Annotated in this window: 108 protein-coding genes and 1 pseudogene (1 of these 109 only partly in view); 36 read left to right on the forward strand and 73 right to left on the reverse strand. The window is 36.4% G+C overall.

The window, feature by feature from the left end:
• From G9C87_RS06435 to G9C87_RS06460, 6 genes are all read right to left on the reverse strand, one after another.
• Positions 1–2,466: the 5' end (the start) of a hypothetical protein gene (locus tag G9C87_RS06435; RefSeq protein ID WP_172279295.1), read on the reverse strand. It extends 4,416 nt beyond the left edge of the window; only the first 2,466 of its 6,882 coding nucleotides appear in the window; the start codon lies at positions 2,464–2,466; its stop codon lies off the left edge, out of view.
• Positions 2,467–2,685: 219 nt separating this feature from the next.
• Positions 2,686–3,294 carry a hypothetical protein gene (locus G9C87_RS06440; RefSeq protein ID WP_172279297.1) on the reverse strand — a complete coding sequence of 203 codons (609 nt, stop codon included), beginning with the start codon at positions 3,292–3,294 and terminating at the stop codon, positions 2,686–2,688.
• 1 nt (position 3,295) lies between these two features.
• Positions 3,296–6,148 carry a hypothetical protein gene (locus G9C87_RS06445; RefSeq protein WP_172279299.1) on the reverse strand — a complete coding sequence of 951 codons (2,853 nt, stop codon included), beginning with the start codon at positions 6,146–6,148 and terminating at the stop codon, positions 3,296–3,298.
• Positions 6,148–8,322 carry a hypothetical protein gene (locus tag G9C87_RS06450; RefSeq protein WP_172279301.1) on the reverse strand — a complete coding sequence of 725 codons (2,175 nt, stop codon included), beginning with the start codon at positions 8,320–8,322 and terminating at the stop codon, positions 6,148–6,150. Before G9C87_RS06450 ends, G9C87_RS06445 begins: the two co-directional genes overlap by 1 nt.
• 317 nt (positions 8,323–8,639) lie before the next feature.
• Positions 8,640–9,146 (reverse strand): M15 family metallopeptidase, encoded by a 507-nt coding sequence (locus tag G9C87_RS06455; RefSeq protein WP_172279303.1) that lies wholly within the window; start codon positions 9,144–9,146, stop codon positions 8,640–8,642.
• A 299-nt stretch (positions 9,147–9,445) separates the two neighbouring features.
• Positions 9,446–10,840 (reverse strand): hypothetical protein, encoded by a 1,395-nt coding sequence (locus tag G9C87_RS06460; RefSeq protein ID WP_172279305.1) that lies wholly within the window; start codon positions 10,838–10,840, stop codon positions 9,446–9,448.
• A gap of 513 nt (positions 10,841–11,353) precedes the next feature.
• On the opposite strand from G9C87_RS06460, the gene G9C87_RS06465 reads away from it, so the two are divergent.
• From G9C87_RS06465 to G9C87_RS06485, 5 genes are all read left to right on the forward strand, one after another.
• Positions 11,354–12,358, forward strand: a complete 1,005-nt coding sequence (locus G9C87_RS06465) for an EamA family transporter (protein WP_172279307.1) — start codon at positions 11,354–11,356, stop codon at positions 12,356–12,358.
• A 23-nt stretch (positions 12,359–12,381) separates the two neighbouring features.
• On the forward strand, positions 12,382–13,410 hold the full coding sequence (locus G9C87_RS06470; RefSeq protein WP_172279309.1) for a methionine ABC transporter ATP-binding protein: 1,029 nt from the start codon (positions 12,382–12,384) through the stop codon (positions 13,408–13,410).
• Entirely contained in the window at positions 13,403–14,059 is a 657-nt protein-coding gene (gene metI, locus G9C87_RS06475; protein ID WP_172279311.1) for a methionine ABC transporter permease MetI, read from the forward strand. Before G9C87_RS06470 ends, metI begins: the two co-directional genes overlap by 8 nt.
• Before the next feature lie 217 nt (positions 14,060–14,276).
• A complete protein-coding gene (gene metQ, locus G9C87_RS06480; RefSeq protein ID WP_172279313.1) occupies positions 14,277–15,086 on the forward strand; it encodes a methionine ABC transporter substrate-binding lipoprotein MetQ in 810 nt (269 codons plus the stop codon).
• Positions 15,087–15,369: 283 nt separating this feature from the next.
• Positions 15,370–17,631 (forward strand): glycoside hydrolase family 3 C-terminal domain-containing protein, encoded by a 2,262-nt coding sequence (locus G9C87_RS06485; protein WP_172279315.1) that lies wholly within the window; start codon positions 15,370–15,372, stop codon positions 17,629–17,631.
• Between the two features lie 190 nt (positions 17,632–17,821).
• On the opposite strand, the gene G9C87_RS06490 is transcribed toward G9C87_RS06485, so the two are convergent.
• From G9C87_RS06490 to G9C87_RS06505, 4 genes are all read right to left on the reverse strand, one after another.
• A complete protein-coding gene (locus tag G9C87_RS06490; protein WP_172279317.1) occupies positions 17,822–18,376 on the reverse strand; it encodes a hypothetical protein in 555 nt (184 codons plus the stop codon).
• A gap of 103 nt (positions 18,377–18,479) precedes the next feature.
• Positions 18,480–19,034 (reverse strand): hypothetical protein, encoded by a 555-nt coding sequence (locus G9C87_RS06495; protein ID WP_172279319.1) that lies wholly within the window; start codon positions 19,032–19,034, stop codon positions 18,480–18,482.
• Between the two features lies 1 nt (position 19,035).
• Positions 19,036–19,455 (reverse strand): JAB-like toxin 1 domain-containing protein, encoded by a 420-nt coding sequence (locus G9C87_RS06500; protein WP_317168536.1) that lies wholly within the window; start codon positions 19,453–19,455, stop codon positions 19,036–19,038.
• Between the two features lie 241 nt (positions 19,456–19,696).
• Positions 19,697–20,269, reverse strand: coding sequence for a hypothetical protein (locus tag G9C87_RS06505; RefSeq protein ID WP_172279323.1), 573 nt, complete (start codon positions 20,267–20,269; stop codon positions 19,697–19,699).
• Between the two features lie 83 nt (positions 20,270–20,352).
• Here G9C87_RS06505 and G9C87_RS06510 point away from each other — a divergent pair, with 83 nt between their 5' ends.
• Positions 20,353–20,526, forward strand: a complete 174-nt coding sequence (locus G9C87_RS06510; RefSeq protein WP_228456969.1) for a hypothetical protein — start codon at positions 20,353–20,355, stop codon at positions 20,524–20,526.
• A 138-nt stretch (positions 20,527–20,664) separates the two neighbouring features.
• On the opposite strand, the gene G9C87_RS06515 is transcribed toward G9C87_RS06510, so the two are convergent.
• From G9C87_RS06515 to G9C87_RS06535, 5 genes are all read right to left on the reverse strand, one after another.
• Positions 20,665–21,117 (reverse strand): hypothetical protein, encoded by a 453-nt coding sequence (locus tag G9C87_RS06515; RefSeq protein ID WP_172279325.1) that lies wholly within the window; start codon positions 21,115–21,117, stop codon positions 20,665–20,667.
• A gap of 2 nt (positions 21,118–21,119) precedes the next feature.
• Positions 21,120–24,527: a DUF6443 domain-containing protein gene (locus G9C87_RS06520; RefSeq protein WP_172279327.1), complete on the reverse strand. Its 3,408-nt coding sequence runs from the start codon at positions 24,525–24,527 to the stop codon at positions 21,120–21,122.
• Positions 24,528–24,532: 5 nt separating this feature from the next.
• Positions 24,533–27,970, reverse strand: coding sequence for a hypothetical protein (locus G9C87_RS06525; RefSeq protein ID WP_172279329.1), 3,438 nt, complete (start codon positions 27,968–27,970; stop codon positions 24,533–24,535).
• 11 nt (positions 27,971–27,981) lie between these two features.
• Positions 27,982–29,607 carry a T9SS type A sorting domain-containing protein gene (locus tag G9C87_RS06530; RefSeq protein WP_172279331.1) on the reverse strand — a complete coding sequence of 542 codons (1,626 nt, stop codon included), beginning with the start codon at positions 29,605–29,607 and terminating at the stop codon, positions 27,982–27,984.
• Positions 29,608–29,844: 237 nt separating this feature from the next.
• Positions 29,845–30,405: a DUF2652 domain-containing protein gene (locus G9C87_RS06535; RefSeq protein WP_172279333.1), complete on the reverse strand. Its 561-nt coding sequence runs from the start codon at positions 30,403–30,405 to the stop codon at positions 29,845–29,847.
• Between the two features lie 216 nt (positions 30,406–30,621).
• On the opposite strand from G9C87_RS06535, the gene G9C87_RS06540 reads away from it, so the two are divergent.
• Positions 30,622–31,257: an alpha/beta hydrolase gene (locus tag G9C87_RS06540; protein WP_172279335.1), complete on the forward strand. Its 636-nt coding sequence runs from the start codon at positions 30,622–30,624 to the stop codon at positions 31,255–31,257.
• Between the two features lie 65 nt (positions 31,258–31,322).
• On the opposite strand, the gene G9C87_RS06545 is transcribed toward G9C87_RS06540, so the two are convergent.
• Positions 31,323–32,525, reverse strand: a complete 1,203-nt coding sequence (locus G9C87_RS06545) for a CynX/NimT family MFS transporter (protein ID WP_172279337.1) — start codon at positions 32,523–32,525, stop codon at positions 31,323–31,325.
• A 78-nt stretch (positions 32,526–32,603) separates the two neighbouring features.
• Between G9C87_RS06545 and G9C87_RS06550 the strand changes: the two genes are divergently transcribed.
• On the forward strand, positions 32,604–33,389 hold the full coding sequence (locus G9C87_RS06550) for a helix-turn-helix domain-containing protein (RefSeq protein ID WP_172279339.1): 786 nt from the start codon (positions 32,604–32,606) through the stop codon (positions 33,387–33,389).
• Here the strand turns inward: G9C87_RS06550 and G9C87_RS06555 are convergent, their stop codons facing one another.
• Both G9C87_RS06555 and G9C87_RS06560 read right to left on the reverse strand, forming a co-directional pair.
• A complete protein-coding gene (locus G9C87_RS06555; protein WP_194304232.1) occupies positions 33,390–33,974 on the reverse strand; it encodes a TIGR00730 family Rossman fold protein in 585 nt (194 codons plus the stop codon).
• A gap of 41 nt (positions 33,975–34,015) precedes the next feature.
• Positions 34,016–35,404 (reverse strand): MFS transporter, encoded by a 1,389-nt coding sequence (locus tag G9C87_RS06560; RefSeq protein ID WP_172279341.1) that lies wholly within the window; start codon positions 35,402–35,404, stop codon positions 34,016–34,018.
• Positions 35,405–35,546: 142 nt separating this feature from the next.
• Here G9C87_RS06560 and G9C87_RS06565 point away from each other — a divergent pair, with 142 nt between their 5' ends.
• The 5 genes from G9C87_RS06565 to G9C87_RS06585 all read left to right on the forward strand — a co-directional run bounded on the left by G9C87_RS06565 (position 35,547) and on the right by G9C87_RS06585 (position 39,564).
• Positions 35,547–36,017 carry an Lrp/AsnC family transcriptional regulator gene (locus G9C87_RS06565; protein ID WP_172279344.1) on the forward strand — a complete coding sequence of 157 codons (471 nt, stop codon included), beginning with the start codon at positions 35,547–35,549 and terminating at the stop codon, positions 36,015–36,017.
• Between the two features lie 278 nt (positions 36,018–36,295).
• Positions 36,296–37,063: a methyltransferase domain-containing protein gene (locus G9C87_RS06570; RefSeq protein ID WP_172279346.1), complete on the forward strand. Its 768-nt coding sequence runs from the start codon at positions 36,296–36,298 to the stop codon at positions 37,061–37,063.
• Positions 37,047–37,520, forward strand: a complete 474-nt coding sequence (locus G9C87_RS06575; RefSeq protein ID WP_172279348.1) for a GNAT family N-acetyltransferase — start codon at positions 37,047–37,049, stop codon at positions 37,518–37,520. Before G9C87_RS06570 ends, G9C87_RS06575 begins: the two co-directional genes overlap by 17 nt.
• Before the next feature lie 238 nt (positions 37,521–37,758).
• The gene (locus G9C87_RS06580; protein WP_172279350.1) at positions 37,759–38,100 is read left to right on the forward strand and encodes a hypothetical protein; all 342 of its coding nucleotides are present in this window, start codon (positions 37,759–37,761) and stop codon (positions 38,098–38,100) included.
• 291 nt (positions 38,101–38,391) lie between these two features.
• A complete protein-coding gene (locus tag G9C87_RS06585) occupies positions 38,392–39,564 on the forward strand; it encodes a T9SS type A sorting domain-containing protein (RefSeq protein WP_172279352.1) in 1,173 nt (390 codons plus the stop codon).
• Positions 39,565–39,626: 62 nt separating this feature from the next.
• Here the strand turns inward: G9C87_RS06585 and G9C87_RS06590 are convergent, their stop codons facing one another.
• The 7 genes from G9C87_RS06590 to G9C87_RS06620 form a co-directional block, all read right to left on the reverse strand.
• Positions 39,627–41,840, reverse strand: coding sequence for a S9 family peptidase (locus G9C87_RS06590; protein WP_172279354.1), 2,214 nt, complete (start codon positions 41,838–41,840; stop codon positions 39,627–39,629).
• 44 nt (positions 41,841–41,884) lie between these two features.
• Positions 41,885–42,316 (reverse strand): MarR family winged helix-turn-helix transcriptional regulator, encoded by a 432-nt coding sequence (locus G9C87_RS06595; protein ID WP_172279356.1) that lies wholly within the window; start codon positions 42,314–42,316, stop codon positions 41,885–41,887.
• A 140-nt stretch (positions 42,317–42,456) separates the two neighbouring features.
• Complete coding sequence (locus G9C87_RS06600; RefSeq protein WP_172279358.1) at positions 42,457–43,671, reverse strand: FAD-dependent oxidoreductase; 1,215 nt, start codon at positions 43,669–43,671, stop codon at positions 42,457–42,459.
• A 67-nt stretch (positions 43,672–43,738) separates the two neighbouring features.
• The gene (locus G9C87_RS06605) at positions 43,739–44,593 is read right to left on the reverse strand and encodes a helix-turn-helix domain-containing protein (protein WP_172279360.1); all 855 of its coding nucleotides are present in this window, start codon (positions 44,591–44,593) and stop codon (positions 43,739–43,741) included.
• A 177-nt stretch (positions 44,594–44,770) separates the two neighbouring features.
• Complete coding sequence (locus G9C87_RS06610; protein WP_172279362.1) at positions 44,771–45,937, reverse strand: NUMOD4 domain-containing protein; 1,167 nt, start codon at positions 45,935–45,937, stop codon at positions 44,771–44,773.
• A gap of 84 nt (positions 45,938–46,021) precedes the next feature.
• Positions 46,022–46,342: a hypothetical protein gene (locus G9C87_RS06615; RefSeq protein WP_172278350.1), complete on the reverse strand. Its 321-nt coding sequence runs from the start codon at positions 46,340–46,342 to the stop codon at positions 46,022–46,024.
• Between the two features lie 96 nt (positions 46,343–46,438).
• Positions 46,439–46,810: a helix-turn-helix domain-containing protein gene (locus G9C87_RS06620; protein WP_172279364.1), complete on the reverse strand. Its 372-nt coding sequence runs from the start codon at positions 46,808–46,810 to the stop codon at positions 46,439–46,441.
• A gap of 174 nt (positions 46,811–46,984) precedes the next feature.
• Here G9C87_RS06620 and G9C87_RS06625 point away from each other — a divergent pair.
• Positions 46,985–47,349: pseudogene (locus G9C87_RS06625) on the forward strand (XRE family transcriptional regulator).
• A gap of 50 nt (positions 47,350–47,399) precedes the next feature.
• On the opposite strand, the gene G9C87_RS06630 reads toward G9C87_RS06625, so the two are convergent.
• From G9C87_RS06630 to G9C87_RS06640, 3 genes are read right to left on the reverse strand one after another with little or no spacing between them, the layout of a single operon-like run.
• Positions 47,400–48,692 carry a restriction endonuclease subunit S gene (locus tag G9C87_RS06630; protein WP_172279366.1) on the reverse strand — a complete coding sequence of 431 codons (1,293 nt, stop codon included), beginning with the start codon at positions 48,690–48,692 and terminating at the stop codon, positions 47,400–47,402.
• Complete coding sequence (locus G9C87_RS06635) at positions 48,685–50,280, reverse strand: class I SAM-dependent DNA methyltransferase (RefSeq protein WP_172279368.1); 1,596 nt, start codon at positions 50,278–50,280, stop codon at positions 48,685–48,687. The genes G9C87_RS06630 and G9C87_RS06635 overlap by 8 nt, the downstream gene beginning before the upstream one ends.
• 2 nt (positions 50,281–50,282) lie before the next feature.
• Entirely contained in the window at positions 50,283–53,354 is a 3,072-nt protein-coding gene (locus tag G9C87_RS06640) for a type I restriction endonuclease subunit R (protein ID WP_172279370.1), read from the reverse strand.
• A gap of 559 nt (positions 53,355–53,913) precedes the next feature.
• Between G9C87_RS06640 and G9C87_RS06645 the strand changes: the two genes are divergently transcribed.
• The 4 genes from G9C87_RS06645 (at position 53,914) to G9C87_RS06660 (ending at position 56,909) form a co-directional block, all read left to right on the forward strand.
• Positions 53,914–54,618, forward strand: coding sequence for a hypothetical protein (locus G9C87_RS06645; protein WP_172279372.1), 705 nt, complete (start codon positions 53,914–53,916; stop codon positions 54,616–54,618).
• Positions 54,605–55,249: a hypothetical protein gene (locus G9C87_RS06650; RefSeq protein ID WP_172279374.1), complete on the forward strand. Its 645-nt coding sequence runs from the start codon at positions 54,605–54,607 to the stop codon at positions 55,247–55,249. Before G9C87_RS06645 ends, G9C87_RS06650 begins: the two co-directional genes overlap by 14 nt.
• Positions 55,219–55,968 carry a sensor histidine kinase gene (locus G9C87_RS06655; RefSeq protein WP_172279376.1) on the forward strand — a complete coding sequence of 250 codons (750 nt, stop codon included), beginning with the start codon at positions 55,219–55,221 and terminating at the stop codon, positions 55,966–55,968. The genes G9C87_RS06650 and G9C87_RS06655 overlap by 31 nt, the downstream gene beginning before the upstream one ends.
• Positions 55,969–56,228: 260 nt before the next feature.
• Complete coding sequence (locus G9C87_RS06660; RefSeq protein WP_172279378.1) at positions 56,229–56,909, forward strand: response regulator transcription factor; 681 nt, start codon at positions 56,229–56,231, stop codon at positions 56,907–56,909.
• Between the two features lie 185 nt (positions 56,910–57,094).
• Here G9C87_RS06660 and G9C87_RS06665 read toward each other — a convergent pair whose 3' ends face one another.
• The 12 genes from G9C87_RS06665 to G9C87_RS06720 form a co-directional block, all read right to left on the reverse strand.
• On the reverse strand, positions 57,095–57,781 hold the full coding sequence (locus tag G9C87_RS06665; protein WP_172279380.1) for a hypothetical protein: 687 nt from the start codon (positions 57,779–57,781) through the stop codon (positions 57,095–57,097).
• 104 nt (positions 57,782–57,885) lie between these two features.
• Positions 57,886–58,152 (reverse strand): RebB family R body protein, encoded by a 267-nt coding sequence (locus G9C87_RS06670; protein WP_034684388.1) that lies wholly within the window; start codon positions 58,150–58,152, stop codon positions 57,886–57,888.
• 84 nt (positions 58,153–58,236) lie between these two features.
• Complete coding sequence (locus tag G9C87_RS06675; protein ID WP_089027138.1) at positions 58,237–58,506, reverse strand: RebB family R body protein; 270 nt, start codon at positions 58,504–58,506, stop codon at positions 58,237–58,239.
• 62 nt (positions 58,507–58,568) lie between these two features.
• A complete protein-coding gene (locus tag G9C87_RS06680; RefSeq protein WP_172279382.1) occupies positions 58,569–58,838 on the reverse strand; it encodes a RebB family R body protein in 270 nt (89 codons plus the stop codon).
• 86 nt (positions 58,839–58,924) lie between these two features.
• Complete coding sequence (locus G9C87_RS06685) at positions 58,925–59,191, reverse strand: RebB family R body protein (RefSeq protein ID WP_172279385.1); 267 nt, start codon at positions 59,189–59,191, stop codon at positions 58,925–58,927.
• Between the two features lie 83 nt (positions 59,192–59,274).
• Positions 59,275–59,544, reverse strand: coding sequence for a RebB family R body protein (locus G9C87_RS06690; RefSeq protein ID WP_034684380.1), 270 nt, complete (start codon positions 59,542–59,544; stop codon positions 59,275–59,277).
• A 615-nt stretch (positions 59,545–60,159) separates the two neighbouring features.
• A complete protein-coding gene (locus tag G9C87_RS06695; RefSeq protein WP_172279387.1) occupies positions 60,160–60,402 on the reverse strand; it encodes a RebB family R body protein in 243 nt (80 codons plus the stop codon).
• Positions 60,403–60,426: 24 nt separating this feature from the next.
• Positions 60,427–60,858, reverse strand: coding sequence for a hypothetical protein (locus G9C87_RS06700; protein ID WP_172279389.1), 432 nt, complete (start codon positions 60,856–60,858; stop codon positions 60,427–60,429).
• Positions 60,859–60,912: 54 nt separating this feature from the next.
• The gene (locus tag G9C87_RS06705) at positions 60,913–61,722 is read right to left on the reverse strand and encodes a hypothetical protein (RefSeq protein ID WP_172279391.1); all 810 of its coding nucleotides are present in this window, start codon (positions 61,720–61,722) and stop codon (positions 60,913–60,915) included.
• Positions 61,706–61,909, reverse strand: coding sequence for a hypothetical protein (locus G9C87_RS06710; protein WP_172279393.1), 204 nt, complete (start codon positions 61,907–61,909; stop codon positions 61,706–61,708). The genes G9C87_RS06705 and G9C87_RS06710 overlap by 17 nt, the downstream gene beginning before the upstream one ends.
• Positions 61,910–61,950: 41 nt before the next feature.
• Positions 61,951–62,475 (reverse strand): hypothetical protein, encoded by a 525-nt coding sequence (locus G9C87_RS06715; protein WP_172279395.1) that lies wholly within the window; start codon positions 62,473–62,475, stop codon positions 61,951–61,953.
• A gap of 17 nt (positions 62,476–62,492) precedes the next feature.
• On the reverse strand, positions 62,493–62,708 hold the full coding sequence (locus tag G9C87_RS06720; protein ID WP_034684366.1) for a RebB family R body protein: 216 nt from the start codon (positions 62,706–62,708) through the stop codon (positions 62,493–62,495).
• 550 nt (positions 62,709–63,258) lie between these two features.
• Here G9C87_RS06720 and G9C87_RS06725 point away from each other — a divergent pair.
• From G9C87_RS06725 to G9C87_RS06755, 7 genes are all read left to right on the forward strand, one after another.
• The gene (locus G9C87_RS06725; protein ID WP_228456970.1) at positions 63,259–64,563 is read left to right on the forward strand and encodes a spondin domain-containing protein; all 1,305 of its coding nucleotides are present in this window, start codon (positions 63,259–63,261) and stop codon (positions 64,561–64,563) included.
• A gap of 84 nt (positions 64,564–64,647) precedes the next feature.
• Positions 64,648–65,334 carry a peroxiredoxin-like family protein gene (locus G9C87_RS06730; protein WP_317168537.1) on the forward strand — a complete coding sequence of 229 codons (687 nt, stop codon included), beginning with the start codon at positions 64,648–64,650 and terminating at the stop codon, positions 65,332–65,334.
• A 2-nt stretch (positions 65,335–65,336) separates the two neighbouring features.
• A complete protein-coding gene (locus G9C87_RS06735; RefSeq protein ID WP_172279399.1) occupies positions 65,337–65,798 on the forward strand; it encodes a thioredoxin family protein in 462 nt (153 codons plus the stop codon).
• A gap of 63 nt (positions 65,799–65,861) precedes the next feature.
• Positions 65,862–66,701, forward strand: a complete 840-nt coding sequence (locus G9C87_RS06740; RefSeq protein WP_172279401.1) for an AraC family transcriptional regulator — start codon at positions 65,862–65,864, stop codon at positions 66,699–66,701.
• 382 nt (positions 66,702–67,083) lie between these two features.
• On the forward strand, positions 67,084–67,482 hold the full coding sequence (locus tag G9C87_RS06745) for a hypothetical protein (protein WP_172279403.1): 399 nt from the start codon (positions 67,084–67,086) through the stop codon (positions 67,480–67,482).
• A gap of 326 nt (positions 67,483–67,808) precedes the next feature.
• Positions 67,809–68,447, forward strand: coding sequence for a hypothetical protein (locus tag G9C87_RS06750; RefSeq protein WP_172279405.1), 639 nt, complete (start codon positions 67,809–67,811; stop codon positions 68,445–68,447).
• On the forward strand, positions 68,444–68,677 hold the full coding sequence (locus G9C87_RS06755; RefSeq protein ID WP_172279407.1) for a hypothetical protein: 234 nt from the start codon (positions 68,444–68,446) through the stop codon (positions 68,675–68,677). The genes G9C87_RS06750 and G9C87_RS06755 overlap by 4 nt, the downstream gene beginning before the upstream one ends.
• A gap of 206 nt (positions 68,678–68,883) precedes the next feature.
• Here G9C87_RS06755 and G9C87_RS20855 read toward each other — a convergent pair whose 3' ends face one another.
• The gene (locus G9C87_RS20855) at positions 68,884–69,006 is read right to left on the reverse strand and encodes a hypothetical protein (protein WP_262888813.1); all 123 of its coding nucleotides are present in this window, start codon (positions 69,004–69,006) and stop codon (positions 68,884–68,886) included.
• Positions 69,007–69,164: 158 nt separating this feature from the next.
• Between G9C87_RS20855 and G9C87_RS06760 the strand changes: the two genes are divergently transcribed.
• Together G9C87_RS06760 and G9C87_RS06765 are read left to right on the forward strand one after the other, a co-directional pair.
• Positions 69,165–70,442 carry a hypothetical protein gene (locus tag G9C87_RS06760; RefSeq protein ID WP_172279409.1) on the forward strand — a complete coding sequence of 426 codons (1,278 nt, stop codon included), beginning with the start codon at positions 69,165–69,167 and terminating at the stop codon, positions 70,440–70,442.
• Between the two features lie 100 nt (positions 70,443–70,542).
• Positions 70,543–71,565, forward strand: coding sequence for a hypothetical protein (locus G9C87_RS06765; RefSeq protein WP_172279411.1), 1,023 nt, complete (start codon positions 70,543–70,545; stop codon positions 71,563–71,565).
• Between the two features lie 79 nt (positions 71,566–71,644).
• Here G9C87_RS06765 and G9C87_RS06770 read toward each other — a convergent pair whose 3' ends face one another.
• From G9C87_RS06770 to G9C87_RS06810, 9 genes are all read right to left on the reverse strand, one after another.
• A complete protein-coding gene (locus tag G9C87_RS06770; protein ID WP_172279413.1) occupies positions 71,645–72,547 on the reverse strand; it encodes a CPBP family intramembrane glutamic endopeptidase in 903 nt (300 codons plus the stop codon).
• Between the two features lie 186 nt (positions 72,548–72,733).
• Complete coding sequence (glsA, locus tag G9C87_RS06775; RefSeq protein WP_172279415.1) at positions 72,734–73,747, reverse strand: glutaminase A; 1,014 nt, start codon at positions 73,745–73,747, stop codon at positions 72,734–72,736.
• 13 nt (positions 73,748–73,760) lie between these two features.
• A complete protein-coding gene (locus tag G9C87_RS06780) occupies positions 73,761–74,306 on the reverse strand; it encodes a hypothetical protein (RefSeq protein ID WP_172279417.1) in 546 nt (181 codons plus the stop codon).
• A gap of 249 nt (positions 74,307–74,555) precedes the next feature.
• Positions 74,556–77,351 (reverse strand): hypothetical protein, encoded by a 2,796-nt coding sequence (locus G9C87_RS06785; RefSeq protein WP_172279419.1) that lies wholly within the window; start codon positions 77,349–77,351, stop codon positions 74,556–74,558.
• A gap of 2 nt (positions 77,352–77,353) precedes the next feature.
• The gene (locus G9C87_RS06790) at positions 77,354–78,382 is read right to left on the reverse strand and encodes a hypothetical protein (RefSeq protein WP_172279421.1); all 1,029 of its coding nucleotides are present in this window, start codon (positions 78,380–78,382) and stop codon (positions 77,354–77,356) included.
• On the reverse strand, positions 78,372–79,178 hold the full coding sequence (locus tag G9C87_RS06795) for a molecular chaperone (RefSeq protein WP_172279423.1): 807 nt from the start codon (positions 79,176–79,178) through the stop codon (positions 78,372–78,374). The genes G9C87_RS06790 and G9C87_RS06795 overlap by 11 nt, the downstream gene beginning before the upstream one ends.
• Positions 79,179–79,255: 77 nt before the next feature.
• Positions 79,256–79,780 carry a hypothetical protein gene (locus G9C87_RS06800; RefSeq protein ID WP_172279425.1) on the reverse strand — a complete coding sequence of 175 codons (525 nt, stop codon included), beginning with the start codon at positions 79,778–79,780 and terminating at the stop codon, positions 79,256–79,258.
• A 307-nt stretch (positions 79,781–80,087) separates the two neighbouring features.
• Positions 80,088–80,507, reverse strand: a complete 420-nt coding sequence (locus tag G9C87_RS06805; RefSeq protein ID WP_172279427.1) for a hypothetical protein — start codon at positions 80,505–80,507, stop codon at positions 80,088–80,090.
• Between the two features lie 79 nt (positions 80,508–80,586).
• On the reverse strand, positions 80,587–81,417 hold the full coding sequence (locus G9C87_RS06810) for a helix-turn-helix domain-containing protein (RefSeq protein WP_172279429.1): 831 nt from the start codon (positions 81,415–81,417) through the stop codon (positions 80,587–80,589).
• 418 nt (positions 81,418–81,835) lie between these two features.
• Between G9C87_RS06810 and G9C87_RS06815 the strand changes: the two genes are divergently transcribed.
• Both G9C87_RS06815 and G9C87_RS06820 read left to right on the forward strand, forming a co-directional pair.
• Positions 81,836–82,978, forward strand: coding sequence for a vWA domain-containing protein (locus G9C87_RS06815; protein ID WP_172279431.1), 1,143 nt, complete (start codon positions 81,836–81,838; stop codon positions 82,976–82,978).
• 96 nt (positions 82,979–83,074) lie between these two features.
• Positions 83,075–84,529, forward strand: a complete 1,455-nt coding sequence (locus G9C87_RS06820) for a sigma 54-interacting transcriptional regulator (protein ID WP_172279433.1) — start codon at positions 83,075–83,077, stop codon at positions 84,527–84,529.
• Between the two features lie 71 nt (positions 84,530–84,600).
• Here G9C87_RS06820 and G9C87_RS06825 read toward each other — a convergent pair whose 3' ends face one another.
• The 4 genes from G9C87_RS06825 to G9C87_RS06840 all read right to left on the reverse strand — a co-directional run bounded on the left by G9C87_RS06825 (position 84,601) and on the right by G9C87_RS06840 (position 89,408).
• Positions 84,601–84,945: a nuclear transport factor 2 family protein gene (locus G9C87_RS06825; protein ID WP_228456971.1), complete on the reverse strand. Its 345-nt coding sequence runs from the start codon at positions 84,943–84,945 to the stop codon at positions 84,601–84,603.
• A gap of 246 nt (positions 84,946–85,191) precedes the next feature.
• On the reverse strand, positions 85,192–88,065 hold the full coding sequence (locus G9C87_RS06830; RefSeq protein WP_172279438.1) for a glycosyl hydrolase: 2,874 nt from the start codon (positions 88,063–88,065) through the stop codon (positions 85,192–85,194).
• 227 nt (positions 88,066–88,292) lie between these two features.
• Positions 88,293–88,547, reverse strand: coding sequence for a hypothetical protein (locus tag G9C87_RS06835; protein WP_172279440.1), 255 nt, complete (start codon positions 88,545–88,547; stop codon positions 88,293–88,295).
• 243 nt (positions 88,548–88,790) lie between these two features.
• Complete coding sequence (locus G9C87_RS06840) at positions 88,791–89,408, reverse strand: tyrosine-protein phosphatase (RefSeq protein ID WP_172279442.1); 618 nt, start codon at positions 89,406–89,408, stop codon at positions 88,791–88,793.
• A gap of 294 nt (positions 89,409–89,702) precedes the next feature.
• On the opposite strand from G9C87_RS06840, the gene G9C87_RS06845 reads away from it, so the two are divergent.
• From G9C87_RS06845 to G9C87_RS06865, 5 genes are all read left to right on the forward strand, one after another.
• Positions 89,703–90,119, forward strand: coding sequence for an acyl-CoA thioesterase (locus G9C87_RS06845; protein WP_172279444.1), 417 nt, complete (start codon positions 89,703–89,705; stop codon positions 90,117–90,119).
• A 148-nt stretch (positions 90,120–90,267) separates the two neighbouring features.
• The gene (locus G9C87_RS06850) at positions 90,268–90,966 is read left to right on the forward strand and encodes a DUF1826 domain-containing protein (RefSeq protein WP_172279446.1); all 699 of its coding nucleotides are present in this window, start codon (positions 90,268–90,270) and stop codon (positions 90,964–90,966) included.
• Positions 90,967–91,097: 131 nt separating this feature from the next.
• Entirely contained in the window at positions 91,098–91,565 is a 468-nt protein-coding gene (locus G9C87_RS06855; RefSeq protein ID WP_172279448.1) for a cupin domain-containing protein, read from the forward strand.
• 547 nt (positions 91,566–92,112) lie between these two features.
• Positions 92,113–92,589: a nuclear transport factor 2 family protein gene (locus G9C87_RS06860; RefSeq protein WP_172279450.1), complete on the forward strand. Its 477-nt coding sequence runs from the start codon at positions 92,113–92,115 to the stop codon at positions 92,587–92,589.
• Between the two features lie 10 nt (positions 92,590–92,599).
• Positions 92,600–93,820, forward strand: a complete 1,221-nt coding sequence (locus tag G9C87_RS06865; RefSeq protein WP_172279452.1) for an epoxide hydrolase family protein — start codon at positions 92,600–92,602, stop codon at positions 93,818–93,820.
• An 88-nt stretch (positions 93,821–93,908) separates the two neighbouring features.
• Here the strand turns inward: G9C87_RS06865 and G9C87_RS06870 are convergent, their stop codons facing one another.
• Positions 93,909–95,024: an FAD-dependent monooxygenase gene (locus tag G9C87_RS06870; RefSeq protein WP_172279454.1), complete on the reverse strand. Its 1,116-nt coding sequence runs from the start codon at positions 95,022–95,024 to the stop codon at positions 93,909–93,911.
• Between the two features lie 101 nt (positions 95,025–95,125).
• On the opposite strand from G9C87_RS06870, the gene G9C87_RS06875 reads away from it, so the two are divergent.
• Positions 95,126–96,079, forward strand: a complete 954-nt coding sequence (locus tag G9C87_RS06875) for an AraC family transcriptional regulator (protein WP_172279456.1) — start codon at positions 95,126–95,128, stop codon at positions 96,077–96,079.
• A 40-nt stretch (positions 96,080–96,119) separates the two neighbouring features.
• Here the strand turns inward: G9C87_RS06875 and G9C87_RS06880 are convergent, their stop codons facing one another.
• The 17 genes from G9C87_RS06880 to G9C87_RS06960 all read right to left on the reverse strand — a co-directional run bounded on the left by G9C87_RS06880 (position 96,120) and on the right by G9C87_RS06960 (position 112,912).
• On the reverse strand, positions 96,120–96,551 hold the full coding sequence (locus G9C87_RS06880) for a hypothetical protein (protein ID WP_172279458.1): 432 nt from the start codon (positions 96,549–96,551) through the stop codon (positions 96,120–96,122).
• A 53-nt stretch (positions 96,552–96,604) separates the two neighbouring features.
• A complete protein-coding gene (locus tag G9C87_RS06885) occupies positions 96,605–97,021 on the reverse strand; it encodes a hypothetical protein (protein WP_194304233.1) in 417 nt (138 codons plus the stop codon).
• A gap of 3 nt (positions 97,022–97,024) precedes the next feature.
• Positions 97,025–97,381: an SMI1/KNR4 family protein gene (locus G9C87_RS06890; RefSeq protein WP_317168543.1), complete on the reverse strand. Its 357-nt coding sequence runs from the start codon at positions 97,379–97,381 to the stop codon at positions 97,025–97,027.
• 97 nt (positions 97,382–97,478) lie between these two features.
• On the reverse strand, positions 97,479–97,877 hold the full coding sequence (locus tag G9C87_RS06895; RefSeq protein ID WP_172279462.1) for a transposase: 399 nt from the start codon (positions 97,875–97,877) through the stop codon (positions 97,479–97,481).
• 281 nt (positions 97,878–98,158) lie between these two features.
• Positions 98,159–99,100, reverse strand: coding sequence for a DNA/RNA non-specific endonuclease (locus tag G9C87_RS06900; protein ID WP_172279464.1), 942 nt, complete (start codon positions 99,098–99,100; stop codon positions 98,159–98,161).
• Positions 99,084–100,115 (reverse strand): trypsin-like peptidase domain-containing protein, encoded by a 1,032-nt coding sequence (locus G9C87_RS06905; RefSeq protein ID WP_172279466.1) that lies wholly within the window; start codon positions 100,113–100,115, stop codon positions 99,084–99,086. Before G9C87_RS06905 ends, G9C87_RS06900 begins: the two co-directional genes overlap by 17 nt.
• Positions 100,116–101,255, reverse strand: a complete 1,140-nt coding sequence (locus G9C87_RS06910) for a hypothetical protein (protein WP_172279469.1) — start codon at positions 101,253–101,255, stop codon at positions 100,116–100,118.
• A gap of 2 nt (positions 101,256–101,257) precedes the next feature.
• Positions 101,258–103,789, reverse strand: a complete 2,532-nt coding sequence (locus G9C87_RS20940; RefSeq protein WP_172279471.1) for an effector-associated domain EAD1-containing protein — start codon at positions 103,787–103,789, stop codon at positions 101,258–101,260.
• Positions 103,786–104,622, reverse strand: a complete 837-nt coding sequence (locus G9C87_RS06920; RefSeq protein ID WP_172279473.1) for a hypothetical protein — start codon at positions 104,620–104,622, stop codon at positions 103,786–103,788. Before G9C87_RS06920 ends, G9C87_RS20940 begins: the two co-directional genes overlap by 4 nt.
• Complete coding sequence (locus G9C87_RS06925) at positions 104,623–105,585, reverse strand: TRAFAC clade GTPase domain-containing protein (RefSeq protein ID WP_172279475.1); 963 nt, start codon at positions 105,583–105,585, stop codon at positions 104,623–104,625.
• A gap of 1 nt (position 105,586) precedes the next feature.
• Complete coding sequence (locus G9C87_RS06930; RefSeq protein ID WP_172279477.1) at positions 105,587–106,825, reverse strand: GTPase-associated system all-helical protein GASH; 1,239 nt, start codon at positions 106,823–106,825, stop codon at positions 105,587–105,589.
• Positions 106,826–107,541: 716 nt separating this feature from the next.
• Positions 107,542–107,901 carry a helix-turn-helix domain-containing protein gene (locus G9C87_RS06935; protein ID WP_172279480.1) on the reverse strand — a complete coding sequence of 120 codons (360 nt, stop codon included), beginning with the start codon at positions 107,899–107,901 and terminating at the stop codon, positions 107,542–107,544.
• A gap of 247 nt (positions 107,902–108,148) precedes the next feature.
• Positions 108,149–109,534, reverse strand: a complete 1,386-nt coding sequence (mnmE, locus tag G9C87_RS06940) for a tRNA uridine-5-carboxymethylaminomethyl(34) synthesis GTPase MnmE (protein ID WP_172279482.1) — start codon at positions 109,532–109,534, stop codon at positions 108,149–108,151.
• 100 nt (positions 109,535–109,634) lie between these two features.
• A complete protein-coding gene (locus G9C87_RS06945; protein WP_172279484.1) occupies positions 109,635–110,561 on the reverse strand; it encodes a DUF4421 family protein in 927 nt (308 codons plus the stop codon).
• A gap of 133 nt (positions 110,562–110,694) precedes the next feature.
• Positions 110,695–111,273, reverse strand: a complete 579-nt coding sequence (locus G9C87_RS06950) for an NAD(P)H-dependent oxidoreductase (RefSeq protein WP_172279486.1) — start codon at positions 111,271–111,273, stop codon at positions 110,695–110,697.
• Positions 111,270–112,289 carry a saccharopine dehydrogenase gene (locus G9C87_RS06955; RefSeq protein WP_172279488.1) on the reverse strand — a complete coding sequence of 340 codons (1,020 nt, stop codon included), beginning with the start codon at positions 112,287–112,289 and terminating at the stop codon, positions 111,270–111,272. The genes G9C87_RS06950 and G9C87_RS06955 overlap by 4 nt, the downstream gene beginning before the upstream one ends.
• A gap of 56 nt (positions 112,290–112,345) precedes the next feature.
• Entirely contained in the window at positions 112,346–112,912 is a 567-nt protein-coding gene (locus G9C87_RS06960; RefSeq protein ID WP_172279490.1) for a Crp/Fnr family transcriptional regulator, read from the reverse strand.
• A gap of 426 nt (positions 112,913–113,338) precedes the next feature.
• Here G9C87_RS06960 and G9C87_RS06965 point away from each other — a divergent pair, with 426 nt between their 5' ends.
• Entirely contained in the window at positions 113,339–113,515 is a 177-nt protein-coding gene (locus G9C87_RS06965) for a hypothetical protein (protein ID WP_172279492.1), read from the forward strand.
• A gap of 38 nt (positions 113,516–113,553) precedes the next feature.
• On the opposite strand, the gene G9C87_RS06970 is transcribed toward G9C87_RS06965, so the two are convergent.
• On the reverse strand, positions 113,554–115,323 hold the full coding sequence (locus G9C87_RS06970; RefSeq protein ID WP_172279494.1) for an aminopeptidase P family protein: 1,770 nt from the start codon (positions 115,321–115,323) through the stop codon (positions 113,554–113,556).
• Between the last annotated feature and the right edge of the window lie 20 nt (positions 115,324–115,343).

The raw sequence follows: 115,343 nt of genomic DNA on the forward strand, positions 1-115,343 counted from the left end.
TACATATCGGTATCCGATGAGTCCACGGAATCCGAAAATACCAAATGAACCTAATGGGATCACGAACGGCAGTTCAACACTTGCATCTACCAGGAATCCCGGATATTTAGGATCAAAAGCCATTTCTGCAGAACCGGAAATATTCATTTTCGGTAACTGAAGAGAAACTTTTCCTCTGTATTCTGTGGATTTTCCCGGCTCCGGAATGGTAAGAGCCCCTTTGATAATGGCTACGGCGGCACTTGCACTTGCTGTTCCCGGAATTACCAGGTCTACTTCTAAGGTTGAAATATGGAAGTAATCATCTTTAGTTCCACCGAACTCATCGTTATCAGCAGTATAATAGTATTTTACCCCATTACCTCTTACATCAAGACCTAGTGGATTGATATTGATCCCACCATCAAATCCGATATAATTATAGGTCCGCATATTCCCTTTATACATTCGCTGTATGGTTCCCATATGGATGGCTGTAACCGCCATACGGACCGGACCTAAATTCAGGTGAAGATTGGTTGGAATGATAGAACTTCCGCCTGCAATTTCAAATTTACCGTTAGCATAATAACGGATAGCCGGCAGATCAATTCCTTCTTTTCCTAACAATCTTTCTCCAAATGAATCTTCAGGGAAGGTGATCTTAGTATCCGCTTCTACATAGAAGTTATCATTTTTCTTCCCGATTTCTATTCTTTGCAAATAAAAGGTAAGGATGTTAAAAAGATTCATTTTCAGACCAAAAGGCAGAATGGCAGCAGAAAGTTTGAAATTTTCTTTACTTTCCCATTCTCCTACAACGTCAATGACCATATCCAGGCCGTTATAATCTTTGAATTTTTTGATTTTCAGTCCGGCATGTAATGAGGAATGCACTACCTGTCCCTGGTGGAAATCAATATCAAATTTGCTGAATCCTAATTCCCATGATTTCTCGGTATCTTTCCCAAGATTAAACCATAGGGTACGGTTAGCATCATCAAGACTATCCACAGACAGACTTGCCAGAAACTTATAATAGTCCTCTTCTTTCTGGAATTCCCTGTAATCTCCTGCAACGGTTCTTAATCCCATTGGATAAACGAACTTAAGTTCAGAAGGGGATGCCAAACCGTTCATGAAAGTCATCAGTTCATCCATGCTATGAATATCTGTTTCATTAGAACTGCTCATGGATTTCACTTTCAGATTATTATAATCCAGCGTAAAAAACTTGCTGAAATAATCAACGACTTTTGTTTCTGTTCCTACTGTTTTTACGGCGTAAGTAGGTCTAATGGCAATATTTCCCGAGAGTCCTCCGGTTCCGATCAGCATATGATTGGCTGAAATACCTATGGTTTGTTGGGTATTTCCTTCAGGATTTTTCTTTTTAAACCATTTTTTAGGAAGGAAAATTTCGGTGTATTCCATGTAGACTCCCATAAATTCCTTAGGTCTTCCGTCTGCGTCGGCTTCAGCAATATTTTCCGTTTTGCTCAGGTCTATTTTCAGATTGTGAATATCGATGATAAAACCTGTGTTTCCAATCTGAGCAGGATTACTCATATTCAGGACCAGATCCATATTGTATCCGAAACCTTTTTCAGTATCCGCATAGAATAAAGCTTCCCCAAAGCTGAGGGTTACTTTTTTAGTTTCATCTTCAATGACCTCTAAGGGAGCAGTAGGGTGTTTTAATGGGTTTACCGGTTTTAAAATACTTCTCGGAAACTCAATCGCTGCCGACAACATTAAGGTTGCCTTAAATTTCGGAATGGCTACCTCTTTGATGAACTCATCAATATCCTGCGGCATTAATGCTTTGAAGAAAGTTTTGACCTTTTCTGCGGTATCCTGAATATCGTTTGAAAGTAAATACGTTGCAAAAGCAACAAGGGATGCGTATTTTTGATTTGAGTTCTGGTAGATATCTTCTACAATTTTTGTTATTGTAGTTGCTTCGTTTACTACCAGTCCTAAATTATGTTTAGCATTAATATCAGTCGCAAACTGCATCAGAGGTGTGGTATTCTGATTAGCTGGAGTGACAAATGTATTCACAAAGTGTGCAATGGCCTGTTCTTCCGTTACGTTGAGCACTCTCAGTGCCACCTCGAAGATCTGCTGAGGCTCAAAGGAAAAATTTCCTAAACTGAAATAGCGCAAATACGCCAGGATCTTCCATTGGTATTCAACGGTAATGGGAAATGCGGAGATAGCGGAGTCATCTGTTCCGTTCAGAACCAATGAAATCCCCGTTCCCGGAATTTCAATATCGATTCTCTTGGAAACGACAGATAAGCTGTAAAAAGCCGAATCTCCTTTCGGTCCTTTACTATACTGTAAATCTTTATAATAGATTTTATCGAGGAGGTTCGTAATCCCCGGTTTTAAGAATCCCAGAAGGTCCGGGATGTCGTCTTTTGTAACCACAGAGGATAACCTCGGGTAATACCTGTGTGTTACCGGTGTTTGATTTGACATAAAAATAATTTGTGTTTGGGTGAGTGGAAGGCTTTCATTTTAAGCAAACAAAAGCCTCATTAAGTAGGGTTTACTTAATTTTAACGGGGTGTTTGAAATTTTCTGACAGGTTAACGGACTGTCAACTTAAGACCTTTATGCAGTTATTACTTTCTCTAAATAAAAAATAATACAATAAACTTCAATAAAATATATTTTATAAATTCAATTAAAACACACTTACGGAAGTATATTAGCATTTATATAATATAAATTATTTGATAAAAATCCAGGGAAAAAGAATTCGATTTCTTCAAATGTAATTGAATAATCATTTTCAGCCACAAAAGGAGGATCAATTCCTCTCATAGATAATAACTGTCCATTTTGATTGTATGCAAACTCATAATTTTCTTTGGAAGTTTGTCCATAATAGTATTTTTTAGTATCATAATATACAATTCCATTTATGGTTTCTTCCTCTTTCTCATAAATTAAAAGATCTTGTTGATTGAATAATACAATCTCTTGAAAATTATCATATATTCCTGTTGAAGAAAAAAATCTTCTAAGTTCCTTTCTGTAAATTCCAATATTTTCAACCTTTCTTATTTCAAACCCCTCAGATAAATTCAAATAATTATTTAAAATTTTTGAAATAGCTTGTTGTTCTGTATCTGTATTTTCTAAATAATAAATAACTTTTACTAATATATTATTTTTATATTCTTCTTTACGTTTAACTATTCCGTTCTCTTCAAAAACTTTATGGTAGTTATCAATGTAATTAGCTTGTTTGAAAGTAATTAATTTTTCAAATTCATTTTCGAACTTTATATTTATTGCCATCTTAAAATAATTTTATTTTTATACTCGGTATTGGTTCATTTTCACCCTTTATTTTTAACGAAATATCAGAAGGTGTTGCTCCAAAATAATTTTCAATAAATCCGCTACCGTCTTCTTTTAAAGACCTTAAATCTACAACTTTTCCGTCATAAACAGCCGTTACATACTCTTTAAGTATTTGTGGTTTAACAGCATACCGTTCTAACATTCTTTTAATTTTTTTCCTTGCTTTCGCACCAGCCATTAAGCCTTCTTCAATATATTTATTATATCTGTTTTCCAAATCCTTAAGAAATTCTCTCTCCTCATCTTTATTTTCCAGAAATATCCACCAATCTGTATCCTGTACATCTGGAGAAAAACTTGTTTGTGATGTAATTCCTGAGCCACCATATTTAATATTATTATTAGGAAAATTAAACATACTTATAAATGGTTTTATTTTATTTTCTAAATAATTTCCAAAACTTTCCTTGTTAATAAATGGATATGGATACCCTCTACGTTTAACTTCTATAAGATTATCAATTCTTTGTTTAAGCTCATTAACTGTGGCTATATAAATAGGATCTCTTTTTCTACAGGCTTGATGAACTATACCTGCTATATCGGTAGAGGACAAACCTTTATTTGATGCAACAGTAAATAATTCAAGCATTTGATTATCGGAATAATATTTCTCAAAATTTTTCGGATCAGCTTCTATCTTTGCTTGAAGAATAGTTCTTGCTTTTTCATTATATTCATTAAAAAACTGGCTATCATTTATTCCTGCTAATTCTTCAATTTTTTGTTTAGGTGTTTCACCATTAATTGGAATTGTAAAGTCTGAAGGCCAACCGTCATTTAATGCCTGTTCCACAATAAGCTTAGCAGTTTTTCTTATTTTTGCAATTACAATAGGGTCTTCTACAATTGATGCTAATTCTAAAAATGTAAGAATAGTTTTAATTTTTTTACAGAATTCATTACTATCAGAGCATACAAAGTTTAGTAAAAATTTAATTATATCAGCCCCTAGTTGTACTGTTTCAATAATCAATAATATTTGCCCTAATCGTGAGAGATATCTCAAATGTCTAAGTTTAGCAAGGGCTCCAATACCAGTAGCTATTGTTACAATATCTACAAAATATCCTATTTTAGTAAAGAGATCCTGATCATCTCCATAATCATCAACATATTTCAAAAAGAATAATGGAACAGTACCGTTAAATTCACCATCTTTATAAGGTAATTGAATTGCTGTATCTGATTCAGATGGATAATGTACTAAAGTGACAGGTTGATAAAAATGATTAGAAATTGATGAGGCTTCTAAATGATAGTTATTATCTCTAATAAAATAAATACCATGTCCCCAAGGATCAAATGCAAACGTAAAATCATCATTATAGATTCCATATTTTTTTTCAGAAATGTAATTAATAATAACACTATGTTTATAAGTTTTATCATAAACATAAGTACTATTGTCAATTAAACTAAAATCAGGTTGTCCATTAACAAGATTTTTATACGGATTATATTTACTTTCAGTCCATAAACTCAAAATTGCATTTACAAATCTGGTTTTATTATCTTTTGAAAAAGATTTATCTCCAAAAACTTCAACTACTTTTAGAATATCTGGATAATTATCTATCTTTTTATAGAGCAAGCTATAGATGGTTTCGTAATATGGTGGTAGTTGACTTCCTGTTTCTGTTCTTTCTTTATCATCTATTAGCCACCCTAGAAAATCATTAACTTCATTCTGATTACTAATATCAATTGTATTAATCAGTTTTAACACTTGCTCTTCATCAGAATCAAGCAAATTTTTCTGTTTAGCATATTTTTTAATTAAAAACTTACGTGTAGACAATGGTAAAATCTTAAGGGCATCACCTGAAAGTAACTGTGAAATTAAAAGCAATTTTTCATTTTCACTCTTATTTTGTAAATCATAACGTATCCTATCAATTTCTTCAGAAAATGCAACTAATGATCTATAATATGTACTATATTCTTCAATTTTAGGATCTACAATATCAAAGAAAGGGGTAACATCCTGATAATAACACCAACTTTTTTTTATTTGGGCTAATGCCTTTATTAGTTCTGTCACATTGGGATTGGTTTCAGTTATTGTTCCATTACCCAATTGATCAACGTATAAATTATTTGTTATTAAAGGAAATGTATCTAAAGTAATCCAATAGATTTTAAAACAAATCAAAGTCATAACTTTATCAAATTTCTCTTTTGAAGATTCTAATAAGTTCCAATGTTGTTGAGGAGTTCCAAAATTTTTAAAGTAGAACTTTCCTGTTGGAGATGAGGATAAATCAGTGGTAGTAATAACTGTCTTAGAAATTAATCCATCTTGAGCCGTTTGTGGGAAATCAGGATTTCCATTTTGTGCATATCTTTTTATTTTACCACTCCCATCTTTCTGTACATTAAACTTCAATTCCATTTCTTCATAATAAAAATTATGCTTAGAAAAATCAACTGCTTTAATTGATACTATTTCACCTTCAGCGGCTTCATATTGACTAAATTTACTAGTAGATAAATATCCTTCTTTTAAAAGAGTTTCTGCTGTATATACATTACTTGAAGGATTATTTATATAATATAAATATTTAAAAAATAACTCTTCTTTATAATAGCCATTCATTAATGGATTCATTATTGTTAATCCATTAAAATTTATCGGCCTTATATAATATTCGATATCGAAATATTTATATTTTTCTCCCCCATATTTAAATCCATCTACTAGTCCGAATATATTAATTTTCGGTTGTTCTGAAAATGCAGTTGTATATATAGGCATTCCATCATTTAATATTATTATATCACTCATTATTTCGCTTTATTAACATTAATTATATAAGAACTAGAATTTACTTGTGGGAGCCATTTAGAGTAACTATTGGAAGCATATACCATATTGTCAATTGTACTTATATAAATTTTCAATACAGGAAATACTACTATGAGATACCCATTTTGATCTTCACCCAGTACTCCTAAAGAATATTTTCTATATCTGATATTTTCAGTAGAACTATAGTAGCTATCGTCTCTTAATTCATTTTTAAAGAAAAACTTAGGGTTGTTTAATTGTTTTTGATTGATTATCGATATAAGTGCATTATTCTCTTCATTAGTAATTCCGAGTAACTTCTTACTTGATAATTTATTTTCTTGTGTATGTATTGAAAGTCCTGTAATTGTTTCCCCCCCAACACTTGTAAATATCTCAGTTTTTAAATAGTATGGTTTTTCCGGACCATAAAAATTATTCCTTTTATCACTATAGGAAACTGTTCCACTGTTAGAATTATCTAAATAAGCACTTCTACTTTCATAAAAGCCTGTTGTATTCTGTCGGATATTATTCAACAACGTCTCATAAGTAACCCTTTTCAAACTTTCCGTATCATTCTTCATGATCAGATCTTCCACTTTTTTGGTAGTTACCGTTGCAATATCTTTTCCTCCTGATTTATTTTCAAAATCAATCAATAGTAAATTCTGATCAATTACATAAACAAGCTCATTTCCTCCTTTAGACTGAATTTTCGGAGTCACATTAATTAATCCGAAGATGTCATCAATGTCTTTCAGATCATACGTTGTGCTTACGACAGGATCACCTGGATTGGCACCAGGAGTTTCAGAAGTAATTTTCACCGTTTTCCCTTCATAAATCAACTGTATAAATGAAGCAACCGTTTTATTAGCATTTGTTCTGCTTAAACTAAAAATAATAGGCTTTGTGAAGTTGGTATCAATTCCATCACCTGCTTCCTGAAGTAAGTTTTTACCTCTGATGAAGTAATCTTCATTAGCAGTATCAGCATGCAAAACCCCTTGTTTCACGTACATAGCTGCAGCATCATTATTATCAGTGGTCGGCTGGATCACCAGCGATGGATACCCATTGAATTCTCTTACTGGCCAACCTTCTTCAAATTGCCCTGTGGACATATTGTTAACGGTAGTTCCAATTCTAATGTTATTAGTGCTTCCTTCCAGATTTTGATTTCCATAAAAATTATAGGACCTCTGCCTGCTTCCCTGGATATACAAATAAGTTGTTTCAGCAGTTTTAAAACCTGAAATCTGACTGGCAATTTCTTCTACCGTTTGCAGAACAGAATTGTCACTCATATGAATCTTCCCTTTCCCCTGTGTATGTAAGCCATAAAAGGCTGCAATATCAAGGAACTGGGTGGCTGTTTCTCTAATCAGTTTCTTTTTAAAAGCTGTATTACCTATCGCTTGGTCTAAAACATGGTCTGCACTACGGGCAAAAGCCAGGTTCAACTGAAATGGATTCGGGTCATTGGCTACTGTATAGTCTCCTTCGTTCAATACAATATCAATACCCACGCTTCCCGAAACATTTCCAAGATGAGTTCCTCTTGGAATCATTGGCAATTCAAAAGCTTTTTTAGGTTCCGTTTCAGTGGTGGTTGTTCCAGTAGTTTGAACTTTAGAAATCTTAAGGAAATAATCATCTATAAGATCCGTTTCTAATTGGGAATTCCCTACCGGAAACCCGATATGCTGAGCGGTAAACGGTGGTACACTAATTCCCAGCATATTATAAAGACCTGTAAATTCTTTTTTGATAACGTCTACAAAGCCTGTTGGTGTTCCTGATGTGATCAAATCACCTTGAAAGAAATCTGATCTGTTTAGACCTCTGTATACAATATATTTGATCGCTAATCCTTTAATCGGCTGACTAAAAGGCTTCAGGATCGCATTTACTTTAGTGGCATCTGTACCACAAGGTTGTAAAAATACCTGTCCCTGGCAAATAGTAAATATTTTGCCGGTAAAGCTTACTTTAGAGGTGGTCCTGAATACAGTCCCATTGGCTCCAAATTTTCCGGACATTTCCTGATTGAGAACCGCACTTTTCTCTGCAAAGAAAAAAGATTCCGGTAACAGGTCCGGCCTTACGTTAAGCCCTTTGCTGTCGGGAGCTGTTGATAAACTTCCCGATGGAATAGTTTGTGGCATTTTTGTAATTTTTGGTGTTAGATAAAAGACAAGACGGTGATAATAGTAACTGTAATAAAATCTGGATGCTGAATGATGAAGGTTAATAGCCCGAAAGAATAGCAAGCCTTGTAATTATGAAAGAACATTTTCTTACAATCGTATTATTTTCTCTTCCTGTATTCCGGGAGCTTCAATAGCTTTTTTATTCAAACTTTCAGATTTTAACGTCTTTTCAATAAGGATAGGTTTGTTTTTTCCGGTAAAAGACATGCCTCTTCCTGTACAATCATTTAGATGATTGCATTATTGATTTTCACTTTGAAATAATTCCGGAATTATTTGGTGAAAACTACATATCCGTCTTTATCTTTTGGTAAATTTTGTAAGTTTCTCCAAGTGGCGTTGATCTTACGCGCTCCTTTCCAGATAGATCTGCGTTCAAAGTGTGATAGGTCTTTAAAGGTTTTCCAGTTTCCGCCCCAGTTCCAGCCGTGTTTGGCAAAGATCTTTACACATTCGTACCAGTCGGCTACGCCATCATTATCCCAGTCTTTCGCAGTGTCCCAGCTTGCTACTTTTCCGTCGATAATCAGGCAGATATCTACCGCTAATCCGTAATTGTGAATACTCTGTCCGGCTTTGGCATTGGTGACTTTTTTTCCGGCTTTTGTTCTCCCCTGCGCATATAATGCATCTTGTTCTTTGAAGGTCCTAAGCCCTTGGGTAATTCTTACTTTTGCTCTCCCGGTAAGGGCTTCATCACATTCTTTTACGATTTGTGTGACTTCTTCCCTTACCAATGGATGGAGCTTTTTTATTTTATTCTGACTTGGTGTGTCCATGGTTGATTTTAATATTTTGTGATTGAGTGTTTAATTGTAGGACAAAGCTATTGGTATATAACGCCAAAACCCGACGTGTTATATTAATTATGAAAAAAAGGTAAAAGATTTTTGAAATTCATATGGGTAATCTTTCTCTTCATAATTATAGCTTGCTCTCTTATTCTGAAACAAAAGTAAATGTCCAAAACGTCAAAACTTGACGTTTTAATTTCTTTTTTAAATAATTTAATCCCTATAAAATAAATCCGGCAATAGCTTACGCTATTGCCGGATTTACCCTGATAGATTTCTATCAATTACTTTTTACATTTACTGTAATCAGAAATAATTTGAATCAGATTTTCCTGGTTTTTAAGATTCAGACTTTCTTTTCTCAGCTGATCAGAAAGGCTTTTACAATCTTTAAGATAATCAGCCAGCTTTTCTGAAAGTTTATCGTTTGATCTGTTATCAAGCATCTGCCCTTTAGGCTGAAGGTCTGTTTTGACAACATATTTCTGTAATTCCACAGGATCCTGAAGCAGCATAATCTTATTTTCTTTAGCAATAAGTCTGTAGAAATAAGAATTATTACCGTGCATGCTTCCATAGTTCTGCAATTTTTTCATGAACTCTCCTTTTACATCCAATCCATAGTAACAGTCTTCACTTCCATTGAGAGAAACACAGAAATGAACACCGGAATCTGCATCATAGATTTTGGTTGCCATACTGTTCATTCTCGGCAATTGTTTTTTAAGGATAACACGCTGCCCAAAGAAGTCCGCGCCTCCTTCAGGAAGTTTCCGGCCGGTTCTTTCTGTATCCAGCATTTCAAACCAGATGGTTATCATTCCTTCTGTTTTCTTTCCTGATTTTTCAACCAGATATCCCGGTACATCATATAAATTAATACTACGGTTGATAGCATCATTTACTTTTGCCTGCTGTAATTCCTGGTTCTTATAATATGCCTGATGCTCCAGGGTATATCCCTGAATAAAAAGATTAGCGACCAGTTCATTCACAAAAGCATAATCAGATTGAGCATAAGGCCTGGTTGCTGTAAAGGTAAATTCATTATGATCAAAAGTCTTTACACCATAAGTTTTAATACCCTGTGTCTGAAACATAGATGCCACTTTGATCCCATCAAGGTCACTTACCTCAAGACATGGTCCACTGTTGTTGAAACCGGTACAATTAAAGCTTCTGACATACCCAATTATTTTTGCAGGATGATTTCCGTTATTGATAAGAATCTCTCCATTAGAACCCATTCTTGGATTATAAAGACTGCGAATATTGTCTAGCTGGCTTTTTTTTGCATTATTTTCAGCTATACTATTGGTTTTAGCCTTAAGATATTTATCTGCCAGATTTTCTCTGGGCGTGTCAAAAAATTTCTCTATTTCAGGTTTATTAAAGCCATTTTCATTGAAAAGATTGTACTTTACAGCTAACTGATAGGCAACAATTCTATCCGGTTTAAACGATGTAATCAATACTTCATAAGGTATCTGGGTAGTTTTTCCATCTGTGGAATTCATATCTAAATAATAAAGAAACTCATCTTTAGCGAGTGCAACTCCTTTTAAATCTGTATCAAAGACTTTTTCATTATTGAGACTATAAAATTCAAAGTGGTCCCTGTAAGGAGATTTCAGAAATCCAACTTCTTTTTCATTAAACAGTAGTTTATCTTTCTTCAACTGAATCTTTTGTGAAAAAATAAAACAGGGAAATAACAGAATAAAACATAAAAATGTTTTCATAAGATATGGGTATTAATTTTGTTTAAACAGCGTAAAGTACAATTTTTTCATCAATACTGCAATTGAACCAATCCGTCAAGAGATTATCGATAAAACAAGATGATAATCATCATAAAAACCATTTACAACAAACAATAAAACACTATAAATCAATAAGATAAAATTAGCATAAAATTATTTTTCACAAAAAGTCTACTTTTTTAGTAGACTTTTAAAAATTTATGTTCTATATTTGCAAACGTATTCAGGAAATAAAAAAAATGAAACCGGAATTTAAACATACCTATTCGCTAAATAAACAAGCCATCACTTCTGTGATGATGCAGTGCAGTATGCCTATGTTCCGACATTGCCGTGGTTGACCTTACTTTTATTATGACATATTTTATAAGGCCTTACCACATTGTAAGGCCTTTTTTATTTACATGAACAACATTAAAAAAACATACAATGAGTACAACTAGCTCTAAAAATAATTGGTTGATCCCAATAGCATTTACCAATATTTATGTAATCTGGGGGATTACATTTTTGGCTATTTCTTTCGGATTACAGGGGTTTCCTCCTTTTATCCTTTCAGGTTTCAGATTTTTGGTTGCCGGAATACTTATGCTGGGCTATTTGTCGGCCAAAGGAGAAAAAGCCAATTCTTTGGGTAATTGGAAAAAAAACGGCATTACCGGAATTCTCATCCTTACCGGTGGAACAGGGCTTGTGGCCTGGGGCGAACAATATGTGACGGCTTCTGAAGCAGCTATCACGATAGCAACGGGACCGTTTTGGTTTATTGCTATTGATAAAAAGAACTGGAAATATTATTTCTCAGATAAGTTTATACCTATTGGACTTATTATAGGCTTCATCGGATTGATTTTATTTTTAAAAGGAAGCGTTAGCGCTAATGTTCACCATGCTGCCGTCAGTGATTCTGTCCGGGTTACGGCATTTGTTGTACTTGCATTAAGTTCGGTTGCATGGGTTCTAGGATCGTTATATTCAAAAAAGAATCCTGCCAGTCAGTCTACTTTTATGAATATTGCCCAGCAGCTTATTATCGCAGGAGTAGCTTCCTTTGTTATTGCATTTTTCAGAAATGAATGGAATAATTTTTCCTTAACAACAATTCCGTTATCGGCTTGGTTGGGAGTTTTATTTCTGATTTTCTTCGGATCAATCATCGCTTATCTTTCGTATATCTGGTTATTATCCGTAAAACCTGCGGCTCTGGTAAGTACGCATACGTATATTAACCCAATTGTAACGGTATTGGCCGGATGGATTATCGCTAATCAGACCATCAATGGAAACCAGCTGTTTGGACTGACCATTATATTAGCCGGCGTCCTGCTTACCAATATCACCAAGTATTTCAAGCTTTCAAAACGATCAAAAGTAAAGATCAGAAGGGCATTACGGTTTACAAAAAGGAACAACAGGCCGTATCAGCCCATATAAAATTTCAACGTAATTAAACTATAATGATAGAGATCAAGAACATTTCAAAAACCTTTCACAAGAAGAAACAGGCCTTTAAGGCACTGGATGATGTCAGTCTCAGTATTGAGCAGGGGGACATTGTCGGAATCATCGGATTTTCAGGAGCCGGAAAAAGTACATTAATACGAACTGTTAATCTGTTGGAAAGGCCCGACCAGGGACAGATTATTATCAATGGAAAAGATTTCGTTCAGCTAAAATCTAAAGAACTGGCTAAAGAGCGGAAAAAAATAGGAATGATATTCCAGCACTTCAATCTGCTTTCTTCAAGGACTGTTTTTGAAAATGTAGCACTACCACTGGAACTGGATCATGTGAACCGGTCAGAAATTCAAAATAAAGTCAACGAACTTTTGAAAATTGTAGGGCTTGAAGAAAAAGCCAATGAATATCCTAAAAGCCTTTCCGGAGGACAAAAACAAAGAGTAGCCATTGCGAGGGCATTAGCTAATGATCCGTACCTTCTGCTTTGTGATGAGGCAACAAGTGCATTAGATCCCGCTACAACCCAGTCGATCTTACAATTATTACGCGATATCAATCAACGATTAGGAATTACTATTTTATTGATCACTCACGAAATGGATGTAATCAAGTCGATTTGTAACCACGTCGCTGTTATTGATAAAGGAAAACTCCTTACCAAAGGAACCCTGCAGGAAATTATTTCGGATAAAGAACATCCGGTTATTAAACAATTTATAAACCCAGGCATCATGACTATACCTCAGGAGCTTAACAAAAAGCTGCAAAAAGAGCCAAAAGACGGTCTGTTTCCGCTTGTGGAAATAGAGCTTAATGAACATATTACAGTAGAAAAACTACTTTCAAAGATCTATGACGAATATAAAATTCCTTATAAGCTGCTAAAGGCTGATGTAGAATATTTGGGAGATTCCAATTTTGGGAAGCTTCTTCTGCAGCTTCAGGGAGAATCCGAAGAAAATCAAAAGGCGATCTATTATTTTAATCAAAATAAAATTCAAAATACAGTAAAGGGCTATGCTTAGTGATTCGGTAATTTCCCTTTTATCAAAGGGCATTTGGGAAACAGTATATATGACATTTGTTTCCGGTTTTTTTGGTTTTGTTTTAGGTCTTCCGGTAGGGATTCTTTTGTTTCTTACGAGGAAAGGACAGCTCCTTGAAAATAAGATCTATAATAGAATTGTATCCATCCTGGTTAATATTTTCAGATCCATTCCATTCATTATTTTGATTGTATGGATGATTCCTTTCACAAGAGCTTTGGTGGGAACCTCTATTGGAGTTAATGCTGCCTTGGTTCCGTTGAGCATAGGAGCGGCACCGTTTATTGCCAGATTGGTTGAAAACAGTCTTCTCGAAATCCCTTACGGACTTATTGAAACCGCAAGAGCTTTAGGAGCTACTCCACTTCAGATCATCAAAAAAGTACTGCTGCCGGAAGCGCTTCCTTCACTGATCAACAATGCAACCATCACGCTGATCACTTTAGTAGGCTATTCTGCCATGGGAGGAGCTGTTGGTGCCGGTGGATTGGGACAAATTGGTTATCAGTATGGATACATCGGCTATGATGCTGTGATCATGAACCTTGTTTTGGGGCTTTTGGTCACTTTGGTTTTTATCATTCAGTTTTCTGGAGATAAGCTGGCAAAGAGATTTGATCACCGGTAAAGAGTTGGAGCGTGTTTGTGTTGGAGCGTATATGGGTTCAATGGGACCAACAGTAACTCCACGCACACAATTAAACAGTTTTGCTTTAAAAATTTACTAAAGAGTTGGAGAGAATATGTGTTGGAATTCAATGCGACCAACAACTCCACTCCCACAATTAAACAATTTTGCAGTTCCGCAATTCGCGATTCTGCCTTTAAATAAAAAATAGTATATAATGAAGAAATTAAAAATCTTAGGACTTCTTACAGCAGGTTTGCTGGTATTTAATGCATGTAATTCAGCTAAAAAAGATGATCCTAATTACATCAAAGTAGGAATTACCTCAGGACCAGAGCAACTGATCGCTGAAACAGCGAAAAAAGTAGCTAAAGAAAAATACAACCTTGAAGTTGAGCTGGTTGCTTTTAATGACTATGTAGTCCCAAATGAAGCATTGAACAATGGTGATATTGATGCCAATGCCTTTCAGCATGTTCCATACCTGAATGAACAGTCCAAACAAAGAGGCTATAAACTGGCCGTTGTAGGAAATACATTTGTCTATCCTATAGTTGCCTATTCAAAAAAGATTAGAAATATCAGTCAGCTACAGAATGGAAGTACTGTTGTAATTCCCAATGACCCGACGAACGGAGGGCGTTCATTGCTGTTACTACAGAAAAATGGTTTATTAAAACTAAAAGAAGGGGTGGGACTTCTTCCTAAAGTCACTGATATTACAGAAAATCCAAAGCAGCTGAAAATCCTGGAAATTGAAGCACCACAATTACCAAGAGTGCTGGATGATAAAGAAGTGGTGATCGCAATCATCAACAATAATTTTGCGGCACAGGCAGGATTGGACGAAACAAAATCCGGGATTTTTAAAGAAGATAAAGATTCACCTTATGTAAATGTAGTGGTTGCAAGACATGACAATAAAGATGAGGAAAAGGTAAAAAACTTTTTAAAAGCTTACCAGTCTGATGAAGTGGTGAAAAAAGCAGCAGAGATCTTTAAAGGGGGTGCTGTGAAAGGATGGTAATTTTGATTTAACAGTATAGCAATTGAACAATACAGCGATGATATAACATCCTAATTTTTCAATTGCTACTATGGCATTACAATTTTTAGCTTTTATCCTTTCCGGGTGAAAAAAAATCATGTATCTTTTTTCAGTAGCAAAAACCCTTACAACAGGGACCTTTGTGATTTGTTCGTTTGGATAAGAACCTGATATAATTGATTATTTCTTAAAAATTTTCATTATCTCAATTTGAGATAATAAATAAATTTCCTATTTTTGTTACGAATCAAAAAAAGGTTTTATGTTTAAGAAAACTGCCATAGTAAGTTTATTCACTCTTATTTCAATTTCTTCAATGGCTCAGAATACTACCCTCCCGATCTATTTAGATGAATCGAAACCGGTTGAACAACGTGTTAAGGATGCTCTTTCCAGAATGACACTGGAGGAAAAAATAGCCATGCTTCACGCACAATCAAAATTCAGTTCACCAGGTGTTCCAAGATTGGGAATTCCTGAATTCTGGACAACAGACGGACCTCATGGGGTACGTCCGGAAGTAATGTGGGATGAATGGAATCAGGCAGGCTGGACCAATGATTCAATTATTGCTTATCCGGCATTAACCGCTTTATCCGCTACATGGAATAAAAAAATGTCATGGAACTACGGTAAAGCATTAGGAGAAGAAGCGCGATACAGAAAAAAAGATATCCTTCTCGGACCTGGAGTTAATATTTACAGAACTCCACTCAACGGAAGAAACTTTGAATATATGGGGGAAGACCCTTACCTGACTTCCAAGATGGTGGTTCCTTATATCCAAGGGGTCCAATCGAACGGAGTGGCAACGAGTGTAAAACATTTTGCCTTAAATAACCAGGAAATGTTCCGCCATACCAGCAATGTTACCGTAGACGACAGAGCCCTGTATGAAATTTATTTACCGGCTTTTAAAGCAGCAGTAACTGAAGGGGATTCATGGACGATCATGGGCGCTTATGATATGTATAAAAACCAGTATGCCAGCCAGAACCAATACCTTTTAAATGATATCCTGAAAGGAGAATGGAAGTATAAAGGAGTTGTCGTTTCAGATTGGGGTGCGGTAAACAATACCGAACAGGCGATTCATAACGGACTGGATCTTGAATTCGGAAGCTGGACCAACGGTTTATCGGCAGGAACAAAAAATGCATACGATAACTATTATTTAGCAAAACCTTATCTGGACCTTATTAAATCCGGAAAAGTAGGAACTAAAGAACTGGATGACAAAGTGAGCAGACTTTTAAACCTGGCTTATAAAACAACAATGAACCGAAACAAACCTTTCGGAAATATTGCTTCCGCTGAACATCAGGCTGTAGCCAAGGAAATCGGTGAAGAAGGAATTGTTTTATTAAAAAACCAGGGGAACGTATTACCAATCGATCTCACCAAAACTAAAAAAATAGCAGTGATCGGTGAAAATGCGATTAAGATCATGACTGTTGGTGGTGGTTCTTCATCATTAAAAGTAAAATATGAAACATTACCCTTAGACGGAATCAAAAAAAGATTCGGAAAGCAGGTTGATGTGCAGTATGCAAGAGGATATGTTGGAGATATCGGCGGAGAATACAACGGGGTAAAATCCGGACAGGACCTGAAAGATACCCGCTCTGAAACCGAACTAATCAATGAAGCTGTAGAGCTGGCAAAAAAATCTGATGTTGTTATTTTCATTGGAGGATTAAATAAAAGTGATTTCCAGGACAGCGAAGGAAATGACCGTAAAAGCTATGGACTTCCATACAACCAGGATCATCTGATCTCTGCGTTGGCAAAAGCCAATAAAAATCTTGCTGTTGTTTTAGTTTCCGGAAATGCAGTAGCGATGCCTTGGATTAAAGAAGTACCTGCCATTGTTCAATCCTGGTATCTGGGTTCTGAAGCAGGAAATTCGATTGCTTCTATCCTAGCAGGCGACGCAAACCCTTCAGGAAAATTGCCATTTACCTTCCCGGTGAAACTGGAAGACAATTCCGCGCACCAATTAGGGGAATATCCCGGTCAGAAAGACCAGTTGGCAGCAGGAAAAGGAAAAGATCAAAAGAACCCAATCAATATTACCTACAACGAAGGAATTTTTGTAGGATACCGTTGGCATGATACAAAAAACATCAAACCTTTATTCAGCTTCGGACACGGACTAAGCTACACGACTTTCGAATTTGGAAAAGCTAAAGCAGATAAAACAACGATATCCCAGGATGATAAAATTACATTTACCGTACCGGTAAAAAATACAGGGAAGAAAGCAGGTGCTGAGGTCATTCAATTGTACATCAGTGACCTTAAATCCTCTGTTCCCCGTCCGGCAAAAGAGCTCAAAGGTTTTGAAAAAGTATTTTTAAATCCTGGAGAGCAGAAAGAAGTAAGCATTAGCATTGACAAAACAGCACTAAGCTATTTCGATGCCGATAAACATGACTGGATAGCTGAACCGGGAGATTTTGAAGCCTTGATTGGAAATTCTTCAGATGCCATTAAAACTAAAGTGAAATTCACTCTAAAGTAGATAATTTTTTTTTCATCATTTGTGTTTTTTGACCTCCCGAAAGGGAGGTTTTCTTTTTATATAAAATTATTTGAAATTGGTATTGTAAAGAAATATAAAAGCAAAAATCCAGGAATTGCTTTCCTGGATTGATATTTATTAAAACCAAATATACCTTATTTCAATATCTATAGTGGATTTTCTTTTTTAGCTATTTCGATTGCTTATTCAGGTCATACTCAATTTCTAAGTATTGAAGCGCATCAAAGGTTGCCAAATCTTCCAGATAGACAAATTTTTCTTCAAAAATTGAGTATGCAAAAACATTCACAGGTATTGCAGGCTGTTTATTATTTTTCAATTGCTTAAATAAGTCATTACAAGAAGTTGCCTCTTTTGCATTAATCCCAAAATTATTTTTGTACTGTTCTGTTTTTCCAAAATTTTCATCAGATCTATCAAAAAATACGATAAATCTGTTATCGGTAACTTTAAAGCATTTACATTGCTTCTGATCTATGCTAGAGCTTGGTAATTGATTCTTTAAACTGACAGTAAAAGATCCATCATGAATCGGTGTTACCAAAGCATAAATAGTAGATTTTTCATAATCATTTAAAACAATTGTATTAGATTTATTAATGAACGCTAATACATTATTTACTTTTCGATATAAGGAATGGCTTTTAAAAAAATCGCTTGCATTCTTATCTTGTGCATTTAATTTTACACCTACTAGTAATAAAAGTAGTATAAATGGTTTCATTCTATTTGAAGTTAACATAATTATCTGAAAATCTTTTATTATTCATATCTCTTAAAAAATGATCCATTCTCAAAATTCTTTCTATAAATATAAGCTTAGCCAGCTATTTCGATTGCTTATGCAGATCATATTCAATTTCTAAGTATTGAAGAGCATCAAAGGTTGCCAGATCTTCCAGATAAACAAATGTTTCTTCAAAAATTGAGTACGCAAAGACATTCACAGGAATACCAGATTGCTTATTATTTTTTAATTGCTTAAATAAGTCATTACAAGGAGTTTCCTCTTTCGAATTAATTTCAAAATTATTTTTGTATTGTTCTGTTTTTCCAAAATTTTCATCAGATCTATCAGAAAATACGATAAACTTGTTATCCGTAACTTTAAAGCATTTATATTGCTTTTGATCTATGCTAGAGCTTGGTAATTGATTCTTTAAACTGACAGTGAAATATCTTTCATGAATCGGTGTTACCAAAGCATAAATAGTAGATTTCTCATAATCATTTAAAACAATTGTACTAGATTTATTAGTAAATGTCAATACATTATTTACTTTTCTATACACAGAACGGCTTTTAAAAAAATCGCTTGCATCTTTATTCTGTGCATTAATTCCTGTACATATTAGAATTAATATAAAATAAACTGTTTTCATTTTATTTAAAGTCACTATTATTTGAAAATTTATTATTCATATCTCCAAAATTTCTTTGTTTAAATAATGAACTGTTATCAAAGGGTTTTCCATAAGGATAGACTTTACCCATTTCATTGCCATTAGTTCTAAACAAAAACCTTATAACTTTCTTAGATAAGGCATGTTCTAAATCACCAGATGATGGTCCATTCGTTCCCCATTTGCTTCCATGTGAATGCATATCCCAATTTAACGTACTCGAAGAATATCCTAACTTATCAAAACTTAAATAATTAGGTGACAATGTAGGATTTAGCTGGGTTCCTAATGCATATTCATTTTTTCCATTAATAGTATTACTGGCAATTGACCACTCGTTTGTACTATGAAGAGCAGAAAACTGAAATACGTCCAATGCATCTTTTCTGTTAGTAGTCACTGCAATACGAAGATCAGATTCACTAAATCCAAATTCTTTACTTCTATTTTTTGATAAATCACTAATAATTGTTCCGGCAGAAGAGTTGTTTTTATTTACTTTAACAAAATCCTGACCTTCTTTTCCTTCTCCTTTTATTGGAGATTGTTAATGAATATAGCTATTTTAAAGAAATATAAAATAGTATAAGATGAATTGAAAACAAAAATCTAAGAATTGTTTTCTGAATTAATTTAGATCTTTAATTTAAAATATTATTCAAAATATTATCACTATTTCCTAAGCTTGTTCTTAATTTTTTATTTTTAACTTCTGACAATAATATCACCTTTTTTAGGTTTTTACTTTTTATTGGTACAACATTAAGATAATTCAGATCATCCTTAGAAATTGCTTTTGTTTTTACCAGACCATTATTATTAATAAAAAAGTGTTTTGCCTTACTACCTTCGATAAAAACATAATGAAAATTTAAAAGAACCACCTCTCCTTCTTCATATTCTAATATGAAAAATTCTTTGATATTATCTCTTGATGTGTAAGTTGATTCTTTCTTTAACTCTTTATAATCATTCTTCAAAAAGTTCCTTAGATAATCTTTTAAATTAGCTATTTCATATTCATTTAACTTATTTTCATTGAAGGTTATGGCATTATCCATTGAAGTCATTAACTCTTTATATGAGATTGTATCATTTTCTTTACTACTTTCTCCAAATGAAGTACCTTTTAATTTAGTATTACAAGATCCTAAAATCACAACAATACAAAACAATGTAATTGTTAAAATTAAAAAATTATTTCTTTTATTCATTCTGGCAATTTTCTTTCAGTTGCACTTTGTTTTCCTGAAGTTTTCAAAGCTTTTTAATCTGACCACAGATCAGATCCTGTAATATGAAAATATTATTCCTGAAAGTAACCATAGAGGATAAACCGGAATTTGAGAAGCTGCATCTGATTAATCAACTTGATGAAGAGGATAAGCCCATGATTTTTACAATGGTAGATAAAATGCTTATTACTAAAAAGTTTAAGGATTTCTTTAATAAAAATGTAGCTTCGCTATAAATCAAAAATTTTTCCGAAAAAATAAAAACCTCGCATTTGCAGGGTTTTTATTTTATCTGCACAAAGTTAGGAGACTTTACGTAGCAGGGGTTATTATTATCTAACGGCACAAGCGAGACGAGCTAGCAAGAGTAATGTTCAATTAACTATCAATCCATTAGAAAATCTTACAATCCATTTTTCATTATGATAATAAAGATATATTATCCTATATTTTGTATTAATCGGCACTTCAAAGCACGTTTTATTACGTTCTGAGTATCCCTTTATGACATAATTAGTGTCCGTAGAAGATATCTTATATGTGAAAGCTGCAGAATAAGTGTCAAATTTTGTAGTATCTGTAATAACTTTTTTATTAAAAACCTCCTTTTGATTAATGCTAATTTTTATTTGATCATTAAACTCTTCCAAAAAATAAATAGTTAAATAGTCTTTTGCCCTCTCTTGTTTAGAAAGTTTATATTTCCCATTTTCAATATACTGAACTTCGAAAGTATTTCCGCAACTACTTTGTAGATCCTGTTTTGTAAAACTTTTGCATCCACTTAAAAAACATAAAATCAGAAGACAACATATAGTATTTTTCATAATTAATTATTTGGTTGTTGAGATTGTATTACTTCATCCATTTTTTTAAACTGTCCTGGAGTTAAACTACTTCCTGCACTTTGTTGATAATTTGGGTCTGGATTCTCACCAGAATTTAAAAGATTAGATTTAATTGTTTTAGGTGTAACGTCCTTAGAGTTTTGATTAATGTCCGATACTTTATCCCTATTTTTCCAAGGGTGATCCAATCCTGCAGTATGGCCAGCCTCATGATTAAAAGACCTTGTTATATCACTTGTTGCTCTTTTTTCACCATCATTAGAAGCTGTAATAGTAAAACCATTCTTTTGTGATTCTCCTAATACATCGGTAACTCCACCTTTAAAAGCAGTCCCAACTTCATTTCCATCAGCATCTGTTATAATAGTCCCTTTTTGATCAACTACATTAGCTTTAATTGTTGCTTTGTCTGACACCACTAAACTTGCTTTTGCACCATCTGCACCATAAGTTTTTGAGAAATCGTTTTTAATAGATTCTACTAACTTATTAAATTGCTTATCATTAAGTTTAGTGCTACTATTGGTAATAGAAACTGTAAGTTGCCGGCTTGTAGTTACCCCCTTATCATTTTTAACATTAGCCCATTCCAACCCCTCCAATTCTCTACCATCAACAACTCTATTTTCAGAGAAATTATAATGAGATTGGTAAGCATACTTTTCACTTAAAGGATCAATATTGAAAAATCTTCCCATTGATGGATCGTAGTTTCTCCATTTAAAAGAAGACCACCCTGTTTCTAACTGCTTTTCCTGTCCCTGGGTAGTATAAATATAATTAGGAGATAATGATGATGAGATATTTAGATCTCCGCCAAATTCTAAACCAAAGGGATAGTAATTTGTAGTTCTGTCTATTTGAGCAGCTCCCGAATCGCCTTTATAATATGCTAACCTTATATTTCCAACCTGATCTTTATATTGATAAATATACTTATTTTTCACAAAATCATAATATCCTTCTGAAGTAGGTATAAACTGTAGCTCTATTACCCCTAAAGATATCCCTCCCATTGAGGCAGTATATTGAAATCCATCCAGATATTCTGTTGTCGTGGATGAATCTAATTGTGTACGTCCAGAGAAATAATTATGAACTTTTTTAAGTTTTACACCATCTGCCCTATATAAATAATTGGTATTTTTATATACGGTTGTTGATCCAAAACCAAAAGGATCTTCTCTTACAACGAATTGATCAAATTTAATATAAACTGGAAGATTGAGATAATTATAATCTATTTTCAAAATACCTTTATCTATCTGGTCTGTCATATTACCGTTATTATCATAGCCAATAATAGCACCTGAGGTATCGGGATAACCTGTATAATTTCCAGATGAATCGATGACTGTATTAAGCCTATTTCCTGTATAAGCGTAGCCAAGGTTATCTATTAACTGTACACCAACATTTTGTAAAAATCTGTTTCTTTGAAGACTTAAAATATTTCCATTTAGATCATAATCCAATGTTTCATTATAGTAATTATTTTGAGGAACAGTTGCATTTGGCTCCGAATAGATTCCATTTTTCAATCTATTCAAACCATCATATTGATAGTTGTACCTTTTTAATATTCCATCATTGGATGCCCTCCAATCTATTTCCGCAATATTACCGTTAAACTTACCTGCAGAAGTGCTTGAATAAATAGGATTATTATATCGGATTTCATAACCAAATAGTTTTCCGTTCAAATTGGAGGGATCATTAATTTTAGTTATCCAACCTTGGATATTATAAGTATAATCAATACTTTGAAGAGGTGAAGCTATACTTGTTCCACCCACTTTTTTATTTCTTAGCTGAGAAAGCTCATTGTAATCATTCTGGACTAAAATTTCCTCAGTTCCATTATCAATTTTATGTTTATGAATCTTTAATCGGTTTTGATCATCATACATGAATGTTTCGGTAATCATCCTTTCATTATCAGTTGTCAATCTTTTATGTTTAGTTATAGTTTGATTTGGTAAACCTGCAAAATTCAGTTCAGATTCTGTTTTTGTATATCCGCCTAAATGATTGACCGAACGCGTTGAGATAAGACGTCCTTTCGTATCATATAGCATAAAGTCTCTTGTCCAAGCTTCATTTTCAATATTTCTGATATAGGAAGCTAATAACAATCCCTTAGCAAAACCATTCTGAGTGTTAAGAATAACTTTCTGGTTCAATATTACATCAGGAAGATCATTGGGAAACCATAAATCCCGCGGGAAAGCATCATAATAATTGATCATCATGATTTTTATAGAAGAAGTAGGATAAGCAGTATTGGAATAATTAAGCGCATCAGCTCCACTATCGGGAATAGTAGAACTTCCTCTAAGTTCATTATTACTTCCTTTTGCCTCCACATTTGTTTGCTCGGCTAATCTTCCTGCCAGCCCATAAGCAGCTGTACTGGTATAAATACCTGTATAAACTACTCTTCCCAATTCATCATATTTACTAAACAGCCATTGTTTACTCGCTCCCATATTTGCGTCCTGAGTCATTACCAATCGGTCCTGTTTATCATATACCATATATTCCCAACCTTTTCCGGGAAGTTTCTTAGCTACAAGCCGATTCCTTCCATCATATTGGTACTGATAACAAAGCGTATCCAATACAGAAGCAATAGTAGAAGCTACTACAGCATTTGGTGGAACAACAAGAACCAATTGATCAAATTGATTATACACATAGTAAGTATCTGCATTTAATGAAGCATTTACTGCTTTTCTAGCCAAAATAAGCTGCCCCTGAATATTCTTGTACTCGGTCGTAGCATTACCATCTTCATCTGTTACAACGGTTTTATACAAAACCCCTGCTGCATAATTTCCAGAAAGTGTTATGGTAGAAACAGCTGCCCCGCTGACCCAGTTTGTATTGGTCACCATATATTTTTTAACCTCAGTGGCTGAATTACTTCCATATTCAAATGTAGAGGGTTTGGTATTCCAGGCTGTCCCAGGCTGCTTTTGTTGAAGAACTCTATCTAAGGGAGAACTTTCAAGTATCTTTTCTCCATAAATCTTCTCAGTACCATAGATCATGGGATTAGATGCGTTACTTAATGGAGTCCCATATATATTCCCATTTTGAGTAGTAGTTTGAGGAACCGAAAGGTATTCGTTGGCCTGCCTTCCAAAAGCATCATATTCTACATGGGATACAACATCTTTTCCTAAAGGAGTAGCTTTTACCTTAACGGTTTGTTTAGCTCTTCCCAATCCGTCAAAATACTGTACTTCTACAGCCATTTTTGCAGTTTGCCCCACCGGGTAATCAAGGTAAGTTTTGGTCTGTACATAATTTACCGTATCAGTTTGCGCATGTATGATGTTTACACCAGATAACAATAGAACACCTAATATTATTATTTTTCTCACAATCATTAGTTTTTATAGTTGTATTTGAATTCTTTTACCATCTTAAGAGAAGTTACTCCAGATGTATCTGTCTGAACCTGTTTAATTTCCTTAAGTCTATTGGCAGAATCATAATAATAAAGTTCTCTTACTCCTAAAGGAGATGTAATACTCCTTACACCTACCAAAGCGTCATAAGTATAGGTGGTAATCCCACTACTTTGAACACCAACCGCTGCTCTGAAAGTTTCCATTGCAGATAATAATGCTGTTTCAGCATCTCCAGGTAAAGCTGAAGCATCTGTATTGGAGGCTGAAATAAATGCGGTAAGCTGCGAACCAGCAATCTGACCAACCTGATCATAGGTTATCCCTTCTATCTTAGCAATGGGTTGGGTACCATTATATCCCCAGATAATAGACACTGGAATACCATCTTTAGTTCTGTATTGCTGAAGATTTCCAAATGAATCATATTTCTCATAGGTTAATTCTGTAGTTGACGTACCACTTTGAAGGTTATAAGATTCGATTGAACTTGGAAAAAGATTTGAAAGATCTGCATATAGTGTTTCAGTTTTCTCTTTTGTCTGCCCATTTTTTTTGGTTTCGGTTTCTAAAGGAATACCAAGCATATTGGCAGTAATCAATCTTTGATTACTTTTTTCTTTAGCATATTTATAAGAGCTAACGTATGTATCTCCACCAGTTATGCTTTTAGTAACAGATAATGGATAATCTTCAGAATTATAAATATAGTCTGTGGTAGTCATTACAGAGCTTTGTACTCCGTTTTTATAAAAATAAGAAGTTTCTTTCTTTTTGGAAGCTAATGTAATTCCAAACTTTTCAAAACTTTTATAGGGTGTTGTCAAAATAATTCCAGGATAGTGGTTGGCCAAGGCTTGATAATTATCATAAGAGAAGTATTCAGCAACCATATTTTTATCATAGTTGCCTATAATTTTGATGCCATCATTTTTTTGAAACTCGGTTGTCACATACTCATTATTGGCTTCTGAAAGAATCTGTCCTAATTCATTATAAACCTTCTCTGACAAAGGCTGACCTCTTTTATAATCCAGATTAGGAATCGGTACTACTGGCATAATCGGGACAAGCCCTCCTTCATTAGGATAATCTAATGGTGAGCGGAATGTATACACCGTCTTTCCTTTACTATTTCCATTTTTATCAAGCTGTTTAACAGTAACATACTGATATCCAACGTCTGACCCTTGTGTTTTTTCAGTAGGAATAATATTATAATCCGTAGTAACGTCAAAATCAGCACTATATATAATACTGGGGTTCGTTTTGTTCTTATATGCATAAGAATCAGTAAAATTCATTACTGGTTCAGGATATACCAATGTCCCACTACTTAGAGTAGAATCACTAATATTCTTATAATCATAGTTGAACATCTTAGAAGGAACAGTTGAAGAAGGATTAGCATAATAAATTATATTATTAATCCTTAGACCACCTCCATAACGAATCTTTTCGTTAACAAATACCTGCTCTTTCGTAGTAGCTTCAAATGTATCTCCAGTATCAGTAATGTTGGAAGGAAAATAAGACCCACCCAAAGATGCCCAATATTCGCCGGCTTCCAAATGTATAGTGGCATACATATCTGATACGATCTCTCCTTCATTTCCTATCCATGATATAGAACAGGCAGGAGGTTGAGGTTTATTACAGGTTTGGTTTCCCGGACTTATTTGATATATAGGTAAAGATGGGAAAGTACCGTCTGCATTTTTCTTAAATATCTTAAAATTCCAGTTGAAATTAATTAAAGAGCCCAACATATGATGCAAATTAACATCCTGCGGTGTCACAACAGTAAAAAATTGTTGCTTAAAATTATTATTTAATTGCCCAAAATTAATGCTCCAAGTATTGATATTTGTTGTCCAATGTCCTGTCACTGGATCATTTCCTGTTCCACTATAATAATTACTATAGTCATTAGGACCAAAATCAAAAACACTCTTTCCTTTTGTTGGATAAGTTATTGAATTAAGAACATCTGTTTTGAATCCTCCAAGATTACCTTTGTAATAACCCCATTTATCTTTTTCAAGAATTCCACTAGTTGCATTATAAGTTAATACATATTCTTGGTTCTGAACATCTTGTGTATTCGGTGTTTTGGTAACTTTTGTCAACATCAATTTTTTTAGATTTTTCTGTTGACCGGAAGGAGTTTGATAATATGTATTTGTATATCCATAATCAAAAACATATTTTTCTGTGAACTGTGTTATACTCTGACCAAGATAATTACTTTGTACCGATTTTAGTTTGTAAAGTTCCGAAGGCTGAGTATAATTAGAATCTTGCCTTCCTTTTTCATAGGTCAGAATTACTGTCCCTCTACCTCTAACGTCAATACTAGTAAGAAGTTTTGTCTGGTTATCACTATAAACAATTTGAGTTTCAATAGCCCCGGGCATACTTGGGTCTGGACTTTGTTGAGTTCCTGTTTCTGTCTGGGAATTATTATAATAGTATATATTTTTTGCAAGTCTCTTTGTTGTTGTAGGGGCTTCTTCAAATTTCACTTGTGAAGTAAGTGAATAATTAAAAGATACCAAAATCTGACTATTCTGGTCTTGTATTTTAGCCAAGTGAAAAGAAGTCCAGTAATCTCCTACATCAACATTAGGGCTAATATCTCCAATACCTTCAGTAAGACCAATTTTCACTGCGGTGATAGATCTTTGAGATTTTTCCATTGAATCAAAAGTATATCTGATTCCTTTATCATCTACTATTGTAAATGAATTAATGATTCCTTGTGCATCTTTACTTGTGATGATCTGAAGATTATTTTTATCTAGCTTTTCAACCTGGTAATTTCCCGCGTCATCCTTAATCACATAAAATCTCCCTGATTGTCCTGAAAAGTTGTACTGATAAAGATCATATTCTGTATCGAATCTTCCCATAGCTGCTTCAAACCGATATTCATCCAGATTAAGAGACTGATCCTTTATCATTTTTGCAGTGGAATTGTAAACTCCATTATAGATTCCATATTTCGTCTTTGGGGGAGTGGAAAATAAGACACTCCTATCTTTTTCATCCGGATTCCCTCCTCTTACAGTTCTTGATATTGTACCCCCAGCTATAAGACTCCACCCTAAACCTGTTTCCCCTGCTCTGTCTTCAGGTTTTGCATTTAGTGGATGGTATTTAAGTTGAAGATTCACCTTAACATTTGGACTGTTTGTTGGAATGCTCACCAATGGGATACTAATATCAGGGATTCCTGTATAATAGCTCACCGGTACTTCCTCAAACTTCATCAGATTGTTTGCTGTCGGTGCCGGAGCAAACATTTCGTTAATGTTTCCAACAAAACTTCTTGGTGTCGATGGTGAAACCTGGGCAATAAGCATATTTCCCCATAACGCCGCTAAAAGTATAACGGCTGAAGTATTTTTTCTCATGAAATATCAGTTTATTTTTTAATCAGCTTAGCATTAGCCGTTTTATTCGTATCAGTTTTAATCACCACCAGGTAAGCACCTTGTATCAACGGCTGTGTATTAATCTTAGTCACCTTATTCTTCGTTTTTAGATTCTGAAGCTGTCTTCCTCCCATATCATACAAAGTAATATCCGCTTCCCTGAAATCAAAGCCTATTTCTACATAAGCATATTCTGATACCGGATTCGGATAGATTTTGATATCCTGTTTTTCAATTAATTGATCCAGTTGTTTATCTCCCAGCTTCACAATCTTCCAGTTCTCCTTCCCTAGTTCCTCTGCACTGGTTCCTGCTAAAATGATAGAACCATCCCTGTTCAGCTTAATATCCGATAATCTCTCCTCTCTTTTTCTGGATTCTCCCTTCACATGCTTTCTCCACTGTTCATTTCCATTAGGGTCCAGATACAGCATCCAGAATGTTTCATCATCTGTTTCTATTCTTCCTTCTGCCTGAGTATAGCCACCCAACAATATTCCTTTAGTTGAGGGTTGAGAGTTGTCAGTTGATAGCTGATTTAGGGCAGTCATACCCATCAAAACATCCCTGTTTTTGAAGTTGTAGGATTTCTGCCACTGTTCATCTCCTCTTTCATTTAAAGAAACCAGCCACAAATCTGTTCCTTCTTCTATTCCTACTGTTTTATTTCCGGATCTCTCACTTCTGGATTCTCCTCCGATGAGATAACCGTTTGAGGTTAAAGCCAGTGTTCTTAGATGATCATCTCCTTTTCCTCCCAGGTTCTTTTCCCACTCTACTTTTCCTTCTTTGTTTAATTTTACGATCCAATAATCTCCTTCGCCAAAGTTTTCAGTGGTTTTTGCATAACGGGATACGGAACCTGAGGTTCCTGTGACTGAGTTTTGATTCCCGGAATCAGAAACACGAAACTCGGAACTTCTTGAATAGATTCCCAGCAGTGCTCCTCCGTCTCTTGTGGGGATCATCTTCTCCACTTCGTCTAATCCCCTTCCTCCTAAAATAAGCTGTGAAAGTTCTTTTCCGTTTTTATCGAGTCTGATAATGAGGATATCTTTTGAACCGTAACCTTTGGATGCATTCTGAACATTTCCGGCTACAACAAATCCTAAATCTGTGGTTTGAATAACCGATCTGGCTTCTTCATCAGCACTTGTTCCCAAAGTTTTCTGCCACAATTCATCACCAAATTCATTAATCCTGATGAGCCAGATATCTGATCCTCCTTTGGAATCATCTTTTTTATCTATTCCCTTTCCGGAATATGAGGTTCCCGAAACCAAAAAGCCTCCCTCCTGGGTAGCTACGGTAGAAGACAAATAATCATGATTGTTTCCTGAGAAATATTTTTCCCAAACCTGATCTCCCTGTTGGTTGAGTTTTACCAAATGAAAGTCGTAACCATTATTTTGCTGGGTATTGCTTCCTGCATCTTTCTTTTGACTTCCTGGCTGTATGGCACTTCCTGTTATCAGATACTGCTGATCGATTGTTGTGGTTACCTGGCTCAGGAAATCCTGGGTAGAAGATTTGATATCTTTTTGCCAAACCACTTCCTGAGCTGATAGCCCGGAAATAATGCACATAGAAAGTACACTGAAGTAGAGTTTTTTCACTTATTTTTTAATTTAAAGTTACTAGCAATTCACATTATAAAAATCGCGCTAATTTAACATTTTTTAATACACATAATATAAAATTTATAGATATTTAACAATAATTTAATTCGCATATAACTTTTTAATAATTAGTTTATTATTTCATAACAATTTTAAAATACCGATGCGCCAGAACACATCGTAAAAAATGCCCAGACTAGTCCGGGCACACCTATAGCATTTACAAGGAAAAAATTAAATATGCTGTTCTATTCCTTCAAAATAATGGATCACTCCAACATCAGGCAGGTTTTGTTCCTCGTCAGTATAAAAATTACTGCTGCTCTCTGTACTTTCAAGGAAAGAATTGCTGAATAAGGCATAAGAAGGTTGCTTTGCAAAATCATTTTTCAACAGCTTATGAGCTTCCACCACAGGTGCTCCATATAACTTTCTAAAATTTCCAATTTTATATTGGGAAAACTTTCCGTAATGAACAATAAATTTTAACGATAGATCGATGGAAATGCTTAATGCTTCATTGAGCTCAGCTACTTTTCTGCTAAATGCATTCTGCATATTCCGAAGCATATTGGAGATTTTTTTAAAAGATGGGTTTTTATCATATCTGAAAAATAAAATGGCATCCCCTTCAATTTCAGAAATTTCAAAATACCTGTTATTAACATCGATCAGAATGGATAATAATTGTCTTACAATATACTCTCCCGTGTATAATTTCGTATTCAATACAAATTCGGTAAATCCATTGAAATCCGGAATCAGTATAATACCCTCTTGTATATTTGCATCCATGATGTTGAGTTTAAAAACCTGTTGTATCTAAAGACGTAACAAGTTTCATTTTACTTTATTCACCCGCCATATAATGATTGGCAAGGGGTAGTAAAATTTAACCACTGTATCTTGAAAGATCCAAGGTTCGATTCTCTCTAAGGTTGTATTTACGGTAAAAAATACTACAATATCAAAAACTATATTTATCTTTATCCTTTTAATGCAGTGTACCCCATGAAAACAGTCATAGCCATTCTTTTTGCTTTTCTTCTCACATCAAATTTTTTAAAAGCTCAACAAAAACAATATATTTTCTTTCTCCATAACAAGTTTCTTGAGGGGCATTCATTGACCGAAAAACATCCGCAATACGGTATTGCTGAATATACACCGATCCTGAATAAGCTGAAAAGCAAAAACACTGTAGTGATCTCAGAAAAAAGAGCTGATCAGACCGATCCTGAAGTCTATGCCCGAAAGGTCATTGCTCAGATTGACAGCCTGCAGGGAAAAGGAGTTTCTTCCCGTAACATCAGCATAGTCGGAACATCGCAAGGCGGCTATATTGCACAATATGTTTCTTATTATGCTAAAAATCCGGACCTTAAATTTGTAATTATCGGCTCGAGCTTCAAGGATGATTCGTTAAATAAAATTTCCGGTTTCAAACTATACGGTAAAATACTTTCCATCACGGAAAAATCTGATGAGGGCCATGTCCCTTTATCTTCCGAGAAAAGATATCAAAACTCAAAATTAGCGGCATTTAAAGAAATAGAACTTAACACTGGAATGAAGCATGGCTTTTTATTTAAAGCTTTAGATATTTGGCTTAACCCTACCAAAGAATGGATTTATAAGAATTTTTGATCCGGGTTGCCGGATAACAAGATTGCAGTATGTCCAGTAACAACAAAACCATCAACTCACAATTCTCAACCTTCAACAAATTTCCGCTGTGCCGCCCTCATTCCGAAGAAGAACATCAGAATGACTGAAGTTCCAAGGAAAGCAAATGAGTATTTCCACGACGGATCCCAATCGTGCAGCTTTCCAAAAACAGCAGGCCCGAATGCAGCAATCAGGTAGCCTACAGACTGGGCCATTCCTGAAATTTTAATGGCATTGGCGCTTGATTTTGTCCGTAAAGAGAAAAATAAGATCGATAAGCTAAATGATAACCCATTCGATAGCCCCAATAAAATTGCGGTCGCATAGATCCATTGTGATTTCAGTAAGGCAAACATGACAATACTTGCAAACATAAGGATACAAAGGAAAATGATCATGATTCGCTGATCTTTCATCTTATTGGCAATGATCGGTCCCACAAAAGTAATGGGAATCATGGAAATCTGAATGACGAACAATATCCAGCCCGGAGCATTTCCATTCATTCCATAGTCATTAAGAACAGCGGGCAACCAGGAAATTAAAGAATAGTATACCAAAGACTGTAATCCCATAAAAATACTGATATTCCAGGCCTGAGCCGATTTGAACATATTAAAATCAGACTTTGCCATTGAGCTGTTAGCCTGTCGTACGCTGTTTTTATTTAACAATAACTCCAAAATAACGACCAATAAAGCCAAAAGGGCGATCACCAGCCATATTCCAAGGGAACCACGCCATCCATACCCTGTCCATTCTCCAAGGCTCACGCTGTATCCTGAAGCCAAAGCCGCAGTAAGATTCATTGCCACTGCAAAAATACCGGTCATTAACCCGATCTGTTTGGGAAAATTATTTTTTATATAACCGGGTGTAATTACATTCCCTACACAGATTCCTAAACCGATAAATACGGATCCTGTAAATAGAGTCCAAACCGATCCGAAAACCCTTAGGAATAATCCAAAACTCAGAATAACCAATGCGTACAATAAAAACCTGTTGATACTGAACCGGTGGGAAAACCGGCTTACGAGTACAGAACAACTTGCAAACATCAGCAAAGGTATGGAAGTAAGCAGGCTGCTTTGAAAATTATCCAGGTGTAAAGACCGGCTGATCTGGTTCAGTACCGGTCCTACTGAAGTAATAGGTGAACGCAGGTTACTGGATACCAGAATAACCACCAAAACATTGATTAGTAATAGGATATATGATGCTTCTTTTCTTGTTTCGTTTTTCATAATGAGGATCAAAATTGTTACAACAAAATTAATCATGTTATTTTGCATACATTTGCCATAATATTAATCTAAAACGACATGGCGTCTTACAAACCTCTATTGAATGTCGATGATGTCAGCAACCCGTATTTTGTTTGGTTTGAAGATAACTGGCGGCATGATGATGTTCTTCATACTCATGAGAAAAAAGGACAGCTTGTGTATGTTGAAAGCGGGTTTCAATATCTTACAGTAGAAGGGAAAATGTATCTTTTACCCCAAAACCATGCGGCCTGGATTCCACCGAAGGCTTTACATAAAACCAATTCTCATTCTGAAAGTATCCGGCTGATGATTATGTTTTTTGATGTTGATACAGAAGATCCTTTTTACCATCAGGTTCATGTATTTTCAGTACCAGCTGTATTGAGAGAAATGATCAGGTACGCTGAAAAATGGTCGATGAATACTACCGAAAATAACGATGAAAATATTTTCCTAAAAGCATTGTATAACGAGCTTCGTAACTTTGTGGCCGATTCTATTCAGCTTCACATCAGCCTTCCTCAGGATAAAAGATTAACGCAGGCGATCAATTACCTGAATACCCATTATACAGAAGATCTTAAAATGGAAGATCTGAGCGATATTGCTTCATTGTCACTCAGGTCCCTGGAAAGAATTTTTAAAAAAGAAACAGGACTTACGCTGATCAAGTATCAGCAGGTGCTTCGCATCATCAAAAGCATGGAATTACTAAGTGCCAATGAATGGACCATTTCTGAAATCGCTTTTCAGGTCGGATATAAAAGCCTGCAAGCCTACACCAACAGTTTTCAGTCGGTCATGCAATACAGGCCAAGTGATTTTATCAAAAACTTATGATCACACCTCATCCTTAGAGATCCATTTTTCAACATTTGGAGCCTTGTAATTCTTCATTTTCATTAAAAGGGTATCAATATTGTCATCTACAATCAGCATCTTTTGATTGGTTTCTTTTAAAAAACCTTTATCAACCATGTTCTGAGCCATCTGTAACAGGTCATTATAGAATCCATTGACATTCAAAACAGCAATTGGCTTTTGATGCAGCCCAAGCTGTGCCCAGGTCATCATTTCAAAAAGTTCTTCCAGTGTTCCATAACCGCCCGGCAGAGCAATAACCCCATCGGATAATTCGTTCATTTTCGTTTTACGTTCGTGCATCGTTTCTACCAGAATGAGTTCACTTAATCCCAGGTGGGCAATTTCTTTCCCCTGCAGAAAATGAGGAAGTATCCCTATTGCTTCCCCTTTGTTTTCCATAACCCCGTTGGCCACTGTTCCCATCAATCCGCTGATCGCACCGCCATATACCAAACCTATCTGCTCTTCCGCAAGCTTCTTTCCAAGCGCATAAGCTTGTTCTTCATAAACCGATTCGTTTCCAAAACTTGATCCACAAAATACGGTTAGTCTCTTTATCATGATTTCTCTTTTTTAATAATTATTATCTGTACAAACACTTCTTATAAAACGGCAACCTGCTCTCTTTTCACTTTATGTTCCCTGATGATCAAATATACCAGAATTCCAAGTGCACCTACTGCATAAGCTGATAAAATAATGATACTTAAACTGCCAACTGCCAGATCTGACGGGAACAACTGCCCCATCAAAGTCATAAATGAGAGACCGATTCCTGCTCCCAGAAAATAATTGGTGCTCGTTAAGCTTGAAGCAATCCCATAATGCGATGCATCCACATCCCGGATTCCCAGAATGGATAAACTTGTAAAGCAAAAGGTCATTCCTATTCCGGATATGCATGCGGCACCTAATAATACAATCATTAATGGATGTCCCCAATAAATAGCTCCCAACAGAGATAAAGCTCCTGCCAGCATAAAAGACCATCCGAAAATTCCCATTTGTGCAGGATTCAGCTTTTTGGAAATCGCAGGTAATACAAATTTAGCCACTAACGCAGACATAACGCTGAAAGGAACCAACATCAATCCTGCGGAGGCGGCACTGTATTCCATATCTTTCTGAAGCATCAAAGAGATCAGGAATAAAAATCCAATGAAAAATGCACCCAGTGTAAAAAAGGCAATATTGGAAGCCATGAGTGATCTGTGTTGGAATAATTTAAGATCAATCAAAGGCTGTTTGATGGTTCTGAGACGGTAGATTACAGAACCTAAAAGTATAACCGCAACCACAATTGATCCGATGACTAAAAAAGGCTGTTCCATAATCAGAATAAGCTCGTGTGTTCCATACGTAAGGCTTAAAAGGCCTAAAACCAGCAATATTCCTGAAACGGCATCTGTTTTCTGTGTACCTTCTGATTTTTCATCTGCCGGAAGATATTGGTAAGCAAAAATAAGCGTCAGCAAAAGGATAGGTACATTGATCAGGAATACCCAATGCCAGCTTAGGTAAGTACTGATGATCCCTCCTATTGACAAGCCGCTTCCAGATCCGATCGCAGCAAAAGAGCTGAAAACACCCAATGCTTTATTTCTTTCCTGATTTTCCGTAAAAGTATGAGTAACGATAGATAATGCTGACGGCATGATAAATGCCGCTCCAAGTCCCTGTAAAGCCCTGAATATAGCCAGCATTTCGAAATGAGTGGAAAGCCCTGCTCCCAATGATGTCAGCATAAAAATTAACGCTCCCAGTAAGAACATTTTTTTACGTCCGATCTGATCAGACAGTTTCCCTCCGATAATCAGAAAGCCTCCGAAAAATAAAACATACAAGGTCTGAAGCCACTGAACAGTTTCTGCTCCGATATTGAACTGTTTCTGAATAGCAGGAATGGTAAGATTAATGATAGCAATATCCAAAGCCTCCACGAACGTTCCGATCGATGCGAGTATTAATATTAAATTTCTTTTTGTTCCCATACTATTCAAATTTCCTGCAAAATTAAAATTATTAGAACGTATGTAAAAATTTAGTTTTAAATTTGGAACAAAATATTTATACAAGACAAATAAAAGGACAAATGTTCTTTTAAGATAATATTACCATAAAAAAACAGAACAAATGCAACCCGAAAAATATACCCTCGACGAAAAAGACCTCTCTATCCTGCGTTTGCTGCAAAAAGATGCCAAACTAAGTGTAAGGGATATTTCCACACGCATCAATCTTAGTCCGACACCCACCCATGAACGGATTAAGCGCATGGAAAAATCAGGAATTATTAAGGAATACACTACTGTTTTAGACCGGAAAAAAGTCAATAAAGGGATGATGGTCATATGTATGATCGCTTTGAATGCCCATAATAAAAAAATGGCTACAAAATTCATCGAAGAGGTCTGCAAATTAAAAGAAGTTGTTGAGTTTTATAACATCAGTGGTGATTTTGATTTTATGCTAAAGATCCTGGCTCCCAATATGGATGAGTTTCATGAGTTTTTTGTGAATAAACTTTCGGAGATTGAAGGGATCGGGCAGACAAAAAGTATTTTTGTGATGAACAGTATTAAAGAAAGCACTCAGATCATTTAAAGTTTTGTAAGTACAAAGACATCCTTTTTTGAAGGTCAGGTTTTAAATTACAAGGTTTCAATCACCGGTACATGTATAGAAAAACACATTTTTGTATAAAATACAGATCGCAATTAAAGCCATTCTTCACCACCTTTAAAATCTACACATAAAAATTCTATTTTAAAAAATACTATAATCAACGGTTTCCATTTTAATTTAAGAAAGTTTTAATCAAATTTATCCTCCCATTTAATCAGGAATAACTAAATTCAGGTGATCAATTAAAAACATTTGTTATGCCTTGGAATCCTGACATTTACAATCAATTTAAAAATATACGTTTCAAACCTTTTTTCGACCTTGCGGAACTCATTACCGGGGAAACGCCGATGAAGGCCATAGATTTAGGTTGTGGGACGGGAGAACAAACGGCTATTCTCACAGAAAAATTTCCCCAAGCCGAGTTTATCGGAATCGACTCCTCTCCGGAAATGCTTGAAAAATCCAAGACCCTGGAAAATGACCGGCTTCATTTCAGAATGTCCACCACGGAAGAGATGCTCACGAGTGATGAAACCTGGGACCTTATTTTCAGCAATGCAGCCCTTCAGTGGTCTGATGATCACCCTCAGTTATTCCCCAAGCTGATCTCAAAACTTAAAACAAACGGACAGGTCGCCATCCAGATGCCTTACCAACCGGGAAACACCCTGAACAAGATCTTAACGGCTCTTGCCGGGGAAGAACCTTTTAAAAGCTATTTACAGGGATGGAACCGGCCTTCTGCAGTGCTCACAATAGATGAATATGCTCAGATCTTATTCGAGAATGGAATTGAAGAATTAAATCTTTTTCAAAAAGTGTATCCTATCATTGCGGAAGATCATGATACTTTGTTCAATTTTATTTCCGGTTCCGCTTTAATCCCCTATCTGGAAAGGCTGGATGAAGAACAGCAAAAAGAATTTACCCACGAGTTTAAAGCCCTCATTGCTACAAGTTTCCCCAAGCTTCCTGCCATTTATGCATTTAAAAGAATCTTACTCTATGGAAGAAAAAAATAACGAGCTCAATTTACGCAAAGTAACATTCGGCGATTTAAAGACGGTTATAGAAATGCTGGCTGATGATGTACTGGGAAAAAACAGAGAAGAAGTTTCGAATCCCCTGAACGAACAATATATCTCAGCCTTCAGAAGCATCGAACAAAACCCTTATCAGGATTTACTGGTTCTGGTCAATCGGGATGATGAGATCTTGGGAACCCTACAGGTCACGTACCTTCAATACCTCAACCACAAAGGAAGTAAACGTGCATTAATCGAATCTGTGCGTATCCATTCGTCGATGCGGGGAAAGGGTTTGGGTGAAAAAATGTTTCACCTGGTGATTCAACGGGCTAAAGAAAACGGAGCTGATGTCGTACAGCTGATGTCGGATAAAACAAGAACTGAGGCACTCAGGTTTTATAAAAAGCTTGGATTCACCGCTTCCCACGAAGGCTTTAAAATGAAAATTTAAAATAAATCCGAAACTTTATAATTATCGTATATGCTTATGGGACACCGTATTAAAAAATAAATTAAATCAAAAGACAAAAATATTTTAAAACAGATGCAAGATTTTCGGATTACCGGATTTAAGATATAAACCAACTAATGTTACTTCGAAACCTGCTTTGGTATGGGCTTTGAACAAGAAAACAATATAATAAAAACAAGGTAAAAAACTTAAAATAATAACAAAAAGCTATCATACAATGAAAAAAATACTAGCATTAGCGATTTTAACATTAGGAATATTCAACATGACCAGTTGTACGGCAAAGCCATCCGCACAGTCAGGAGATCAGGAAAAAGATATGACGATCGAAGCAAAAGGAAAGATCACGAAAATTGAAAATGGAAAAGACGGCTATATGGCCACCATTCAGGATGCTGACGGGAAAGAATACGTGGCAACGATCAGTATTGTGAACCTTCAGAAAAGCGGCAGTACCTACAAACGTTATGAAGTAGGTGATTCGATCTATGTAAAAGGCCCTTCCTGGAAAGATGATCAGGGCAAAGTATATATCAAGGCTGAACAGCTTAAACAATAAAGCAACCATTTTTTTAATAATTCTCTATCATGATATCCTTCAAAAAAAATTTGAAGGATATTTTTTGATGATCAGATCCAGGCCAATACGCTCTGCATAGTAAATATACAGATAATTAGATGACATAAATAAATAGAATAGATATTAACCATAATCCAACACAACCCTTTCAGTACTAGATTCCAAACACTTACACCTATAAAATACATCCCACAAAAGTGACTAAAATATTATTTATGCCATAATATTTCCTAAATTAGTGACAACTAATAACCATCAAAACTCAAATTTATGAGAACATCACTATTATGCGTGAAAAATAGCATAGCAGCGGCTATGGTATTTCTAACGGGTATGGCTGGCGCCCAACAATGGCTGGTCAATGGAAACAGCGGAATTGCACCCAACAATTACGTAGGCACCGTAGACAGCAGAATTCTGTATCTGAGAACAAACGGCGCCACTTCAAATCCCAATCAGGCACTTCTGAATGAATTCGGTTCGTTTATCGTAGAAACAACGAATAATACCAATGCCTCAAAAGCCAAAGGAAGCATTATTGCGGGAATATCCAATACTTTGGGAGGCCAGGCCGGCAGCAGCATTGTTGGTGGATGGACCAATAACCTCAGTAATGCGGGAGGAGCTAATATCGTAGGCGGACAGGATAATGCTGTTTTGAACAATGCCAGCAAATCGGTTGCACTGGGTTGGAAGAACATCATCAGGAACCATAATGAATTTGCACTAGGAGTGGGAATCGATCTTACCGAAGAGTATTCCGGAGGATTTGGAATCGACCTTGCAGCTACCGGTAACCGTTCATTCGTTATCGGAGCAGGAACCGGCGGAGCCAAGCTTACCAATACCATCCCCTATTCTATTATGCTGGGAATGTCCGGTAATTCAACAATGCTGATCAAAGACCAGAGTGTAGGAATACGAACCAACGCCCCTACAGCTAATTTCCATACCGTAGGAACCGTAAGGCTTCAGGATCTGCCCGTAGGAAGCGGACGCGCATTGGTTGTGGATTCTAACGGCAACGTCATGGTATCCAACTCTATTCTCTCCAGAACGGCCCCTTCTGATGAAACTGTTCAAAAGCTTGAAGACCGTATCAAAACCCTTGAAAATACCGTTGAAGAACTCAAGCAACTTCTTGTAAGCAAAAATGCCATCACTGATATTTCCCTTTCGGATGTCCCTTTCCTGGGGCAAAATGTCCCTAACCCGGCAAAGAATGAAACAAGTATCCGGTATTTTTTACCTCACCATATAAAAACCGCTTCACTGGACATCTACAATATTTCCGGACAGCTTATTAAATCTGTTCCTCTTCGTGAGAAGGGAAACGGAACGATACGACTTTCCGGATCAGAACTTCAGTCCGGCACTTATGTGTATAAAATGACAGCAGATGGCAAAGTAACTGATGCCAAAAAGCTTATCATACAGGATTAAATTCTTGATATATTTTTTTCAAAAAAGCGGTCGCTGAGGTTATGCCTTCAACGACCGTTTTTTTATTTCTCTGTGTTTTTCAGATTTTCTTCGAAATACCGTCGGATTGTATCATTTACGTAGTCTTCATTTTCTATATCATGTCCTTTTCCGGGAACCAGGATGAGGTCATACCTTTTTCCGGCTTTCGTTAGCGCATCAATCATCCGGATGGTTGTTGAAAGCGGGGCATTTATATCGCTTGTTCCATGTATAAGAAGCAATTTACCTTTAAGGTTTGCGGCATGATGGGTATTCGTTCCCCATTCGTATCCTTCTTTATTATCTTCCGGCAGTCCCATATAAGGTTCATTAATTTCTGCGCCTTCTGTCAGTTCACCCGGTGCCGAAGCAATGCCGACCTTGTATAGGTCAGGCGCCATCAGCATAGCCCGGATGGCAAAATAGCCACCCCATGAATGGCCGCAAATACCAACACGCTTCATGTCCATATAGGAATATTTTTCCCCAAGCTGCCTGAAAACAGCCACACGATCTGCAATTTCATATCTTCCGATATTCCTGTAAACAGCATCCTGGAAAGCTTTGCTTCTTTCAACCGTTCCTCTTGTGTCCATCATTACTGTGATATATCCCAGCTGAGCCAATGCCTGTGCCTGAACCGAAAGTGATGTTGTAGGCCCGAACCGATGCGGTACAATATTGATAAAAGGGCCGGCATACACCATTTCTACGACAGGATACTTTTTAGATGGATCGAAATCATAAGGTTTGTACATGATTCCATAAAGATCCGTAATTCCGTCAGCTGCCTTAGCTTTAAAAATTTCAGGAGCCCTGAACCCTATATTTTGCAGCTTGGTGATATCAGCCTGATGAACCTGTTGCAACCACTTTCCATCCGTCGTCCTGAGCTCAACGGCGGGAGCTGTATCCGGAGAGGAATGGGTATCCAGAAAATATTTCCCGGAAGGTGAAAACTGGGAATAGGTATGGATCCCGGGAGCGGGCGTTAATCTTTTACCATTTTTTCCGTTAAGACCGACGCGATATACATTGGTAGAATACACTTCTTTTTCGGCATTCGCCGTGAAGTAAATCAGTCCTGATTTTTCATTCGTTCTGATCACTCCGGTGACCGGAAAATTTCCTGATGTCAGCTGGCGGACTAGTTTTCCATCCATACTATACAGGTAAAGATGTCTCCATCCGTCACGTTCCGACATCCATATAAAAGAAGGGCGCTCCTTCAAAAGGGTGACCTGACGTTTCCAGTTGCCGGTCAGGAAATCCAACCCGGATACAAAGGTTTTAGCCTCTTCGCTCAGAATTGTCCTGCCTGCTCCGGTGTCAGGATTCGTGGCCAGAAACTCCAGTTTTTTCCCAAGACGGTCCAGGCGCATAAAAAGAATTTCTGAACCCTCCTGTGTCCATCCTACCGGAAATACATATTGGGGAATGCCGGAACCTTCTTTTATGGTAATCATCTTTCCGGAATCAATGTCCAGTACATAAAGTTCGGGAATTTCAATAGCCCCGCCTGTCTTTGCATACACAGTGTATGTCACAGATTCCTCAGGTTCCGAATAATCTATGACAGGCAAGTGATGAACCTTCCTTCCATCAGACCTCTTCAACAGCAGCCTTTTACCGTCTTTTGACCAGCACCCATTCTCGACGGTCCAGGGATAATCATCCGTTCCGCCGGTAGTAAGCTGTTGTTCTTTTTGTCCGGAATGGCTAATCAGCCAGATATTGTGATCTTTCATAATAACAGATTGTTTTCCGTCGGGCGACATAATGCCTGCCAATGGCTGTGTTACTTCTTCCTTTCCGTCAATTTTTAAGATCTTATAATCTCTCAGGTACAGTCTAAACTTTTTATGCTCAACAAAAAATTCCGCAGCATTATCATCCTCTACAAAAACAAAATCACTGAACGGTAACCCCTTATTTTCCGGTTCCTTATCTAACCATGGAGTGAGTGCTTTCCTTAAACGGTCCTGATCAAAAAAAGGACGCTTTGTATTGTGTTCCGGATCCACTTCATACACCATCGTATTTTCAGGAACTCCCACAGCAAACCAGAAGCGGCTTCCATCCTTGTACCAATGCGGAATAATGTAGGTATCCCGGATCAGGGAATGGAACTTCAGATAATTCCTGTACCGGCCCTTGCTCGTTATGGTATCACTCACCTGTGCATGAGCAAAGGAAACCAGAAAAACGATCATAAGACCCACCTTCAGGATAGTATATTTACACAAAATTTTCATGGAATGGATTTTTATGTGGAACCTTACAATTCATCTGTATTGTTTCAGCTTCTGCAATTAACTGTAATCTTATTAACAAGCTTTCTCAGCAGTTCAATCTCCTCCGGAGAAATGCCTTCAACTGCTTTTTTCCTGTTTGCATTCACGATGGGCTGAATATCGTTTAAAATATCTTTTCCCTCCCCGGTAAGGATGAGGTTAAACCGTCGTCTGTCTTCTTCAAAAGAATCTCTTTTCAAAAAATTCCTTTTCACTAATAGCTCGATAATGCGGGTTACCGAAGCATGATCTTTAAAAGCCCGCCTCGCAATATCTTTCTGGGCAATTCCCGGATTTTCATTAATTATACTCAGGACCAATCCCTGATCGATCGTAATGTCAAATCCCATGTCACTGATCTGCTTCTGGGCAAACTGACGATAAGATTTGATCGATTCCTCTATGCTGTAAAAAATAGTATATTCCGATTGAGCCATGATAAATTATTTAATTGACATAAATATAATTGATATATCAAATATATAAATAAAATGAATACCAGGTAAAAAAATATATAAAAATTTAAAAGCCTGCAGTAGCAGGCTTTACACTGGGTTTATTATTATCCTTTTCGGGACTATTCTCCATTCACCGGGTTTCCATACAATACTTCTCCACCTTCAAGAGACATGATAATGGCTTCGTTGCTGTATATTCTCATTGCATCTTCATAGTTTTCAATCGCTAAAGCAAGCTCCGTATTGCCGAAAACGGCTTCACCGATATTCGCTGTCAATAATGCGGCATCTCTGAATGCTGTATTGGCTCCTACTCCGCCGGCGGGGCTCATCGCATGCACTGCATCCCCTAAAGCCGTAACATTCCCGGACACCCATTTTTCTTTAGGCAATGAAGATCTGATCGGACCCATGACTAAAGACTGCTGATCCCCGAAGTCCAGGAGGGCTTTTAATTGGGGATGCCAATTATCGGTAACCCTTCGAATATGATTAAAAATCTCCTGTGAAGAAAGCGTATAGAAATCCTGCAAAGGCCATCCAAAAGCAGCCGGCTTTCCGATAAAGGCCCAATAGAAATAATCCTGCAACGGACTTAATGCATCCCATGAACTATTGTGTTTCGAAAAATCAAACTGCATCGCATCGGCAATTAATGAAAACTGATCTCCAAGAATCACAGAAGTCCCGGTCCGCAATTCAGCAGCAATTGCTTCGCGGTTTTCATCTGTTAGGAACGTCCTTCCGTAGATGGTTATATTTCCGGTATTTACTTTTTGGTCTCCGCAACATTCAGTGCCGATCCGGGAATTTACGCCATCTGCCGCAATAACAAGATCAGCAGTATAAGTGCTTCCGTCAGCAAAAGAAAGCAATACTTCCCCGTTTTCCAGCCTGCAATAATCTGTTACCGCTTTTCCAAAATGGATCTGCTCTTCCAGGCCCTGTATCAATATCTCCCGTAAAGTCAGCCGGTTGGGTTTCAGATCGGGAACTTCCCGGATGCCGTCACTCCAGGAATCAACCAGCTCTTTTCCTGTTTTTTCAAGATGAGAAGTAAAAACTTTCAGTCCTTTGGTTCGCGCGGCACAAGTTTCCATAAATAGCTGATACAGCGATTCCGGAAGACAATCTTCCAGTGCCTGCCTGCCCTGCTCATTGATCCTGATCCGGTATCCCTGGGTTCGTGTGTTCATCGCTTCGTCCTTTTCAAAAAGGACACATTCGATTCCTTTCTTTTTCAGTCCCTGGGCTAGGCATAAACCTCCTAATCCTGCACCTGCAATAGCAATTCGTATTTGCTTCTGTACCGGTATTCTATTTATTGTATCCATCGTTCTCTTTTTTTAATGATTGACGGATACAAAATTATCGGGTAATACAGGGGATTCCTATAGCGGATTAATGGTCTTTATGAGACAAATCTTTGTGATGGGACCTGAACTGAAGGGCAGTCATCCCTGTTCCTTTTTTGAAAAACCTCGAAAAATAAACAGGATCATCATAGCCTAATTCAACCGCGATCTGCTTAACGCTCATTTTCGTATAAAACAAAAGCCGGCGGGCTTCCAGCAAGACCTCCTGCTGGATCCAGTAGCTGGCAGGATAGCCGGTTACTTCTTTAATCGCTTCGTTCAGATACAGAGGCGTAATGACAAGGGATTGTGCATATTGCTGTACCTGCTTGATCTTTTTAAAATTTTCTTTCACCAGTTTTTTGAACTGCCGGGTAATGGTATACTTCTGTCCGGTACTGGTCTGCTCCGAAACCTGAAATTTCATGATCTGGGAAACCATCATTCCAATAACCGATTCTACCAAAGACTGTTTCACGGAAACCGTATGCAAGCTATCCGTCTCATCGATCTTTTCGAGTATTCCCGGAATATCAAAGACGACATCCCTTTCATTAACCTCCACCGATTGGCGGATCCATTGGTAGGTTTCCAGAACTTCCCGGTAATGCTGAGGAATGGCTCCTGTGTCTACAAACAAAAACCAACCTTCCGTATCCTGCTGATGTACATACCGGTGAATCTGTCCCGGAGCTACAAAACACAGGAAAGCTCCCTTCAAATCCAAAGTGTTGAAATCTACTTCAAGGGTAAAATCTCCTTTTTGCTGAAGGATAAACATATAATGATCGTCCCGGTGAATTCCGGTTTCCTTTTCAGATAAAACCGATAAAGGCATCAGCTTTATTCCAAAATCCTGCAGCTGGCGGTGATGAAGCGATATGTTGGAGTACTTTTCCAAGGGACCGGGTTGTGAAACTAAAGATAGTAATTATTAGAATAGATCCGGTTTTTTATGAATGGAAAATAAAAAAGAGAATGAAGAATGAAGAATGAAGAATGGAAAATTGAGAGTGTGTAGGATCGCTAAAAGATTTTTCCAGGCGAAATTGACTCAGATCAAATCCTGAACAATCTTTTATACTTTCTTTTTTAAAACAGAATGGATGTTCTGCAATGAAAGTTTTGACTTATCTATATTCCACAATGGCTTATTATGGTTAACAACAATCAGCGTTTTATCTTTGATATCAAATTCCTCTACAAAACTATAATAAAGCTGTCGCGTGACGGTTACAACAGCTTTTCTTCCATTGTATCGCAATATGGCATAAAGAGAATAAAAATCAGTATTCTTCTGAACACTCATAATAAGGGATAGAATTTGTTCTTGTAAAAAAACTCTCCGTCCTTTTAACGTCCAGTTAGCCAATCTTTTCACCCTTCCCTTATCAGAAATAAGGTATTGTGCTTCAAAACCAGGTATCGGTTTCCATTGTTCACCAGGAAGATCTTTAAGAGATAGATTCATACAGCCAGGTGGTTTTTTTTTATCAATTGGTGGCTTACCCAGTTTTTTCCAAAGAGACTCATTGAGTAGTCTATCTTTTGCAGGCTTTGGAGAAATTACAAAATCCTCTTTTTTAACATTATCACTTTGTAGAAACCACCGAAATCCTCCTGCAGTCAGAAATCTTTTACTGATGACATCCATTATACTTTCACAGGCGATACCTAGTGCTTCATTTGCTGCATAAATACTTTCAAAAGAAGCAATGAGATTTCCTTCAACGCTATATTGGTTTACGGCTTGTTCATAATCAACCCTTACATTTCTACCTCTATCTTCCTGAAAGATCTTCGTTTGTTTTTTACTGGCAGAAATGGCTTCTAAATTACTGCTGTGCAGATGGAATCTATTGCCATCTTTACACGAAATGAGAATCGTACGGTCATTGCTATCAAATTTTTCAACAAAATGATAGTATACCAAACGTGCGATAGACTTCCGGCATTTTTTTCCCTCCCGTGACAATGTGCCATGTATATTATAAAGATAGCGATTCAGATACTTGTTAAAATGCTTGACAAGAATAAGCTTCATAATCATCTCCGGTTCTCTGTTTTCGCCGCCGTGAGGCATCTGAGTTACCCGTTCCAAACTTTTTAATCTTCCATGGTTGGAGATCATATAATTCTCAAAGCCCTCAATCAGCTTCCATTCTTCTCCCGGAAGATCCCGTAACGACCTATTGTATAAAACTTCAAGGAGGTATTGATCTTCCATGTCAAAAGTGTCTTTCATAAGCAGAAAATACGTTACAGTTTATAAGTTATCATATGTGACATAAACCGAAAATAAGAAATAGAAACTTCACCCACAAAAAATCTACTCTTTGCTGATCACATGATCAAACAAAAGCTCGGCAACCTCTTTATCACTCAGCTCCTGATGATCCCTGATTTCCTTAAGCACATTCAAAAAATAAGGAAACCCAAATAAGCTGTAATACCTTATTCCATCTTTCACAAACTCCAGACTTCCTTCTGTCGTCTCAATTTCGAAAAATGCCAGGTTATTGTTCAGTTCTAAAGGTTGTTCCATATAGACTTCGATCGCTTCGGAAGTCTGATCCAATGATTGTTCCTGACAAAAGTCTCTATAGGATCCTCCCTTGCGGAAGTAGTTGATTAATTCTTGTAGATTCATGTGGTTTCTTTAATTCATTCTTCTTATCATAAAAAATACCACTTCATTGAAGCAGTATTTATTCTTTTATGATCTATTATACTTACATAAGGAAGATTACTTTTCTGATTTTAATTTCTCAATCTCCTGTTTCAAAGCTTCAACTTGTTCTTTCAGAAGTTTAATGTAATCCTGTAGGTTGTCCATTACTTGATTTGGAATGTTATAATATTGTTCATAATAGTTCCCAGCAGTAGCACTATCGCTAAGAGTAAAATTTTCATTATGAACTCCGCCAGACTTTCGCTCTTCTTTAATATCTTCCACTGGAACGTCAAGAGCTTTTGCTAGCTTTTCCCACTCATCGTCAAATATTCTTACATCTCCACTCTCCTTTCTGCAATAATTGGAAACATCCGTTGATAGGATGTTAGACATATATTCCTGAGTGTATCCTCTTTTCTTTCTTAGACTTCTTAGCTTTTCCATAGTGGTTGTGTTGTGCTTTGTACAAATATAGAGAAAATTGTTGTTTGAAGTTTATATAGTATAAGTAAATTGGTACCTTTAATCAATATGGTAAACAGTAAAGATTACTATAAAATTTAATTTGTCATACCACACAAAATGAATCAAAGTTACAAAGTATGATACTTCAGGGAAATGTTGGGCATCAAACAGGAAACACTAGCTCTTGACCTTGGGGACGACTGTTCCAGAAGAAAGTTTCTCTGCTGGAGCAAAAAGAAATTATTGAAGACCCTTTACTGAAAAGAATTTCTGAAGTATTGAAAATTCCGGTGGAAGCGTTTCAGAATTTTGATGAGGAGCAGGCAGTGAATATTATTTCTAATACGTTTAATAACGGTTCTTTCTTGAATACAGGACATACTCCTACTTTTAACGTAAACCCTATTGAAGAAATAAAAAAGTTACATGAAGAAAAAATGGAACTTTATGAAAGGATGCTGAAGGAGAAGGATGAGATGATGGAAAGATTGGAGAGGTTGATTGAGAAGATAAACTAACAATATTATAAATAAAAAGCTCAACTAGAAATGTTGAGCTTTTTGTATAGTTAATCTGCTATTTTTACTTGTCCGTTCATGAGCATTGGTAGTAGCCAATCACGTAAAGAGGAAAGTTCTTGATTTTGTTTTAGATTAGATTGTCTTTTCTTTTCTAAATCTGTGGCAAAAACATTAAATTTCTTTACTAATTTTTCAGCTGGTTTAACAACATGATAAGAATCCATAAATGAATCAAATTGGAAATTTTTAATACCACTAGTTTTTCCCTCATATCCAAAGAATACTCCTGCATCATATAACCTTTGCCATTCTTGCTGAAAGTTATATACATAAGTTTCGTCCTTTAATGTAATGGCTTTGCAAAAATTAGAACAAACTATATTAGTATCAAAACGCTCAAAAGACTCTTTTGTTAGTAATGCTATACGAGCTGTAGATTGAGTGGGACTTCCTCCTGAAATTTCTATAATAAAATCATTTGGTTGTAATTTTTTTGATAGATTATTTTTTAGAATAAATCGTTGGGGAGCTTTTATATCTCCTTTTCCATTTAAGCCATTAATATCTGCTCCTCTTACACAAAAAACTCTTTCTGTGTAATTTCCTTCAATTTTATCTTTGCCCCAATCTCCTGTTTTGGTTTTTTCTATCCAGTCATTAAAAACAGTAACATCCCATCCTTTTGGAATTTTCCTTTTCAAAACCTCATTATAAACCATTTTACCACCAGAAGATTTGTAAGGTCTGCCTTCTTCATTAGGAAAATCGAACTGTAGAAACCAATAATCATATAATGTTTTGGACATTTGTTCAAGTTCGGTATTAATGCTATTATTGAGTTCTATTTTATCGTCTAATGCAGATAAAACAGAGGCAATTTTTTGTTGAGATTGGTAATCCTTTTCAATACAGATTTCCATAATCTTAAAGCTGTCAAGATTAATTGTACTAAAAACAGATCCTTGCCCTCTTTTTCTAATATTTGCTACATAATTTTTTAGAGCGTAATAAAGGTATGTATTATCAATTATATTTTTTTTCCCTCTTATGCCAAAACATGATTGATTAAAAGCCATTGGAACTCCAATCTGAGCTAAAGCACCTACAGTTCCACGTGCTGATATTATTATATCATTTACATTTAGAAGTTTTGTATTGCTTTCTTTTAAGCCTTTTTCTGTGATTTTTTTTTCTGAAACATAGACTTTTCTAAAATCATTATTAAAATCATTAATTGATAGCCAGCCAATCGCTCCATTCTCCCAATATTTTGGTTCTGAAGTTTTAGGTGTTCCTCCACTAATAATTTCTATAATATCATTTAATATTACATTAATCATATTTCAGCCCTTTTAATTGTTTTTGAATTTCGATTTCCAAACGATTTCCTTCATTAAATAAAACATTTAGTCGTTTTTCGAAACTTTGTATCTTCTCCTGAAATTCATCAGCTGTAATATCAATGTATTCTATTTTCACTTCGAAATATTGTCCAGCAGAAAAAGAATAATTCTTTTCTTTTATTTGTTCTTTGGTTACTATTACTGAAAGGTCTTCTATGACTTCTTTATTGTTAAAAGTCTCTACAATACGAGTTTCTTCTTCACGGGTTAGCACTGTGCGTTGGCTTTTGCCCTCTTTTACAGTTTCACCGAGCTTGCTGGCATCCATAAGGACAATATGTTTGCTATCGGCTTTTTTATCTATAAATAATACTGATACGTTGGTACCTGTGCTTGCAAAAATATTGCTAGGCATACTTACCACACCTCGTAGCCAGTTTTTATCTATTAAGCGTTCTCGTATTTTCTTTTCTATACCGCTTTGTGCCGTAATAAAACCAGTTGGAACAACAATAGCTGCTTTTCCACTATCATTTAAACTGTACATAATATGTTGTATAAACAGCAGATAGATAGCCATGGATTCCTTTTTTGTTTTTGGTACATTAGGAATACCTGCAAAAAAACGTTCTTTAAAATTATCCTTTTCTAAATCATCTCTGAAATCTGAAAAGTCGAGTTTAAAAGGAGGGTTTGATACAATATAATCAAACTTTTGCTTCTCCAGATAAAATGGTTGGGAAATAGTATTGGTTTTAATTACATTAGGGATACTATGTATGAGATCATTGAGAATTAGATTCAATCGTAACATAGTACTGGATTTCTGAGAAATATCTTCAGAATAAATAGTACATCTATTCTCTCCAATTTTATGAGCCAAAGACATTAATAAGGAACCTGAACCTACGCTTGGATCATAACATTTTGCTTGCTTTACAGGCTCCGGAACCAAAATATTGGCAATAATACGGGAAACAGCATTTGGTGTGTAATATTCAGCATATTTACCTCCGGAATCAGAATTGTAATCTTTGATTAAGTATTCAAAAATATCTTTAAAGAAATCATATTTTTCACTGAAATAATCTTCAAAACTTTCTTCAAAGTTAAATTCAAACAATTTGTTAATTAATGCTCTACAAAAATTATCACGCTCTGAACGGTCAGTGATAAACTCGCTTAAATCATTAAAAAGTAAATCCTTAGCTCCGGAATATGATTTTATGGAATATATATCTGCATTCTCTATACTAATACCTCTTAATGTTTCATCAAATGTTTTAGCAAAATCATCACTATTTTGATTATTATGTAAATGTGCAATTAACTGATGGGGTTTTAATCTAGCAACATTTTCATCTAACAAATCAACTAATAGTTCAGAATCAATATCTTTACCTAGTTCTTGTTGCTTTTTTTTTAGTTCGTAATGGAACTTATCATTTATAAATTTATACAAAAACATCTGTGATATGATCTTGAACTCGTTACCGTCATTTCCAAGACCAAAGTTAGCACAGACACTTTTTAGGTTGTCAATTAGTTGTTCGGTTTTAGCTTTGTATGTTATATCCTGCGTCATTTTTATATTCTGTTGTTATACAGCTGAAAATATTCTTTTCCAATAAGGTTACTGATATTTTGCCTGGTATCAGTGTCTAAATTTAATTTTTCTTCTATTACGAATTTTTGAGCAACCAATCGAACCAAATAACGTTCGAATAGCGCTTCATTATTTAAATAATCCTCCTGTCCTTCAAGTCTGGTATCTACTTCATTTTTTATCTGTATTAGTGCCCTGTGAAGTTGTATTTCTTTAGCATTAAGCTTGCCTTTTTCGGTCAGGCGTTTGTGGATGCGGACGTATTTTTCATCGTTGTTATACTTGGCTTTCAATAATGCATTTTTACGGTTTAGCTCTTTGGCTTCATCATGTATTTTACGCAGCAAAGGTAAGTTTTCTACCATTTCGACTTGCGTTGTTTCGGTGAGATTTTTTTTCTTGAAAATACGTTCCAGTTCTTCTCTTAAATTTACAAAAACTGGATCGTTCTGGTCAAAATTATTTTGCAGAGCTTCACGTGTTTTGCGAAGCTGATCTTTTAGTTCATCTGCCAGTTTTAGTTCTTCTTCTCCTACTTTAATAAATTGGAAAACAATATCCTCCAATGCAATATTCAAAAGATTTTGAGTTTCTTCAGCATTAGCAAGATTTTCAAGAAGATTGAGATTATCCAAACGATTTTGTGCTTCAATTAATAAGCGGTTTAGAATTTCAAAGTCTATGAGTTCTCCCAGTCCCTGTAAATCTTGCAATGCTATCAGGTTTTTTAATTCTTTTGCAGTGCGTAAGGCTTTTACCAACTGTAATAATTCTTTTTTATCAGTCAGTTGAGCTATTTGCTGTGAGAATATTTCCCTGTTTTCAGTATCATAATGGAAAAGAGTTTCTTTGATATTATCAATCTCCTCTCTGATTTCTGTTTCAGATTTGAACAGATTAGAATACATTTCCATCTCATTACCAAGCTCATCCTGCAATTCTTTAAAATAGAGTTGATTGGTGCGGTCAAAAGCTTTGGATATATCAGCAAAATCAACTACATACCCATATTGATAGTTTTTGTACGGACGGTTCACTCTGGTTAATGTCTGCAATAAATTGTGATCCTGAATAACACGTGCTAAATAGAGTTTTTTTAATCGCTTGGCATCAAAACCTGTCAATAGCATATTATATACAAAAAGGATATCTACCTTTCCCCCTTTGTACGCTTTTATCAGTTCCTTACGAGTGGATTTATCATTTTCATCATGTAGAATCAATGCAGCGGTTAATTTATCCTTCTTGCGTTTACCATAAGGAGCAGATGCTTCCGCTACTAATGGTAGTTTATCTGCATCTGTTTCTTGTTTGCCATATTGTTCTTCAAATAATTGGAACAACATTTTAGCTTGTTTAGAAGAATCACATACAACCATTCCTCCCAAAGCTTCATCTTTCCAGCGATCTCTGAATTCTATGAGATCTTTGATTATATAATTAAGTAATCCCTGTGCAAATGGTCTTTCGGCATAAACGTCCGATATTTTGATGTCACCTTTCAGTAATTTGATCTGCTCCATTACTTCCTTCATTTCCATTTTAAAGCTTCCTTCGATTTCTTCACGAATCAAACGTAAGGTATAGCCATCTGCAATGGAGCGGTTGTAATAATATTTGTGAATATAGTTTCCAAAGAGTAGTTTAGAATCATATTCTTTAGTAACTTCTCTTAGCAATGGAGTACCGGTTAATGCTATAATTACAGCATTCCTGTCTGAATTGATAAGGTTAGCAAGGTAGTTGCCTTTTGGATTGTAACTTCTGTGAGCCTCATCCAAGAAATAGACACGTTGCGTATTGATATCATAATCCGGCAGCTTAACAATGGTTGAATCTTCACTAAACTTCTGAATATTGACTACTGTAATTTCAGCTTGTCCGCTATCATTATGAATGGCTCCTACAACTTGCAAATCTTTGATAAATTCCTGTCTGGAATTAACCTGATTAACTTTTAATCCACGATTAGAAAATTCTGTAGAGGCCTGAATTAATAAATCAATCCGGTCTACAATAAAATAGAACTTTGGAATCGTATTTTGTTTCTGGTAATAATCAGTCAGGTGTTTAACATTAAAAAATGCCAATGCTGTTTTTCCCGAACCTTGTGTATGCCAGATAATTCCTTTGTTTTTTCCTTCACTTAATTTTTGAGTAATAGCCATGGTTGCAAAAATTTGCGGATAACGCATAATATGTTTTTGTAAACCACTTTCTTCTTCTACATAAGCAATGGCATATCGCAGTATAAAAGCTAGGCGTTCCCTACTAAATAAAGAAGTTAGGATACGATGTGTTGGCGTATAAAGTTCCTTATTAACTTTAAATTCAGGGCTATGTTTTATGACTAATAAATTATTATCTTTTAGAATGCTGTTTTCTTCAGATTCTGAAATTATTCCAAATTTTTGTTTAACCGGAAACTCTTCATCTTCACGGAAATAGTTGAAATGTAGATCAGAATAAGCAGATGTAGAATAAAAAGCTCCAAAAACAGGTTCTACAATACCATCTTCATACTCCATATTGTTGGAAAAGACCATCAATTGGGTAATATTTGCAAAACGTCTGAAGTGCTTATTTTTGAAACGTTTATTTATACGGGTTCTTTCATCAAGTACGCCTTGTTTATTATGCGGTTTTTTTACTTCGACAAAAGCCAGTGGTATACCATTTATCAAAATTGTAATATCTGGTCTGAATTCTTCATCCCCGTTTTTGGCCGTTAGTTCAGCTGCTATATGAAAGCTATTGTTGTTGAAGTTCTTGAAGTCTATCAGTTTAATACCCGAGTTAGCAGTAAGTCTTTGAAAAAACTTTCTTCCTAAATCCTCATAGTCCAATTCTAAAGTAATTTCATCTAATACACGTAAGATATCTTCTTTGGATACATCCGGATTAATACGCAAAAGACTTTCAACAAAAATGTTTTCAAAAATGTTAGTCTCATCTCTGCGATTCTGTTCTGAAAATGGAATATACTTATAGCCCAACTTCATAAGATGAAGAAGGGCTGGTATTTTAACTCTTGAATTTTCGTTAAATGCCATTAGGAATTTTCTCTGTTATTGGTTTAGTTCGGCAAAGATAATATTCCGAGCTCCTCAAACGAAGAAATATGGTAAGGAATTTTTATTTTTATAACATACGACGCCCAATATTTTCCAAAATATTAATCATCCCAAAATCCTCTCATTATCAACCGTCCCCCTAATCGTAAGCTATTTTCAAGAAAATCCATTTCATTTATCAACAATGTTTCACTCACCCCCAGTTCACTTCAGGGTATTCCCAACAAATGTACTCAACAAAACAGGAACAGCAATCCGTAGAATAACTGATTTTTTCAGAAAGAAAACTAGCTCTTTAGCCGAAAAACAATTAAAAATACAAAAATAATTCACATTAGGGCCAGAATTCTCAGTTTTCACAAATAACTATATATCAATACATTAGCCAACACAACATCGTTCTCAAAGCTACCACATTCGACCGTTAATTCACAATCCGGCAACACAATTACTCCTATTTCTTACCCGCGTGATTTAAAAACCATTTTTTTTGTAAATTTCAAAAATAATTTATTATTATTTACAAATAACTAATACCATGACAACTGAAAGTATTTACCAATCCATTAAAAAATGGAAAACTTTAATTGACGCTTACAAGAGCGGAATTGACGGAAGCGAGGCGGAAATCCTGGGCTATCTCAACCAGGGTACCCACTTTTCGGTTTCTGGAAAGGAGATTGACCAATGGAAAATTAATCTTGGAAATTCAGAAGACCCAAAGATCCATGCGTACCTGGGTATTGATGAGGACCGGCTTAAGTTCTTCCTGATCGATTCCGAAAGCGATAAGACCGCAGATTTCAATGATATTGTCATCAGGGAATTCACCCGCGATTCCCCCAATGTCACCGTACAAAACACCACCAACCTGGAAATTGATCCGCCGATCACTTCGGAATCAGCGATCAACCGTAATTTCAGATGGAATATGTATTGTACGACCTGGCTGAAGGCCCAGAAAGTTCAGGACTTCGTCCAGATAGTAGCAATTCCGTTTGCAGATTTTGACCGCCTGGGACTGGATGGTGATCAATCCGGCACCTGTTTCTTCGGACTTACGGATGATCCTGAGAATGCCTCTGTCTTCGCCTATCATGTTGAGATCATTACCGTAAAAGACCTTACGATCAGCGAAATGAGTAAAACCGCAGAGAACTACTCTACTCCGCGACCTCCGTTTACCGCTGCCGATCCTGTTGACAATTACCAACTTTTGAAAAAAAGCGGTGCTTTCTTATAATGACCTATCCCTCTGTTTACAGGTACTGATCAACCTCACCCTATTCACCGGGCTGATCCTATTGGTAAGAAGGGGGATAACCTCCAAGGAAGCGGTCCTGCTATTCCTGCTGGGTGAACTGGCCCTGGAACTGACGGACCTCGTGGACCGCCTGCTGAAATTAAACACACTGAACACCTACAACTATGCATTGAGCCAGTCTTTTGGCCTTATAATGCTCACCGAGATCTACAGCAAATACTGTATTAAGCTTCCCCAACCGCTCAGGTGGATGATCTACCTCTATGCTGTGGTATTCCTGGTCATCAATATCGTGAATGTCCGGGACCATACACCCGCTACCTTTTATTCCAACATCATCAGCAGTATTATCATCTGTAGTTTTGCGGCAGCTTATTTTCTGAAGGTATTGAAAAGAGGAAGCGTAGAAAAAAGCGTGTTGATCCTCAACATCTCTGTTTTTCTTTTTTTTTCTGTTGAATGCCTGATCTCCACTACTTTTGATTTCCTGATCAGCAATCACCTGGAATGGGTGGCTCCGATCTGGCTTTTCAGAGGGATCCTGTTATGGTGTTTTTATCTTGCTCTTATTAATCTGGGATGTTGCAGTGGGAAAATCCGGGCCTGGTAGTTGAATGGATATGGATTGGCATTGGTTTATTCCTTTTAACAACAATACTGATCACCGTATTGGTGGTGAACTACCTGAAAAGCATCAGGAAAAGCAGGCAGAAAGTAATGCAGCTCGTCCGCAACACCCAGACGGAATGCTGGGAAAACACCCTGCACATCCAGGAAAAGGACCGGGAACGTCTTGCGGAAGAACTTCATGATAACATAATCTCCAACCTGAACCTGATCCGCCTGAATATCAATCATAAAAACAGGGACGAACTGAACCTGGACCTGAAACAATCGATGCAGCTGATCCGGGAATTATCCCACAACCTGACGCCTCCGGATCTCGGGGAGATTACGTTAACGGATCTGATCGCCGATTACCTGGACCAGATCAGTAAAACCATAGAGATCGATTACCGTCACAGGGTTACCGATGCATCGATCAGCAGTCCGGTAAAATTAAATATGTTCAGGATTGTCCAGGAGCTGGTCACCAATACTTTAAAACATGCCAATGCCACCAGGATTGATGTATCACTAAGGATATCCCTGGAATACCTGATGCTGACCATAGAGGACAACGGAAACGGATTCCGCCAGGAAAACAATTACAACGGGATCGGCCTCAGAAATATCCAGTCCAGGGCACAAAAGATCAGCGCGGCGTATAAACTGAAGTCGAAACCGGCAAAAGGGACGAAATTTATAGTGTGTGTGGTGATAGAGTGATGGGGAGTTGAGAGTTCTAAGGTTTGAGGGTTTGAGGGTTTGGGGGTTTTGGAGATGGCGAGTGAGAGAGTGAGGAAAAGTGGGAAATTTAAAGTGGGAAATTGTGAAATGGCGGAATTGCTGAGGAGGCTGAAAGGCTAAACTGCGGAAACGTGAAATCGTAAAATTGTAAAATGGCTGAAAAGCAAAGGGGCGAAATGACTGAAAGAGGAAAAAAGAAATTCGCCTATTTGCCCATTTGCCTAAATAAAAATTAAAAAATGAAAAACTTAAAAATTAAAATTGGCATCGTAGATGATGACCTGTTGTTTGTACAACTTTTAAAAAACTATATCGATCAGGATGATCGTTACGAAGTGGTAATGACCTCAACAAGCGGTCATCATTTTCTGAATGAAACGAACATTGATCTGCCGGACGTCCTTTTACTGGACCTCAGAATGGCTAACGGGGACGGTATTGAAGTTATGTCCGCCCTGCCACAAAAGGAAGCGGAGGTAAAAATCATTGTCCTCTCCAGCTTTTACCGCCGGTCATTTATGGGACAAATGCTGAAAATGGGAGCCCATGCTTTTTTATCCAAGGAAATTGAGCTTGATGAGCTTTTAAAGGTGATCGATGCAGTGCATCATCATGGTCATTATTTTTCCGATGAACAGGTGGATGTGATGCGCGGACAGCTGTCCAATAAGCTTCCGGAGTTTCATGCCTACTCTAAAGACGATCTTACGGAAAGGGAAATTGATGTATTGCGATTGGTTTGCCAGCAGCTCAGCACCAAAGAAATTGCAGATCATTTATTCATCTCTCCCAAAACAGTGGAGACCCATAAAACCAACCTGATGATCAAAACCAGTGTGAAGAATATGGCCGGGCTGGTGATCTATGCGGTACAGAATAATTTTGTGAATGCTCATGAGATCGTACTGCTGGATAAATAGCTGGAAAACGGTGGTTGAGAGTTGATAAGTGATAATTGATGATTGATGATTGATGATTGATACTGAAGAGAATACAAATTTGTGATGGTTATTTTTACCGGTTATACAATTTGTATTCTTTTTCAGTATTATCTGTTTTGAAAGGTCATTTTTGAAATTTGCCCTGAAATTATATTGCAGGAGCACTAATTATTGATTTCTTCAACCGTATGCTTTATACGGGGAAGGTTACGGTATTCTCTGTATGCTTCTATATTGGCTCTTCCCATATTCGGAAATACCCAGCTTCCAAAACCTTGATTTATGGTAGAAAAATTATTGTATCCACCTCCTTCCAGGATAACATATGTATTCCCGTCATTCTCATCTACAAATGCCAGATCCAAATACCCTTCACTGAAAACGTGTCCCGGCTCAGCATAGTTTCTCATCGTCATGTTTTCATCATCATGAGTCATTCTTACCTGTCCGCCGAACATAGCCGTTGTGACTACGTTCTGACCTCTTCTTCCCATGAAGACCCCTCCTTCCCCTCTCATCGCACCGGGTACTGTTTGCCCTACAAAATTCTTTGAATGTTCAAAAAGCAAACGTGCATTCAAATCGTAATCCGTAGGTCCTGCCAGTATTTTAAATTTAAATTTATGCTCGTCGTAACAGATCTTCCAGCTCAGGGCCCTCCCCAGAATACGGAAAGGTTCCATGAACGGTGATCCTATTCTTCCTGCGGGTGATACGATCTGATCAACAAAACGAAGTTGAGGGGCAAATTGCGGCAAACGCAAGATGTGTCTGTAAACCGGTGTTGCATTATCCCAACGGACGCGCATAGCTCTTGTTACCAGCACCACTCCATCTTTTAAAAATCCCATATTAATTTTATTTTAGGTTATTAAGGTTTTATCCTATTAAAAAAATCAGGGAGAATCAATAAAGCATTCTCCCTGAACAATATAATTCTAAAAACACGCTCTGATTAAGATGGATTCAGCATCTTAGCGATGGAAATAGCATCTGCTACGGTATCCACGCTATAGATCTGCATCACGCCTTGTGTAGTCGCTGCCTGACCTAGTATGTTCTGTTGATTTTGCGTATTTACCGCATTTTCAAACATGATCCCGGTAGAGTGCGCTGCTGTCTGATACACATTCCCTAGAGCGATAGCCGGAGCTTCTGCCACTACTTTTACGTTGGACTGTGTTACAGCATCTGTGATTTGTTCATTAACTACTGTTGCCATAATGATAATTGTTATTAGATTTTATACGGCCGGACTCTCCGGCCGTGGTTGTATTGTGTTTCCCGCTATTGCAGAAATGAGGTATTAAGATCCTGCATTAAGCATTTGAGCAATAGAAATTGCATCTGCTACAGTATCCATGCTGTAGATCTGCATCACCCCTTGTGTTGTTGCAGCCTGTCCTAAAATATTTTGCTGGTTTTGGTTATTTACCGCATTTTCGAACATGATCCCGGTTGAATGCGCCGCCGTTTGGTATACATTTCCTAAAGCGATTGCCGGAGCTTCTGCTACCACCTTTACGTTGGACTGGGTTACTGCGTCTGTAATTTGTTCATTAACTACTGTTGCCATAATGATTGATGTTGATTAGAGTTTTAAAAATGATCAGTCGATCCGATCATGGTTATTGATTTTTAAGAGTTCGGGTTAAGCATTCTTGCAATAGAGATTGCGTCCGCTACGGTATCCAGGCTATAGATCTGCATTACACCTTGTGTAGTGGCCGCCTGTCCTAAAATATTTTGCTGATTTTGATTATTTACTGCATTCTCAAACATGATTCCTGTTGAATGCGCCGCTGTCTGGTATACATTCCCTAAAGCGATTGCCGGAGCTTCTGCCACTACTTTTACGTTCGTTTGCGTTACCGCGTCCGTGATTTGTTCGTTAACTACTGTTGCCATATTATTAATTTTTAATTTGATTTTGAATAACAACCGGATGATCCGGTTGTTACAAGGTTATATTTTGCTTTTACGCGTGGGAGCTTTTATGCCGGATTCAGCATCTTTGCAATAGAAAGAGCATCTGCAATGGTATCTATACTATAGATCCTCATTACGCCCTGCGTATTAGCCGCCTGTCCTAAAATATTTTGCTGATTTTGCGTATTCACCGCATTTTCAAACATAATTCCCGTTGAGTGAGCGGCAGTCTGATACACATTACCCAAAGCCATAGCCGGAGATTCCGCTACTACTTTCACATTCGCCTGGGTAACGGCATCCGTAATTTGTTCATTAACTACTGTTGCCATAATGATTGTTGTTGATTAGAGTTTTCTTTAACCTGATATTCCGGTTATGGTTATCGTTTTTCTACTAAAGCAGAAACAGGTTCTTAAGAATTAGGATTCAACATTCTTGCAATAGAGATCGCATCTGCTACGGTATCCAGGCTATAGATCTGCATTACTCCCTGAGTAGTTGCTGCCTGTCCTAAAATATTCTGTTGGTTTTGCGTGTTCACCGCATTTTCAAACATGATTCCCGTAGAGTGAGCCGCAGTCTGATAAACATTACCCAAAGCCATTGCAGGAGCTTCTCCTACTACTTTTACATTCGATTGAGTAACCGCATCTGTGATTTGTGAATTAACTGTTGTTGCCATAATTGTAATTTGTTTTTTTTGAGATTTAAATCCCGGTTAATAATTATTTGATTGTTAAACTAGTTTTCTGTTTCTTTTGATCTTTGCGATCTTTTTTTCATATCTCACCGATCAGACAGATGGAACAGATCTTTTGATTATCTGCTATACCTGCTGAATCAACAAGAACTTTACAATCACCATTTTTGATGAATCTTATCTGCATTATCCGCGAAACCGGCAGAAATTAAAATTCTGTGTTGGTTTGATAAACACGTGGGTACTAACGATCACGACCTGATGTGTTTTTTATATTACTTTTATTTTTTTCCGCGGATCTTGCGGACGGGGCAGATAGTATATATACATTGTTATTTAAAAAAAAGGATGCGGTCCCTTCTTTGGTTCTTACCTCTATATGAAAAAAACCATTCTTCTCCTGCAGGATGTTGTACAGTGTTTACATTTTGAGCGAGAGATTGCATTTCCACATGATATTTGCTCTTTGGGGGCATCGGCAACATTCTAAAAGCGGGTGGGAGGATGAAAAATTTTGACTAATATATATGTTGAGGTCACCAGCTTTTATTTCTGCAGGGAAGAAAACCGCATCCGTAATCTGAGTATTCAGACTGATCAGAAATTAAAACGTCCTTTTCTGAAATTCAGCAGCTCTTTTTTTAATTTCCGGGAGCCGATTTTTTTAATTCCCATAACTGAATTGCTTAAACCGATCAGGGCATCCCTTTGTTGGTGCGATACAGATTGCTCGTACATCAATCCTGTAGAGTGCGCATTCACCTGCATAGATATCGCCGTAGGTACAGTGGGAGCCATTCCTACAACTTCCAAATTGATTTCATTTTGATTGTGTATCATAACTATTAATTTTTGGTTATTTGATTATTTACGGATATTGGCAAATCTTGCCTGCAGCTTGGTCATCCTTTCGGCGATCTTCAGTTCTTTCTCTTTTAATTTTCCTGTGGAAGCCTCCTGAAGTTTTTTCAGCTGTTCTTCATAGGTCATCGCAACCGGATTTCCTGTGGCCGGCGCTGCAGCCTGATAAGCCTGCTGCTGTTTAACCGCTTCCTCAAGCTTTTCCAGCAAAGGAGCTAAAGATTTCAACGTTTCCTTGGTTGCTTTCTCCTTGATGTAATTAATGATCTCATCCTCGTTCGTGATCACGAAAGGCATTAAGTCTTCTTCCACAATTTCCGGCTCAATGGTCTGTATAGATTCGATGATTTCTACAGGTTCAGTTTCTATCGGAACCGGGGCAGGATCAGGGGTACGCGCAGGTTTGGAAGACCTGTGATTGATTCTTCTTCGCATAGGTATTATTTTTTGATGGTGAATGAAAAGAGACAGCCGCGCAGGAATGATCTCCTACAGCAAATAGCCGAGAAAAGCGCCTGCAGTCGTCCAGTCCCTGTTAAGGTCCAGAATCACATTGGCTCCGATAATTTCCAGGGCAATACATCCCGTGATCGCACACGCTGTCATCATTTCCTTGATCTGGTCGTTGGGAAGGCTCAGGATATAGTCGTCCGGAATTACCGGCGGCTTGCCATGCACGGGAACAGCTTCATTAAGGATAATATCAAGGATTTCCTGGAAATAATGAGCCATCAGTTTGGATCCCTGGAATTCCAGCTCCCTTTTTAATTCTATAATTTCCTCCGGAGTCACCAGGTTAGCAATTGCATTCACATCTACATCATGCACTGAATAAAGGGCTTCACCTGTATTGGATGCGGTGATCGTAATATCGGTCTTGAGAACACATTTCGATTTTTCAAGATTAATGGTAAGAAGCCTGGAATCTACTTCCGGTTCGGCAATATCTGCCAGGGTGCTCAGAGGAAGGATCCTTACATTACAGAAAAAAGTCTGATTTTCTTCCAGTTTGATCATCACCACCACTATTCCGGTCGCTTTGTCTTTAGGTTCGATAACAAACGACTGATAGTTGTTGGTTCTTTTTCCTTTCATACTAATGACCGGCCTTACCGTAGGCTGAATGGTGACATTGGAGGTTTGCAGACCGAATACATCACGATCGCTGTTATTTTCCGGCTTCTTTACGCTGAAATAGGCATTGTCATCCGTTCTGGTAAGATAAAGGCTTTCATTCAGCTCCCTGAGGGTACGCAGGTTTAAAACCTTGGCAGGTTTTGGTTCAATTGAATAATTCATCTCTTATTTTTTTAAGTTTTTCTATTAGTTTTGTTAGTATAGTTTTTTTGGTGTGTTCACTGATGTGTTGTTCAACAGGAACTACCGCTTCTTTGATTTCCGGTTTTACTAATGGCTCCGTTAATTTTATAGATTTCAGCACAACTCCCCCTCCCTGCTCGTCAGCCACGGTAAAGTTCTTTTTCATAGGATCTTCCGGTATCGGGGTTTCTTCCGCTGCCGGCAGCGTTACTCGTTTTTTTTTTCGGGATCCTCACTTTCCACGGTTACATCTGCCAAAGGGGGAAGGTCTGTGTTTCCGTTTGAAAAAGGAGTAATGTTGCTGTTGTAAATGGTCCCGGAGAGCTTTGTTTTGGCTTCTGCATAATCACTTACTATTTTAAAAAGGTCCTTCATCATTGCATTTCCGTTTCCTCCTGCCGGATCATATTCCGGTACTTCCATACCTTCATCTTCTTCCTTTGGACTCTTTTTTTTCCCGCCGGGATAGTAATTTCCATATGTTAAATAATTGAAAGCCAGTTTACTCAGAGCTACCAGACCCACCTGTTCAAATCCTTTTAAAAATGACTGTAAATCCTGCACCATCATCCCGGTCGACTGATCAATCATTATTTTCGCAGCGCCTAACATCGGGTCGGTAGGTGGCGGCGATAAAACTTCTGTGTTCACAAACACTACTGCTTTCTCCTCCGGAGTGGTAGGATCAGCTTTTGCAGCTTTTTTTGTTGCATCTTTATCATTCTCAGCCATGGTTGTAAGGTTTTAGGTTATCCTTTTAAAATCTTTATGGCATCCGCAACAATCGCAGGGTTTAATTGATTCAGGTTCTGCTGATTGGATACCGAGTTCTGGATAGAAATCCCGCTGGCGTGTGTGGCCATCTGATAAAGCATACTCATGGCCTGTGCCGGAGACTCACCAAGCACGGTAACATTCGTCTGCGTAACTGCATCTGTAGTCTGGTTGTTTACTGTATCTGCCATATTTTTCGTTTAAATGGTTATTTTAGTTTTAGTTTTTTTTTGACATTCTATAAGATTTCTCTCATCTCCATTCAGTCTTTTGTTTTATATTGCGATTGAAATGGTAAGTACTTCGTTACTTTCTCTCTTTTGTCTGATACAAATTTCATAAACTAAAAGAAGTCATCGTTCAGGGAAAAAACTGATTTTTAAAAATGAGGGTATTCTCCTAAAGGTGAAATTAAAAGCAGAATACATTGCATAAAAAGCCCTTCCTATAAGCCTTTTGATACTGTTTTAGCATTATAAAGTTCTTTGGAAACATTAAAAAAATTTCAATTTTAATAGTAAAATCCATTTAATTTCTTTCTTCAGGATTTATGAATCGGTATTCAGGATGAAGATTCTTAATTACGCATCTGTATTTTTTACCTCCTGTTCTCCATGTATAATAACCGACACCAGATATACTTCGGGAAATATTGTCAACACCGCGGGAAATGCAGGTACCACTTCTGAACGGATGTCCCAATATCTTTGCTTTGTAATTTAAATACTTAAGCAAATGAAAATGAATAAATTAAAATCCAGTTGGCTGACATTAGCTGCAATACCTTTGGTCCTGCTTTCGTGCAATGACAATGATGACAGCCCTATGGAAAATGGAATGCCATCAACGATCACAGTTGAAAATGTTCTGGACTCAAGACCTTTGGTGGAATCCGGAACGTTTAAAAACAATGGAGCTTCACCGGTTATTATGCCCGGAGAATCTATCTCTTTTCAGTTTTCTGCTGCTAAAGGACAAGCTTTAAGCTTTGCGACAATGTACGGCTGGTCCAACGACCTTTTTTTCGCACCGGAAAATCCAGGAATCAAATTATATCAGGATAACGGCACTCCTATAGAAGGGGATGTTTCGGCCCAGATCAAATTATGGGATAACGGAACAAGAATCAACCAGACACCGGGAGCAACCCTAATGCATCCGGGAACGGCAGAGACGACCGCCAAAAATATCACGGAAGTAGCAGGAACAGATGCCCAGGGACACACCTATGCACCGGCTTCTTCTTTAATGAAAGTATCCTTACATTACGATGGAAACTCAACGTTCACCGTAACAATTGCCAATACATCCGGAAATACCACCAATCCTACTCCTTTCAGTCCCGGCGTTTGGGCCATCTCTTATATTGCAGGAGGGAATCTTCTGAATCCGGAGCCCCTTTATAAAAAAGGAATGCCATCCGTTAACGGACTAACCAAAATCGCAGAAGCCGGTGATCCTACTGATCTCGGAAATTACATCAAGGGACAAACCGGAATTTTCACTCCTCTTTCCCCTATTCTTGTAGTCGTTTACAATGGTATAGACAATCCGATCTACAAAAACGGAGAAAATGACAGAGGACAGGGATTAAAAGAACTGGCACAAAAAGGAGATGCAAGTATTTTGGCAGGATATCTGAAAAACGTGCCCGGCGTTAAACAAGTCTATGTTTTGGCAGCCGCCGGTTCAACCGTATTATTGCCTAGAATAGGTGGACAAGCAGGCGGGAAAGTTTCCCAGCAGCTGAATGTATCACTAGGTGATAAAATTGCAGTCGCTACCATGTACGGCTTCTCTAATGACTGGTTCTTTGCGACCAAAGGAAGTGGTGTGGATGCCACGCAAAAAGGTGATATTTCATCTTCAATAGCTCTGTATGATAATGGGACAGCCCTCAACCAGTTTCCGGGTGCAGGTATAACGCAATTCAACCTGGCAGGTACTCCGCTTACGGAAAGCAAACCGATACAGGAAGTACCTAATCCGAATGCATTTACAACGTTACCATCGATTTCCAATATCATTAAGGTAACCCTGCAATAGATTGAGCTCTTCTAAGAAATAAAAATCAATAAAAATTGGACACTTGCAGGTGTCCAATTTTCCCAATTAAAAAAATAACTCAACGTGAAAAATTTAATACAGCGTACGATCATATCAGGAACATTAGGCTCATTGTTCTTTCTTACCCCTTCATCATTCCATGCACAGAAACAACAGAATCACATGGAAATGACGGAAAGTGAAATGCAATCACCCGCTTACACCATTCCTCAAAAACCTGAAGATATCAGTCCCCTACTTAACGGAGAAAAAATTCCTGTGGCCACTTTACCGGATGCCAACGGAAAGCGTTTCGATCTCAATGCTGCAGTATCCCAAAAACCGACTGTCCTGATATTTTACAGAGGAGGCTGGTGCCCTTACTGCTCCAAGCAGCTTTCAGGGTTACAGGAAATTGCACCCGATCTTGAAAAAACCGGATACCAGATCATCGCGATCAGTACGGATCAGCCTGAAGGACTTATGCAGTCTGCAACTAAGGAAAAATTAAGCTATACCCTATTATCAGATGCAGACCTGAAGCTTTCCAAACAGTTCGGGATTGCTTTTAAGGCGCCGAAAGGGTATTGGGAAATGCTTCCGAAAACGACAGGTGGAAAGAATACCGAACTGCTACTTCCCGTGCCATCCGTGTTTATTTTAGACAGAAAAGGAACTATTCATTTTGAATATATTAATCCCGACTTTAAACAGCGGCTTAATCCCGAACTATTAAGATCAGCAGCCCATCACCTTATAAACGATTTATAGACATGATTACCCATAAAAAATATCAATTACTCTACAGCCTTCTGGCCTTCTTATTCACGGTAAACTTTTATACGGCTCAACAAAAAACAGCCAAAGCCAACATTTCTCCGGAAGAAATCAATTTCAGAAACATCAGCTGGAAAGAAGTCAGTGCCGAAGCAAAGAAAAGTGGTAAAACCATTTTTGTAGATGCTTACACAAGCTGGTGTGGCCCCTGTAAGCTATTAAAATCAAAGACTTTCAAAGATAAGATAGCAGCCGGTTATTTTAACAGAAATTTCATCAATTATACAATTGATATGGAAAAAGGAGAAGGTATTGAACTGGCAAAGGACTGGAAAGTAAACTCTTATCCTTCATTACTGTTTTTCGATCCTAATGGCAAGCTTCTGCTGAGGCAAATAGGATATGTAGATGGTAAAGGCCTTATAGAATTAGGAAAGGAAGCATTAGAAAAAAAATAATTAATTTTAGTAACCAGGATTACCTATATAAACCGAGTAATGACATTATAATGTAAAGATAAAATGATCCGGAAATACGAAGACAAATCTACCCTCGCCCGTTTTATTATGCATATTAATAACGAAGAGTTAAAAGGGATCGGATTGCGAAATGGCTCACCAGTTCCTATCAACACATTTGTTTACAACAAAGGCGAGGCACAAACTGTGACCATAGATGAAATAGAATATACGCTGCCGGAAGGTTGTATTTTACCATTGGTTGCCAGTTTACATTTTATTTTCGAACGTCCGGATCAGCTCGTTGCGTGGCAGTTCAACCGTGAATTTTACTGCATTGTAGATCACGATGCTGAGGTGGGCTGCGTAGGGTTTCTTTTTTATGGAATACAACATCCGATGTTTATCCGGCTGAATCCTTCCGAAAAAAGAGCGATGCTTCAGCTCGAAAAACTATTTCAGGAAGAATGGGAATCTACAGATAACTTCCAGGGGGAAATGTTGCGAACACTCCTCAAACAGCTAATTATTAAAACAACCCGGATTGCAAAACAGCAATCTGAAAGTTATCAGTTGTTTCCCGATGAAAAAATGGATTTGGTAAGGAAATTCATGCTGGTTCTTGAAGCGCACTTCAAACAGGAACACGGTGTGAATTTTTATGCAGCAGCCCTTCACAAATCTCCCAAAACACTAAGCAACATCTTTGCTATCCTGAAACAACCCGCACCATCAAAGATTATACAGAGCAGAATTATCCTGGAAGCTAAACGTTATCTTCATTATTCAGATAAATCCGTAAAAGAAATAGCCTACGAACTCGGGTTTGAAAGTTCAGCTCATTTCAGCCGTTTTTTTAAAATGTACTCCGGAAAAAATGCTTCCGAGTTCAGAAATTCTTAAGAAATATTCTTTTCTTCTTCTCAAATCTCCCGAAATGCCTTCTATCAGGGCAATCATCATTTATATCTCTAGCCATTCAGTTTTGTCGGTACTTTTATGCTTTGGATGAATATCATTTTCCCACTGGAAAAATCCTCATTTTAAAATATCACAAAGTAGAGAATTAAAAATAAAATAATGCCTATTTTAACCTGAAAAACATAGAGTTACGAACCGCCCGTCATATAAAAAATATTTTCCATTAAAGTTTTACAATTTAACATATTGTAAATAAAATAATCTTATTATTTTTACAAAATAAACAAATTTTTAAGATTAATTAATAAAAACAAACATGGTCGTAACTAATCGAAAAAAAGTCATTTTCAAGATGAGAATTCTGATGGCTTTATTGATAATTGATGTATTCTTAGCCATTGGCAGCTACATCCTAAAATCATTTATGGAAGAAAGTATTTTATGGACAATACTGTCTGCTTCTCTTGTTGTATTCGTGCTGACTTTAACCAGTATCATCAGGTTAAGAGTTTTTCATTTTGAAAACACCGGAGCTGTCTTCTCAATTAAATATTATCATCCGCTGAAAAAAGGAGTCATATTCCCTAGTGTTGATTATCCGGTCAACCGTCTTCGTGCATTTAAAATTGAAGAATCCTTAATGGCAAAAAAGATTGTAATCGAAGTCAACAGCCAGCAGAAAGAATCTCCGGTTCGCATTAAAGTGAAAGCATCCAATATCAGCGACAAGGATTATCACCGTATGATCAAATCATTTGCATAAATATCCCAAACGACTATCAATTTGCACAAATAGAGATGTGAAAAACATAACAAATACATCTTTTAACGCATTTAACCCTACAATATATGGCATAAAACTACACTTTTAATTCTCTTACTGTAATTCAGAAAAATCATTAATATTACAATACACCATCTTAATCTTCAATAAAAACTAAACAATACATGTAAATATCCATCAATAAATAGACAACAGTTAAACAAATATAAATTTTAATTTTTTTTTAATTTTTTCATTCTATTCATTTTGTGCTGAACAATTAGATTTGCGGTGTCAAAAAAATTAAAACTATTAAATTCAAAATTATGAGAAAAGCATTTCTATTTGTATTTGCGCTGGCAACTCTGGGATTAACATCATGTGGACAGGATGAAGAAAATGTACAACAAAAAGAAAACAAGGTCGTAAAGAATGATCTTAGTGCCAAATTTAAGGCTTACATTCAATCTAAAATAGGAGATAAAAAAACATCTAGAGTTATAGACTCTACTATTTATGATACGGATAATGTGTATTATAACAAGGAAGTAGATGCTTATTATTTTCTGCAGAGGGATTTCAATTTTGATTCCAAAGAAGAGCAAATGGCAATATTTGCAGTTCCTGATGATCAGGGAAATTTCGGAGGAATTTTAGAAACAGGAATGAGTAAGGTAGATGATGAAAACTTTACTGTTAAGTATTATGATGGTGAGGAATTAATCAATTCTGTAGATTACGTTTTAAATAAACAGGAAGGACGCATCTATTTCAGAAATGTTCAGGATCTGAGCACATCCGGCACAACAAGCAGAGGATGTGGGCAGGCAGTAGCTAATTGCATTGCGGGGACTTATGTGAACCACGGTTGGATGAGCGTAACATTGTGGGTTGAAACAGCCTTTATTCCGCAGACTTCTATTGCAGTTACGGCGGCTTGTGCCATCAAAAATTGTTCACTATGAAAAATGCATTAGTTTATTATATTGTTATATTGATGCCTCTGTTAGGACTTCTTTTTATCAACAGCTTAAATTCTGTCTATTTTGTAATTTACCTCTTCGTTTATGTCATCATTTACAGACCTGTCGTTGATATTGCACGTTTGAAAGAAAAAAACATTCATGTAGCGTCCATCAAATCACTGATTCCGTTTTATTTACACGTGAAATATTTCAAGCAATTATATACTTAGTATAACATCCCATTAATAAGCTAACAAACATAAAAGCAGGTCTTAAAAAGCCTGCTTTTTCATGTACTATTATACCAAATCGATTGGGTAAGATAACCTATTCTGTAAATCGCATGCAAAGTATGGGGTAAGTATTTGTACGGAAAGTTATATTTGGTTATTTCTACTCTAAAATTCTTCTCTTTTTGTTTGTTACTTTGAGCTGTTCATCCGGAATAAGACAAAAATGGTAAGAATCCATACATGCTCCTCTTATGCATGTATGCTCTTTCATCAATACCCTTTTCAATCATATCATTTATACCCGTAAGGTGAGCTTCACAGCTCATCTTTTTTGTTTTAAACACATTATTATATGCATCCATATAATCAATCAGGGTATACCCCCAATTTCTAAAAATGGGTATTTACTCTCTTTTACAGGCTCACTATTCCTTCGAACTTTGTGATGTAAATAAGATCATTGATCATCACCAAATTATACAAAATGTTAAATTACCAGAAACTATTAGAACCGGGCGAGAAAAAAGAGATATTACCTTTAAAGGCTTATGAGTATGGGATAAAAGTAATGCATCTTCTGCCCAGAGATTTAAATATAACCTATCTTCAGGAAACGTTTAATGAATGGATACGGTCTGAGCCATGGCAACTGCCTTCAGGAATCATGCTTGGCTCCGTAAAACCCTCGATCGGATTAGACGACGACCAGCCAAAAGCTTACTGGAAATCATTTCCGGACAAGCCATCTTTTTACAGGCAGCTCATTTACGATTCACATCCTTCTTTGCGGAAAAATAAGCAAAAGGAAACAGAGCTCGCCATAAAAATTTTAAGTAATGAGAAAATTGCTGCCGTTCTCAATGAATTACGAAGGGCCATAGCAGCTGAATTATGGAAAAAAGAAAGTATTAGTGGAAAGCTAAGTTATTACCTGACCACAAACCCTATTGCCAACCTACTCCCGAATATGGGAGGCAGCTATAACCTTGCCAATTCCTATCCAAGATTACGGACCGAGCCTACCATAGATGATATTGGAAGCATACAACCACTATTAGAAATGATGTTCATAAAAACAGACAGGATCAGTCTGGCTTTTTCAGAAAAGGATTTTACCGTGAGTGAAAATATTGCTATCCTCCATGATATTAAAGAACTGTTTAGCCCCCGGGGAAACAGCAGAGCGCTACCTACGGCACATCCTGTCTTAATCCCACATCCTTACCAGGGTAAAAACAGCCCGCCCAGACCCATGAGATGGGAATTAAATGAGAATTTTGATTACAAACGCGTAGCAGTACTCCAAAAGAATCTTACTCCTTTTTCAAAAGACCCTAAAAAACACAAAGGAGAAATCAAATGGGATCAGGGAAGATTAGGAGCAGGAACAAGGAACGAAGCTTCGCCGGACACCATAATGGCAAGAAGAGCAAGAATGCCTATTGAAACAGGCCGTTCCCATACGGCTGCAAGACTCTTTGAAATGGTTTCTCTTTTAAAACCTGCATCAAACGCTTCAATAGAAGAACATAAACTTTTCAAAAGTAGAATACAGGCAATAGCCTATGGAATATTCGCTTATTGGAACGCACCAAACGAATATGGAGGTTATCCTAAAAGTCTCACCCCGATTCATACCTATCATGAAGTCATGGATCCTGCAGAAGATTACGCACCCGGAATATACAGTCAGCCATTTTCCTATGAAGACCTGAAGGATTATCTTCAAAAATCAAGCAGCCATGGCTACGCAAGACTCTAGAAAATGAGATAAGCCAGATTGTAAATTTATTAATTACACATGCGTATACCTACTGGTGACCTTTCTTCAGCATTTATACAACAACCTAAATAACTATATCATGAAATTAAGCAACGAAGAAGTGGCCTTACACGATAAAATGGCCGAAAAATTACCCGAACTTATTGAAGAATATTTCCAGAGACCTGAAATAACCTCGGTTGGGGTTTCTCTGAAAACCGTTAACGACAGCCTTACCAAAACACTGAGCTATACCTTTGGAGTGAAAAATAAACTCCCTTTGTCAGAGGTTTCACAGGCTATTCCCCTGACCATCTTTGGGTGCCCTACAGATGTTATTGAACTGGAAGTAGATCCGGAACCTTTATCTTATGAAGTAACCGAAGTAACCACCCGCAATGAAAAAACAGATCCCCTGATCGGTGGAATCAGTATCTCAGCCAATGGGACACTCAGACAAAATGGTAAAAAAATGGCAGGCAGTGGTACTTTAGGGGTAATGGTAAAAAAGGGACCCGACGAACATCCTTATATGCTGACATGCGCCCATGTTCTTGCGGGTGTCGGTACCGAATTGGATTCTGATGTTTGCCAACAGTCTAAATGGAGAACCGCTTTAAATTACTGCCACAACTGTGCAACCCTCAAGGATTATTATTATGAAAATGTTCTGGTACCACGCGGAGACTTCAAAACGATCAATGTTTGGTTAGACGGTGCCATTGCCAGAAAAGGAAAAGACAGAAATGCCACGATAGGAAAAGTATTTGGAGCAGAGGAAATCATTAGCGGATTTGCACAGATTGACGCATTTCTTATAGGAGCGGAAGTTCGTAAAAGTGGGATCACCAGTGATATCACCACCGGAAACGTCACGAGTATTACAACCTCCCTTAGACTAACAGACTTTAACGGAGATCAGGTGATTGCCAATAACCTGGTGATGATTCAGGGAAATTCAGGACTCTTTTCAAGACCGGGAGATTCAGGATCTGCTATTTTTACTACAGGAGATAATCCTCAATTGGTTGGCATACTGGGAGGAGCAACTCTCAGCGGCAGCCCAACTTATGCATCTGCTGCAGATGCTATTCTAAGTAAATGGCAGGACTTAAGCTTTTAACAAAACAAATTAAAAAATAACATTGCCCTGATTATTTTCAGGGCATTGTTTATTTTATTGATAATTTCACCCGGAATGATCAGGAAATCTCAGATGAAATGATTTCCTCCTTTCCCTGATTTGGCAGCTCGTTCCGCTTCCTCCAAAAGAAATAAGCCACCACCACTGTCGCAAGCGGTACCGCAATACCAAATTCATCGATATAGTAATTGGTGTTCCCGTTATCCACTGTAAGAGGTGTGAAAATCGATTGTATAAAAAGATTATGGCTGGCATGCATAATGGCTGCCGTCCAAAGGCTTCCCGACTTTAAACGGATCCATGTAAAAATAAAGCAGCTTGCAAATATCATAATGGTAAAACAGACAAGTGCCAACCATTTAGGCCCTCCCGTATTGTAGTTTGAAAAGAGCAACAATGGATAATGATAGAATGACCAGATCAGTCCCATCCAGAGTGAAGTAGCGGTATAGGAATTGATTTTTGCCAGCTGAGGAGTGAGAAATCCCCGCCATCCGATCTCTTCACCTAAAGCAGAACCGACAGATCGCACCATCCCAAAACTGCTCATCAACAGGATATACAAGACGAGAACCGCTCCATCGGGCAGGTCCCAGCCCATCCCTTTTCCTGTTTCCTCTATAAACTGGTGATTATAAAAACCTCCTGCCCCGCTGATCCAGATGATCACGTAGGGCACAAACGAATATAAAAACGGAACTCCGTACGCCAGCAACTGGTATTTTGTAAGCCCCCATTTCCAGCCCAGTGATGAAATGGGAATACCACGTAAACGACATGTAAGTAAGGCAGCGATAGCCGGACACCACATAACAATGGTAGCATAAGATATGATTCCTCCGCCTAATTTACCTGTACGGATGCACATATAATAAACCGGCAAACAGAATAGAAGGGTAAATCCAAGATAAGTAAGGATGTTTTTCCTGATGGAGGACGTGGTGTTGAAAGTATTTTTCATAAACAAATTGGGAATAGGTTAAAAAATGACTCCCACACCATAGACCATACTCATGATGAATCACTTAGATAAAATTACACCTATTTTCTATATTCCAATGAATATTTTTTGATATAAATACAATCAGAGTTGAATACAAATCAATGTATTGATGAAAGGCCATCCAATACATGATAAAATATTTTTTTAAAATATACTGAGATGATATTGCCTCACCAGATCCAAAATCATATGATAACCCGCCAATGAGTTACCATGCTGATCCAAGGCAGGACTGAAAACCCCGATACCCATTTTTCCGGGAACGCTTATCGCGATACCTCCCCCAACTCCTGATTTACTTGGCAAACCTACGGTTCTTGCATATTCCCCACTGAATTCATACATCCCTGCAATAAGCATTTGGGATTCTATCAGCTGGGCTATCTCTGCATTTTTATACTGAGAATCACCATCAAAACGAACACACCCATTCGCAAAGAAATATCCTATTTTGGCAAGATCTTCTGCTGTGAGTTCGATGGAGCATTGTTTGAAGTAATTATCAAGCTGATCTTCATTTCCTGTAATCAACCCGTTATTTTTCATCAGATAGAACATTCCCCGGTTACGGTGACCGGTAGATCTTTCCGATTCATACACGGATTTGTTATAGTCCAGTGTCTGATTTCTGGTAATGTACCGAACCATTTCTAAAATCTTAAGAAAAGGTTTCTCTCCATCCCCAGAAATTAAAGAAGTCGTAAGAATGGCTCCTGCATTCATCATAGGATTAAGAGGTTTTCCGGATGTTTCCAGATTGGAAAAAGAATTAAAGGGCTGACTTGTCCCGAAATATCCCATCTTATCAAAAACATGAGCTTCTCCCTTTTCACTAACTGCAATCATTAATGCTATGATTTTAGAGATACTCTGCATCGTAAATTTCTTGCCTACATCTCCTACATTCAATACTTTTCCGTTTTTTCCGACGATGGATAAAGCAATAGACTGTGCATCCATTTTTCCCAATTCGGGAATGTAGTTTGCTACTTTTCCCTGTGTATAAAACGATCTGTTCTTTTCTAAAATATGGGTGAGATCTTTTTCTGAAATGGTGGAAATATCTTCTGTTTTCTGGGCATTTGCACCGATGTGTAAAGAAAAGAAAAGGGCAAGAAAAATTCCCTTTCCGGGAATTAAAGAACTATTTATTTTCATATCCTGAAAAACCTTATTTTACTTTTTCCAAAAGATATAACTTAGCTCCGGTAAATGCCAGTTTAGGCATCAGGTTTCCTTCCAGAACCATTGTTTTATTATTCACATCAATAACTGAGATATAATTATTGGAATTATATTCTATATAATTTTCTTTTTCTTTAGTTACAGGATTTTTCCCGAATTCCATTGAATATTTCACCCAGTCTTCCTTCTCAGAGCTGCAGTGTACCGGCTGAAACTTAGATTTTTTAGCTTTGAAAATGATCTGATCAAAACCATCTGTACATTCTGATGTAAATGAGCTTTCAGGATTCTGATCTTTTGAAAAGTCTTCAAAAGAACCTTTGTAAACCCCTACAACTTTCCAGGTACCATCCAAACGGTCTTCATCAATCTTTCCTTTTGCTTTGCTCACTGCCCAGCTGATTCCGTTCACTGTTCCTTTTACCGCTTTGTAGCTTACATTTACAGCTCCCTTCACCACTTTTGCCGCAGTAGAAACGACACAAGAATTGAGTACAAGAACCGCTGAAGCCAGAAATATTACTTTTTTCATCATGCTATTTTTATTGTTCACAAAGATAGTATTTTTAGAAAAAAGACCTCCGGGAAAAACTATCAGGATTGTTGTTCTATCAAATTTAATAATTTTCTATTCTTCTCCGGAACTATTAACATCTTTTAAAAATTCCCTTTACACTTACTTAAATCAATTATCGTATTGTCTCGTATTGTCTTTCTCAAACATTATTTGTAAGCTTAAAATTAAAGAAGAAAACCCTACAATGGGTAGTTGATCACAAATTTAATTCCCAAACTTTTTAACCCTGATGTTTTTTTCTTTCACCTTAATAATGAACGGTTCCAGACTAACGATCTTTCCTGCTTCCACTGTAAAATCAGCGGTCATGCGTTCACAATAAGTATTGGCGGGCAATGAATTCCCATTAAGTTCGATCCTGTAATTTCCTGATTCAAGAAAAGAAATAAATTCTCCGTTATCATCAGTCATTACCTTTTGCAGGAACTGATCATTACGAAATATATTAAGAATAATCCCTCCGATTTTAGGACTGAATTCTAAAGCTGTTTTTGCATCAAACTGATAGATAACTTTTCCTTTCGAAGTCCCATTCTGATGGAGGGGAATTTCCAGGAAATAATGGTGTTTATCCACTTCAAATGATGCCTCATCATAGTACCAGCCTTGCTGGATAATCTGTTTTAAAGCATACTTTCCAAAAGGAATTGATTGATACCTGATATTCCCTTCTTGATCTGTTTTGAATGAAATATTATTCAGCATAATTAAATAATCCTTTGCCTCCTGGTCTTCCCCATCATATACATTGTTATTATTACGGTCGTAATAGACAAATGCTTTTATTTCTCCTTTTTTTCCGGGATTTAGTGTACTGGTCTGAAAATTTATGGTAATACCTGCTTCGATCGTTAAAAGGTTATTGGTAAAATGGTTAGAAGAATAGTTAAACCATGAAGAGTTGAGATACAGCCCGTAGCGTTCCTTAGAATATTTCAGGTTGACAAAACCGGACGGCGACCTTCCATATAAAACATCATGGGTATAGGATACTCCTGAACTTATATTTATTTTTTCCCGGAAAAGATTTTTATTGACAAAAGCAGAAAGAGAAAGCTTTTCATAGGGAGTATTTACATTCATCATTTTTGAAAAAGCATATTCTGAAAGAAAATAGCTTCCATATTGGTACGTACAATTTACATTAAGCCACTTATAATTGTAGTTCCCATTAATTTTCATCTGATAATCTAGGTGATCTGCATTAGGGTAATTAACAAGTCCGGTCTCAATCCCAATAATGGAAGAATGCTTTTTATCCGGACTTAACCACGTTATATATTCAGTAAGCCTCTGTGCTTTCAGCTGTTTTGATTCCTGGTTACCCGGAACATTAAAAAAGTTATTATAGGAATTGGACTTTTCTTCCTGATACTGATATCCTACCCCTAACGCAAAATTACCTTTTTTAGGAAAATTGATTCCGGTATCCACTCTTATATTATCAGACTGCATGGCTGTATTATAAAAATAAAATTTAGGAGAAAAATCAGACACCGTTACATTAGCATACACATAATGATCGGTAAAAATATGGGAGGAAAAATTCTGCTGAATCTGTAGCATTCCCCTCCTGTTTCCAGGATAATAATTGGTACTGTAAAAATAATTTCCGTTCAGGTTCACCTTCTTTATCCTTCCTGAATACTGAGATTCCAGTGCTAAAGAAGGCTTAGTAGTATTGATATCTTCATAAAAGCTAAGTCCACTGTACATTTTAGCATTCATTTTCCAGTCCTGGTTGAAAGCATATTGTACATCTGTACCTGCAAGATGATGCCTTGCTTTGTCATAAGGATCGTTTCTGAAAATATAAGTTCCCGATATGCTTCGAGATGCATTTTGTGCTCCCAGGGTTCCTCTGGTATAAAAACCATAGCCGTTTTTTAAAAATGAATTCCTTTCAATCAGACTAAAGCTTTGATCTACAAAACCTACCTCTATTTTCTTATCTTTATCAGAAGATGTAAATGCATACTCTGCTCCTCTTCCAAAGAGGGAGAGTTCAAGTAATTTGCTCATGTTACCCAGGGTAAATTCATTATTTTCCCGATGATATGATATATAAGTATTATTTACAACGGGATCACTATGATTGTTCATTGCATAGATATTCCCTCTTATATAGAGATATCCCGAAGGAAGATTAAAGCCTCCCGACCCGATCATCTGGTACATATCCAGGTTTTCACCCACACGCCTGTAACTGACTGTAATACTGTTCTTACTGAAATTTGAGAAAATATCGGTTTCCCTGTCCTCATAACGTTGGGTGGAAGATATATTCTGAACCGAAACAGAAGTATTTCCGAATATTTCCTTATCCGGCTCTCTGAAGCCTGCAATCTGGACTGTAAATTGTGAGCTCCGCATCAACACTTTAGAAGGGAAAAAACGAAACACAAATATTGAATCTTTCTGTACTTCAATGGTACCGCTTTTTTCGATAAAAATATTTCCCTGGGAAACTTCCGGAATTTTAAATACCAGCGTGACGTTTTGCCTTTTATTACCAAGATTAGAAACCCTTGCTTTCACTTCTACAGAATCATTTACATTATTCATATAAACGACCGGGTTTTCAGGAGTGATCCGCATCATATTATTTTCGGACACCACGTACGGTATCTCCTGCTTTGCGATCACAAAATTTTGTCCATCTGTAAGTTTACATAGAATATGAGATTCTCCGGCAACAACATTGTTATTTACCAGGATCTTTACCGGCAGATATAAATTTTCACCCGGCTTCATATGTACTTCCGTTTTGCCAGGTGAGATGTTCCTGAACCCTGAAGGCGTGGTGATTTCAACCTTCCCGGTGAATGGATCGTTTCCGGTATTTTTTACCACTACGATAAGATCTATTATATTCCCTTTATCCGCCCTGGATTCATTACGGATCTCCAAAATAACCCCTGCATTATTCTGTGCGGGAATCAAAACAGCAATAAGTATCAAAAAAACAGAAAATGTCCTTTTGAAAAGATTATATAACATGGTTATTGAGGAATTATCTCGTATTGAATTGTAGTGGTATATTCTTCCGATCTGGCATTAATCAACCGTTCATCATTAGCGTTCGTGGAATATCTGATATCGTAATAAACATTAGAGCCTTTTGTAGAGCCTCCCGTTGCGATCAGTTGAGGTGTGGCACTTAAAGTAACCGGATATACATTTCCTTTATTATCTGCAACAGGCGTAAGACCCATTTTAACGGTTCCCAGAGGAATCGTATTCCCCGTTGGAGAATTAAACTGACCCTGAAGAGACTTCATCCTGATTTGATAATTCGTATTACTGCTTACAATCAAAGCATTGGTATACAATACACTCACGCCCTTTATGTAATCTTCCATACTTTTAAACTCCAGCGATCCATTGGTTGCATTCGCAGAAAATTTTAGTGAAAGCTCCGGAACTTCCGTTGGGGTTCCTGAAAGAACACCGATCTGAAACTGGAAATTATGATCCGTTTTTCCTATGATATTATTGTATTGATCATATGCCGTGAACTGTACAGGTGCCGTAAAAGTGATCCATGAAGGGTAATTTCCAAGGTAAGATCCTCCCGCTACATTCAGGCTGTATTTCACCTGAAGATTATAATATCCGTTAGGCTGTACAGGCTGATTATTCAATGGTGCATTGGACTGGGGGATTAAAAAAACCTCCTGTCCTTCCTGAAGAAAAACATGTAAAGGCATTCCGATCTGGGGAATCGTGGGAACAGGTCCGGGATAGGCCTGACCTGAGGAAGATACCGGCTGAAAAGAAATTTTATTGGCAGGCATTACATATTTTCCGTCATTGGAAGTAATGGGTTGCTTTAGTCTCATGGATACCCTCCAATGAGGAATATTGAATTGACCATTCCCTGCCAAAGTAAAAGTATAGGCATCCGGATTGGTATTAACGCCATAAGAATTGATCTGTAAATAGCTGTTTATCCATGAAGTATATGTTACTTGCGAAAAACAACCCACAGAAATCAGCACAAAGAAGAGGACGAGCTTTTTACTTTTCATAAGTGAAGCTTAGCTCTCCCAGTTCAAGATTGTTACTGTCCCCATAATCGATCATTACAGAAGCAGTGTATTTTCCTTTTTCAAGGGTGGAAGGCAAAGAAATATTCATTTCCCTCTTATTTCCCGGCATTGTATAAAAGATAACAGGATCAAGTGCCGTTTTCTTACCGTTTTCCACATTCACAAGGTCCGTATATACTTTTCCGTCAATCCACACATCTCCCTGGTTTTCAAAAAACAGATCCAGCTTGTTGCTCAATTTCCCGTAGACAAGATTCTGAATTTCAATTTTTTTAGTCCCCGGTAATGGCAGCTTATGAAAAAGCTTGATTCCGGATCGTATGCTGACCTTTATATGAGCCCCCTTACTATCTACATCATCCACAGGATTCATTTGACTGACATACAACACTGCAGTATGAGCTTTTAAATTATCCGATAAGGTGGTGGGAGCAGTAATGGTAACATCAATATCTTTTTTTTCGCCGGGAGCGAGCGTAAAATAATTTTCTTCTTTTTTCACAGACACCCAGCTTGCACAGGATGCAGGTCTTGTATTGGCTCCATAGGTCATATTTTCCCCTTTTTCATCATACTCCCAGTCACCGAGGCTTATGGCCAGATCCAGAGAGTTCTTTGCGCTTACATTCGTTACAGTTACTTTTTGAGTATTGCTATGTCCCGGATCAGATTCGAAATACAGCCGTGGTGGAGATACAGAGACTCCTGTTTGTGCAAAAATTGTAGAAAACAAGCCGCAGAACAAGGAGCAAAAGAAGAAAGAAAATTTTTTCATTACAGATACTTCATATTAAGAATAAAGTGCAGCAATAGACCTGCAACACTTTATCCTGTAATCGTATTTACATTATCTTATTGGGAAATAATAGTATACGTTAGCTCTGTAGTGTATACTGTAGGATCCTGACCCGCGATATAATTATCAAGATATGCGTTAGCTCCGGCTCCTTTGTATTCAATATTGATTTTTTTATCCACTCCTCCGTTAGAAGATGTTACCAATGTTGTTTCATTCGCTGATAGCTGCACATTTTGTGCATATTGAGCTCCGTTTACTGCCTCAGAACCAGCACTTGCTTTGATCTGAATGGTATTGGCCTGGATATTTTTACCCGCATTCTGTAAAGCAGCATTGGCACTTTTTACTTTTACCTGAAATCCACCGGTGCTGTAGATGCTCAGGTGATCTGCATTCACAGAAGAAACTCCGTTTACATAATCGTCTTTGGTTACATAGTCTAGGTTAACAACCTTCTGTGCATTATTCACAACAAGGGTCTGAATAGGCTTCAGTCTTACGTTTAGGGTTACATTCTGTTGAGCTTTCAATGTTGCAAATCCTACTAAAGCAAAACAAGCTAAGACACATTTCTTCATAGTTTAAAATGATGTTTGTATTAATTTTTAAAATTCGCTGCAAATGTATAGAGAAAGAAAGCCTGCATTCTTGTGAAAAAACACTTATAACTTGTAATTTTATGTAGTGAATTATTCACAAAAAGAAATAGCCTTTTATGAAAAAATCATAAAAAGCGTCGAATCATAAAACGATAGAACCGTTATTCCGTAAAAGCGCTATTATTTTAATCTCAAATAATTCACTTTTACGTATATATCGGTAAAAAAGGTATTTTAAAAAAATACCACGTATTGTGTAGTAATTTCCACAAGTCTTATTAAAATTTTACTGAGAAATTAGCGTAAGCACGACGTGATCAGCTTTAAAACCTGAGTCACAACCTGATTTTTTTAGTACAGCTTCTAATTTTTCATGTATTTTATATACCTTCTGAATTACTCCCTTTTGACGATCAATCAGATTATGTTCTTTGTAACAGTTATCATTGTTTTTAAGATTTGCACTATCCTCATTAAAGGTCTCATGATGTACTTTTACTTCAAAACCTGAGGGACTCGATACCGTCACGGATTTAAATTCCGGTAATCGAGACGTTGTTGCTCCGGAATCTTCTTCATCATTATTGATAGAAAATATCTGTGCCGGATACAACCGTACATTTAATCTCAAAGCATCAGAGTTCTGAGCAAAAGATTTTGCACAAGCAAAAAATAAAACAATTAATAAAAACCATTTAAAAAGCATATTGCCTGGATTTTTCACCAATCGGTTACATAGGTAAATATACAATAAATTCTATACCCACCTACAATAAATTCGATAATTATTTCATTTCGGAGGGATTTTTACCGGTATGTTTTTTGATAAAGTTGCTGAAATTCCCTTCATCACTGAAACCCAGCTCATAAGAAACTTCGGAAATTGTACAATTGGAAAACTTTAGGGCTTTTATACATTCGTTCACCAGTTTTTCAATGATCACCTGTTTTGCGGTTTTTCCCAGCATGTATTCAGTCATCTCCGTCAATCTCCTTGAAGATATACTGAGCTCATTGGCATAGTAAGAAACCTTTTTTGCCGTTTTATAATCCCTTTGCAAAATCACTTTAAACCGATTGACATAATACATATAATCGAATTTGAAATCATTTTTTATTTCTTCGGTAGGAATATGTAAGAAGGCATCCAGTATAAGCCTTTCAATGGCATTATGGGCAGCGGAAATATATAAGCTTTTATCTTTACGCTGAAAGCTTTCCATTCTTTCCATGAATACCACACGCATCTGTTCTATATTGATAAAAGGAGCAACAAAAACATCTGAATTATAGTTAAAGAAAAGCTGGGAGTTGATAAACAGGCTGTCTTTTGTCGATCTTTCATAAAAGGTTGAAGAAAATACGATCGCGAAGACATCGGATCTTTTTGTCTTGCCAAAAACGATTTTCTTCTGGGGACCTACAAATGCAATATTACCGGCTTTAATGCCGTACGCAACATCTTCCACCGTTAATGTAATATCTTCTAAAACAATATAAATACAAAAGTATTCCAGCGTGTTCATCTCCCTTTTGTTGTTATTTCTTTTTATGATATAATCCAACCGGTTGATACTAAACCCATTATCTTTTAACTGATCCGTTATTATATACATATTCCTCCCAATTCTGTAAACGAAAAATTCCTTTTAAATAAAACGAATATATAGATATAAAAATTTTGCCAAAATGGCTTTATAAAAGGAAAAATTATTAAAAATAATTTATTATAATTTAGTATATCATTACAATATCCATTAAAAACTTTCTGCAAATCAAAAGGGAAGCACGAAAATATCTGTATCGATTATATTTTCATTGCTTATCAAAGCCATTAGTATTTTCTATTTTCCAACAGGTATGTTGAAATGATATTTTCATAACTTGTAGTTTTTTAAATTCAATAAAAAATTAAGGAATATTGCAAATACATTTCGCTTTGATTCAGAACTGAAACAATCACTTCGTTCATTTATTACATTACAATTTTACTAAACAAAAAAAAAGCAGTTAACCGAAAAACCGCAATGTCTTATGACAAACAAATATTTAAATTTTCAAAAAGGTTTTACTTTCAGTAAACATATTCCGGAAGAAACATCAGATTTTGACCGGGTCTTTGATGTTTTTAAGGATCTGCTCACCCACACTTCCGGAGATATCGAGGAAGCCTTTCACTGGCTTGATCTTCTCGATAAGGAGTATGATATTTTCAATGATGAATATACGCTTCAGGACTTTGAGGAAGATCTGAAAAAGCGCGGATACATCAAAGAGGAAGATGATCCGAAAGACGGCAATACAGGATCCGGTAAAGGGAAAAATATATTAACCGCCAAATTAGAGTCTGCATTAAGAGAATATGCACTGGACCAGATTTTCGGTAAACTGAAGAAAACGGGAATCGGAAATCACCGCACTTCAAAAACGGGAATCGGTGATGAAAAAGATGGTGAGAACCGATCTTACCAATATGGAGACGAACTATCTTTGGTTAATATGACGGAGAGCTTAAAAAATGCACAGATCAATAATGGCATTTCTGATTTACGCATGACGGAAGATGACCTCATCGTAGAGGAAACAAAACATAAAGCTCAAATGAGCACCGTATTGATGATTGACATCAGCCATTCCATGGTTTTATACGGTGAAGACCGCATCACTCCTGCCAAAAAAGTAGCCATGGCATTAGTTGAGCTGATCAATAGAAAATACCCTAAGGATTCTATTGACATTATCGTGTTTGGTAATGAAGCCTGGCCTATTAAGATCAAAGATCTTCCTTATTTAAAAGTGGGACCGTATCATACCAATACGGTGGCAGGTCTGGAGCTTGCGATGGATATTCTCCGCAGAAAAAGAAATACCAATAAACAGATTTTTATGATCACCGACGGAAAACCGAGCTGCATTCAGCTGCCTAGCGGTGAGTTCTATATGAATAGTGTTGGTCTTGACGAAAAAATAGTTACACAATGCCTGCATAAAGCGGCCCAGGCCCGAAAGCTGAAAATTCCCATTACAACCTTTATGATTGCCCAGGATCCCTATCTCCGTAAATTTGTGGAAGTATTTACAGCACAGAATAAAGGGAAGGCGTTTCTTACAGGCTTGTCTGGTTTGGGGCAGATGATTTTTGAAGATTATGAAAAAAACAGGATAAGGAGAATATAGTTTGATGCTAGATTTTAGATCTTAGAATTTAGAGGTTAGATATATAGATTCTCATCCTTTTATTACAGTATATAGATTATTTATTTAAAAGAAACAATGAAAAACGATATTACATTCAAAGAGTTAAAAGATTCCGGATATACCCATAAAACAATTAGTCAGGAGATTCAGGCGAACCTTATTTCCAGGATTAAAGCTAAAGAACCCGTATTTAAAGGGTTACTGGGTTACGAAGACACCGTAATCCCTCAATTGAAGAAAGCCATTCTAGCAGGACACCATATTAACTTACTGGGCTTACGCGGACAGGCAAAAACAAGAATTGCGAGAAGCATGGTAGACCTTCTGGATGAATACATGCCTGCTGTAAAAGGATCTGAAATTAATGACAGTCCATTTCATCCGATCTCAAAATTCGCCAGAGACCTTATTGATGAATTGGGAGACGACACCCCTATTTCATGGGTACACCGCTCAGACCGTTTTTTTGAAAAACTGGCCACACCGGATGTAAATGTTGCCGACTTAATCGGAGACATCGATCCCATTAAAGCGGCCACCCTGAAGCTTCCATATTCTGACGAACGTGTGCTGCATTACGGAATGATTCCGCGTGCCAACCGTTCGATATTTGTTCTCAATGAGCTCCCTGATTTACAGGCCCGCATCCAGGTTTCGTTATTTAATATCTTACAGGAAGGAGATATTCAGATCAGAGGTTTTCAGTTAAGAATGCCTCTTGATATTCAGTTTGTATTTACAGCAAACCCTGAAGACTATACCAACAGAGGAAGCATTGTAACTCCTCTTAAAGACAGGATCGGTTCGCAGATCTTCACCCATTATCCCCGAACCATTGACCTTGCCCGTCAAATTACGGAGCAGGAAGCTCTTATATCACCTGAAGACAAATCAAGGATACAGGTTCCGGGTCTTGCAAAAGACCTATTGGAAGGTGTTGCCTTTGCAGCACGTGACAGTGAATATGTGGATGAAAAAAGCGGGGTAAGTGCCCGATTGACCATCAGTGCAATGGAAAACCTTGTGGCTGCCGCAAAACTGCGCTTAATAGAAACCGATGCAGAAAAAACAACGGTTCGCCTGCTTGATTTTATGTCTATCATTCCATCGATCACAGGGAAAATCGAACTTGTATATGAAGGGGAGCAGGAAGGAGCAGATTATGTAGCGAAAATATTAATCGACAGAGCCGTGATGGTACAGTTTGAAACGATTTTCCCACGCATTTCCAAGCTGGAGAAAGAGGGCATCAAAACTCCTTATACGGACCTGATCAAATGGTTCAACAAAAATCAGCTGGAACTGAACTACACGGATACGGATGAAGAGTTCTATTCCAAGCTTAACAGTATTGCTCCTCTGGTGCAGGTGGTTGAGGAAAACGCCTCCGAATTAAGTGAAGAAGATCAGAACTTCTGTAAGGAGCTTGTTTTATGGGCGCTTACCATTAACAAAAAACTGGACAAATCTGAAAATCAGACTGCCTTTACTTTTGATTCTTCAGGGGTAAGCCCTTTTTTCCGTAACTAAAGCTTTCGCTTATTCATCTTAAGATAAGCGTATCAATAATAAATCCTCCATTTTGGAGGATTTTTTTATGATCAGTTCTTTTCGATGACAAATGCTTTCAATTCTGCCATCTTTCCATCACGGAATCGCCAAACATCACAATAAGAATAATCAACAGCTCTCCCTTCTTTATTCTTCATGCTTATTCTTCCTATAGCCACCACATAATCATTTTCGGCTACTAATTTTTCTACTTTAAATTCAGGTGGTTCTGTATAAGCAACTGCCATATATTTTCTCACTTCTTCCTTTCCTTTCAAAACCTGTTCACCTACAAATGTCCACTGTGTATCATCGGTACAGTAGGAAAGAAAACCTTCATAATCTCCTTTAGCGATAGCTAGATTTGCTTTTTCAAGTACTGTTTTATTGTCCATATTCAAATTACTTTTAAAACGATGCTATGATAAATAATAAGGTGACCGGACAGCAGATAAAAAATCAGTTGATCCCATCATCAATAATGTTATAAATACTATTTTCATGCCTATATTACTTTAGATCAGGATATTCCTGACTCATCACAGACAAAGGTAAAACAGAGATTCGGGATCATGAATAAGAAAGGCTAAATGTAAGATACTAACAATAATGTAAGGAACAGACTTATGTTCCCGTAGGTCTCAGTAAATCGTTACAGGTCCTGTCAGTCCCAAAGATTGCAGGGGCTGGTCTTTCTTTTTCTGGTTGGTCCAGTACTGAGCCACTTCATTATTTTTAAGCGTTTTCATATAGTTTACCATAACGGTAATGACCTTAATTTCGATTTCATTTTCACCGATATGGAGCAAGCCATCGAGAGGATACACCCTTCGGCCAAACCATTGTGTTCCGGCTTCTGTTCCATTCACCTTTACTTCACAGATTCCATATACACTTCCAAGATTCAGGAAATCCTTGGTATCATGATCTCCAAGTTGAAATGTAGTACGGTAAACTACAGTTCCGGCAAAATGACTGTAAGAAGACAGCTCCTTAAGATCAGTAAGACGATCCAGCTTTTCTTTGTTGACGGTCCCGTCATAATGCCTGAACTCCACATCCCATCCAGTGCTCAGTTCTTTTACTTGAGTTCCTGTTAACGGATGAGCTTTCCACATGGTTCCTTTTCTATGATGATCAAAAACAATCAGTTTTGAGTCTGCAGGACCTAAATTTATATGAAAAAGCCCCTCTTCTACTGCCAGCTTATTTCTCCTGCCTGTTGTCGCATCCCACAACCACGCCTGTTTACGCTTAATGATATCCTGATCAAATTGAATATCCAGTGAAGCACTATGCCTGCTGCTCGAATTGGTCAGTAAGAATAGCTCTGCATCTGTTGCCTGATAACGCACTTGAGTTATAAAGGACTCAGGTTTCCGGATTTTCATATAGGGCTTTAGGCTGTATTTCTCCTGTACGGTTTTATACCACCCTGAAAAGTCAGCCGTAGGTTTATGCAATACAATGAAACGGTCAGGATAAGCCTCCATCTTTCTCACCCATTCCTTCACTTCCTGATCTCTTTTTTCATAATTATTCCAACCCGTTGATCTTTCGGGAACCGTTTCAATGCAAAAGACTCTTCCACCCTCCCTTATAAAATCATACAGTTTGCTTGCTGTGGCTGTATCCACACTACGCACTTCAATTAAAAAAAGAGTATGGTATTTTCTGCTTCCATACGTAAGGAATCCTTTTTTTACTTCCGAGTCTTGGATCACACGTTCGGAAACATAATCACAAGCGTTACCATTCTGATGAATGGATTCCCAGATCAAAGACTGATATGCCGGCGATACGATAACCGGAAAAGGTTCCATCTGAGCACCGTATTCCGACCACTGATCAGCAAAGGGAGCTAACAGCCCAATGTCGGCAAACATGCTAGCCTGCTGCAATACCGCCGATAACCTAGCACGATAATCTGTGTAATGTTTAAAATAAGGCCACATCGTATTCTTTTCATTAAAATATCCACCATAGGTAATCCAACCCGGAAAAGCTGCTTCCGGCGGAGAATAATTAAATCCATGAAAAACGGGATGTGTAACTCCCGATATCGTACTTTGATCCCCTGCTATTTTGAAAATTTCCAGAGACTCATTGAACACCATGTCAGTATTGGTAAGCTCTTCGGAACTGATCAGTTTTTTATTCTTCAGATGGGCTGCAGAAGAAACCAACTTATTGATCATCGTGTTTCCCCTGCCAAGATGCCAGGGATATTGTGTGAATTTCTCTTCACTGATATCTTCTCCGATACCGTATTTCAGCCAGTTTTCACATTCTGGAATATCAATTTCAAAACTTCCTTCCAATGGAAAATAGCCTCTTCCATAGGCCTGCGCTCTCGATTGTATTTTATTCTCTTTGCACCAGTCTACATAGGGAGTAACAAACCTTTCTTCAAAAAGCTCTGCTTTGGTAAGCTCAAAATCATACCGCATACGGTCTGTCATTTTTTTGAACACTTCGCCCGTCTTTACGGGATATTGGATATTCTGCCCCGTGGTATTTCCCATTGCTCCAATTTTAAATAATACAAAGGGCAAATAAGGATAAATATCATATCCTCTCCTTCTTTTAAACTCTGTGATCATATCCTCACTCCAGTTGGCCCCCTCTATTTCCAGACTATCCACAAAGAAAGAGCGGACATAGCCTGCAAGAGGTCCTGTTTTTCGCTGAATGCTATCACTCATCCTGTTGAGGTATTTTTTCACGGCAGCAGAATTATAATGATTCAGAACAGGTCCCATCCCACCTGGGGCTCCCTGGATCACCCGCATAAAGCGTTCTATTTTCACCAATCCATAAACCGCATAATCACCTTTGGGTATTGAAACTTTTATCATTCCGCTTTTAATCTGGTCCGAAAGATCCATCACTTCGTCTATCCTATTGAGCGGATCCGGCACAAGTTTTACGTCCAGCATTTCCATCGTCCTTCCGCTGTATGGGCTGGTAATCGCCGGATCGGCTTCTTTATAAAGATCAAAAAGAGAAAATTCTGTGGTAAGAGGACCCTTTAATTTTTTTACGGCGATCACCACTATTTGTGAGCATTCTTCTTTTTCTAAAAAATCGCCACCCATGGGAAAACCCGTACCCACCAATATATCACAGGTCATCTCCAGAGATTTAGCTTCTTCCAGCGTAAATTTCAATAAGTCTATCCATTCGTCACTTAGCCAATCAATACTTTGCTTCCCCATGTCATCCGTACGCGAAGGAAATGATATCGGATTGATCTCAACCCCTCCTATTCCCGCATCCTTTAAAATCCTGAGCTCCCTGGCAAGTTCTGATCTTTCAATTTTATTGCCATTCCACCACCAACGTACAAATGGACGGTACCAATTTTCCGGATTACTGAAAACTTCAAACAGTGATTTACCTGACCGTAAATGTTCTTCCCGCAACATGGCACTGGCGTAGGATGGTAGTATATTCGCAAGAACCAAGCCGGATGCAGCAACTGAACACTGTTTCAAAAATTCTCTTCTTTCCATGGATCGTTTTTATATTAAAATTACGCCGGTGTAATGACTACATAGGCTATGTCCTGTTTATGAGAGAGCAGGATTATCAAATTTAAAAGATTTGCCTATAATATAACAGTTTTGTAAAAAATAATAAAAGAGGATATCTCTGGAGATATCCTCTTTTATACTTCACCTTTCCGGTGTAAGATCCGATAGATACTAATTTTAATCAAGCTGATCTAGATTCTGTTTAATTACCACGGGGCACCATTTCGGGCACATAAAGTAGAGCACTCTTCAAGTCCTCCCGGATCAGATGGTGAGCTGGGTTGATTTGAGGCCCAAGCTACACAGCAATTAAAACAAACATCATAACTATCATTGGACCAGTCATCACAAATCCCACCACCAACGGCTTTTTTTGCGCCTGTTACATTTTTCAATTTAGTTCTGCTAAGTAATTTTGCATTTTTCATATTAAAAGATTTAGTGTTATGCCATTCAATCATGCAAGAACGGCTTTTGCAATCAGTGATTATATCTATATTTTTTAAATATCATCCTTCTTATTTAGCCCTTTGGTAGGGTTTTAATAACTCTTTCAACGAATGTATTTATAAAATACTTCTTAAAATTGTAAAAATGTAACTTACAAATAAAAAATCCAGGGAAGTGATTCCCTGGATTAATTTATAGGTTAGGATTACAGTATATTGAAATACTGACTTTTTATGTTTTAAATCAGAAACGAATCAGTTAAATACCTGTCCTTTGATGTAATCAACATCCACATCCCTGATATAATCGATAAGATTGGTATATTGGGAATGGAAATGGTAGCCTCCTTCTGTCATTTCTTCAGTGGCATCCTCTTTACTCCAGTTCTGGAAAATAATACGGTACATCGCCATCGTAACACCGGTTCTGTCACTACCATGAGCACAATGCACATCAATAGGTTTTGGGGCGGTTTTTATTATCCGCAAAGCTTTAATGATCTCAACATCTGATACCGATGAAGCATTCATGGGAACATTATACAGGTTACCTGCATAGTTAGTTCCTCCCACATGATCTGTATGACCTTCCCTCAGATTAAGGATCGAAGCAATATGTTTTTGCTCAAGAAAATTAAAGCCCGCATTGTCAGGCTGCTCACTTCTATACACATCATTATTTACTTTATACAGATTATCAAAAGGAGAACCTGAAACTTTTTGAGCCCAGGTCTGGGGCCTTGAGGTTTTGGATGTGACGGACAAGTTGGAACTTTGGAAAACATTGCCCGATTTTACCAGTGAATCATCAGAATTTTCAGGAGCACAAGCCAGTGTACTTAATGCCAGCAGGATAAAAATTGCTTTTTTCATGTTTTATTTTTATTATTAAAATGATCTGTTTATTGGCTACCATCATGACGTGACCGGAATTCCAATGGTAAGGAATCTTCAACGATCTGTCATCTATTTTAGAAAAAGTGGGTACAATCGGGATGAAATAATGGAAACAAAAGTATAAATAAATCACAATATATCAATACATAGAGAAATATAATACATTAAAATATTATTAAATTTTCTTTGTGTAGGTTAAGATCTCTTCGTTCAATTTTGATTTGGCGCCAATTATAATTAGCTTTATGTATTAAATATAGAATTATCATTATGAAATATTCAAAAGAATATGTGACTAAAGAAGAGCACATTGATGTACAGGGAATTATGGACGGTTTATATTATCCGTTTTATATGGAATATTGCAGACACCAGTATATTGATGAGGTTTTGGGATTTAACCTTGAAAATGAAGCAAAAAATGGGGTTAATATGGTTTTATCAGGATACACGATCAGTTTTCTCAGGTCTCTGAAAAAAGGAGATACCTTTACGGTAACCTGTGAACTGTTCAGGGATAAAGGTGATGCTCCTAAGATTCATTTCAAGCAATCCATTATCCTGAATGGTAAGATAACAACAAAAGCAACTTTTACCGGAACTTGTGTGCCTGCAACCGGTGGCAGGCCTTTTCTTCCTGAATCTTTAAAAGCACTTATTGAAGAGGCACCTGTTTTGGAAGACTAGTGTTTTTTCCATCACATTATAAAAAGCAGGTATAAAACCTGCTTTTCAATTTTCATATCCAGCCCTGTTGGAGACAAATCAATTTACAGTTATCTTCAATTCCTTACTTTTGTAAAGTATTAAACGGCTTAACAGTTTATTCCATCATATGAATCCTATATTTTCCAGCAGCAAACAAATTGAAGTGGTATCTTCCTTTTCAGAACTCATCGATACCGATTTTTACGGAACTATGAATGCAATCTGCTGGCACAGGAATTTAATCGGAGACTTTAAAGAAATTGTCTCTAAGCTTCATTTAAAAGATCATATTACGGAAGTTTCCACTGACGATCTTTTGGCATTACCACTTTCAGAAAAAGGAATTAGTGCGAGGGAAACGATTCTCAATGATTTACGTTTATTGGAAGACTTCGGGGCATTGCCTTCCCTCAACCTGCTTAAAAATTATGACCGGGACGAGGAGCTGGATTTTATCTCAACCGATGTGTATTCATATCACGTAGACCGTTCCCCCATTGGTACCGATACTTTTTTGTGTACTTATCACGGTGCTCCCAGTGAAATTATACCCAATGACCAGGTGGAGCAAAAAATTCTGATCCCCGAGATCAGGGAAAAGCTTAGAAAATTACATGACGGTCCGGAAGCAGAATTTGAAGATTTCCTGAAAGAATACTTCTTCGACCTGCACTATCAGCCAAAGCTTAATGCTGAACCCGTAAGTCTTGGATCAGGGCATCTTTGGCGACTGGCAGTAGATCATCCGGAACAAAAAGTTCTTCCTTGTGTTCACAGGGCTCCCATTGAAAATGATGGCGAATACCGCTTACTTCTTATTTGCTGAGAACGTTATTGATATTAACGAATCTCTTTTTATAATCCGGAACATATAATGATACATACTGAATTGCTTGCAATGCTGCTTAATTTTTGGTACCTTGAAATCCTATTTTATCCATTAATCATGACCTCACAATGGCCGATACCGTAATATTATCTGAAGGAGCAGAATTTGACCACGTTATACAAGAAGTTTCAAAGTATATCCACCTGTATGTAATGGCATTCCAAAAAGATGAAAGAACCATTACCCGCGTTGATAAACGTGAAGGTATGTATGGCGGAAAAGGAACCGTTTATATGTTACAAATGTTCGGCGATAAAGAGCTAGCCAATAATCGCCTGGCTGCTTATATGGTCTTGCTGAACAAAGGAGACGAATCCGGATATCATAGCCACCATGCAAGAAATGAAGAAGAACTTTATGTCGTTGTTCATGGAACAGGAGAATACCGGGAAAGAACAGGAACTCACGGACCCGAGCGTAAAAAAACACTTCAGAAAGGTGATATTACAGCCATCAGTTCAATAGGTTATCATTCCATCGAAAACACAGGCGATGAACCTTTGATCATGTTTGTTATTACGACTAACAATCCCTAGATCAATGTGCTAAAGCCGGAAATTCCTCCTATGATCAGTAACAGGAACTATACTCTTTTCTTCTTCACAAATACAAATTCCAGAAAGCAGAAAAACTTGCCAATATTTTTATAATATCGGACTCAGTATTCCCTTGGCTATATTTAAAATACCATCTATTTCCTTTTGCATAATCATTTTCTCGAATTATTTTCCAAATGATCTACCATGATTTGGGATCATATTACACCAGCACAACTAATACAGTACAAACGGTTTTGTTCACCAATTTATTTCCTATATTTTTGGTATATGCCTGTCATTATGCTATCAATACCTTATTCTATTTCGTAGAATTACTTACTTACATTACAGATGAAATTGGTAAAAGAAATTACTTCTGACACAAAATTGGAGATTTATAATACTATTATCAATTGTTTTTATCTCTTTCTCTAAACAAAAGGTTCAGTGATATAATCAATGTAACTGGTATACTTTATTATACTGGTAACAAAAGTATATCATTTTTACTATAAATTTGTCTGAGAATTATAAAATATAAACAATGAATATAACACATTTAGAAAAATTAACAATCACAGACGATATAAGAACAGTCATGGCAAAATATGTCCGTCATGCCGACAGCAAAAACTTCACTGAACTTGCAAATTTATTTACGGAGAATGGAATATTTACTCCATTAGATGTTAACGGTGAAACACTCGTCCAAATGGCAGGGAGAAGAGAAATAGAAAATAAGATTTCGGAAAGTGTGGGAAATGCGACAGCAATTCATCATTTATTTTCTTTTGAAATAGACATCGAATCTAAAGAAATGGTCCATGCAGTATTTTCTATGGAAGATCATCTCATAAGACCGGAAAATGAAGAAAATATATTATTGAAAGACAGCAATGTACCAGTATTTAGAACATTACATGGTTTTGGACATTATCATGGTGATTTTGTTAAAATCAAAGACACATGGTTTATAAAAAAACTCATACAAACCAGATTAAAATTAGATTTCACATATTAAAAAAAGAAAAATGAATACAGACTTAAAACCTTTCGAAATTAATGTATCCGGGGAAATCCTTAAAGACCTGGAAACCAGATTAAAAACAACACGTTGGTCAGAGGATTTAAATAATGAAGATTCTTATTATGGCATCAGTACGGCATACCTCAAAGATATTGTTCATCATTGGATTAATAGTTATGACTGGGAAGCAGCACAAAAGGAACTAAATTCTTTTAACCAGCATAAAATAGAAATTGATGGCCAGGCTATCCATTTTATTTACGAAAAAGGTAAAGGACCAAATCCTACACCGATTATCCTGTCTCATGGCTGGCCTTGGACTTATTGGCATTGGAGTAAAGTCATTCGCCAGCTTACCGATCCGGCTTCCTACGGTAGAGATCCTGAACAGTCATTTGATGTGATTGTCCCATCGCTTCCTGGGTTTGGTTTTTCTACGCCTGTAAAAGATGGAGAAATGAATTTTTCGAAGATGGCAGAACTTTGGCATAAACTGATGACAGAAACTTTGGGTTATAAAAAATATGCTGCTTCAGGAAGTGATTATGGAATGCTGGTAACCGCTCAATTGGGACATAAATATGCAGAAGAGCTTATCGGTATCCATTTGGGACAGGAAATGCCATTAACAATTTTCCAAAGCGAAAGACCATGGGACTTAACAGAAGGACAGATGATACCTAAGGAAGCCTCTCCCGAGCTACGTGAAGGCATCATCAAGTTCCAGCGTACCTATGCTTCCCATGTTGCAGTCCATATGCTTGATGCTCAGACCATCACACATGGATTAAATGACTCTCCTGTTGGAATGTTGGCATGGATACTACAACGTTGGAAAAAATGGAGCGACATCAATGGAAATTTTGAAGATGTTTTTTCGAAAGATGATATCATTACATTTGCCATGATCTACTGGGTAAATCAGGCTATTGGTTCTTCTATACGTGTTTATTCGAATGCTAACAGATATCCCTGGAAGCCATCACATAATAGAACTCCAATAGTAGAAGCTCCAGCGGGATTTACTTTCCTTACAGGAGACGCTTACCCGCCTCTGGGTACTGAGGAAAACCGTGTTGGTATTTTCGAAAACGGTCCTATGGCATCACAATTTAACACAATCTATGCTAAAGCATTTAAAAAGGGTGGACACTTTGGTCCATGGGAAAATCCAGAGGCCTTTATTGAAGGTATAACAGATACTTTTAGATTACTTAAAAATTAAACGTACACGCAAGGCCTACTGATTCCAAATCCTTGTAAATACCCAAAATTCTTAACCCCAATATGTGTTGGAATCAATTCATAAGGGGTTATTTTTTATTATCATTACTAAACGCCAGGAAAGATGCCTGTAATTCTTCTTCTGTTTCAGGTAACTGAACTTTTAAACCCCATTTAATGCGAGACTGAATGCTTTCCGCAAAAGGTTTGAAGGTTTCATTATATTTTTTAAAAGCAGTTTTATAATCATCATTTGCAACAAGCTCCTTTGCTAACAAAGTTGCGCCTTGCAATGCGAGACTTGTACCCATTCCCGTAAAAAAACTTGGCGCGTGCGCAGCATCACCAACCAGGGCTACACGTCCTTTAATCCAGGTCGGCATATGGATCTGGTTCGCTTCATCAAAATATAAATCGTCGGAATGAAGCATGGAATCTAAAATTTCAGGAATTTTCCAATTCGTATTGTTCCCAAAATATTCTTTCAGAATTTGTTTTTGTTGTTCTGTATTTCTGTAATTCCAATCCAGTTCCGGAGCTCTGAACATCAGTATTGCATTAGCTCCATCTTTGAAATGGTATATTACAGCCTGCTTACCCAGCTCACGATATACGATTCCCGTATTACCTGACCTGCCTGTTTGTATATGATCTGCTTTGGTAAAAGCAAAGTAAACACCGAAAAACTTTTTGAAATTTTCTTCAGCACCAAACACCAGTTTTCTTACTATTGAGTGGGTGCCATCTGCCCCAAATACAAAATCAAAACTTCTGTTCTCCCCCTTTTCAAAGGATATCTCAATACCATCTTCATGTTGGATCAATGTCTTTATGCTGTTTCCGAAAATAAATTCTACCTCCTTCTTAGGTACAATATCAAAAATAAGTTCTACCAGGTCACTGCGATGGATTTCAATATCACCAAGATATTCTTCCATTGCATTTATTGAAAAACGACTCAATGTGTCGCCTTTAGCATCCACGATTTCATCGGTATGGATAAACTCACGGTCTTTAATTTTTTGTAATATTCCCATTTCTTTTACCACATCCAGTGCTTTACCCCGGACATCGATAGGTGAACCTCCTTTCCGAAGACCTTTACCTATTTCTACGACAGTTACCTCATAACCATATTTGTTTAACCAATAAGCCAAAGTTAATCCGGCGAAACTTGCACCTGATATCAAAACTTGTTTTTTCATAACTTAAGAATTTAATTGTTCTATAACATTTGTTATATCAAAATTACCAGTAACTTTACGATTAAAATACCTCAATAACTACTAAAAATAGTCGTAAAAATATGAAAGACGAAGGTCATAAAGATATAGACAGCAGAATTCTTGAGTATGCAAGCAAGGTAGGACTGACGACAAAAGATGAGCTACAGCATTTCGAGGTCAAACTTTTTAAAGCTTTTATTTTTTTACCAGATATGGCGATGCACTTTGGTTCAATGATCGCTAAAAAGAATTTTACACGACAAACTGCAACATCCGTGATTAAAGACAGTATTGGTTTTTTATTTTACAACATCTTTGAAGATCATAATCAAAATACGTCCGGTACAATCAAACCGCCTTCAGATGCCACATTTGTACGTATATTTCCATTTACAATACCACAAAAAATTCATTTCATAGAAAATACACAGGCTACCTATGTTTCAATTAGCATCAGTGCCGAGTATTTGAAGAGTTTTTTAAAAGAGGAATCCGAATATTTTCAGTTTCTTTTCGATAATACCAACAGCTTTCTGATTGAAGAATTGATGACCGATGATATTTTGCGCACCGTAAATGATATTGTAAAAAAAGAAACTCCGGCAACAATGAGAAGCTATTACTATAAAATCAAGGCTATGGAGTTGCTTTTTTATTTATTTGAGAGTTTACGAAAGCGGGAAAATTCTACCCATCAAAAACTAAGTCGGAAGGAAATACAATCTATTTATCACGTACGCGACAAAATTGTTTCCTCATTAAGCCAGCCAACCAGCATTGCAGAACTGAAACAAATGGCCGCAATGAACGAGCTTAAGCTCCGCCGGATATTCAAGCAGGTCTTTGGTATGGGCATTTACGATTACTATCAGCACCTACGTATGAAAGAAGCTGCCCGGCTTTTGCGGGATGAAAAACTGTCGGTATCAGAAACAGGCTATCAAATGGGGTTTGAAAATCTAAGTCACTTTTCAAGGGTATTTGAGAAGCATATGGGTAAAAAACCGAAAAAATATAGTCATGATATGAAATAAAATCACGTAATTTATTTGAAAGTCGTAATATCATTAAGCACTACCCAAAAATCAATTCATTTTCAAATGTTATATTTATACATTTTTTTAATTTCGGAAACCATAAATATAAATGCTGTGGTATAGATAAAAAGATTTTTTTTAATCTTATAAAATCTTTAAAATTAATTTCATATCCTAACTCAGTCAAGTTATCACCAATAACTACTATTTTTTCATTCAACATTTCAGGAAAAGCCTGAGAAATTTTCAAAAATTCATCATCTATTTTTTCTAATAGTATAGCTTCTGACCTAAAATTAATCAAAAATAGTGGTTTCCTCTTGTCCCAATCAATCCCATTAAATCCCATAGGATAATTTTGTTCTAACTGATTAATAAAATCATCAATATTTTCATGGACCTTTATTACATCTTCTAGAATTTCATTTTCAAATTCTACCAATATTTCGTTGTCGTATTTTGTTTTCATTTATTTTAAGAATCTTGTCAAAATTAAATTGGAAATGTTGCCCCTTTAAATTATTATAGATCTTCTATATCTGCTCCTTGTATGTCATATTTTTCCAATAACAAATAAGCACGTTCTGATATTGCTAAACCATTTTTTTTAGTAATAAAAAAATCATCTTTATTTTCCTCTCCAGTTATTTTAAGCCAAAAGAAAATCGGGAGATCTTTATCTGGATAAAGTTCCAGAAAAGTTTCAGATTTATAAATTGTCACATTGTCAAAAATGACTCCAGTAAGATTTTCTGATTCTATTCCACTTCTTAAAGCATTTGTAACAATATAACAGGGGAAAGATTCAAGAATATCATCTCCCAACCAACCATCAAACTCATAATGAAGACTTTTAACTACAGGAGGAAAAAATGAATTATCCATTTGTGTTTTCTCTCCTAGCCCGCCTGCTACTACTGGCTCGATCACTTTATACATAATTTAATATATTTCCAATTCGTTGTTTTCAAACTTATAAAGAAATTCAGAAAATGAATTGGCAAGCAAAACAGCATCATTCTCTTCCATTCCAACAAATGGTATGGAATAAATATTATTATTAGTTTTATTAAAAAAGATACCTACGCCTCCACCATTAGTTCCAATCGCTACAAAATTAGCAAGCAATTCTTCTGTTTCATATTCCTTAATAATTTCCTCTGATTTCTTTAATGGAAATAATTCGATGTAACCACTTTCCGAATTAATTTCATTGTCTTCTAAGTTTTTCATAAAAGAAATATAGTCTTCTGGAAATTCAAATTTATTGTTCATATCTAATTTTTTTATATTATATATTGAATGAACTCTTTTTTACTTTTCTAGGAAACATTTCCATTACTATATCAGGATGACGATCCATTAATCTTGATATTTCCATCATAAAAATATAAATTTATTCTTCTATTAATTCCAAGAATAAACTCTGTAAATCATCATTAATTTTTGTACCACTATTTTCAGTGCTCAAAATAAATTCCTCTTCAATTCCTTCAGCAAATGTTGATCCGTCTAAGACTCCAAGAACATGTGACAAAGTATTAATTTCTACTATCTTCAAAAACTGTAAAAAATTTTTTTTTTCTTCTTTAGATAAATTTATGTAGATAGGTAAAATTCCTTTCCATATAGGGTCTGTCGCTTCATTTGTAGTGTCTAACAAGTTTTGATATACTTTTAAGTTTCCATTAATAACATCTCTGTTAAGGATTTTCACTAATTCTTCTGGTGTCATATTTTTAAAATTACTATTTCCCCCTCCGCTGGCGCGAGCGTTACGCCCGTTGCCATTCACCTCACAAATTTAAATCTATTTCCAGAATTTTCTGGTCATCATTACAGTAGTTTCTTACACTACCATATTTCCATTTGTATATTCTGTTACAAAGCTACTTTCAGGGCCCATTAGTATTAAATAATAAAAATCCGAGAAAGTGTACCTTCTCGGATTTATAGATAGATTGTTAATCTTTATTAGGGCACGAGCGTGACGCTCGCGCCAGCAGGGGGAGTTGTTATAGTAGATAAAAGCATAAAAAGTCAATAGGTGTGACACATATTGATTTTTTCTCATTTTTAAAGTACGATATTTTGTATAGTAAATCCTAGAAAATCTTTGGGATCCAAATCATCACTTTCTAAATCCGGATCGATTTCAATTTCATTTAATATAAGTTTTAAAGAACGTTCATCATTGTAAATATCGATGGCGGAAGAAAAGGTTATTCCACTAAGTTCTTCAATTAAAGGAACTTTTACCTGATATGTTTCAGAATCCTTGAACTTCATATATAAATCACTGTCATTTTCCAGATCCATTATAATATTGTCTTCCAAGAGCAACTTATTTTGATTCATCATAAAACCAACTCTATACAGTTTTCCATCATTTTTTTGGAAGATAACTACTTTCCAAAATAGTATCGGAATTCTAACTTCGCTATTATCTACTCGAGTCACAAAAAATGGATTCTCATCAGAAAGTACCGGCCCAGTAAATACACAAACTTTTAAATTATTTACTTTTGATTCAGTATGTAAAATATAATCCTCAAGACTGCGCCAAATCACCCTATTTAATCTTTTATGCTGTGGAACTGCATTTGGAAAATAGAAAGTTGAATCTGCAGCATACAATGCCTTCGCCACCGTATCGCCCCATTGAACATCTTCACGCTTTGTCATATGACCTCTGTCGAATTGGCTATTTGCGGTTGTATAAAGTTCACTTCCCCACTGTGCATCTTTCGATAATCTTGGGTCTTTACGCCAATAATCTTTTCTTGGCGCCTTCTTAAACATTTCCCCGTCAACGTTTGTTGCAGTGTAAAAGGGAAATTTATGTAATTTGGAAATTTGTAAGCTATAATTTACATAATGAATTGTAGTACTGCCATTTACGTCTCCAGACAAATCCTTTATTTGATCTGCATTAAGCTCTGGAAGCGAGATTTCATGTCCCTGAATAAACTGTGATTGGTATCCCTTAAAAAGTACTTCATTAATTATTTTTGCCATGGCTTGATTTAATAAATTCTACAATTGGATTAATTACGATTCCTTCATTACGCGATTTGAAACCTTTGGGAAGTTCAACTTCGCCATTTCTTTTTTCCCCACCACTATGATGAAGAGCTACAACTTCCCATCTTGAATTAAATACGGGAGAGCCGGAAGATCCTTTTAAGGTATCTGTCAGATATTGCACTATCCTTTCATCAGAATAAGTTATTATATTGTGATAAAGCGATATTTGTTTCATTTCTCCACCAGGATGCTGTATTATATTTACAAATTTATCTTCTGGAAGATCTGTATGATCCAACTCCAAAAAACCATAATTCTTTAATTGATTTTCATCGTCTTTAAGCTTACACACTGTAGTATCTAATTCATGGATTCCGGAAGAATACCAAGGTCCTTCTTCATCAATATAAAAACTTTTTGATGCCACACTATTATCATTGATATCCAATTCGAAATCAAAAACTATTCTAATTTTGTCAATCTTATCTTTATCCGGAAGAACATGATAATTTGTGATAAAGAAGAGATCATCAATTCCTTTTACTTTTATTAAAAATCCAGTTCCCTTTCCAACCATATTACCTCCTTTATCAATTTCTACTTTGGCAACAGCTTTGCTTTTTATTACACCCTTTGCTAAAAAATTGATTGGAAGTAAAGTACTTTGTTCCATTGTCAACTTTTCCAGTTGCAAATTTTCAAACTTGTGCCAAATAGGATTAATGTCTTTATCTAATGTGTAATCAATCTCTTGTTCCGACAACGCCGCTTTCAAAAATGGATTTTCGGGATATATATTAAGAACCGCTCTTACTACTTCGTCCACAGCGTGATGTTTATCAGCTTCATATAACACATTATTCCAAACATTCATCGCACTTCCAGTTGTGTCAATATGCTGAATTTTTAAACCAGCGTCTCTGACATATTTTGGTATGCTGTCTTTAATGGGAACTAAATCACTTAATACATCCGTTAATTGTGTTAATTTTATTGTCTTCCCCATTTATTTAAATATTTTTACGTTTTCATAAGTTAGTCGATCAACTAGGGTTTCTATCTTATTCTGTTTAATACACTGATTAATTAATTGGTTGCTAAATTCAACCGCAGAGCCTTCCATTATTCTATTTGGATTAATACCTACCATCCTTGACAATGTTTTCAAGGAAGCAAGAGAATCATAATGTATCGGGAGTTTTATCATTAGCTGTTCCAATGAGACTTTTTTAAAAAATGTATCTCGAATTCGATGCTGCAACAGTTCTAAATTGGCTCTTTCAGATTCTTTATTTAGATCCGATGACGAAACGTATCTTGATGGGAATAATGGATTTACCATATTTGAAGAAATTAAATACTCCCCAAACCTATCTTCTTTTTTCGCATAATTATGAAAAAAATCAACAATATTGTCTTCTGCATTTCTAGATTTTGAATCAGATGTAACATACACATAGTCATAAAAATACCCTTCATCTTTCTCGTATTCCATAATAGAAAATGGATGGTAAACAACAGGGAATTCATATTTACTCATGATTTCTATTTTTTCGATTGAGTCGATAACTAAATACCCCCTAGGAATGTTATCTGTTGAAGCAAACCGCTTACTCCAAGTTTCTTCCATCGCCTGCCATTTAGCTTCTTTAATTCTGACTAAAAACCCGTGTTTTATAAAATTGAGAACTTCAGGAAATATTAATAATGGTATTCCTAGGGACGAATTAAAGGATGAGGTTGCAGACATTAAAATCTTACCATCAGATGTTGGTGGAAGCAAAAGTGTACCTATACCACCCATTACCATTTGAGATTTTCCAGTTGGATTAAATTCTTTAAATTCTCTTATTACTTTAGTTATATTACTTTCAGCATTTAATCTCAAATTCTTTGAACTAGGCATATAATATAATCCCGGTACTCTTGCGATCCAATCAGAAATAACAAAATCGACCAAAGAAACTTTCTTGTTCCAATAGTAATCTGGATCATTTAAAACTTGATACCAGAATTCCTCATCCGTATAGAATGTTGCTATATCATCCTCAGTTTCTTCTGGTTCTGTTGCTCCAACTGCCGCAAGAGAATAATTTTCTAAAGTTTCTAAAAAGTTAGTCCCTTTTTGAAGTTCAAATAGGCTCATGGTTATTTTGTTTTTATATAATTTGCTCTAAGCCTATATATTATTTCAAAATTTTTATTGCCACCGTATTGCTTATTTATTTCTACGAGCAAATCATTCATAGTTACGTTTTTTATTTTCCCATATCTTAATTTATGAAGGAGATCCCTCCACGCGTCTGCACAGCTTCCAGAAATTAAAATATCCGATTCTTTACCTCCTGCTTTTTGCCAGATAGTATTTAAACTACTTCCATTCGAATATAAATCGATAACTACGTCATGTACAGCACTCCACCACTCATCAGTTGGAATATTTACCTTATCAATTATTTTAAGAAATGCGATTTTCGCCCTTGTAAGAAAATCCAATAAATGTTGACATTCTACTAATGCAAATTTCCAATTATTATTTTTTGAAGCTTTTTTATATATAATATAAGCTGAATGGTTAAGACTTCTCCTGTAAATAAGTTGCCCCAATTGCTTAGCATGTATAGCGTCAATGCTACCTGAATAATTAGCTAAGTAATCTTCTAAATTTCGATCCGTTAAATGAGTAAAACGTTCAAATAAAGGAATTACTGACATAATATTATTACTGTTAAAATAAAGATAATCAGCTATTCCTTTCCCGCTAATATGTTGTTCAATAACAGGATCATTTGGTATTGAAAAGGAAGGGTTTTTACTAAGTTCTTCCAAAAGCGCAGTGGTAGTTTTATCAAGAAAATTATCTTTTACCGGATTTTCAATAAATACCCAAAGTTTATTACAATTTGAATAGTTTATTAAATTCCCATATACTGACTCTGATAATTTCAGTAACAAAAATTCATCAATTTTTTTTCCTTCAATGAGCCCATTTAAAAATGTTTCTACTTTCTCATTTGGATTACTTAGGCCATCGGTAATAGTATTCCCACAATTTATAGCTTCAATCCAAATTTTTTGCCAGTTATTGTCGAAAAGATCTATATCTGCTAATAAGTTTGGTTCATTATGACATAATTTCCCGCATATTTTTATCAACCTAGGGTCTCCATTCGCTATAGTATAACCTATAATGGATTTAGATGGTTTTTTATCAACAATTACATGAATTGCCGAATAATTATTTTCATCAATATCAACTTTTAAAATATCCGTCAGAGAATGTTCCATGGAATACTTTGTAAGTAATAAATGTGCATAAAGTTTATACCATTTTCTCTCTAAACAAAAGCTTATAATTTCATTCCAAAACCTATCGACATGTTGGGTCGGTAAACAAGTTATGAATGCATCTTCCAATTCGCTGGTACTATCCAAAAATGTGTTAAGCTGCTGCAGGAGTTCCGGAATTTCGATGATCCAATTGTAGAACGTTTTAATTTTTTTTGGATTGATAGTATTTAAATATAATTTTAACTCCTCAATCATTTTTAAATCCCACCAGTGATCACTTTCAGTCTTAAAATTTTGAAAGAATTCTTGTAAATCAGTTTTGGTAGTCCGAGTTGAAAATATTCTTTTCTGAATAAATTTTACTAGGCAGTCCTGTAATATTTTTTGAGAATTATTATAACTTGAAATTTTAAAAATTCTTAATACGCTTAAATCTTTATAAGTACAATTCTCTAGTTGCAGTACAATTTTTTTTAATAACTTCTTTTTAAAACTAGCACCACTCGATTCCAAAGGGGAATATTTTGCAATTAAATGAGATAAAGTATTTAGTTTTTTAAGATCAGATACAAAATCTATTTGCTCAAAGGTATCAATGACCTTTTCTACAATATTGATTTCACTTCTGGAAAGTCGATTACACTCAATAATCTTCTCAAAATTTTGTAATCGCAAAATAGCATCTTCATCGCCATACAAAATTTTGACCAAAAGGACTTCCGATGTAAAAGCCTCCTTCTTGTTTACAATGAAATTTTCATTTTTTATAAACCTATTCGCTACGCTATCGGGTACTGCAAATAAGTTAATACCCTTATTGTCACTTTGATTATTATTAAAGGTAACTCCAAAATTGAATGATTTTTTCTCTGGAACTGTAAGTACTTTCCATAATTGATCGACAGCTATGTCAAAAGAATCTTGGCCAATCCATAAAATTTTATTTTTATATTCTGCAATATGAATATATCCATAAATCATTTTTTGCAAACGAGGATCAACTATTTTTTCCGATGCCTGCGAGTTTTCACCGATTTCAAATTCAATGGGACTAAGTTGCAAATCTTTATCTACATCTTGGATTAACAGCTTAAATAATGGCTTTATACTTTTTAACTTAATAATGTCGTTAATGTCAGCCATTAAAACATGACTGAATTTTCTACCCCTGCGTACGCCTTCCGAATTGTCATCAAAAGTTTTAATAATTAAGAAATGATCTTCAATTACAAATCCTCTAATTGCAGGTTGCCAAACCGTGCCACTTGTCTGTTCTTGAAGATCTGTTTTAAGGGCAATATTTTTCGCAAAGGTATTGTCTTTTTGGCTTGTCCGGATCAGTGACCAAGCACGATCCACTTCACCATATATTGATTGATGAATTATCACTGTATAGCTAATTCTATTAATTTCGTAATATCCTCTGATCTAGTCCCGTCCTCCAAAATTAGGTATCCAAAATTTTCTGGGCCTTCAATCATGTATTTTTCCTGATTATCTTCTGAATCTAAATTAAATTCTTGTGCGGATAATCCTAAAATTTTTAATGAGGATCTATCCCAATTAGATTCAGCGAAATCTAAAAGAAGAGGTAGCTTATCTTTTAATATAGAGGAAGGGCTGGGATTACCTTTAACCTCCATTTCATCCCAGCATGTTAATACTACTGTTAGTTTTATGTCACTATTTAACAAATGGAAATCGGTTCCTTTTTCATTCATTATAATCTGTAAAAGTTCAATAAAAAAACTCTGATCAGATATATGATATTCGAAAGTTTCAAGGTCTTTATTACCTTTTGCAGCGGGATCTTCTTTATAAGTAGAATCCGCAATATCTAATCGATTTCCTATGTTATTTAATCTTATAAATAAAACCCAATTATCACTTTCTTTTATCGAAGATTTCCATTCTCTGTTAAGTCCCCTTGATTCCATAATATCGAGAACTTGCTCTCCACCGTACTCTGGACATTTTAAATCAATCTGATTATCATTTACCTGTAGTGGTAAATAAAATTTCACACTTTTTTCCGCTGGTGTAGTAACAGGTCCTTTACCAGACGCTAAAGAATCTCTAGCTTCAGCAATTGGAGAAAGATCCTCAACAGGTTTATAGAGCTTAAGACTACTTTTATTTTTCTTCAATTTTGAATATAGTTGTGAAAGAAAAACAGTTTTTGAGGCATGAGGCTTTCCGAGCAGTAATATTGATTTAGGCATTTAATCTTTTTTAAATTTTAAAAAATAATCATTGGATTTTATCTCTACTGCGTTATCTAAAACAGCGCCCGTATTAACATATACTTTAGATAATATCCAATCAATAACTGATAGATTATTCTTGTGCACCAAGATGTCAGGATCATCAACTGAAAAATTACTAATTTCAATTTCATAGAAATTCTTATATTTTTCAGCAAGTTCTTCTTTAATATCTGTAACTATTTTTGAGTGGATCTCCTGTTTTATATCACTTTTTGACCACACTGCAATTACAGGTCTATCATGAAGATCATGATTCAGCATCTGCGCTAAGTCTAAAACATCGTTTTTCCCCTGTGCCTTTCTTTCAATTAAGTCTTTACAATCTATAAATAAAATAAAAGCGTTGGAGTTTTCATATATCCAACGCGCATTTTCTGCGTTGGTATCTTTTCTATTCTTAGACCAGGCTGAAAATACCTCACCAGCAACGTCCGAAATAAGAATATCTTTTAACTTTCCTTGTTCATTTCTTAAAGCTAAATGTAAGAACCTTATGTACTCTGCCGGAGTTGGATCAGGAAATTTCACACCCTCCTTACCGATAAGTAATGTTTGGTAGAGACTATCCCATGTATGTATAGTTTTAGTGCCACAAAATTTAAAACCAGTAAATCCTCCGCCTTTTAACATTAATGTATACAACATTGCTAAAAAAGTCGTTTTTCCAGCATTGGCTTTTCCAACCACTCCAATAATAACAGGAGTAGATCGATAAGTTATTTTAGACAAATCTAAAATACTTAGTGCATTTCCTGTCCACGGTAAAGTTGAATTTTTACCTTTTTGTTTAACAACATTTGATTTTTTTTCTTCTGTATAATTTGCTTTTTTCCAATATTCACATTGCTCATAAGTCTCTTTTCCTTCATGGCAATTAGATTGAGGAATACAATCAGGGTTGGAACATTTATATTCCATACTACTTTTGTTTTAAAACTTTTAATAATAAAAAATCGTGAAATAACCACACAATTAATTCGTCTTCCTTTACTTCAGTATCTTCAGGAATACCAGTCAATTCCATAACTTGAGAAATATTAACCTGATTTCTTGACAGTTTACTTACAAAATTTAGTAAGTTTGGTAACTCTTCAATTAAATCAGTCTCAGGAATTACATTATTTAATTGATCTTCACTATTTTTTATATTATCAAAAAATTCTTTTAGATTTACTTCTCCACTATCTTTTTTCAATATATTCCTGTAAGTATGTTTTAGAAAATAGTCAACACTTTTAGGATAAATGATAGGAATAATTTCGGCATAATCACAAGCTAAGACTAAACCCATAGTTCTCGAATTTATTTCATCATAGGCTTGATCTGTAGAATCTGAATAACCAGCTTCTTTCCACCATAACAATTGAGATCTTAAAGCCAGAATCCTTTGTTTTTCATCATCAGACTCAGTTAATAAATCACTATTTATTGCTTTTTGAATCGTTGCACTATTTTCATTAACTGTATGTGCTATTGCTTTTAATGAGGCATCAACATTAATTTTAATTCCTTTAGATGCTCTTGGAGCAAATTCTAAAGACCAATGTGTTTGTTGAGTACTCCAATAAGGGTTGGGGGATGCAAAATTTGCTGCTCCTGATTTTCCCTGTGGTCCAGCCGCATCCTCTAAATATTTTGTTAGAGTTTCTTCGCTTAACAAATACCTTTCAACAGTTTTTAATTCTAACTGTTTGGCTGAGTTATTCATAGGTTCAATAGACCATGATTGAATACCTTTTTGATTAATAGACTTTCCAATATTAGTTAAAAATTCGAAAATGATTTCTTTTTCTTTTCCTATTAATTTACGGTATTTTATGATATTCCTACTAGCAAACCATATAGTTTCTGAAAATCCGTCTTTATCTAATAAGCGACTTAAAGAATCAAATATCACAGCTCTGATAAATACTAGAGCTGTATCTTTCGCATTTGTAGAAAATGTTGCCCAATGCTTAATAATTAGAGCCTTTACTTCCAAAATGGATGGATTTTCAGGATCTATGTCAGGATCTATAGCGATTAAAGTAAAAAGTGCGACCTTTGCCTTACTTTTTAATAATTTTTTAGTTAGTTCTTCCGAGGATTTCAATAATTTTTTATGATCGTCATCATCTGTGACATTCAGAAGGTTTGCATTCAAGTACTTTTGCAGCATAAATATTCTAATTTTTTACAGCACACCTAACCAACTTTTTTTGAAGAAAGCTTTATTAGAATATTTAAAGAAATTCTATTCAATAAAATTGATTCACCAGATGTGTAATTATATGACTAAATTGTTTTTTATCAGTTTACGATAAAAATAAGAAAAATATAGATATTATAATTATGGAAAGCCGCAAAATCAATGAAATTTTATCTCATGTGTTACAAATTGATAAAAGATTATAACTTTTGGTACTAACTGCACCTATCGGTTTGGTTTCAGAGAACCTAATAGAGCATATTTTAATTTAGCTTGTACTTAATGTTTCTATGAAAAACAAAGATGATGTAGTAATTCAAACCTTCTTGATCCTAATTTTTTGTGTTAAATTAGCAAAATAACATCATTTTTACTTCCCAAATTAGGTATGTTTATGATTGTACCGCGCGTTTCGTTGCAAGTCCTCGCGTCGCTGCGGGCTTTTCTCTACAATCGCTCACGTAGCTTTGGGCTCGATTATTTGTTTGGGAACATACACGAATTTGCCTCTCTGAAATTTTGGAATTTTGTGCCTTTTAATAAGGCTTCGGAGGGAGGCCTCAGATAGATTATATTCTTTAATGATCTGACCTATAGTAAAACAATCTTCCAAAGGTGTACTTTCTATATTCTCCTCTTGATTAATATTATTTTGAATTGTTGCTTCTTGTATTACGAATAATGCATCAATCTTTTTTTAGAATCCTGGTTCTCCTAATAGAAAGATTTCCTGACGCTAATCTACCTGATTTAATTAATCTATAAATAGTTCGACGGTCACATTTCAGAAGAGTAACTACTTCAATAACAGTTATATAATCAATAGTGTTAAGTTCGAAATATGAATCTTTAGTTTGTTTGAATTTGGTTTTAATTTCAGGATTTTGCAGGTCTTCTTTGCTTAACTGAATTTTCTGTTCCCAAACTCTTGCTTTGTAAGTACCTTTCGCACAATTATCTCCGCAGTATTTAGTAACTGTAGTTCTTGCAATGAATTCCTGACTACAATGGAGACAGATTTTTTTGATTTTGATATTTGAACTCATAATAATTGATTTTTGGGAGATCAAACTCTAAAGTACAATAAGGTACATTACGTGTTAATAAGGTACCTTAAGCGACATAATCTCTCCCAGATTAAAAAAAATAAAGTATTATTAGTTTTAGAGGGAAATAGGGGGCAAATTATAACAAAACAAACCAAAAGCTAATAAAACAATACAAAAACATAAAATATGTAATTTATTGATTTATAGAAATGTAGCCTGTTTTAATTTGTTCTATTTTGCTTATTTACTTCCCGATACAAAACTTAGAAAAAATATTCCCCAGCACTTCATCATTGGTAACCTCCCCGGAGATCTCTCCTAAATGTTCCAATGCATTACGAAGTTCATACGCCAATAGCTCTGTGGAAATCCGGAAAGTGATTGCTTCATTTACTTTGTGTACTGCACTTAAAGATTTGTGTAACGATTCGAAGTGACGCTGGTTGGTGATCACCACATTATTTTCGAGGGATTTCAATTGTTCAACATAGGATGACAATTCATTTTTCAGGTCCTGAATATTCTGATTCTCTACTGCTGAGATTTTGATAAAATCAAATTCGTGGTCGATTTCCTTTCTGAAAACATTTTCCACATTCTCATATTTTGTAGGAATAACCTCATCAATTTTAGTGGCACAAATAATCAACTTTAGATCTTCTCGTATCAAAGACCGGATCATTTCAATATCTTCTGTGAAATCTTCTGTAGCGGCATCTGCCAGATAAACGAGAATATTGGCATTTTCAACTTTCTCTTTGGCTTTTTTAACCCCTATCGCTTCAATTTCGTCCGCGGTTTCACGCAATCCTGCGGTATCGATCAGACGGAATGCATGTCCCTTAATATGTAAAACCTCCTCGATCGTATCTCTGGTGGTTCCTGCAATACTGCTGACAATCGCTCTTTCTTCTTTCAGAAGGGCATTCAATAATGTGGATTTACCTGCATTCGGCTTACCAATGATGGCAACAGCAGTCCCGTTTTTAATAGCATTTCCGTACTGAAAGCTTTCAATAAGTGAATTTAGTTTTAATTCAATTTTGCTTAAGAGCTGATTGAGGGCTGACCGGTCTGCAAATTCCACATCTTCTTCTGCGAAGTCCAATTCCAGCTCGATCAATGAAACGAAATTCAACAAATCAGTTCTCAGAATTGATATCTCGTTGGTAATTCCTCCCTTCAACTGGTTGATGGCCACTTTCCGGGATGCTTCATTCTCAGAAGCTATGACATCTGCAATAGCTTCTGCCTGGGAAAGATCAATTCTTCCGTTGATAAAAGCACGAAGTGTAAATTCTCCCGCCTTTGCCATTCTTGCTCCGTTTTTGGTAAGGGTTTCAAGAATACGTTTTCCAATATGCGGAGATCCGTGAAATGCTATTTCCACAGAGTTTTCAGTTGTAAAACTTTTGGGTGCCAGGAAAATAGATAACATCACCTCATCAATAGCCTCTTCCCCATCCATAAAATATCCGTAATGAATGGTATGCGATTTTTGCTTCCCAAGATTTTTCCCGGGAAAAGACTTCTGTACCACAGATAAAGCATCGTTACCCGAAACTCTGATAATGCCTAAAGCTCCTACTCCATTGGCCGTAGCCAACGCACAAATGGTATCGTTATTCATGCTGCAAATTTACGTTTTTTAATGGAAATCTTAATGCTAAATGCTTATACGGATTGTCTATAATAACGATTTGAAACCATGCTCATAAACAACAAAGCTTTTATTTGTTTTTGGATTTAAAAATATGATCCAGATGTTTAACATAGGAAAGCTGCATGGTAATGGCAGTAAGGCTTAGCTCTTCTTTTTTTACGGGATAGACGGTTTTATTGTTAATGAGGATTGCAAAAGAAATACCCCAGTTATTTTTATGGTAATTTCCGGCAATCCGGGCAAATGCAGTAGGATACACTTCAACCCTGCCTTTTTTCAATGATTTCAGAGCATTCCCAAAATTAGCCCCTGCCTGAATAGTTCCTGTCATCATCCAACGCTCACTCATGACCCAGGAATAAGCATATCCTCCATTAATTCCCAATTGAAAATTTTCTAATCCGTACGTTCCTTCAGAGCCGCTTCTTTCCATTCCCTTCAACTGATAATAATAACCACCGCCTCCTACCAGCCAGCTTCCGGCAGAATGCCGCTGTATTTCGTCCAGGTCAAAAGCAGCCTTGGATGAGAAGCGTTTCCCATTAAAAAGGTAGGTCGCTTCCATACCGATCTGCTTTACGGACATTTGCTGATAGATATCGGGATTCTCGTCTTTATCTTTCTCCACATAAAATCCCCTGTAGTCCTGGAAGAATATATCGAATATCATCTTCCTGCCGTAGTGGTGTATCTGAAAATCACGCGTTTTCGTTTTTCCGTATTTCTTTTTATCCGTTAAAGGAATAAAACCATATCCCAGCTGAATTCCCATGATCGTATTTTTAATCGCGAAACCGATACCTGTATTCAAAGGGTAATTGGGAGTATAATGCCTATCCGTATCGTCTACCTCTAAGGAACTGGTAGAAAGATATCCGGATATCCTGTATTTCTGTGGATAGGACTTGATGTACGATGAATCGATCTCCTGGGCATGGATATATGAAACGGAAAAAATAGCTGTTAATCCGGTTAAAAACTTCTTAAGACGCATACATTAAATGATTCCATTATATTCTACTGTTTTTGCTATCATTTTTCTTTAACGGACAGCAATTTAAGTATAATTTTCAGTTTTTAACCTATCAGAATCATTTAAGCTTTATTATGAATATTTAATATACATCCTACTTTTGCCTTTGTCCTGCCTTTTGTATTTTTTTCAGCCATTGGACACGCTGCTTTTCATCAGAGGTCTTGATGATTCCGACATAACTCACTCTAACCGGTTTTATTCCACAAAACTTCAATGTTGATTTTCTGAGCTGATTCACACTGGGACGGCCATACATCAACCGGTAATACCAGCCCGGTTGATCTAAAGTGGTAATAATGTGTGCCGTCTTTCCTTTCAAAAGTTGATCCCACCACAGCGAATTTTCTCTGTATTTAAAAGCTATACCCGGAAGAAAAAGCCGATCAATGAACCCTTTTGTAATAGCTGGCAGGCCTCCCCACCAGACAGGATGAATCCAAACCAGATGATCCGCCCATTGTATCGCCTCCCATGCTTTCAACAGATCCGGTTCCAGTTCCATTCTTTTCTGATAACCGAATGTAAGATTAGGATTAAACTCCAGATCTGAAATAACAATTTCTTTAATTGCTGCTCCGGAATTAACAGCTCCTTTTTTATAAGCACTTGAAAGTGCAAAACAAAATGAACTCTTGTGAGGATGACCGTTGATAATTACTATTTTTTTCATTCAATTGTTTCTATATGGATACTTTCGTAAGCATTTAATGAGTTCATTAAATCATGGGGTTCATGCAGCTGGTGACTAAAGTAAATCCTGTTATCATGTTTTTCACTTCCTAGTAATTTTTCAGCATGGAGAACAGCAGATAATGCCGTTAATTCTGCCTGACCGTTTGTACTTTTCAGGCTGATTGTTTTATTACCCGTATGGCCTGAGATTACGATATCGAAAACAGATTGATCTCCCTTTCCGCTTGATCCAAAGATCATCCTGCGTTCTTTCAACGATAAAATACTGAAGATCCTCATAGATTGAAAAGCACCCAGCAGCCAGGTAACAAACTTTGAGTTATAGGTCATTTTAACCGTTACATCCGGTATTTTCTCAATTTTATTTAAAATATACAAATCCGGCACGTCAAAATTGTAGGCTGTTCTTTTCCCTATTCCAAAGGAATACTCAAACAATTCGGAGTTTAAGAAATGTTTGACAGAAAAAGGTTGGTTATTTTTGTACATAAAGAAAGGTTTAGCCACATTTTCAGCCATAAAATGGGCTGAACTCTCTCCGGCAAGATCTTTTATAGAGTAATAAACGAAAAGCTGCACCTTGTTTATCTGGCCCGGCAATGTATTGGTTAATCCACTGACTATACCTCCCATCCAGCCTGAACTAAAAACAATCCTGCTGTTGATCTTTTGTTTTTTCGCCAGTTCATAGGCATTCATAAGGTCCGGTGTAGGTTTGGTAATATCCAGGTAATCAATTTTATTTTCTATGGCAAACCGGAGAATATAATCCTCCTTGTCATTCACGGAAAGAATGATCAAATGGATCTGATGATCCAGAATCGTTTGAAAAGTATCGGGTTTGGTAACATCCACCAATAAATCATTTGCGGATTTTCCTGTTCTTCGACCTCCTATAAAAACTTGATGGTGAGGATTTCTCGATCTGAAAATACGGGCAATGGTTTTCCCTACTGTTCCATTCCCGCCGATAATTAAAATATTTGACTGCATCTCTGATTTTTTTGACAAAACTAGAGAGCTGGAGGATCATTTAACAGGACAAATGTCTAAAAAGAAATTTCTTTTCGGATACGGCTTAAATGTCTTTGTGTAATTCCAAGATAAGAAGATAAATATTGAAGAGGAATATCCTGGATGTAATTAGGATGATTCTTCAGCAGAGAAAGATACCTTTGTTTAGCATTATCCCTTTGCAGTTCAAAAAAACGTTTTTCCAGCTCCAGGTATTCCTGTTCAGCAATCATTTTTAGGAATAAGACCCATTTCGGATTCCCGTTAACTAATTTTTCTATCTTCTCTTTTTTCAAAACCAAAAGATGAGCCTCTGAAATAGCCTGCATACTTTCAACACCCGGATTTCCCGAAATAAATGAAGAATAAGAAGCAATCCACACATTAGGAAACCTGAAGCAGTATGTATTGTCTTTTCCCTCACTTGAAGTATAATAAGACCTGAAAATACCGGATTCTATAAAAGCTATTTCCTTGCATTGATCTCCCTCATGAACAAAATAATCATTTTTATTGAGCCTTCTCACTTCAAAAAGCTGCAAAATGCCTTCAATTTCAAGCTCGGTAAATAAATTAAAGCTTCGAAAATATTCCTGTATCATTTTTGATTATCTGGTCATTACAATTACAGCTCAAAGGTAATGAAAACCTGATTATTCCTATACTCAACAAAAAAAATCATCTCATGACTGAGATGATTTACCGTTTAAATTTATTAAATGTATATATGAAGATATGAAAATGGTGTCTCTTTTTGTTATTTCAAAGATAGTTTCCATCATTTCGAAAATCATCAGGGGAATCCCTAGAAATATATCCGTAAAAATACGGTGGTGTAATTCAGATATTATTTTATATTTCCGGAAAACCCTTGAAAAGCAAAATTGATACATGGGAAATATCCGGCCATTGACGGGTTATTTGGCTACGATTGCTGTTGGCGGAAGGATTTTTAAATCTCAACGGGCATAAAAAAATCATCTCAGGAACGAGATGATTCAACTGTTTGTGTTCTGAAAATATATAAAATGAAGTGGTGTCTGGTTTTAATTGATACAAAAATAGACGGGATGGCATTTCTAATTTTCAGGGTAATCCCTAGAAATGCACCCGTAAAAATACGGAGAAGCTTTTTGAGATTACTGACAGGATTTACAACGGGAGGTAGTAAGACCGGGATAAATAATTATAAAAAAGCCCCGTAAATAATATTCACAGGGCTTTTCAGTTGATCTAACAATTTTTAAAGCGGGCTTACCAATTGTAAAAACCACTCTTTAACGTCACCTTCTAAATAAGGAGACAGTTTCTGTTCACATGTGCTGTGATATTGATTAAGCCATTCAATCTCTTTTTCAGAAAGAATTTCTTTTACGATCGTATCTTTGAAGAAAGGACAGAATGTAAGGGTTTCAAAATCATAGAAAGTTCCTGATCCCGTCTTTTCAGCTTCTTTTACTGCAATAAGGTTTTCGTGACGGATTCCGTACTCTCCTTCCAGATAATATCCCGGTTCATTAGAGCAAACCATCCCCGGAAGAAGTTCCTGCGGATTAAGGTCCTTTCTGATATTTTGCGGTCCTTCGTGTACATTCATAAAACTTCCAACCCCATGTCCGGTTCCATGATTAAAATCTTTTCCCTCCATCCATAGCGGAAGTCTTGCAATGGCATCCAGCTGTACGCCTTTAGTTCCCTTTGGAAACTTTACCATGGATAAACGGATCATTCCCTGTAGTACTAAAGTTGAATTTCTCTTGAATTCTTCAGAAACATTTCCTAAGGCAAAAGTTCTTGTAATATCAGTTGTTCCTTCAAGGTACTGACCTCCGGAATCAACCAGGATACTGGCATCATTCGTTACTTCCTTACTTCCTTCACTTTTTGCAGAATAGTGCATGATGGCTCCATTATCTTTGTACCCGACAATGCTTCCGAAACTTTCTCCGACAAAATTTTCTCCTTCTGCACGGAACCCTAGGAGTTTTTCACCGATAGAATATTCTGTCATCGCTTCTTTTCCTGCATTATGAGTAAGCCAGTAAAGGAATTTCACCATTGCGACTCCATCTCTTACCATCACCTTTCTGAAACCTTCCAGTTCGGTTTCATTTTTCTGAGCCTTCATTAAATTACCAGGAACAGGAGCTTTTACAAACTGATTATCTGCTTTTAGTGTTTCAAAAATAGACTGGTTGCTGTTTGGAGATACCAGGATTTTTTCGTTCTTAACTGTTGTAAGGTAGTTATAAAACTCTTCATAAGGCATCATTTTTACGAAAGAATCGTCCAGTTGTTTTCTCGCTTCTACCTCCAATTTTTCAAGATCGGTAAACAGGATCGCGTCATTTTTTGTAATGATGATATAGCCTAAAAATACCGGATTGCTTTGTACATCACTTCCTCTCAGATTAAGCGTCCATGCTACGTCATCAAGGCTGGAAATAATATGATAGGTAACTTCCTGTTCTTCCATTTTCTGACGGATGGCGGAAAGCTTATCAGTCACGGATTTTCCCGATCTTTCTACCGGTTGAGTATAAATCGGATTTTTTGAAGGTGTTCCCCTATCCTTCCATACTTCCTTCAGTAAAGGAGCGTCTGCAAGAACGATATTTTTATTTTTTAATTTTTGAGAAAGGAGTTCCCAATTGGCGTTGGATGTGGCTACTGCATTAACAGCTACTTTTCCGCCCGCAGGAATTTCGGAAATAATCCAGTCGATATAGTTAGGCGTCCCTTCAATTCCATCTTTAAAAAGATCAATCCCCGAGTCCTGAAGCTCTATTGCAGCCTGGGTAAAATACCGTCCGTCCGTCCAAAGTCCGGCTTTGTTTTGGGTAACCACCACAAAACCTGCTGACCCGAGAAATCCTGAGAGCCATGCTCTCTCCTGCCATTCTTCCGGTAAATATTCACTCATATGCGGATCTGCAGAATATACTATAAATGCATCAACATTATTTTTCTGCATTTCTTCACGAAGCGCAGCTACTTTTTCCCTTGAAGTCATTTTTTAATTTTTTAAAACCG

The organism is Chryseobacterium sp. LAM-KRS1, from assembly GCF_013184525.1.
Taxonomy (GTDB): Bacteria; Bacteroidota; Bacteroidia; order Flavobacteriales; family Weeksellaceae; genus Chryseobacterium; species Chryseobacterium proteolyticum.

What these genes read in the sequence shown, in the direction of transcription:
- G9C87_RS06440 (WP_172279297.1), bottom strand. Translation starts at nt 3,294, where the DNA reads ATGGCAATAAATATAAAGTTCGAAAATGAATTTGAAAAATTAATTACT.
- G9C87_RS06445 (WP_172279299.1), bottom strand. Translation starts at nt 6,148, where the DNA reads ATGAGTGATATAATAATATTAAATGATGGAATGCCTATATATACAACT.
- G9C87_RS06450 (WP_172279301.1), bottom strand. Translation starts at nt 8,322, where the DNA reads ATGCCACAAACTATTCCATCGGGAAGTTTATCAACAGCTCCCGACAGC.
- G9C87_RS06455 (WP_172279303.1), bottom strand. Translation starts at nt 9,146, where the DNA reads ATGGACACACCAAGTCAGAATAAAATAAAAAAGCTCCATCCATTGGTA.
- G9C87_RS06465 (WP_172279307.1), top strand. Translation starts at nt 11,354, where the DNA reads ATGAGTACAACTAGCTCTAAAAATAATTGGTTGATCCCAATAGCATTT.
- G9C87_RS06470 (WP_172279309.1), top strand. Translation starts at nt 12,382, where the DNA reads ATGATAGAGATCAAGAACATTTCAAAAACCTTTCACAAGAAGAAACAG.
- metI (WP_172279311.1), top strand. Translation starts at nt 13,403, where the DNA reads ATGCTTAGTGATTCGGTAATTTCCCTTTTATCAAAGGGCATTTGGGAA.
- metQ (WP_172279313.1), top strand. Translation starts at nt 14,277, where the DNA reads ATGAAGAAATTAAAAATCTTAGGACTTCTTACAGCAGGTTTGCTGGTA.
- G9C87_RS06485 (WP_172279315.1), top strand. Translation starts at nt 15,370, where the DNA reads ATGTTTAAGAAAACTGCCATAGTAAGTTTATTCACTCTTATTTCAATT.
- G9C87_RS06490 (WP_172279317.1), bottom strand. Translation starts at nt 18,376, where the DNA reads ATGAAACCATTTATACTACTTTTATTACTAGTAGGTGTAAAATTAAAT.
- G9C87_RS06495 (WP_172279319.1), bottom strand. Translation starts at nt 19,034, where the DNA reads ATGAAAACAGTTTATTTTATATTAATTCTAATATGTACAGGAATTAAT.
- G9C87_RS06505 (WP_172279323.1), bottom strand. Translation starts at nt 20,269, where the DNA reads ATGAATAAAAGAAATAATTTTTTAATTTTAACAATTACATTGTTTTGT.
- G9C87_RS06510 (WP_228456969.1), top strand. Translation starts at nt 20,353, where the DNA reads ATGAAAATATTATTCCTGAAAGTAACCATAGAGGATAAACCGGAATTT.
- G9C87_RS06515 (WP_172279325.1), bottom strand. Translation starts at nt 21,117, where the DNA reads ATGAAAAATACTATATGTTGTCTTCTGATTTTATGTTTTTTAAGTGGA.
- G9C87_RS06525 (WP_172279329.1), bottom strand. Translation starts at nt 27,970, where the DNA reads ATGAGAAAAAATACTTCAGCCGTTATACTTTTAGCGGCGTTATGGGGA.
- G9C87_RS06535 (WP_172279333.1), bottom strand. Translation starts at nt 30,405, where the DNA reads ATGGATGCAAATATACAAGAGGGTATTATACTGATTCCGGATTTCAAT.
- G9C87_RS06540 (WP_172279335.1), top strand. Translation starts at nt 30,622, where the DNA reads ATGAAAACAGTCATAGCCATTCTTTTTGCTTTTCTTCTCACATCAAAT.
- G9C87_RS06545 (WP_172279337.1), bottom strand. Translation starts at nt 32,525, where the DNA reads ATGAAAAACGAAACAAGAAAAGAAGCATCATATATCCTATTACTAATC.
- G9C87_RS06550 (WP_172279339.1), top strand. Translation starts at nt 32,604, where the DNA reads ATGGCGTCTTACAAACCTCTATTGAATGTCGATGATGTCAGCAACCCG.
- G9C87_RS06555 (WP_194304232.1), bottom strand. Translation starts at nt 33,974, where the DNA reads ATGATAAAGAGACTAACCGTATTTTGTGGATCAAGTTTTGGAAACGAA.
- G9C87_RS06560 (WP_172279341.1), bottom strand. Translation starts at nt 35,404, where the DNA reads ATGGGAACAAAAAGAAATTTAATATTAATACTCGCATCGATCGGAACG.
- G9C87_RS06565 (WP_172279344.1), top strand. Translation starts at nt 35,547, where the DNA reads ATGCAACCCGAAAAATATACCCTCGACGAAAAAGACCTCTCTATCCTG.
- G9C87_RS06570 (WP_172279346.1), top strand. Translation starts at nt 36,296, where the DNA reads ATGCCTTGGAATCCTGACATTTACAATCAATTTAAAAATATACGTTTC.
- G9C87_RS06575 (WP_172279348.1), top strand. Translation starts at nt 37,047, where the DNA reads ATGGAAGAAAAAAATAACGAGCTCAATTTACGCAAAGTAACATTCGGC.
- G9C87_RS06580 (WP_172279350.1), top strand. Translation starts at nt 37,759, where the DNA reads ATGAAAAAAATACTAGCATTAGCGATTTTAACATTAGGAATATTCAAC.
- G9C87_RS06585 (WP_172279352.1), top strand. Translation starts at nt 38,392, where the DNA reads ATGAGAACATCACTATTATGCGTGAAAAATAGCATAGCAGCGGCTATG.
- G9C87_RS06590 (WP_172279354.1), bottom strand. Translation starts at nt 41,840, where the DNA reads ATGAAAATTTTGTGTAAATATACTATCCTGAAGGTGGGTCTTATGATC.
- G9C87_RS06595 (WP_172279356.1), bottom strand. Translation starts at nt 42,316, where the DNA reads ATGGCTCAATCGGAATATACTATTTTTTACAGCATAGAGGAATCGATC.
- G9C87_RS06600 (WP_172279358.1), bottom strand. Translation starts at nt 43,671, where the DNA reads ATGGATACAATAAATAGAATACCGGTACAGAAGCAAATACGAATTGCT.
- G9C87_RS06610 (WP_172279362.1), bottom strand. Translation starts at nt 45,937, where the DNA reads ATGAAAGACACTTTTGACATGGAAGATCAATACCTCCTTGAAGTTTTA.
- G9C87_RS06615 (WP_172278350.1), bottom strand. Translation starts at nt 46,342, where the DNA reads ATGAATCTACAAGAATTAATCAACTACTTCCGCAAGGGAGGATCCTAT.
- G9C87_RS06620 (WP_172279364.1), bottom strand. Translation starts at nt 46,810, where the DNA reads ATGGAAAAGCTAAGAAGTCTAAGAAAGAAAAGAGGATACACTCAGGAA.
- G9C87_RS06630 (WP_172279366.1), bottom strand. Translation starts at nt 48,692, where the DNA reads ATGATTAATGTAATATTAAATGATATTATAGAAATTATTAGTGGAGGA.
- G9C87_RS06635 (WP_172279368.1), bottom strand. Translation starts at nt 50,280, where the DNA reads ATGACGCAGGATATAACATACAAAGCTAAAACCGAACAACTAATTGAC.
- G9C87_RS06640 (WP_172279370.1), bottom strand. Translation starts at nt 53,354, where the DNA reads ATGGCATTTAACGAAAATTCAAGAGTTAAAATACCAGCCCTTCTTCAT.
- G9C87_RS06645 (WP_172279372.1), top strand. Translation starts at nt 53,914, where the DNA reads ATGACAACTGAAAGTATTTACCAATCCATTAAAAAATGGAAAACTTTA.
- G9C87_RS06655 (WP_172279376.1), top strand. Translation starts at nt 55,219, where the DNA reads ATGTTGCAGTGGGAAAATCCGGGCCTGGTAGTTGAATGGATATGGATT.
- G9C87_RS06660 (WP_172279378.1), top strand. Translation starts at nt 56,229, where the DNA reads ATGAAAAACTTAAAAATTAAAATTGGCATCGTAGATGATGACCTGTTG.
- G9C87_RS06665 (WP_172279380.1), bottom strand. Translation starts at nt 57,781, where the DNA reads ATGGGATTTTTAAAAGATGGAGTGGTGCTGGTAACAAGAGCTATGCGC.
- G9C87_RS06670 (WP_034684388.1), bottom strand. Translation starts at nt 58,152, where the DNA reads ATGGCAACAGTAGTTAATGAACAAATCACAGATGCTGTAACACAGTCC.
- G9C87_RS06675 (WP_089027138.1), bottom strand. Translation starts at nt 58,506, where the DNA reads ATGGCAACAGTAGTTAATGAACAAATTACAGACGCAGTAACCCAGTCC.
- G9C87_RS06680 (WP_172279382.1), bottom strand. Translation starts at nt 58,838, where the DNA reads ATGGCAACAGTAGTTAACGAACAAATCACGGACGCGGTAACGCAAACG.
- G9C87_RS06685 (WP_172279385.1), bottom strand. Translation starts at nt 59,191, where the DNA reads ATGGCAACAGTAGTTAATGAACAAATTACGGATGCCGTTACCCAGGCG.
- G9C87_RS06690 (WP_034684380.1), bottom strand. Translation starts at nt 59,544, where the DNA reads ATGGCAACAACAGTTAATTCACAAATCACAGATGCGGTTACTCAATCG.
- G9C87_RS06695 (WP_172279387.1), bottom strand. Translation starts at nt 60,402, where the DNA reads ATGATACACAATCAAAATGAAATCAATTTGGAAGTTGTAGGAATGGCT.
- G9C87_RS06700 (WP_172279389.1), bottom strand. Translation starts at nt 60,858, where the DNA reads ATGCGAAGAAGAATCAATCACAGGTCTTCCAAACCTGCGCGTACCCCT.
- G9C87_RS06705 (WP_172279391.1), bottom strand. Translation starts at nt 61,722, where the DNA reads ATGAATTATTCAATTGAACCAAAACCTGCCAAGGTTTTAAACCTGCGT.
- G9C87_RS06710 (WP_172279393.1), bottom strand. Translation starts at nt 61,909, where the DNA reads ATGAAAAAGAACTTTACCGTGGCTGACGAGCAGGGAGGGGGAGTTGTG.
- G9C87_RS06715 (WP_172279395.1), bottom strand. Translation starts at nt 62,475, where the DNA reads ATGGCTGAGAATGATAAAGATGCAACAAAAAAAGCTGCAAAAGCTGAT.
- G9C87_RS06720 (WP_034684366.1), bottom strand. Translation starts at nt 62,708, where the DNA reads ATGGCAGATACAGTAAACAACCAGACTACAGATGCAGTTACGCAGACG.
- G9C87_RS06725 (WP_228456970.1), top strand. Translation starts at nt 63,259, where the DNA reads ATGAATAAATTAAAATCCAGTTGGCTGACATTAGCTGCAATACCTTTG.
- G9C87_RS06735 (WP_172279399.1), top strand. Translation starts at nt 65,337, where the DNA reads ATGATTACCCATAAAAAATATCAATTACTCTACAGCCTTCTGGCCTTC.
- G9C87_RS06740 (WP_172279401.1), top strand. Translation starts at nt 65,862, where the DNA reads ATGATCCGGAAATACGAAGACAAATCTACCCTCGCCCGTTTTATTATG.
- G9C87_RS06745 (WP_172279403.1), top strand. Translation starts at nt 67,084, where the DNA reads ATGGCTTTATTGATAATTGATGTATTCTTAGCCATTGGCAGCTACATC.
- G9C87_RS06750 (WP_172279405.1), top strand. Translation starts at nt 67,809, where the DNA reads ATGAGAAAAGCATTTCTATTTGTATTTGCGCTGGCAACTCTGGGATTA.
- G9C87_RS06755 (WP_172279407.1), top strand. Translation starts at nt 68,444, where the DNA reads ATGAAAAATGCATTAGTTTATTATATTGTTATATTGATGCCTCTGTTA.
- G9C87_RS20855 (WP_262888813.1), bottom strand. Translation starts at nt 69,006, where the DNA reads ATGAGCTGTGAAGCTCACCTTACGGGTATAAATGATATGATTGAAAAG.
- G9C87_RS06760 (WP_172279409.1), top strand. Translation starts at nt 69,165, where the DNA reads ATGTTAAATTACCAGAAACTATTAGAACCGGGCGAGAAAAAAGAGATA.
- G9C87_RS06765 (WP_172279411.1), top strand. Translation starts at nt 70,543, where the DNA reads ATGAAATTAAGCAACGAAGAAGTGGCCTTACACGATAAAATGGCCGAA.
- G9C87_RS06770 (WP_172279413.1), bottom strand. Translation starts at nt 72,547, where the DNA reads ATGAAAAATACTTTCAACACCACGTCCTCCATCAGGAAAAACATCCTT.
- glsA (WP_172279415.1), bottom strand. Translation starts at nt 73,747, where the DNA reads ATGAAAATAAATAGTTCTTTAATTCCCGGAAAGGGAATTTTTCTTGCC.
- G9C87_RS06780 (WP_172279417.1), bottom strand. Translation starts at nt 74,306, where the DNA reads ATGAAAAAAGTAATATTTCTGGCTTCAGCGGTTCTTGTACTCAATTCT.
- G9C87_RS06785 (WP_172279419.1), bottom strand. Translation starts at nt 77,351, where the DNA reads ATGTTATATAATCTTTTCAAAAGGACATTTTCTGTTTTTTTGATACTT.
- G9C87_RS06790 (WP_172279421.1), bottom strand. Translation starts at nt 78,382, where the DNA reads ATGAAAAGTAAAAAGCTCGTCCTCTTCTTTGTGCTGATTTCTGTGGGT.
- G9C87_RS06795 (WP_172279423.1), bottom strand. Translation starts at nt 79,178, where the DNA reads ATGAAAAAATTTTCTTTCTTCTTTTGCTCCTTGTTCTGCGGCTTGTTT.
- G9C87_RS06800 (WP_172279425.1), bottom strand. Translation starts at nt 79,780, where the DNA reads ATGAAGAAATGTGTCTTAGCTTGTTTTGCTTTAGTAGGATTTGCAACA.
- G9C87_RS06805 (WP_172279427.1), bottom strand. Translation starts at nt 80,507, where the DNA reads ATGCTTTTTAAATGGTTTTTATTAATTGTTTTATTTTTTGCTTGTGCA.
- G9C87_RS06810 (WP_172279429.1), bottom strand. Translation starts at nt 81,417, where the DNA reads ATGTATATAATAACGGATCAGTTAAAAGATAATGGGTTTAGTATCAAC.
- G9C87_RS06815 (WP_172279431.1), top strand. Translation starts at nt 81,836, where the DNA reads ATGACAAACAAATATTTAAATTTTCAAAAAGGTTTTACTTTCAGTAAA.
- G9C87_RS06820 (WP_172279433.1), top strand. Translation starts at nt 83,075, where the DNA reads ATGAAAAACGATATTACATTCAAAGAGTTAAAAGATTCCGGATATACC.
- G9C87_RS06825 (WP_228456971.1), bottom strand. Translation starts at nt 84,945, where the DNA reads ATGGACAATAAAACAGTACTTGAAAAAGCAAATCTAGCTATCGCTAAA.
- G9C87_RS06830 (WP_172279438.1), bottom strand. Translation starts at nt 88,065, where the DNA reads ATGGAAAGAAGAGAATTTTTGAAACAGTGTTCAGTTGCTGCATCCGGC.
- G9C87_RS06835 (WP_172279440.1), bottom strand. Translation starts at nt 88,547, where the DNA reads ATGATTGAATGGCATAACACTAAATCTTTTAATATGAAAAATGCAAAA.
- G9C87_RS06840 (WP_172279442.1), bottom strand. Translation starts at nt 89,408, where the DNA reads ATGAAAAAAGCAATTTTTATCCTGCTGGCATTAAGTACACTGGCTTGT.
- G9C87_RS06845 (WP_172279444.1), top strand. Translation starts at nt 89,703, where the DNA reads ATGAAATATTCAAAAGAATATGTGACTAAAGAAGAGCACATTGATGTA.
- G9C87_RS06850 (WP_172279446.1), top strand. Translation starts at nt 90,268, where the DNA reads ATGAATCCTATATTTTCCAGCAGCAAACAAATTGAAGTGGTATCTTCC.
- G9C87_RS06855 (WP_172279448.1), top strand. Translation starts at nt 91,098, where the DNA reads ATGGCCGATACCGTAATATTATCTGAAGGAGCAGAATTTGACCACGTT.
- G9C87_RS06860 (WP_172279450.1), top strand. Translation starts at nt 92,113, where the DNA reads ATGAATATAACACATTTAGAAAAATTAACAATCACAGACGATATAAGA.
- G9C87_RS06865 (WP_172279452.1), top strand. Translation starts at nt 92,600, where the DNA reads ATGAATACAGACTTAAAACCTTTCGAAATTAATGTATCCGGGGAAATC.
- G9C87_RS06870 (WP_172279454.1), bottom strand. Translation starts at nt 95,024, where the DNA reads ATGAAAAAACAAGTTTTGATATCAGGTGCAAGTTTCGCCGGATTAACT.
- G9C87_RS06875 (WP_172279456.1), top strand. Translation starts at nt 95,126, where the DNA reads ATGAAAGACGAAGGTCATAAAGATATAGACAGCAGAATTCTTGAGTAT.
- G9C87_RS06880 (WP_172279458.1), bottom strand. Translation starts at nt 96,551, where the DNA reads ATGAAAACAAAATACGACAACGAAATATTGGTAGAATTTGAAAATGAA.
- G9C87_RS06885 (WP_194304233.1), bottom strand. Translation starts at nt 97,021, where the DNA reads ATGTATAAAGTGATCGAGCCAGTAGTAGCAGGCGGGCTAGGAGAGAAA.
- G9C87_RS06900 (WP_172279464.1), bottom strand. Translation starts at nt 99,100, where the DNA reads ATGGCAAAAATAATTAATGAAGTACTTTTTAAGGGATACCAATCACAG.
- G9C87_RS06905 (WP_172279466.1), bottom strand. Translation starts at nt 100,115, where the DNA reads ATGGGGAAGACAATAAAATTAACACAATTAACGGATGTATTAAGTGAT.
- G9C87_RS06910 (WP_172279469.1), bottom strand. Translation starts at nt 101,255, where the DNA reads ATGAGCCTATTTGAACTTCAAAAAGGGACTAACTTTTTAGAAACTTTA.
- G9C87_RS06920 (WP_172279473.1), bottom strand. Translation starts at nt 104,622, where the DNA reads ATGCCTAAATCAATATTACTGCTCGGAAAGCCTCATGCCTCAAAAACT.
- G9C87_RS06925 (WP_172279475.1), bottom strand. Translation starts at nt 105,585, where the DNA reads ATGGAATATAAATGTTCCAACCCTGATTGTATTCCTCAATCTAATTGC.
- G9C87_RS06930 (WP_172279477.1), bottom strand. Translation starts at nt 106,825, where the DNA reads ATGCTGCAAAAGTACTTGAATGCAAACCTTCTGAATGTCACAGATGAT.
- G9C87_RS06935 (WP_172279480.1), bottom strand. Translation starts at nt 107,901, where the DNA reads ATGAGTTCAAATATCAAAATCAAAAAAATCTGTCTCCATTGTAGTCAG.
- mnmE (WP_172279482.1), bottom strand. Translation starts at nt 109,534, where the DNA reads ATGAATAACGATACCATTTGTGCGTTGGCTACGGCCAATGGAGTAGGA.
- G9C87_RS06945 (WP_172279484.1), bottom strand. Translation starts at nt 110,561, where the DNA reads ATGCGTCTTAAGAAGTTTTTAACCGGATTAACAGCTATTTTTTCCGTT.
- G9C87_RS06950 (WP_172279486.1), bottom strand. Translation starts at nt 111,273, where the DNA reads ATGAAAAAAATAGTAATTATCAACGGTCATCCTCACAAGAGTTCATTT.
- G9C87_RS06955 (WP_172279488.1), bottom strand. Translation starts at nt 112,289, where the DNA reads ATGCAGTCAAATATTTTAATTATCGGCGGGAATGGAACAGTAGGGAAA.
- G9C87_RS06960 (WP_172279490.1), bottom strand. Translation starts at nt 112,912, where the DNA reads ATGATACAGGAATATTTTCGAAGCTTTAATTTATTTACCGAGCTTGAA.
- G9C87_RS06965 (WP_172279492.1), top strand. Translation starts at nt 113,339, where the DNA reads ATGAAGTGGTGTCTGGTTTTAATTGATACAAAAATAGACGGGATGGCA.
- G9C87_RS06970 (WP_172279494.1), bottom strand. Translation starts at nt 115,323, where the DNA reads ATGACTTCAAGGGAAAAAGTAGCTGCGCTTCGTGAAGAAATGCAGAAA.